The sequence below is a fragment of the Nonomuraea sp. B19D2 genome (assembly GCF_040137845.1).
Taxonomy (GTDB): domain Bacteria; phylum Actinomycetota; class Actinomycetes; order Streptosporangiales; family Streptosporangiaceae; genus Nonomuraea.
The window spans coordinates 1-102680 of record NZ_JBEFAK010000038.1 but is presented as its reverse complement, the minus strand read 5'-3'; the positions used below and the strand labels follow the sequence as shown (position 1 = coordinate 102680).

The 102680-nt window shown below is 69.9% G+C and carries 99 protein-coding genes; 63 read left to right on the top strand and 36 right to left on the bottom strand.

The window, feature by feature from the left end:
- From ABN273_RS44540 to ABN273_RS44475, 14 genes are all read left to right on the top strand, one after another.
- The coding region (locus tag ABN273_RS44540; RefSeq protein WP_349455623.1) for a DUF742 domain-containing protein at positions 1–317 on the top strand (317 nt) is incomplete at its 5' end.
- Between the two features lie 7 nt (positions 318–324).
- The gene (locus tag ABN273_RS44535) at positions 325–885 is read left to right on the top strand and encodes a GTP-binding protein (protein WP_132637705.1); all 561 of its coding nucleotides are present in this window, start codon (positions 325–327) and stop codon (positions 883–885) included.
- A gap of 57 nt (positions 886–942) precedes the next feature.
- Positions 943–2508 carry a signal recognition particle protein gene (ffh, locus tag ABN273_RS44530; protein ID WP_349455622.1) on the top strand — a complete coding sequence of 522 codons (1566 nt, stop codon included), beginning with the start codon at positions 943–945 and terminating at the stop codon, positions 2506–2508.
- 605 nt (positions 2509–3113) lie between these two features.
- A complete protein-coding gene (gene rpsP, locus ABN273_RS44525; RefSeq protein ID WP_349455621.1) occupies positions 3114–3554 on the top strand; it encodes a 30S ribosomal protein S16 in 441 nt (146 codons plus the stop codon).
- 1 nt (position 3555) lies between these two features.
- Positions 3556–3801, top strand: a complete 246-nt coding sequence (locus ABN273_RS44520) for an RNA-binding protein (protein ID WP_043634919.1) — start codon at positions 3556–3558, stop codon at positions 3799–3801.
- Between the two features lie 65 nt (positions 3802–3866).
- Positions 3867–4367, top strand: coding sequence for a ribosome maturation factor RimM (gene rimM / locus ABN273_RS44515; protein ID WP_349455629.1), 501 nt, complete (start codon positions 3867–3869; stop codon positions 4365–4367).
- Positions 4367–5146, top strand: a complete 780-nt coding sequence (gene trmD / locus ABN273_RS44510; protein ID WP_349455620.1) for a tRNA (guanosine(37)-N1)-methyltransferase TrmD — start codon at positions 4367–4369, stop codon at positions 5144–5146. Before rimM ends, trmD begins: the two co-directional genes overlap by 1 nt.
- Positions 5147–5283: 137 nt before the next feature.
- Entirely contained in the window at positions 5284–5646 is a 363-nt protein-coding gene (rplS, locus tag ABN273_RS44505) for a 50S ribosomal protein L19 (RefSeq protein WP_043634900.1), read from the top strand.
- A gap of 141 nt (positions 5647–5787) precedes the next feature.
- Positions 5788–6648 carry a signal peptidase I gene (gene lepB / locus ABN273_RS44500; protein ID WP_349455619.1) on the top strand — a complete coding sequence of 287 codons (861 nt, stop codon included), beginning with the start codon at positions 5788–5790 and terminating at the stop codon, positions 6646–6648.
- Positions 6648–7247 (top strand): signal peptidase I, encoded by a 600-nt coding sequence (lepB, locus tag ABN273_RS44495; protein WP_349455618.1) that lies wholly within the window; start codon positions 6648–6650, stop codon positions 7245–7247. The genes lepB (ABN273_RS44500) and lepB (ABN273_RS44495) overlap by 1 nt, the downstream gene beginning before the upstream one ends.
- A gap of 52 nt (positions 7248–7299) precedes the next feature.
- Positions 7300–7968 (top strand): ribonuclease HII, encoded by a 669-nt coding sequence (locus ABN273_RS44490; RefSeq protein ID WP_349455617.1) that lies wholly within the window; start codon positions 7300–7302, stop codon positions 7966–7968.
- A 39-nt stretch (positions 7969–8007) separates the two neighbouring features.
- A complete protein-coding gene (locus ABN273_RS44485; protein ID WP_026215037.1) occupies positions 8008–8331 on the top strand; it encodes a DUF2469 domain-containing protein in 324 nt (107 codons plus the stop codon).
- Positions 8332–9032: 701 nt separating this feature from the next.
- Entirely contained in the window at positions 9033–9392 is a 360-nt protein-coding gene (locus ABN273_RS44480) for a YraN family protein (RefSeq protein ID WP_349455616.1), read from the top strand.
- Entirely contained in the window at positions 9393–10928 is a 1536-nt protein-coding gene (locus tag ABN273_RS44475; protein WP_349455615.1) for a YifB family Mg chelatase-like AAA ATPase, read from the top strand.
- A gap of 285 nt (positions 10929–11213) precedes the next feature.
- Here the strand turns inward: ABN273_RS44475 and ABN273_RS44470 are convergent, their stop codons facing one another.
- Positions 11214–11399, bottom strand: coding sequence for a hypothetical protein (locus ABN273_RS44470; protein ID WP_349455614.1), 186 nt, complete (start codon positions 11397–11399; stop codon positions 11214–11216).
- 253 nt (positions 11400–11652) lie between these two features.
- On the opposite strand from ABN273_RS44470, the gene dprA reads away from it, so the two are divergent.
- Together dprA and ABN273_RS44460 are read left to right on the top strand one after the other, a co-directional pair.
- Positions 11653–12927 carry a DNA-processing protein DprA gene (dprA, locus tag ABN273_RS44465; RefSeq protein ID WP_349455613.1) on the top strand — a complete coding sequence of 425 codons (1275 nt, stop codon included), beginning with the start codon at positions 11653–11655 and terminating at the stop codon, positions 12925–12927.
- 314 nt (positions 12928–13241) lie between these two features.
- Complete coding sequence (locus tag ABN273_RS44460; RefSeq protein WP_349455612.1) at positions 13242–14105, top strand: tyrosine recombinase XerC; 864 nt, start codon at positions 13242–13244, stop codon at positions 14103–14105.
- A gap of 219 nt (positions 14106–14324) precedes the next feature.
- Here the strand turns inward: ABN273_RS44460 and ABN273_RS44455 are convergent, their stop codons facing one another.
- Both ABN273_RS44455 and ABN273_RS44450 read right to left on the bottom strand, forming a co-directional pair.
- Positions 14325–15278 (bottom strand): M23 family metallopeptidase, encoded by a 954-nt coding sequence (locus ABN273_RS44455; protein ID WP_349455628.1) that lies wholly within the window; start codon positions 15276–15278, stop codon positions 14325–14327.
- A 209-nt stretch (positions 15279–15487) separates the two neighbouring features.
- Positions 15488–15826, bottom strand: a complete 339-nt coding sequence (locus ABN273_RS44450) for a site-specific integrase (RefSeq protein WP_349455611.1) — start codon at positions 15824–15826, stop codon at positions 15488–15490.
- Between the two features lie 101 nt (positions 15827–15927).
- Here ABN273_RS44450 and ABN273_RS44445 point away from each other — a divergent pair, with 101 nt between their 5' ends.
- The gene (locus ABN273_RS44445) at positions 15928–16167 is read left to right on the top strand and encodes a hypothetical protein (RefSeq protein WP_349455610.1); all 240 of its coding nucleotides are present in this window, start codon (positions 15928–15930) and stop codon (positions 16165–16167) included.
- 14 nt (positions 16168–16181) lie between these two features.
- On the top strand, positions 16182–16763 hold the full coding sequence (gene cyaB / locus ABN273_RS44440) for a class IV adenylate cyclase (protein ID WP_349455609.1): 582 nt from the start codon (positions 16182–16184) through the stop codon (positions 16761–16763).
- Positions 16764–17198: 435 nt separating this feature from the next.
- Here the strand turns inward: cyaB and ABN273_RS44435 are convergent, their stop codons facing one another.
- Positions 17199–18302 (bottom strand): LysM peptidoglycan-binding domain-containing protein, encoded by a 1104-nt coding sequence (locus tag ABN273_RS44435; protein WP_349455608.1) that lies wholly within the window; start codon positions 18300–18302, stop codon positions 17199–17201.
- Positions 18303–18614: 312 nt separating this feature from the next.
- On the opposite strand from ABN273_RS44435, the gene ABN273_RS44430 reads away from it, so the two are divergent.
- Positions 18615–18773 (top strand): hypothetical protein, encoded by a 159-nt coding sequence (locus ABN273_RS44430; protein ID WP_349455607.1) that lies wholly within the window; start codon positions 18615–18617, stop codon positions 18771–18773.
- 763 nt (positions 18774–19536) lie between these two features.
- Here the strand turns inward: ABN273_RS44430 and ABN273_RS44425 are convergent.
- The gene (locus ABN273_RS44425; RefSeq protein ID WP_349455606.1) at positions 19537–21186 is read right to left on the bottom strand and encodes an MFS transporter; all 1650 of its coding nucleotides are present in this window, start codon (positions 21184–21186) and stop codon (positions 19537–19539) included.
- A gap of 71 nt (positions 21187–21257) precedes the next feature.
- On the opposite strand from ABN273_RS44425, the gene ABN273_RS44420 reads away from it, so the two are divergent.
- The 6 genes from ABN273_RS44420 (at position 21258) to ABN273_RS44395 (ending at position 27517) form a co-directional block, all read left to right on the top strand.
- Entirely contained in the window at positions 21258–21866 is a 609-nt protein-coding gene (locus ABN273_RS44420) for a helix-turn-helix domain-containing protein (RefSeq protein ID WP_349455605.1), read from the top strand.
- 717 nt (positions 21867–22583) lie between these two features.
- Complete coding sequence (gene rpsB, locus ABN273_RS44415) at positions 22584–23489, top strand: 30S ribosomal protein S2 (RefSeq protein WP_349455604.1); 906 nt, start codon at positions 22584–22586, stop codon at positions 23487–23489.
- A gap of 616 nt (positions 23490–24105) precedes the next feature.
- Entirely contained in the window at positions 24106–24939 is an 834-nt protein-coding gene (tsf, locus tag ABN273_RS44410; protein ID WP_349455603.1) for a translation elongation factor Ts, read from the top strand.
- A gap of 191 nt (positions 24940–25130) precedes the next feature.
- A complete protein-coding gene (gene pyrH / locus ABN273_RS44405; RefSeq protein ID WP_349455627.1) occupies positions 25131–25829 on the top strand; it encodes a UMP kinase in 699 nt (232 codons plus the stop codon).
- A gap of 43 nt (positions 25830–25872) precedes the next feature.
- The gene (frr, locus tag ABN273_RS44400) at positions 25873–26430 is read left to right on the top strand and encodes a ribosome recycling factor (protein ID WP_349455602.1); all 558 of its coding nucleotides are present in this window, start codon (positions 25873–25875) and stop codon (positions 26428–26430) included.
- A 247-nt stretch (positions 26431–26677) separates the two neighbouring features.
- Complete coding sequence (locus ABN273_RS44395) at positions 26678–27517, top strand: phosphatidate cytidylyltransferase (RefSeq protein ID WP_349455601.1); 840 nt, start codon at positions 26678–26680, stop codon at positions 27515–27517.
- Here the strand turns inward: ABN273_RS44395 and ABN273_RS44390 are convergent, their stop codons facing one another.
- On the bottom strand, positions 27518–28540 hold the full coding sequence (locus ABN273_RS44390; protein ID WP_349455600.1) for a suppressor of fused domain protein: 1023 nt from the start codon (positions 28538–28540) through the stop codon (positions 27518–27520). It lies immediately after the preceding gene.
- 107 nt (positions 28541–28647) lie between these two features.
- Here ABN273_RS44390 and rlmN point away from each other — a divergent pair, with 107 nt between their 5' ends.
- Complete coding sequence (rlmN, locus tag ABN273_RS44385; protein ID WP_349455599.1) at positions 28648–29748, top strand: dual-specificity RNA methyltransferase RlmN; 1101 nt, start codon at positions 28648–28650, stop codon at positions 29746–29748.
- 348 nt (positions 29749–30096) lie between these two features.
- On the opposite strand, the gene ABN273_RS44380 is transcribed toward rlmN, so the two are convergent.
- The 3 genes from ABN273_RS44380 to ABN273_RS44370 are packed head-to-tail and all read right to left on the bottom strand — an operon-like array spanning position 30097 to position 32242.
- On the bottom strand, positions 30097–30795 hold the full coding sequence (locus ABN273_RS44380) for an SGNH/GDSL hydrolase family protein (protein ID WP_349455598.1): 699 nt from the start codon (positions 30793–30795) through the stop codon (positions 30097–30099).
- Positions 30796–30845: 50 nt separating this feature from the next.
- Positions 30846–31517 carry a hypothetical protein gene (locus ABN273_RS44375; RefSeq protein WP_349455597.1) on the bottom strand — a complete coding sequence of 224 codons (672 nt, stop codon included), beginning with the start codon at positions 31515–31517 and terminating at the stop codon, positions 30846–30848.
- The gene (locus tag ABN273_RS44370) at positions 31514–32242 is read right to left on the bottom strand and encodes an ABC transporter ATP-binding protein (RefSeq protein ID WP_349455596.1); all 729 of its coding nucleotides are present in this window, start codon (positions 32240–32242) and stop codon (positions 31514–31516) included. Before ABN273_RS44370 ends, ABN273_RS44375 begins: the two co-directional genes overlap by 4 nt.
- A gap of 111 nt (positions 32243–32353) precedes the next feature.
- Here ABN273_RS44370 and ABN273_RS44365 point away from each other — a divergent pair, with 111 nt between their 5' ends.
- The gene (locus ABN273_RS44365) at positions 32354–32881 is read left to right on the top strand and encodes a DivIVA domain-containing protein (RefSeq protein WP_349455595.1); all 528 of its coding nucleotides are present in this window, start codon (positions 32354–32356) and stop codon (positions 32879–32881) included.
- Positions 32882–32934: 53 nt separating this feature from the next.
- Here the strand turns inward: ABN273_RS44365 and ABN273_RS44360 are convergent, their stop codons facing one another.
- Positions 32935–33582, bottom strand: a complete 648-nt coding sequence (locus ABN273_RS44360; RefSeq protein WP_349455594.1) for an HAD-IA family hydrolase — start codon at positions 33580–33582, stop codon at positions 32935–32937.
- 19 nt (positions 33583–33601) lie between these two features.
- On the opposite strand from ABN273_RS44360, the gene ABN273_RS44355 reads away from it, so the two are divergent.
- Complete coding sequence (locus ABN273_RS44355; RefSeq protein WP_349455593.1) at positions 33602–34084, top strand: GNAT family N-acetyltransferase; 483 nt, start codon at positions 33602–33604, stop codon at positions 34082–34084.
- 160 nt (positions 34085–34244) lie between these two features.
- On the opposite strand, the gene ABN273_RS44350 is transcribed toward ABN273_RS44355, so the two are convergent.
- Complete coding sequence (locus tag ABN273_RS44350) at positions 34245–34721, bottom strand: hypothetical protein (protein WP_349455592.1); 477 nt, start codon at positions 34719–34721, stop codon at positions 34245–34247.
- 64 nt (positions 34722–34785) lie between these two features.
- Between ABN273_RS44350 and ABN273_RS44345 the strand changes: the two genes are divergently transcribed.
- Positions 34786–35388, top strand: coding sequence for a PadR family transcriptional regulator (locus ABN273_RS44345; protein WP_349455591.1), 603 nt, complete (start codon positions 34786–34788; stop codon positions 35386–35388).
- Here the strand turns inward: ABN273_RS44345 and ABN273_RS44340 are convergent.
- The 5 genes from ABN273_RS44340 to iolC all read right to left on the bottom strand — a co-directional run bounded on the left by ABN273_RS44340 (position 35333) and on the right by iolC (position 40970).
- The gene (locus tag ABN273_RS44340; protein WP_349455590.1) at positions 35333–36385 is read right to left on the bottom strand and encodes an AI-2E family transporter; all 1053 of its coding nucleotides are present in this window, start codon (positions 36383–36385) and stop codon (positions 35333–35335) included. The genes ABN273_RS44345 and ABN273_RS44340 overlap by 56 nt on opposite strands.
- Before the next feature lie 61 nt (positions 36386–36446).
- Positions 36447–38297, bottom strand: a complete 1851-nt coding sequence (iolD, locus tag ABN273_RS44335; protein WP_349455589.1) for a 3D-(3,5/4)-trihydroxycyclohexane-1,2-dione acylhydrolase (decyclizing) — start codon at positions 38295–38297, stop codon at positions 36447–36449.
- Entirely contained in the window at positions 38294–39133 is an 840-nt protein-coding gene (iolB, locus tag ABN273_RS44330; protein ID WP_349455588.1) for a 5-deoxy-glucuronate isomerase, read from the bottom strand. The genes iolD and iolB overlap by 4 nt, the downstream gene beginning before the upstream one ends.
- Positions 39130–40035 (bottom strand): Cgl0159 family (beta/alpha)8-fold protein, encoded by a 906-nt coding sequence (locus ABN273_RS44325; RefSeq protein ID WP_502911225.1) that lies wholly within the window; start codon positions 40033–40035, stop codon positions 39130–39132. The genes iolB and ABN273_RS44325 overlap by 4 nt, the downstream gene beginning before the upstream one ends.
- The gene (gene iolC / locus ABN273_RS44320; protein WP_349455587.1) at positions 40032–40970 is read right to left on the bottom strand and encodes a 5-dehydro-2-deoxygluconokinase; all 939 of its coding nucleotides are present in this window, start codon (positions 40968–40970) and stop codon (positions 40032–40034) included. Before iolC ends, ABN273_RS44325 begins: the two co-directional genes overlap by 4 nt.
- Before the next feature lie 264 nt (positions 40971–41234).
- Here iolC and ABN273_RS44315 point away from each other — a divergent pair, with 264 nt between their 5' ends.
- The 10 genes from ABN273_RS44315 (at position 41235) to ABN273_RS44270 (ending at position 52220) form a co-directional block, all read left to right on the top strand.
- Entirely contained in the window at positions 41235–42623 is a 1389-nt protein-coding gene (locus tag ABN273_RS44315) for an extracellular solute-binding protein (RefSeq protein ID WP_349455586.1), read from the top strand.
- A complete protein-coding gene (locus ABN273_RS44310; RefSeq protein ID WP_349455585.1) occupies positions 42598–43524 on the top strand; it encodes a carbohydrate ABC transporter permease in 927 nt (308 codons plus the stop codon). Before ABN273_RS44315 ends, ABN273_RS44310 begins: the two co-directional genes overlap by 26 nt.
- Positions 43521–44339: a carbohydrate ABC transporter permease gene (locus ABN273_RS44305; RefSeq protein ID WP_349455584.1), complete on the top strand. Its 819-nt coding sequence runs from the start codon at positions 43521–43523 to the stop codon at positions 44337–44339. The genes ABN273_RS44310 and ABN273_RS44305 overlap by 4 nt, the downstream gene beginning before the upstream one ends.
- Positions 44339–45403, top strand: a complete 1065-nt coding sequence (locus ABN273_RS44300; RefSeq protein ID WP_349455583.1) for an ABC transporter ATP-binding protein — start codon at positions 44339–44341, stop codon at positions 45401–45403. Before ABN273_RS44305 ends, ABN273_RS44300 begins: the two co-directional genes overlap by 1 nt.
- A complete protein-coding gene (locus tag ABN273_RS44295) occupies positions 45400–46578 on the top strand; it encodes a CehA/McbA family metallohydrolase (RefSeq protein ID WP_349455582.1) in 1179 nt (392 codons plus the stop codon). Before ABN273_RS44300 ends, ABN273_RS44295 begins: the two co-directional genes overlap by 4 nt.
- Positions 46569–47465 (top strand): TIM barrel protein, encoded by an 897-nt coding sequence (locus ABN273_RS44290; protein WP_349455581.1) that lies wholly within the window; start codon positions 46569–46571, stop codon positions 47463–47465. Before ABN273_RS44295 ends, ABN273_RS44290 begins: the two co-directional genes overlap by 10 nt.
- Positions 47462–48541, top strand: coding sequence for a Gfo/Idh/MocA family protein (locus ABN273_RS44285; RefSeq protein WP_349455580.1), 1080 nt, complete (start codon positions 47462–47464; stop codon positions 48539–48541). Before ABN273_RS44290 ends, ABN273_RS44285 begins: the two co-directional genes overlap by 4 nt.
- Entirely contained in the window at positions 48538–51270 is a 2733-nt protein-coding gene (locus ABN273_RS44280; RefSeq protein ID WP_349455579.1) for a glycoside hydrolase family 38 N-terminal domain-containing protein, read from the top strand. The genes ABN273_RS44285 and ABN273_RS44280 overlap by 4 nt, the downstream gene beginning before the upstream one ends.
- 112 nt (positions 51271–51382) lie before the next feature.
- On the top strand, positions 51383–51952 hold the full coding sequence (locus ABN273_RS44275; RefSeq protein WP_349455578.1) for an RpnC/YadD family protein: 570 nt from the start codon (positions 51383–51385) through the stop codon (positions 51950–51952).
- A 46-nt stretch (positions 51953–51998) separates the two neighbouring features.
- Positions 51999–52220, top strand: coding sequence for a hypothetical protein (locus ABN273_RS44270; protein WP_349455577.1), 222 nt, complete (start codon positions 51999–52001; stop codon positions 52218–52220).
- A gap of 20 nt (positions 52221–52240) precedes the next feature.
- On the opposite strand, the gene ABN273_RS44265 is transcribed toward ABN273_RS44270, so the two are convergent.
- The gene (locus tag ABN273_RS44265; RefSeq protein ID WP_349455576.1) at positions 52241–53707 is read right to left on the bottom strand and encodes a PucR family transcriptional regulator; all 1467 of its coding nucleotides are present in this window, start codon (positions 53705–53707) and stop codon (positions 52241–52243) included.
- Between the two features lie 70 nt (positions 53708–53777).
- On the opposite strand from ABN273_RS44265, the gene speB reads away from it, so the two are divergent.
- Complete coding sequence (speB, locus tag ABN273_RS44260; protein ID WP_349455575.1) at positions 53778–54716, top strand: agmatinase; 939 nt, start codon at positions 53778–53780, stop codon at positions 54714–54716.
- Positions 54713–56227, top strand: coding sequence for a purine-cytosine permease family protein (locus tag ABN273_RS44255; RefSeq protein WP_349455574.1), 1515 nt, complete (start codon positions 54713–54715; stop codon positions 56225–56227). Before speB ends, ABN273_RS44255 begins: the two co-directional genes overlap by 4 nt.
- Positions 56228–56236: 9 nt before the next feature.
- Here the strand turns inward: ABN273_RS44255 and ABN273_RS44250 are convergent, their stop codons facing one another.
- Complete coding sequence (locus tag ABN273_RS44250; RefSeq protein WP_349455573.1) at positions 56237–56728, bottom strand: Lrp/AsnC family transcriptional regulator; 492 nt, start codon at positions 56726–56728, stop codon at positions 56237–56239.
- A 194-nt stretch (positions 56729–56922) separates the two neighbouring features.
- On the opposite strand from ABN273_RS44250, the gene ABN273_RS44245 reads away from it, so the two are divergent.
- The 8 genes from ABN273_RS44245 to ABN273_RS44210 all read left to right on the top strand — a co-directional run bounded on the left by ABN273_RS44245 (position 56923) and on the right by ABN273_RS44210 (position 65630).
- Positions 56923–58356 (top strand): gamma-aminobutyraldehyde dehydrogenase, encoded by a 1434-nt coding sequence (locus ABN273_RS44245; RefSeq protein ID WP_349455572.1) that lies wholly within the window; start codon positions 56923–56925, stop codon positions 58354–58356.
- A 13-nt stretch (positions 58357–58369) separates the two neighbouring features.
- Positions 58370–59437 (top strand): ABC transporter ATP-binding protein, encoded by a 1068-nt coding sequence (locus ABN273_RS44240; protein WP_349455571.1) that lies wholly within the window; start codon positions 58370–58372, stop codon positions 59435–59437.
- 21 nt (positions 59438–59458) lie between these two features.
- Positions 59459–60646 carry a polyamine ABC transporter substrate-binding protein gene (locus tag ABN273_RS44235; RefSeq protein ID WP_349455570.1) on the top strand — a complete coding sequence of 396 codons (1188 nt, stop codon included), beginning with the start codon at positions 59459–59461 and terminating at the stop codon, positions 60644–60646.
- A 3-nt stretch (positions 60647–60649) separates the two neighbouring features.
- Complete coding sequence (locus ABN273_RS44230) at positions 60650–61501, top strand: ABC transporter permease (RefSeq protein ID WP_349455569.1); 852 nt, start codon at positions 60650–60652, stop codon at positions 61499–61501.
- The gene (locus tag ABN273_RS44225; RefSeq protein WP_349455568.1) at positions 61498–62283 is read left to right on the top strand and encodes an ABC transporter permease; all 786 of its coding nucleotides are present in this window, start codon (positions 61498–61500) and stop codon (positions 62281–62283) included. The genes ABN273_RS44230 and ABN273_RS44225 overlap by 4 nt, the downstream gene beginning before the upstream one ends.
- A gap of 36 nt (positions 62284–62319) precedes the next feature.
- A complete protein-coding gene (locus tag ABN273_RS44220; protein WP_349455567.1) occupies positions 62320–63714 on the top strand; it encodes an NAD(P)/FAD-dependent oxidoreductase in 1395 nt (464 codons plus the stop codon).
- Positions 63711–64586, top strand: coding sequence for an alpha/beta hydrolase (locus ABN273_RS44215; protein WP_349455566.1), 876 nt, complete (start codon positions 63711–63713; stop codon positions 64584–64586). Before ABN273_RS44220 ends, ABN273_RS44215 begins: the two co-directional genes overlap by 4 nt.
- A gap of 129 nt (positions 64587–64715) precedes the next feature.
- Positions 64716–65630: a serine hydrolase gene (locus ABN273_RS44210; RefSeq protein ID WP_349455565.1), complete on the top strand. Its 915-nt coding sequence runs from the start codon at positions 64716–64718 to the stop codon at positions 65628–65630.
- A 17-nt stretch (positions 65631–65647) separates the two neighbouring features.
- Here the strand turns inward: ABN273_RS44210 and ABN273_RS44205 are convergent, their stop codons facing one another.
- From ABN273_RS44205 to ABN273_RS44170, 8 genes are read right to left on the bottom strand one after another with little or no spacing between them, the layout of a single operon-like run.
- Entirely contained in the window at positions 65648–67147 is a 1500-nt protein-coding gene (locus ABN273_RS44205; protein ID WP_349455564.1) for a DHA2 family efflux MFS transporter permease subunit, read from the bottom strand.
- A 35-nt stretch (positions 67148–67182) separates the two neighbouring features.
- Complete coding sequence (locus ABN273_RS44200) at positions 67183–70002, bottom strand: ATP-binding protein (protein ID WP_349455563.1); 2820 nt, start codon at positions 70000–70002, stop codon at positions 67183–67185.
- A 7-nt stretch (positions 70003–70009) separates the two neighbouring features.
- Positions 70010–70759, bottom strand: a complete 750-nt coding sequence (locus tag ABN273_RS44195) for an isocitrate lyase/PEP mutase family protein (RefSeq protein WP_349455562.1) — start codon at positions 70757–70759, stop codon at positions 70010–70012.
- Positions 70756–71511: a cytochrome P450 gene (locus ABN273_RS44190; protein WP_349455561.1), complete on the bottom strand. Its 756-nt coding sequence runs from the start codon at positions 71509–71511 to the stop codon at positions 70756–70758. Before ABN273_RS44190 ends, ABN273_RS44195 begins: the two co-directional genes overlap by 4 nt.
- 51 nt (positions 71512–71562) lie before the next feature.
- The gene (locus ABN273_RS44185; RefSeq protein WP_349455560.1) at positions 71563–72228 is read right to left on the bottom strand and encodes a DUF998 domain-containing protein; all 666 of its coding nucleotides are present in this window, start codon (positions 72226–72228) and stop codon (positions 71563–71565) included.
- Complete coding sequence (locus ABN273_RS44180; protein ID WP_349455559.1) at positions 72225–73427, bottom strand: glycosyltransferase; 1203 nt, start codon at positions 73425–73427, stop codon at positions 72225–72227. The genes ABN273_RS44185 and ABN273_RS44180 overlap by 4 nt, the downstream gene beginning before the upstream one ends.
- An 18-nt stretch (positions 73428–73445) precedes the next feature.
- Positions 73446–74267, bottom strand: coding sequence for a DMT family transporter (locus ABN273_RS44175; RefSeq protein ID WP_349455558.1), 822 nt, complete (start codon positions 74265–74267; stop codon positions 73446–73448).
- Positions 74268–74303: 36 nt separating this feature from the next.
- Complete coding sequence (locus ABN273_RS44170) at positions 74304–74921, bottom strand: DedA family protein (protein ID WP_349455557.1); 618 nt, start codon at positions 74919–74921, stop codon at positions 74304–74306.
- A gap of 391 nt (positions 74922–75312) precedes the next feature.
- On the opposite strand from ABN273_RS44170, the gene ABN273_RS44165 reads away from it, so the two are divergent.
- Entirely contained in the window at positions 75313–76512 is a 1200-nt protein-coding gene (locus ABN273_RS44165) for a sensor histidine kinase (RefSeq protein WP_349455556.1), read from the top strand.
- Positions 76505–77452 (top strand): DUF1700 domain-containing protein, encoded by a 948-nt coding sequence (locus ABN273_RS44160; protein ID WP_349455555.1) that lies wholly within the window; start codon positions 76505–76507, stop codon positions 77450–77452. The genes ABN273_RS44165 and ABN273_RS44160 overlap by 8 nt, the downstream gene beginning before the upstream one ends.
- Here ABN273_RS44160 and ABN273_RS44155 read toward each other — a convergent pair.
- From ABN273_RS44155 to ABN273_RS44145, 3 genes are all read right to left on the bottom strand, one after another.
- Positions 77360–78001 (bottom strand): VC0807 family protein, encoded by a 642-nt coding sequence (locus tag ABN273_RS44155; protein WP_349455554.1) that lies wholly within the window; start codon positions 77999–78001, stop codon positions 77360–77362. The genes ABN273_RS44160 and ABN273_RS44155 overlap by 93 nt on opposite strands.
- A gap of 214 nt (positions 78002–78215) precedes the next feature.
- Positions 78216–78860, bottom strand: coding sequence for a leucine efflux protein LeuE (gene leuE / locus ABN273_RS44150; RefSeq protein ID WP_349455553.1), 645 nt, complete (start codon positions 78858–78860; stop codon positions 78216–78218).
- 33 nt (positions 78861–78893) lie between these two features.
- Positions 78894–79388, bottom strand: coding sequence for a serine hydrolase domain-containing protein (locus ABN273_RS44145; RefSeq protein ID WP_349455552.1), 495 nt, complete (start codon positions 79386–79388; stop codon positions 78894–78896).
- A 485-nt stretch (positions 79389–79873) separates the two neighbouring features.
- On the opposite strand from ABN273_RS44145, the gene ABN273_RS44140 reads away from it, so the two are divergent.
- Positions 79874–82939 (top strand): AfsR/SARP family transcriptional regulator, encoded by a 3066-nt coding sequence (locus ABN273_RS44140; protein ID WP_349455551.1) that lies wholly within the window; start codon positions 79874–79876, stop codon positions 82937–82939.
- On the opposite strand, the gene ABN273_RS44135 is transcribed toward ABN273_RS44140, so the two are convergent.
- The 4 genes from ABN273_RS44135 to ABN273_RS44120 form a co-directional block, all read right to left on the bottom strand.
- Positions 82912–84498 carry a CocE/NonD family hydrolase gene (locus tag ABN273_RS44135; RefSeq protein WP_349455550.1) on the bottom strand — a complete coding sequence of 529 codons (1587 nt, stop codon included), beginning with the start codon at positions 84496–84498 and terminating at the stop codon, positions 82912–82914. The two genes, ABN273_RS44140 and ABN273_RS44135, sit on opposite strands and share 28 nt — an antisense overlap.
- Complete coding sequence (locus ABN273_RS44130; RefSeq protein ID WP_349455549.1) at positions 84495–85256, bottom strand: ABC transporter permease; 762 nt, start codon at positions 85254–85256, stop codon at positions 84495–84497. The genes ABN273_RS44135 and ABN273_RS44130 overlap by 4 nt, the downstream gene beginning before the upstream one ends.
- Positions 85253–86164 carry an ATP-binding cassette domain-containing protein gene (locus ABN273_RS44125; RefSeq protein ID WP_349455548.1) on the bottom strand — a complete coding sequence of 304 codons (912 nt, stop codon included), beginning with the start codon at positions 86162–86164 and terminating at the stop codon, positions 85253–85255. The genes ABN273_RS44130 and ABN273_RS44125 overlap by 4 nt, the downstream gene beginning before the upstream one ends.
- A gap of 670 nt (positions 86165–86834) precedes the next feature.
- Positions 86835–88418 (bottom strand): molybdopterin-dependent oxidoreductase, encoded by a 1584-nt coding sequence (locus ABN273_RS44120; RefSeq protein WP_349455547.1) that lies wholly within the window; start codon positions 88416–88418, stop codon positions 86835–86837.
- Between the two features lie 118 nt (positions 88419–88536).
- Here ABN273_RS44120 and ABN273_RS44115 point away from each other — a divergent pair, with 118 nt between their 5' ends.
- Entirely contained in the window at positions 88537–89931 is a 1395-nt protein-coding gene (locus ABN273_RS44115) for a putative hexosyltransferase (protein WP_349455546.1), read from the top strand.
- On the opposite strand, the gene erm is transcribed toward ABN273_RS44115, so the two are convergent.
- Positions 89920–90741, bottom strand: coding sequence for an ErmE/ErmH/ErmO/ErmR family 23S rRNA (adenine(2058)-N(6))-methyltransferase (gene erm / locus ABN273_RS44110; RefSeq protein WP_349455545.1), 822 nt, complete (start codon positions 90739–90741; stop codon positions 89920–89922). The two genes, ABN273_RS44115 and erm, sit on opposite strands and share 12 nt — an antisense overlap.
- A gap of 245 nt (positions 90742–90986) precedes the next feature.
- On the opposite strand from erm, the gene ABN273_RS44105 reads away from it, so the two are divergent.
- The 8 genes from ABN273_RS44105 to ABN273_RS44070 all read left to right on the top strand — a co-directional run bounded on the left by ABN273_RS44105 (position 90987) and on the right by ABN273_RS44070 (position 99476).
- Complete coding sequence (locus ABN273_RS44105) at positions 90987–92048, top strand: AAA family ATPase (protein ID WP_349455544.1); 1062 nt, start codon at positions 90987–90989, stop codon at positions 92046–92048.
- Positions 92045–93820, top strand: coding sequence for a vWA domain-containing protein (locus ABN273_RS44100; protein ID WP_349455543.1), 1776 nt, complete (start codon positions 92045–92047; stop codon positions 93818–93820). Before ABN273_RS44105 ends, ABN273_RS44100 begins: the two co-directional genes overlap by 4 nt.
- A 66-nt stretch (positions 93821–93886) precedes the next feature.
- Positions 93887–94564 (top strand): response regulator transcription factor, encoded by a 678-nt coding sequence (locus ABN273_RS44095; protein WP_349455542.1) that lies wholly within the window; start codon positions 93887–93889, stop codon positions 94562–94564.
- Positions 94561–95988: a sensor histidine kinase gene (locus ABN273_RS44090; RefSeq protein WP_349455541.1), complete on the top strand. Its 1428-nt coding sequence runs from the start codon at positions 94561–94563 to the stop codon at positions 95986–95988. The genes ABN273_RS44095 and ABN273_RS44090 overlap by 4 nt, the downstream gene beginning before the upstream one ends.
- Positions 95989–96011: 23 nt before the next feature.
- Complete coding sequence (locus ABN273_RS44085) at positions 96012–96533, top strand: hypothetical protein (protein WP_349455540.1); 522 nt, start codon at positions 96012–96014, stop codon at positions 96531–96533.
- On the top strand, positions 96530–97621 hold the full coding sequence (locus tag ABN273_RS44080; RefSeq protein WP_349455539.1) for a peptidoglycan-binding protein: 1092 nt from the start codon (positions 96530–96532) through the stop codon (positions 97619–97621). The genes ABN273_RS44085 and ABN273_RS44080 overlap by 4 nt, the downstream gene beginning before the upstream one ends.
- Entirely contained in the window at positions 97621–98283 is a 663-nt protein-coding gene (locus ABN273_RS44075) for an ABC transporter ATP-binding protein (protein ID WP_349455625.1), read from the top strand. Before ABN273_RS44080 ends, ABN273_RS44075 begins: the two co-directional genes overlap by 1 nt.
- Positions 98280–99476: an ABC transporter permease gene (locus ABN273_RS44070; RefSeq protein WP_349455538.1), complete on the top strand. Its 1197-nt coding sequence runs from the start codon at positions 98280–98282 to the stop codon at positions 99474–99476. Before ABN273_RS44075 ends, ABN273_RS44070 begins: the two co-directional genes overlap by 4 nt.
- A gap of 1 nt (position 99477) precedes the next feature.
- Here ABN273_RS44070 and ABN273_RS44065 read toward each other — a convergent pair whose 3' ends face one another.
- The gene (locus tag ABN273_RS44065; RefSeq protein ID WP_349455537.1) at positions 99478–99669 is read right to left on the bottom strand and encodes a hypothetical protein; all 192 of its coding nucleotides are present in this window, start codon (positions 99667–99669) and stop codon (positions 99478–99480) included.
- A 74-nt stretch (positions 99670–99743) separates the two neighbouring features.
- On the opposite strand from ABN273_RS44065, the gene ABN273_RS44060 reads away from it, so the two are divergent.
- Complete coding sequence (locus tag ABN273_RS44060) at positions 99744–100607, top strand: hypothetical protein (protein WP_349455536.1); 864 nt, start codon at positions 99744–99746, stop codon at positions 100605–100607.
- A gap of 19 nt (positions 100608–100626) precedes the next feature.
- Positions 100627–101313: a DUF6597 domain-containing transcriptional factor gene (locus ABN273_RS44055; RefSeq protein WP_349455535.1), complete on the top strand. Its 687-nt coding sequence runs from the start codon at positions 100627–100629 to the stop codon at positions 101311–101313.
- Here the strand turns inward: ABN273_RS44055 and ABN273_RS44050 are convergent.
- Complete coding sequence (locus tag ABN273_RS44050) at positions 101299–102402, bottom strand: AI-2E family transporter (protein ID WP_502911227.1); 1104 nt, start codon at positions 102400–102402, stop codon at positions 101299–101301. The two genes, ABN273_RS44055 and ABN273_RS44050, sit on opposite strands and share 15 nt — an antisense overlap.
- Between the last annotated feature and the right edge of the window lie 278 nt (positions 102403–102680).

Sequence of the window (102680 nt, the reverse complement as noted above, 5' to 3'; positions counted from 1 at the left end):
CGTACGCGGTGACAGGTGGACGGACGGCGCCGCGGGTCAAACTGGCGATGGAGGCCCTGGTGTCCTCGGCGACCGCCGAGCACCGGGAGTTCTCGCATATCACGCCGGAGTACCAGGCGATCAGCCAGCTGTGCCTGCAGGTCAGGTCGGTGGCCGAGGTCTCGGCGCTGTTGCGGATCCCGCTCGGTGTGGTTCGTGTTCTGATCGCGGATATGGCGGCAGAAGGCCTGGTTCGGGTGCATCAGCCGCAGCTGGACGAGGGCAGGCCTGACGTCAACCTGCTGGAAAGGGTGCTCAGTGGACTTCGCAGGCTCTAGCCCCGGTTTGACCTCGACGAAGATCGTCGTCGCCGGCGGATTCGGGGTGGGCAAGACGACGTTCGTCGGCGCGGTGTCGGAGATCATGCCGTTGACCACGGAGGCCGTCATGACCGACGCCTCCAAGGGCATCGACGACCTGGGCATGACGCCCCTGAAGTCGACCACGACCGTCGCCATGGACTTCGGCCGCGTCTCACTCGACCGCGACCTGATCCTCTACCTGTTCGGCACGCCCGGGCAGCACCGGTTCTGGTTCATGTGGGACGACCTGGTCCGCGGCGCCATCGGCGCGGTCGTGCTCGTGGACACCCGGCGCCTGGCGGACAGCTTCCCGGCGATCGACTACTTCGAGGAGGCCCAGCTGCCGTTCATCGTGGGGGTGAACGGCTGGGACGGCCAGTACGCCCATAGCGACGCCGAGGTGCGCGACGCGCTCACCCTGGCGCCGCACATCCCGATGGTGCGCCTGGACGCCAGGTCGAAGGACTCGGTCAAGGCGGCGCTGATCAACCTCGTCGAGCACGCGCTCACAGTCCGCATGGCCGTGCCAGGCTGGAGCGGCTAGAGGAGCGGATAGGCTGGAGTCTTAGACGTTCATTCGCTTCGAGGACTGGCCAACCACGTGTTCGAGACGCTTTCCGACCGGTTGACATCGGTCTTCTCCTCCCTCCGGTCCAAAGGCCGGCTGTCCGATGCCGACATCGACGCCACTACCCGCGAGATCCGCATCGCCCTGTTGGAGGCCGATGTCGCGCTCCCGGTGGTCAAGGCGTTCGTCGCCCAGGTCAAGGAGCGCGCCCGCGGAGCCGAGGTCTCCCAGGCGCTCAACCCGGCGCAGCAGGTCGTCAAGATCGTCAATGACGAGCTGATCGCGATCCTCGGCGGCGAGACCCGCAGGCTCCGCTTCGCCAAGACGCCGCCGAGCGTCATCATGCTCGCGGGTCTGCAGGGCTCGGGTAAGACGACGCTGGCGGGCAAGCTGGCCAAGTGGCTGCGCGAGCAGGGTCACGCGCCGCTGCTGGTCGCCGCCGACCTGCAGCGGCCCAACGCCGTCCAGCAGCTGCAGGTCGTGGGCGAGCGCGCCCAGGTCGCGGTCTACGCCCCGGAGCCGGGCAACGGCGTGGGCGACCCGATCGAGGTCGCCCGCAGGTCGGTCGACGAGGCCAAGCGCCTGCAGCACGACGTCGTCATCATCGACACCGCCGGCCGCCTGGGCATCGACCAGGAGATGATGAAGCAGGCCGCCGACATCCGCGACGCGGTCTCGCCCGACGAGGTCCTGTTCGTGGTCGACGCCATGATCGGTCAGGACGCCGTCACGACGGCGCAGGCGTTCATGGAGGGCGTCGGTTTCGACGGGGTCGTGCTGACCAAGCTCGACGGCGACGCCCGAGGCGGCGCCGCCCTCTCGGTCCGCCACATCACCGGCCGGCCGATCATGTTCGCCTCCACAGGCGAGAAGCTGGAAGACTTCGACGCCTTTCACCCCGACCGGATGGCCTCCCGCATCCTCGACATGGGTGACATCCTCACCCTGATCGAGCAGGCCCAGAAGACGTTCGACGAGGAGCAGGCCGCCAAGATGGCGACCAAGCTCACGTCGGGCGAGAACTTCACGCTCGAGGACTTCCTCGAGCAGATGATGATGGTCCAGAAGATGGGGCCGATCAAAAACCTGCTGGGCATGATGCCCGGCATGGGGCAGATGCGCGACCAGCTCAACTCCATCGACGACCGCGACCTTGACCGCATCGCCGCCATCATCCGCTCGATGACGCCCGCGGAGCGCCAGGACCCCAAGATCATCAACGGCTCGCGCCGCGCCCGCATCGCGGCCGGCTCCGGCGTCTCGGTCAGCGCCGTGAGCAACCTCGTCACCCGTTTCTTCGACGCGCAGAAGATGATGAAGCGGATGGCGGGCGGCATGGGCATTCCCGGCATGCCGGGTGGTCGTGGCAAGGCTGCCAAGACTCAGAAGAAGGCCAAGAAGGGGCGGCGCGTCAGCGGCGACCCGCGCAAGGCCGCGCTCGGCAAGGCCGCCGCCGATGGTCCCGCCGCCGACGGTCCCGCCGCCGGCGAGCCCAAGAAGGGCGGGGTGCTGGGCAATCTGGGCGGCAAGCTGCCGCCGGGCATGGAGCTGCCGCCGGGCTTCGACCCCTCCAAGCTCCGGCTGCCCGGCCAGAACTGACCACCGCCGGGACCCATGTCCCGGCGGCCCATTTTCCGGTGGGCCACTTTCCGGCGGGTCGTCTTCAGGCTGGCCCGCCTTGGGGCTGCCTTACCTCCGCGCTGGCCCACCTCCGCGCTGGCTCGTTTTCGCGCTGGCTCGCCTCCGCGGTGGCCTGCTTCCTGGCGGCCCACCGCCACACGGCCTTTTCGCGCAGGGGCCGCGCCTGGGTTGGGTGCTTCTGCGGCAGCCAAGCGGGCGGTGGCATGCCCGCAGTCCGGTGCTCACGTGGTGGTGTGCCGCGCGGATTGTTACGCCTGGTGGGGGTCAGTGTTCGCGTGGTGCGCCGCGTACGTTGCACGTTGACGGCACGCGTTCGCACAGGCCCCTCGCACGGGAGGTGGCCCGCCGCCCGGAGGAGTTCGGGCGCGGACGGCGCGGCGCGCCGTGGAGGGACGTCGCTGGCAGTGCCGTCGATCTGGCACAATGACATGTTGGAACACCGTGACCAGGCGGGTGCCCTCTCACGTCCCGCCGGACACGTTTGTCCCTGGAGCGTCGTCCCGTCGTGCCCCACTCGGCGAGATGCCGTTCACCCACGCTCGAATGCAGGAGAGACCACACCCGTGGCAGTCAAGATCAAGCTCAAGCGGCTCGGCATGATCCGCAACGCTCAATACCGTATCGTCGTCGCCGACAGCCGCACCAAGCGTGACGGCCGGGCGATCGAGGAGATCGGCCTGTACCACCCGAAGGAAAACCCTTCGCGCATCGAGGTCAACGCTGAGCGTGCGGCCTACTGGCTGGGTGTCGGCGCGCAGCCGACCGAGCCCGTGCTCAAGCTGCTCAAGCTCACCGGTGACTGGCAGAAGTTCAAGGGCGAGCCCGCCCCGGCGCCGCTGAAGGTCGCCGAGCCCGCGCCTGACCGTCACGCCCTCTACGAGGCCGCGGCCAAGGAGGCGCTGTCCGGTGGCGACACCGGCACGGCTGCCACCACGCCGAAGAAGGCCAAGAAGAAGGAAGAGGCCGAGGCCCCCGCCGAGACCCAGACCGAGGGCGAGGCCTGACGTGCTCGAGGAGGCTCTCGAGCACCTCGTTAAGGGCATCGTCGAACATCCAGACGATGTCCGGGTCCGCGCACGCCGCATTCGCAGCGGGCGCGTCCTGGAGGTCCGGGTGCACCCCGAGGACCTGGGCAAGGTCATCGGACGCGGCGGGCGCACCGCCAAGGCGCTGCGCACCGTTGTGAACGCCCTGGCCGACGGGAAGTACGTACGGGTCGATCTGCTCGACCTGCACGAAGCAGTCCGTTAGCGTCAGGTTTCCGCGCCCTCATCGGCTTTGCCGGCCGGTGGGGGCGCTTGCGTTAGGAGTTCATGTTGCAGCTGGTCGTCGGCCGGATCGGCCGTCCACACGGGGTACGCGGTGACGTGACCGTCGAGGTGCTCACCGACGATCCCGAGCTGCGCTTCGCCGTGGGCACGTCGGTCACGACGGATCCCCGCGACAGGGGGCCGCTCGTCGTCGCGGGCGGCCGCTGGCACAGGGGCATCCTGCTGCTGTCGTTCGAGGGCGTCGACGACCGCGACGCGGCCGAGGAGCTGCGGGGCACCATGCTGGTCATCGACTCGGCCGACGTGGCGCCGTCGGACGACCCCGACGAGTTCCACGATCACGAGCTCATCGGCCTGGCGGTGGAGACCGCCTCGGGGGAGCCCGTGGGCGAGGTCACCGACGTGCTGCACCACGGCCAGGATCTGCTGGTGGTGCGGAGGAGCGGGGCGGAGGAGGCGCTCATCCCGTTCGTGAAGGCGCTGGTGCCCGAGATCGACCTGGAGGCCGGCCGGCTGGTCGTCGATCCGCCAGAGGGCCTGCTGTGATGCGGCTCGACATCATCACGATCTTTCCCGAGTACTTCGCGCCGCTCGACGTCTCGCTGATCGGCAAGGCCCGCGAGCGCGGCACGCTCGACGTACGCGTACACCAGCTCCGAGACTGGGCCCACGACGTGCACAAGACCGTGGACGACACCCCTTACGGCGGGGGGCCCGGCATGGTCATGAAGCCCGAAGTGTGGGGCGAGGCCGTCGACTCCGTGATCGGGGACGGCGCGCCGCGGATGATCGTGCCGACGCCGAGCGGGCGGCCGTTCACCCAGGAGCTGGCGCAGGAGCTGGCGGGGGAGCCGTGGCTGCTGTTCGCGTGCGGGCGATACGAAGGCATCGACTCGCGTGTCATCGCCGAGTACGGCTCGCGGTTGCGCGTGGACGAGGTCAGCATCGGCGACTACGTGCTGGCCGGCGGCGAGGTGGCGGTGCTGGTCATGGTCGAGGCCATCGGCAGGCTGCTGCCCGGTGTGCTGGGCAACGCCCAGTCGGTCGTGGACGACTCCTTCGCGCCCGGTTCCATGAGGAATCTGGTGGAAGGTCCCGTCTACACGAAGCCGCCTGTCTGGCGGGGGCATGAGGTGCCCGATGTGCTGCTGTCCGGGCATCACGGAAAAATCGCCAGATGGCGGCGGGATCAGGCGCTGCGCCGTACCGTGCTGAACAGGCCCGAGCTGGCGGCGGCACTTGACCCCGAGACGCTCGACAAGCACGACAGGAAGCTCCTCGATGAGCTGTCGTTTCGCGTCGGGCCGGAAGATATGGCAAACTGAATCGCTGCCAACCGTCATTCGGTTGGTCCGTCATGCCCGGGAAACGGTCCCGGGCTCACCGCATCAGCAGGCGTGTCCGCCGCGAGCCACGGCCGGGTGGACCTCCGCGTGCTCACGAGGACTTGAGGACAGCTCTCATGCACACGAAGATCCAGGAGCTCGAGAAGGCGACCCTGCGCAGCGACGTGCCGGATTTCCGCCCCGGTGACACGCTCGAGGTTCATGTACGAGTCGTCGAAGGAAACCGCTCCCGTATCCAGGTCTTCAAGGGCTTCGTTCTGCGCAGGCAGGGCAGCGGCGCCCGCGAGACCTTCACGGTCCGCAAGGTAAGCTACGGCGTCGGCGTCGAGCGTACCTTCCCCGTGCACAGCCCGGTCATCGAGAAGATCGTGCTCGTGACCCGCGGCGACGTGCGTCGCGCCAAGCTCTACTACATGCGTGACCTGCGCGGCAAGGCCGCCCGCATCCGCGAGAAGCGCGAGACCACGGCCGCGAAGTAACCTGGTCTTTCCCGTGGCCCGCGCCCTTCGCGCGGGCCATTCGGCTTTACAGGGCCGTTTCCTTTATGTGGAGCGACTCGTGCGTGGGTGTAACGTCGGTCGAGGCTTGTCGAGCCGATGCATCATCTAGGCTCGTCAGCGATGACTAGCGAGAGCCAGGAGTACGGCGCGGCGCGCCGCCCTGTCGAGGACGAGGTGGACGTGGTCGCCGAAGAGACTCAGAAGCCAGCAAAAGATGGGAAAAAGGAGAAGAAGGGGTCGTTCTGGAAAGAGCTTCCCGTTCTTGTCGTCGTCGCACTGGTGCTGGCCCTGATCATCAAGACGTTTGTGGTCCAGGCCTTCTACATTCCGTCGGAGTCGATGGAAAACACCCTGCTCAAAAACGACAGGGTCCTGGTCAACAAGCTCGTCTACCACACCCGTGACATCGAGCGCGGCGACGTGGTGGTGTTCTCCGGCGTCGACTCCTGGGACGGCGAGTTCCAGATGGAGGAGCCGTCCAACCCGGTCGCGGGGTTCTTCCGGTGGGTCGGCACGGCGTTCGGGCTCGTGCCCGGCGAGAAGGACTACATCAAGCGGGTCATCGGCGTCGGGGGCGACCACGTCAAGTGCTGCGACTCCAAGGGACGCATCACGGTCAACGGCACGCCCATCGACGAGGAGAGCTATCTCTATCCGGGCAACGTGCCGTCCGACAGGTTCTTCAACATCACGGTGCCGGAAGGGCGGCTCTGGGTGATGGGCGACCACCGGTCGGTCTCGCTCGACTCCCGCTCCCATACCGGTGACGCGGGTGGGGGCTCCATTCCCGTAAGTCAGGTTGTCGGGCGCGCCTTCGTGATCGTCTGGCCGTTCAACCGGGCGTCCTCGATCGACATTCCCGATACGTTCGCGCAGCCCGCGCTCCAGGCGCTCGGCGGCTCCGTGCCGATGCTCGCCGGGTTCGGGCTGGCCGTACCCTTGGTTCTGGTTCGCCGCCGCTGGCGGGACAGGAGGCGTTGATGGCCGTCACCAAGAAGGCGGAGGGCGTGGGGAAAGAGAAGAAAAAGGGCGGCGGCTTCCGCGAGACTGTCCTGCTGTTGGTCCTGGGCGTGGGCATCGCGCTGCTGCTGCAGGCGTTCGTGGTCGGCTCGTTCTACATCCCGTCCGTGTCGATGGAGAACACCCTGCTGATCAACGACCGGGTCTTCGTCAACAAGCTCGCGGGCAAGCCCGACCGGGGCGACATCGTGGTGTTCAAGGGCTGGAACAACGGTGAGGACACCATCAAGCGGGTCATCGGCATCGGCGGCGACAAGGTGGTGTGCTGCGACTCCAAGAAGCGCATCACCGTCAACGGCACGCCGCTGGACGAGTCCTCCTACCTGTACCCAGGCGATTACGCTTCCGGCGATAAGTTCAACGTCACCGTGCCTGCAGGGAAGCTCTGGCTGATGGGGGACCACCGCAGCGCCTCGGCCGACTCGCGGGCCCACATGGAGGAGCCCGGAGGCGGGTTCATCTCGGAGAACGACGTGGTCGGCAAGGCCGTGGTGCGTTACTGGCCGCTGTCGCGTGGCTATCTCTTCTCCCGTCCTGACACCTTCGACAAGGTCAAGTAGCGGTCGCTTCCAGTCGCGGTTCGCGGCGTATGGGGCGTACGCTGCCTCTGTCATGACAGTTGCGTTCCGCCCTCGACCGAGCGTCGTCCGGCGCGATTCCGGGCTCTACGCCTATGAGCGGGCGCTCGCCCGCCGCGGCCTCACCCCCATCGCGGGCGTGGACGAGGCCGGCCGCGGCGCCTGCGCGGGGCCGCTCGTCGTCGCGGCCGTGGTCCTGCGCAGGCAGATCGACGGCCTCGGCGACTCGAAACTACTGGCCCCGGCGGTGCGCGAACGCCTCTACGACCAGATCGTCCGTTTCTCGCACGTCGGCATCGTGATCATCCCGCCGGGGGAGATCGACGCTAAAGGCCTTCACAAATGCAACGTCTCAGGAATGCGGCGAGCTGTCGCACAGTTGCCTTGTGATCCGGAGTACATCTTGACGGACGGCTTCCCGGTGCCGGGGCTGCCGGCGCCGTCGTTGGCCGTGTGGAAGGGGGATCAGGTGGCCGCGTGCGTGGCCGCCGCGTCGATCGTGGCCAAGGTGACTCGAGACCGCCTCATGGTCGCGCTCGACGAGCGTTACCCGCAGTACGGCTTCGCGGAGCACAAGGGGTATGTCACACCAGGACATCGGCTGGCGCTGGAAACGCACGGTCCGTGTCCTGATCACCGGTACTCCTTCGTCACGGTGGCGAGGGAGATGGGTGAAAATGAAATGGGGGCCGGGGTTGCCTGACCAGGCAAACCGGGGGACCGGTACGACAGGAGGACCGCGATGAGCGCAGAAGATCTCGAAAAGTACGAAACCGAGATGGAGCTGCAGCTTTACCGCGAATACCGAGATGTCGTCGGTTTGTTCACATACGTGGTGGAGACTGAGCGGCGGTTCTATCTGACCAACTCGGTCGATCTCGACGTCCGTACCGCGGAGAACGGCGACGTCTTCTTCGACGTGAAGATGCAGGACGCCTGGGTGTGGGACATGTATCGACCGGCGCGGTTCGTGAAGAACGTGCGGGTGGTCACGTTTAAGGATGTGAACGTGGAGGAGCTGGCCAAGGCGGACCTGGAGATGCCCAAGGAGGGGTTCTCGGGGTAACGGCCTGGGCCCGGCGGCCCCGCCCTGGGTAACGTCTCCACGCGCCCTCTTCCTACTTCCTTCGTACGGGCGCTGGCTCGTTCACGCGCGCGCCCGGTGCTCTCGGGGGTGGGTACCGGCCCTTTCGCAGGCTGCTCAGGGCCTCGCGCACCCGCTCGGAAGCGCCGCCGTGATGGTCCGCCACCGGCGCCGGCACCTGGTTCCGTGGCGGCGGCCCCTACGTGCCGCGCCTGAGCCGGCGTCGCGCACCGCATGCCCGAGCCAGGAACTCGCGCGCCCGAGCGCTCAATGCCCGCGACCCGGCGTGTCCGAGCGCTCAACAACGCCGGGACCCCGCTTGCCCGATCCGTCAACGCGCGGGACCCCGCATGCCCTTATGCGCACACCGCGCCCGAAAGCCAGAGATGCGCACATCAGGCGTGAGCCAGCGCCCTGCACGCCGCCTCTGCATCTGAACACCGGCAAGGGCCAGCACCACGGCCCCTTACGTCCGCCACATTCCGCTATATCCGCCATCCGCGAGCCGGCACCGTCAGCGCCCCCGTCACATGGCGCATGTCCCCAGGGCCCCTTGAGGCGCCATCCACAACCAAGGGGTAACCCAATCCCTTATCCCCAGAACGCCATTCGGCCCCTCCTTCACCGTTCCTCATCCGCGAAGGTCAGTGCCCGGACCACGAGCGGACCGACGGAGGTGGCACATGGCCGCGAAGCACGACCTAGAGCTCGGCAAACAAGGCGAACAGGTAGCCGTGACCTACCTGGAGGCCGAGGGGATGAAGATCATCGACCGTAATTGGCGCTGCCGCCACGGCGAGATCGACATCATCGCCGAAGACGGCCCCAACCTGGTCGTCGTCGAGGTCAAAACCCGATCCGGCAGATCCCACGGCACAGCCCTGGAGTCGGTGAGCCAGGCCAAGCTGGCTCGGCTCCGGATGCTCGCGGCCAGATGGCTGGCCACTCAGCCGCGCAGGTTCGACGCCGTACGAGTGGATGTGATCGCCCTCGAGCGCTTCGCCGGTGACTTCGCCCTCAACCACGTACGGGGGGCGATCTAGATGGCCGTGGCCCGCACCCGCAGCGTGGCCGTGATCGGAGTCACGGGCCGCACCGTCGAGGTCGAGGCCGACGTGGGCAACGGCCTGGCAGGCATCCACCTCATTGGCCTCCCCGACACGGCGCTCAGCGAAGCCCGCGACCGGGTCAGGTCCGCCACGGTCAACAGCAACTATCCCTGGCCCGACGCACGCATCATCGTCAGCCTCGTCCCAGCCAGCCTCCCCAAGCGAGGATCTCAGTTCGATCTGGCCGTAGCAGTGGCCATCCTGAGCGCCGCCGGAGTGATCCCCGCCGAACGCATCGCGGAGCTGTTCTTCCTGGGCGAGCTCGGTCTCGACGGCCGCATACGGCCCGTACGCGGCGTGCTGCCCTCCATTCTCGGGGCGGCCAAACACGGGGACGTCACGGTCGTCGTCCCCTCCGCGAACTCAACCGAGGCCGGCCTGGTGCCCAACGTGAAGGTGGTTCCAGTGGCGCACTTGCGCCAGCTCGTGGAATGGCTGCGCAAGGGAGAAGAGGCGCTGGAGCCCCGGGCCGAGGAGATCGCGGAGCCGCCCAGGTCCGCCGTCGACCCGGCAGTGGACCTGGCGGACGTGGTGGGCCAGCCGGTCGCCCGCCGGGCGCTCGAAGTATGCGCGGCAGGCGGCCACAACCTCTGGATGCTCGGCCCACCGGGCACCGGCAAGACCATGCTGGCCGAGCGTCTGCCCACCCTCCTGCCTGACCTGGAGCTCGACCATGCCCTGGAGGTCACGGCCATCCACTCGGTCGCAGGCGTCCTGCCGCCGAACGCACCCATGATGAGCAGACCCCCGTTCGTCGCCCCGCATCACACGGCGACGTCAGCCGCGATCATCGGCGGTGGCAGCGCGATCGTGCGTCCGGGGGCGGTCTCCCTTGCCCACAGGGGCGTCCTCTTCCTGGATGAGGCCCCGGAGTTCCCTCGCCACGTGCTCGACTCGCTGCGGCAGCCGCTGGAGTCCGGCCGCGTGACGGTCTCCAGATCGGCGGGCTCGGTCACGTTCCCGGCGAGGTTCATGCTGGTGCTGGCCGCCAACCCCTGCCCCTGCGCCCAGACGGAGGATCAGGGCGAGACCTGCAAGTGCACCCCCACGATCCGACGCCGCTACCTGGGCAGGCTCTCCGGCCCGCTCCTCGACCGCATCGACATGAAGGTCACCGTGGTCCGCTCGTCCAGACGCGAACTCCTGGCCGACCGCCAGTTCGTGGAGACGAGCAAGACGGTGGCCGAACGCGTGCTCGTGGCCCGCGAACGAGCCGCCAAACGTCTGGCTGGCACCCCTTGGCGTACGAACGCCGAAATCCCCTCGTCCCTCCTCCATTCCGACTACCGGCCATCCAGCGAGGCCATGAAGCCCATGACGTCCTGCCTGGACTCGGGCACCCTTACCGCCCGCGGCCTGGACCGGGTCGTACGCGTCGCCTGGACCCTCGCCGACCTGGCCGACAAAGACACTCCGGAGCAGGACGAAACCAACGCCGCCCTCGGCTTCTGGCTCGGAGTGCACTCGTGATGCCGACACCCATGGCCGCACGCAGAGCCTCAGAAACGACCCTCACCACCACCTCCAGCCCTGCACCCCTTTAGGAGCCCTCATGTCCGCCCCACCCCCAGAAGCACACGCGTCCCTCATACCTCCACCAGCCGCTGTTTCTGGGGCGACTGCGACAGCGGCCCTGCCCACCTCAACTCCGGACAACAGCGACAGCGGCACCCTTGCGGAAGGCGCCGTTGCGAGCGTTTCCCCAGCAGCCACCCCGACCTGGACGAGGCCCATCCCCGCCGCCGGCACCATCACTCATAGCGCCGCTTCGGGCGTCACCTCTAGCGCCGCTACCCCCGTCACCGAAACCGGCAGTCGCACCACGTCCGCCGTCGTCACAGACACCAGCACCGCCACCAGCATGTGGGCACACCCCGTCGCTGCCGCTGCGGCTGCCAGCGGCATAGGCGCGAACACCGCCACCGCCACTGCGAGCGGCATAGGTTCAGACTCCGCTACCCGAGTCCGGACCCAACCCCAACCACAAGCTCACCAGGCCAAATCCCAACCCCAAGCCCAACCCCAAGCCCAACCCCAACCCCAAAACCAACCCCAAGGGCAAGCCCAATCCCAGTCCCAATCCCAGAACCAGAACCAGAACCAGAACCAGAACCAGAACCAGACCGAGGCTGAGGCCAGAGCCGCTCTTATGAGGGCTGCCGACGTCGGGGACCCCATCATGGGCCGCCTGGTAATGCAGTACGGCGCCCCAGCGGCAGTGGAGGCGATTCGCGCACGCGCCCTGCCGCCCGAGTTCACAGCCCAGGAGGCCCAGCGAGCCCGCGAAGTCCAGCAAGACCGTGCACCCGACCTGGCTGCCCGCCTGAATGCCTGGCACGACCGCTTGGCCGCCGCCGATCCGGCAGCGGATCTAGAAGCCGGAGAGAAGTCCGGAGCCAGATTGATCATTCCCGGCAGCCCCGAGTGGCCCACCCAGCTAGACCAACTGGGCCCCGGCCGTCCCTTGGGCCTGTGGCTTCACGGTACGGCCGACCTCCGCTTCTCCTGCCTCAAATCCGTCGCGGTGGTGGGAGCCAGAGCCGCCACTTCGTACGGCACCCACATCGCTGCCGAGTTCGGTGTCGGTCTGAGCGAAGCAGGCTGGACCGTGGTGTCTGGAGGCGCTTTCGGCGTGGACGGCGCGGCCCACAGAGGCGCCCTGGCCGCCGGCTCGCCAACGGTGGTCGTCCTGGCCTGCGGCGTGGACGTCTGCTATCCGGCGGATCACGACACGTTGTTCGCCGCCGCCAGAGACCAGGGCGTCGTGGTCAGCGAGTGCCCGCCCGGTGTCCATCCCACCCGAGCCCGTTTCCTGATCAGAAACCGCCTGATAGCCGCCCTGTCGAGAGGCACGGTGGTGGTGGAAGCAGCCCTGCGCAGCGGGGCCCTCAACACAGCCGCCCACGCCCTGTCCCTCAACAGACACCTGGGCGCAGTCCCCGGCCCGATCACGTCAGGCGTGTCAGCGGGCTGCCACAAGCTCCTGCGCGAACGTAAGGCCGTATGCGTCACCTCGCCGGAGGAAATGATCGACCTCGTAGGCGTAATGGGCGACGACCTGGCACCTCAGAGCCGACCCCCGGCGGTCCCCAGAGACAAACTTAACGAGACCACCCGCAAGGTCCTGGACGCGATCCCTTCCCGAGGCGGCGCCGGCCCAGCGTCCATTGCGGTCGCCGCAGGCGTAAGCCTGGATGCCGCCCTGAGCGCCCTGGGCGGCCTAGCCGCCGCAGGCTACATAGAACGGACAACGAACGGCTGGCGCCTGCGCAGGCAAACGGCCTCCTACCGCAAAGCCCCAGATTCCGCCGTCCTCGAACCGCCGCCCATGCCAGCGCCCGACCCAACCGAAGAACCCCCGTTCCCCGACGACGACTTCCCGCGCCAGGCTCGCTCGAGGAGTGCGTTCGACGAGGGTTCCATGGGATGGCGTCCGGTCAAATCCGTAAGACCACCGGCCAGGTCCTGAGGGCGACCGGCCTGGCGCTACGCCATGGCGGCCAGGGCGGCGCGTTGGCGGCGGCGCCGTGGCGCGTCGGCGATGGCGCCGTACCACTCGCTCGGGTCGTCATGGAGTAGCGCCCAGTGCCTTCTTTGACGGTGAGCGCGGCTAGTGAGGTGGCGGTCGGTGGCGATTGCGAGGTCTCATTGGTAACTGACGAGATGGTGGTTCTTGAGTGATGGGGCTATCCGGGCGGTGGCGAGGTGGCTGTGAGCGGGAGCGCGAGCGCGGGGGGAGACGCCGGTATGGGGATGAATGGGGGTGTTGGTCGGGATGAAGTGGTGGCGGAGTTCGGTCGGCACCTGCGGTTTGAAAGGGACCTTTCATCGCACACCGTGCGTGCTTATCTGACTGATGTGAACTCGCTGCTTGATCACATGGATGGGCGGCTCGAGGAGCTGGACATCCGGGTGCTGCGAGAGTGGCTGGCGGAGCAGCACCGCGCAGGGAAGGCACGGGCTACTCTGGCGCGGCGGACTGCGTGCGTTCGTACCTTTACGGCTTACTGCCATCGCCGCGGCTGGCTGGCCGCGGATCCTGGCTTGCTGCTGGGAAGTGCCAAGGCGGCACGGCCGTTGCCTTCCGTGCTCGATCAGGATCAGGCGCAGGCCGTCCTCGAGGTCCCCTCGACGGAGGAGCCCAAGGAACTGCGGGACCAGGCAATTCTTGAGCTGCTGTACGCCACTGGCGTGCGAGTGAGTGAGTTGTGTGCGCTTGATGTCGATGATGTGGATCGGGATCGGCACGTCATCAAGGTGTTGGGTAAGGGGCGTAAGGAACGATCTGTGCCGTTTGGGTTGCCTGCTCTCCGGGCGGTGGACAGGTGGTGCATTCACGGTCGGCCGTTGTGGGTGCGGGCTCGGTCGGGTGCTGCGCTCTTCCTCGGGGTACGGGGCGGGCGGATCGACGCGGGGACCGTTCGGCGTGTGGTGCATGCGAGGTTGGCTCAGGTGGACGGGGTCCCGGACATGGGGCCGCATGGGCTGCGGCACAGCGCGGCGACCCACCTGCTCGAGGGCGGTGCGGATCTGCGGAGTGTCCAGGAGTTGCTTGGGCACGCGTCGCTGAACACCACGCAGATTTACACGCATGTCTCGATTGAGCGTCTGAGGGCGGCGTATCGGCAGGCGCATCCGAGGGCTTGATGGTAGGGACCGGGGTGATCGGGTGCGCTCCCGATCGATCTTCCGGCCCCCTGCCGGCTCTGTTGAATTTCCTCGATGCTGGTCGACCTCGTTGGGCCGCGTCTTGGAGTTGATGTTGATGCGAATGTTGCTCCTTGCTCTTGCTTGTTGCTGTTGCTGATCGGTGTTGGTGTTGGGCCCTGCGTTGATGGGACTGCTCGTCGTATGGGGCCTTTCCTCTCATCGCGATGACGGGTGCCGGTGCTTTCGGGGTCTTCTCCTGTGGCGACGTCTGCGGTGTTGGCCCCTGTGAGTGTGCTGGGTCGTCCGAGCACGTCCATGACGGCGTAGGGCTGTGATCAGGAGGGCCATCCCGAACAGTGCGCCCAGGCCGATGGCAGGTGCCGCGGGAGTCGAGGCTGAGCGGGTCAGCAAACCGAGTTTCGTGGCCTGAGGGGCGGCGGGCTTAGGCCGACGGTTTGAGGCGGTCGGCGTGGTGAAGTCCGGGATCGTCAGGGATGGTGGCTGCTCCTTTGGCGGGCCGTCGTAAGGGGGTGATGGTGCAGTGCTCGCAGTCAGGGCGGGCCAGGCTGGGGTGGTGCCGAGGGCTATGGGTTGCCTCGGTTGTAGAGGGCGAGTAGTTGGTTGGGATCTGGATTGTTGCTGGTTGAGGGGGTGGGTGATCTCGTTTCGGGCCGCCACCTGCCCGACAGTGCCCTCGTCTGGGGGCCCGAGGGCGTTGTTCATGGGCCAGTAGGGGAGGAGGCGGATGGGGGCGTGGCCTAGGAGCAGGAGGGGATCGAGGTAGTCGCTGCCGCGTCGGAGGCCCCAGTGCAGGCAGGACTCCTGGCAGTGGCCAGTCGAGGCTTCAATGACGCCAAGTCTGGCCCCTGAGGTGACGGGTTGGCCTCGGCGTACCGACGCTTCGACAGGGAGGTACGTCGTGCGCAGGCCGCCCTCGTGCTCGACGGTGACCACGCCCTTTCCTGCTACGGGGCCGGCGAAGCGGACCGTGCCCGGGCCCGCCGCCAGGACCGGGGTGGCGGTGGGAGCGGCCAGGTCGACGCCGCGGTGTCCGGCGAGCCATGGCTCCGGCGGTGGGGCGAAGCGGCGCAGGATGCGGGGATGTCCGTCCAACGGCCAGCGCCAGGTGGGCGGAGAGGCCCTTGCCGGGGTAGCCGGAAGCAAGATCATCGCGGCGGTGAAGAGCAGCGCGAGTGCCCTCAGGGCTCTTCTGGTCGGCTTGAGGAGACGGCGGACGGGCGGGGCTTCCGGTCTCGCTTTGCGGACGGAGTTCATGGCGCGAGTGTGGTTGATCGCGCCGGGGTGGCGGGGAAGCGAACGGGATTCTGTGGAGGACGTTGCGTTTTCCACAATCAGGGGGTTGACCTGGGGTTTTAGGGCTACGCTGCCCCGTGTTGACCCGGTTGGCCCGTGAGTGGCCCGTCATTTTCGTCTTCGCAGGTCAGGCCACTACCGTTGATCGTTTCGCCGGACAGGGCCGCCTCGATCTTCGCGTTCGCCGCCTCTTCGCCACCCTTGATCCAATGGGCGTAGGTGCTCAGCAGGGTTCGGATGGAGTGTCCCAGCCGCCGCGCGATCCCGGCAGGGTCCACGCCCGCCGCTATCAACATGCTGGCGTTGGCATGCCGCAGGTCATAGGGCCGTCTGGCCACGGCGGAGGCGTGCTCAGCGGGGCTCAGCGCGGCTTTGTGGGCACGTCGCCAGGCCGACTGATACACCGGACCGGGAACCTTGCCCTAGCCGGGGCCGTCGTAGAACAGCCGCCCGTCGGAGGCTGGAGGGAAGGTCAACAGGTGAAGGCGCAGGAGCTGAGGCTCGCTTGAGAGAGCTAGGCACCATCGCGCCATCGCTCACCGTTGAGGTTTACAGGTACAACATCTTCCCCGTCTGGCGGCTGATCATCTTGGATGAGATCCAGTACGTGTCAGCATTCGGCCAGAAGTGGGAGGGGCACGAATCCGCCGTTTACAAGATCGCACCTACTCCCCAAGGGGCTTTCCACCGAGGGTTTCGTCGTCTGTTCGAGCAAACTCGTCGCACCGCTCAACGCATCATCTGAAAGTGAGGACATCTGTGCGCATCGAAGCCGAGTTGAAGGCCCGACTCCGCGATCCTGACCTGGTTCGCGAGACACTGGATCATCAGGCCACGAGCGCAACCAGCATCTACCGCGACACCTACTACGACAGCTCGGACCGCTCCCTCACTGCCATCGGCCGTGAGTTGCGCGTCCGCACGGTGACCAGCAACGAGGGACGTCACGTTCTGCTGACCCATAAGTCACCCATGGTGGACGAGGCCAGCCATTCCAAACCCGAGGACGAGACGGAAGTCGCCGACGCGGAGGCGATCGACACCATCCTGAGGAGTCTTGGTTACAACCCGTACATCTCATTCGAGAAGCACTGCATCAATTGGCAGTTTCAAGCGAGGGGACGCGCCATGCTGGCAACCATGGTTACTGTCCCCGAACTGGACGGTACTTTCCTGGAGATCGAGACGATCGTTGATAGCCTCGATCAGCTTCCGGCCGCGCTTGAAGCGGTGAGATTGCAGATGTACGACCTCGGGATCACCGAAGACGATCTATCGACCATGGACTACACCGAAGCAGTCACAGAGCACCGCGACCACCAACGACTCACCAACCCATGAGGCTTACTTGCCCGCGCCATCCGCAGCTTGGTGCCTTAGCGGCCTTGCCTGGAAGTTTCTCGGGGGTGGACTTTCGGATCTGAGGTGGTCAGTCCGTGAGGGGTCACGTGGAGGTCGCAGACCAGATCGAGGGCTTCCTTCGGGGTGCCGGTGAACCAGGGGGTGGGTTGGTACGTGCCGTTGCTGGGGGCATGGATCGCCAGTCCCCAGTAGTGAGCCGAGCCGCTGTTAGCGCGAGCAATGATCGAAACCTGTGGATCTGACGGGAAGGGTGTACCTTCCGAGTCAGCTGATCAAGGTATCACCGCCTGCCCCAGCCACGCCCACCCGCGCCGCTCCGCTGCGCGGCAGCGCCGGATCCACCTCCGTCCAGGTCAGCGCGATCCCGAGGATCAGTGCGCTACCGATGATCCAGGTGACGATCTTGGTGGTGATTCAACTGCCCCCTGCGCTGATCAGACCGGGGAGAGCAAGGTGAACCCTGGTGGGAAGGCCGCGATACAAGGTGTCGATCCGCTCGTTCACGGTGCGCAGGTGCGGATGGAGACGAAGGTTGCCGCCGCCCTGGAGGACCAGGTCGAGGGCGTGGGTCCGGGCGTAGGACAGCACGCCGGAGAACTCCGCTGTGACCGTGGCCACGCTGCCGTCCACATGGGCGAGGCCTCGCAGGGTGGCGTAGATCCGCCGAAGCGCGTGCAGCGCTGCCGTCGCGGCGGGGCCTCGCCAGGCTTCGCGAATCTCCCTGGCCTGGTGGAACAGGGCGTAGGTCAGTGCGGCCAGATCGTCGGCGGACCGGTTCGCGGCGGCGACGACATCGGGAAGGTTCAGCGCTTCCGGCGCCGCACGCATCATCATTTCGCCGATCTCGTTGCTCTCCATGGCATCGACGTACGTTGGGGGGCGCGGCGGGCCGGGCTCTCTCGACCCCCGCGGGTAGACGCTACTCACCTTGAGGTTCGGCACCCTTTCGTCAGGTTCGAGGCCGGCGTACCGGTTCTCGGCCGCGCCTATCAGGGCCGCGGCCACCATGATCTCCGCACGCGTGTCGCTCAGGAACGTCCGCACCGCTGACCGCAGTTCGCTCACCCGCGTCATGAACGACGCCACCTCGTTCCACCCGAGGGGGGCCTCGCCGAGCGTGGGGAACTCTACCTCTGAGATCTGCTTGCCGATAGAGGCAAGCCGCCGCCCGGCGGCGCGCAGGTCGGCGTGCCGTACCTCAAAGCCGTCCGCTCGGTCCTCATCCAGGCCGGGCCACTCCCTGGGCAGGCGCGGTTCAGCGCTCCAATGCTTCCACTCGTCTTTACCGGGTGGGTCGAGCGTGACCGCGCTCGCGCGCCGGTCGCCCGGTGGCAAATACGCCGGGACGCGGAGCACCTGCCCGGTCCGGAGCCGATCCGGATGGTGGATCGCGTCCCGGTTGGCCTCGTAGATCCGCGTCCACTGCGCGGTGTCGCCGTACATCTGCCTGGCGATGCCCTCCAGCGTGCTCGCCTCATTCGGCCACGCCTCGACCCTGACGTTGCCTCCACCGCCCACTGGCCGACTCCTGAAATCGATAATCACTTTCGCCGATGGCGAGTTTATTCCGGTCCGGCGCAGCCGCACAATCTCGGTGGCGGCGCGCAGCAGGAGCCGTGCAATGGGCGCGGCCGGCACCCGCGGCCCGCGTGCGGCCCGCGTGCGGGCAGGTGCGGCGTTCCGCCCGCGGATACCCGCCTCACGGATGAGCCTGGCCACCGGTAACTCATGCCGAGCAGAGCTGGCCACAACTGACCGGGGGCGAATGTCCGCTTCCGTGGCCAGTTCGCCTACGTCGACGGCGAACTGGGCGACGGTGAGCGGCTGCCCTTGCTCCGCCTGTGCTACGGCGGATCGGCTCATAGGTGGGGCTCGGCGATCTACGTCGCCAGCAACGGGACGGACGAGGACCCGATCTGGTTCACCGGCGAGGTCGAGGACGTTTTCGACCTCGCCGGTGACTTGCACATCGCCAACGCTGACCTCTGATCACCAACCGCATCCCACCAGCCAGAAGTCAACCCCCGAAGAACTTCCAGCCAGCACCACTTAGCTCGGGCGTCATGATCTCCAGCACCTACGGTCGCCCTGCATCCGGCCGCGTGATGAGTTCCCCCAAAGCCCCTCAAAAGCTTTTTGGGAAACCCCTCGGGTTGGCCGCCGCTACGCGTGCCGAAGGCCCGCCAGGCTCGCCGTAGCTCCACATAGAAGGACCCGCCTCCGGCGGGGGTTCAGACTCCGGGATGGCGATGATCATCAGCGCGGAGTGGGCGGAGGTGCTGCGGGATCGCCTTCCCGCCTGCCGTCGCCCATGACATGCTTCCTAACGGTGGGCGACGACAGACGGGAAGACTAGAAGGCGGACCTTTGTCGCCGGGAAAATCCCTGCGTACGCCCCCGAGTGACCTGGCCCGTGTATGGCCCGCGAACGGTCAGCGACGCTGAGACTCAGTGAGACTCTGCGGGACATCCAGATTCCACCTCTCCCGTGTTTTCGCAGGTCAGACGGTCGTCAACCCCCTGACCAGGGCCGCAACGACCTCTTTCGAGAGTCCACAGGCGACCTATGTTCTTCTGTGGATGGAGTGAGGCGTGGCTGATCGCCTGTGGATAAAGTGGCTGGATGATGGCTTGGGCCTGGCGGAGAGCTGCGATGACGGGGCTGCCGGAGGCGGTGTCGTACGGGTCGGTGGCGGCTGTGAGAGTGACCTTGGCCGGGTGCGCAAGCGGCTGAGGTTGGCGGCTGATGCGGTCAGGGGATGGAACGGCGCCTGGAAGTGATCCAGAAGTCTATTTCTTGAGACAAGGTCGGGTTGGTGCCTGGCGTGGCGGTGGGCGCGGATCGTGGACGGCGCGGGCGTAGGGGAGACGTCCAGATCCAGATCGTGCTCAGTGCTATGCCTGCCGCGCAGATGAGGATCACCGGGCGTAGGCCCAGGAACTCGGCGAGAACGCCTCCGGCTATGCCGCCGAGGGCCAGAACGCCCTGCACGGCGAAGGTCATGGTGGCGTTCACTCGGCCACGGAGCTCTGGGGAGGTTTCGCGGAGGGTGATGGCGCCCATACAGGTGGCGAAGGCGACGACGATGGCGCCTATGACCGTTCCGGTCAGTGCGAGTAGCGCGAGTTTCCACCACAGAGGGCCGGTCAGCAGGCCTACCGCGAGGATTTCGATGGGGAAGAAGAGCACCGAGACGAGCAGGATGCGGTTCTCGCCGTAACGCTTGGACAGGCGGGCCGTTGCCCAGGCGCCCAGCAGGCCGCCGATGCCGCTCAAGGCGATGAGGACGCCTATCAGGGCCTTGGGGATGTTCAGCGTGTTGACCATGTAGAGCATGTAGACAGCTGTGTACGCCATCGCGAAGAAGTTGATCGTGACGCCCGCTCCCAGGAGGGCACGGAGCACGGGGTGGGTGACGCTGGTTCGCAGGCCTTCTATGACGTCGCGCCACATGCCTCGGGAGGTTGCCGGCTGATTCTGCTCCGGGGTCCGGATGGCGCGGAGTAAGAGGGCCGAGGTCAGGAAGGACAGCGCCTCAGCGAGCACGGCCAGCGGGGCGGCGAGGAACTGCACCAAGAGCCCCGCCAGACTGGGGCCGCTGACCGAGGCCACCGAGTAGGAGGCATGGAAGCCGGCCATCGCCTCAGTTCGCTGGGAAGGCGCGACGACTGCTGCGACATAAGGGAAGTTCGCTGCTTTGAAGAGCACTCCGGCCGAGCCGATCACCAGGGCTACGGCGATCAACCAGGCAACGTTGAGGAGGTCGAGGAGCCAGGCTACGGGGACTGTGACGGCGGCTGCGCCCGATACGAGCTCGCAGGCGATCATCACGGGGCGGTGCCGGGTGAGCCTGTCCGCGATGGCGCCTGACTGGAGACCGAACAGCAGGGCGGGCACCGACGCGGTGGCCGTCAGCAGTCCCATCTGGGAGGGGGAGGCGGTCAGCAGGGTGACCGCGGTCAGGGGGATGGCCAGCTTGGACACCTCTGAGCCGGTGACCGAGATGGTGCGGGTCGTCCAGAGGAGCCGGTAGTCGCGCTGCTTTCTGAGCGGGGGTGGTTCGGCCGCGCCTGTGTCGCTTATATCCGCTATGTCCGTGGTGGGGCGGTGGACGTCGGGGTTGTGATGGTTGGGCCTGTGGTCTTGGACAGTCGGGTTCCGCTCGGGGCAATTGTGGTCGGTGGTGGGATCGTCGTGCTGGTCGCGGCGATGTGTCTCGGAAGCGTGGCTCGGTTCATGGTCCCGTGTCTCGATGTCGTGGTTCCGTTCGTGGTGCCGTGTCTCGATGTCGTGGTTCGGCTGGCGGTGCTGCGTCTCAAGGTCGTGTTCTGGGGCGTTGCGGGGCGCGGTGAGGTTGCGGACGGGGCCATGGTCACGAGAGATGTGAAGGGAACGCTTCATAACTGTGAAGATATCCCTTCATAGTTATGAAAGCAATGCTTCAGGACTTCGGTCGGGGTACCCTTGGCCGCATGAGTGAGGGGCTCAGTGATCCCAAGGCAATGCGGGCGCTGGCCCATCCGGCGCGCTTGATGATCCTCAGCCGGCTGGGGGTCGAGGGGAGCGCCACCGCCACCGAAGTGGCGGAGATCGCGGGGATCACGCCCAGTGCCGCCAGCTACCACCTGCGCATGCTTGCCAAGTACGGGTTCGTTGAGGACGCGCCGCCGCGGGGCGACGGCAGGGAGCGGCTGTGGAAGACCGTGGACGCGCCGATCACCATCGGAGTCCTGCCCGGCGATCAGCCGGATGTGCGGGATGCCAAGGTGTCGTTGATGCTGGCGTTCCGCCGGGAGGCCAACGAAGCGGCGGATCGTGCGCTGGCCGAGGTCGAAAGGGAGTCGGCTGAGTGGCGGGATGTCACCCGGTTCAGCCGTATGCGGATCAGGGCCGACGCGGAAGAGCTGGCCCGGCTCAACGAGTCGATCGAGAAGCTGATCGAGCCGTACATCGCCGCCAAGCGTGACGAGAAGGCGGCGCCGAGCGGGGCCAGGGTCGCCGAAGTGCAGGTCAACCTCTTCCCAGTGGCGAAGAGGCCGGCGCAGGGGTTGCCTACCGAGGATCACGACGCGGCACGCTGAGCGGAAGTGGATGGACTGCGGCGTCTGCTGCCGGCGTGAAGGTTCGAGGGGTACGCGTCCCAGGCTGCTGGTCCGGATCCTTCCGTGGTACGCGGCTGTCGCTGTACGCGCGGTCTGATGCCGGGCCGGGAGGCGGCGTGGTCGGTAGGCGGGGAAGGGCGTCGGATTGGGATCCTGAGTGGTTCGCCGACTCGGTGTGGTGAGGGGTGGTGCTGTGGCGGAGGCGAGGTGTTCGCCCGGGGCCAGAGCGCGGCGTCGAACGGCACCGCCCCCTGCCCGCCAGAGCGATGAGCAGAGGCATCGGACCGTCCAGGCCGCAGCGGAAACCCGCGGGTGTGCGGGACCCCGCCCCCGCATCCCCGGACCACGGACACGATCTGCCGGCACCGGACGCGACACGAACGCGGGCGACCAGAACGCTCAACACCGTTCGGAGCGTTCGGCCGAGCATGCGCAACTCATGCTCAGCCCTCAGGAACGGTGAGAGATGTCTGTTTGACGGCTGACGGTCAGGCTGGGCTGGCGTGGGAGGTAGACTTTTCGGTGGCCTATGACCACAGGCCGACTTCGCATGCCTCATTGCGGACCGCGCCATCGGTCCGGGCTAAGGCCCGGCTGGCGAGGTTTCGGGGCATCAGGGCGGCAGACTACGCGCTGTCGCGGCACAACCGAGAACCGCGCCCATCCGCAGGGCGCCAAGACCTGGAGGACCAGCACATGGCCCCCGTCGTCACCATGCGACAGCTGCTCGAGAGCGGCGTTCACTTCGGTCACCAGACCCGGCGCTGGAACCCGAAGATGAAGCGGTTCATCTTCACCGAGCGCAACGGCATCTACATCATCGACCTGCAGAAGTCGCTCTCGTACATCGACCGCGCCTACGACTTCGTCAAGGAGACGGTCGCCCACGGCGGCACCATTCTGTTCATCGGCACCAAGAAGCAGGCTCAGGAGGCCATCTCCGAGCAGGCCGCCCGGGTCGGCATGCCGTACGTCAACCAGCGCTGGCTGGGCGGCATGCTCACCAACTTCTCCACCGTGCACAAGAGGCTCCAGCGGCTGAAGGAGCTCGAGGAGCTCGACTTCGACAACGTCGCGGGCTCGGGGCTCACCAAGAAGGAGCTCCTCATGCGCCGCCGCGAGAAGGACAAGCTCGAGCGCACGCTGGGCGGCATCCGTGACATGGGCCGCGTGCCCAGCGCGGTGTGGGTCGTCGACACCAAGAAGGAGCACATCGCGATCAGCGAGGCCAAGAAGCTTGGCATCCCTGTCGTCGCGATCCTCGACACCAACTGCGACCCCGACGAGGTCGACTACCCGATTCCGGGCAACGACGACGCCATCCGCGCCGTCGGCCTGCTGACCAGGGTCGTCGCCGACGGTGTCGCGGCCGGTCTGATGGCCCGCTCCGGTGCCGCCCGCGGTGACGAGAAGCCGGCCGCCGCCGAGCCGCTGGCCGAGTGGGAGCGCGAGCTGATCGAGCAGGGCACCGGCGAGGCCCAGGCCGCCGCCGAGGCGGAAGCGCCCGCTCCCGCGGCTGAGGCCCCGGCTGAGGCTGCTCCTGAGGCCGCCGCTGCTCCTGAGGCCGCCACTGCCGAGGGCGACGCCGAGCAGCAGGCCTGACGCCGAGGGCTTCGGTCCCAGGCATGCAGGTACGGGCCCGTGCCGGCCAGGTGAGTGAGTACTTCACCAGGTAGGGCGCGGGCCTCCCTCCCCGGCACGGCACGGCAAGATCGACGAACGGTCGGGCCGGAGTGCCGAGCCGGACCGGTGTCGCTGGACTCGGCTTGGAGTTCGAGCTGGGCCAGGGGCGTCGAGCCACCCTGGGCGCCGGGTTAGGCTGGGGCCGCGAGCCGTGCCAGGTCGGTGAGCCAGGCTGGGTCAGGCTGGCACCACGAGTCGGGCCAGGTTCAAGACAGACGCGAGCCGGGCCGCGCAGCCGGGTCGGGCGACTGGGCTCGGGTTGGGCGCGGTGGTCCGGGGTTGGGCTGCTGGGTTGGGCCGGGTGTAGCGGGCCGGGCGGGTGGCGTCGGTGCTAGGCGCTATCGGTCCGGGATGGTATGCCAGGGCGAGGCTGGGCAGTATGCCAGGCGAGCCGGGGCCCAGAAGCAAGACAAAGGCTGACGCAAGACAAAGGCTTCCGTACGGCAAGCGCCTGCCGTACCAGAACCAGGGTGGGCGACGGGACATCGGCGCCCACCCGATCCACGACGACGACGAAATCCCACAAGGAAAAGCAATGGCTTCCGTGAACATGGCCGATGTCAAGCGGCTTCGCGAGATCACCGCTGCCGGCATGATGGACTGCAAGAAGGCGCTTGAAGAGTCTGAGGGCGACTTCGACCGCGCGATCGAGCTGCTGCGCCTCAAGGGCGCCAAGGACGTGGGCAAGCGCGAGGCCCGTACCGCCTCCAACGGCCTCGTCGCGCTCAAGCAGGACGGTGACTCCGCCGCCGCGCTGCTCGAGCTCAACTGCGAGACCGACTTCGTGGCCAAGGGCGAGCGCTTCCAGGAGCTTGCCGGCCAGGTCGTCGCGCACATCCTCGAGACCAAGCCCGCCGACGTGGCGACGCTGCTCGAGTCGTCCTTCGACGGCAAGAGCGTCAAGGAGCACCTCGACACCGCCAACGCCGCGCTCGGCGAGAAGATCGAGATCCGCCGGTTCGCGGTGCTCGAGGGCGGCTACATCGGCTCCTACATGCACAAGACCGACCCGGCGCTGCCCCCGACGGTCGGCGTGCTGGTCCAGCTCGACAAGCCGAACGCCGAGGTCGCCAAGGACATCGCGCAGCACGCCGCCGCGATGGCCCCGCAGTACCTCAAGTCTGCCGCCGTTCCCGCCGAGGTCGTCGAGAAGGAGCGCAAGCTCTTCGAGGAGATGACCCGCGAGGAGGGCAAGCCCGAGGCCGCCATCGGCAAGATCGTCGAGGGCCGCGTGAACGGCTGGTACAAGGACTTCACGCTCCTCCAGCAGGCCTTTGTCAAGGACAACAAGAAGAGCGTGGGCAAGTACGCCGAGGAGAACGGCGTCGAGGTCCAGGCCTTTGTCCGCTTCAAGGTCGGTCAGGCTTAGGCTTAGTCAAGCCCACCAGCTAGGCACAGGCCCAGCAGCTGAGGCAAGAGACAGAGCCACAAGCCCCACCGCCCCACCGAACGAAGGAGGCCGCCGCCGTGCAGGACCACCGGGAGCCAGCCCACGAATCCACACGGACGGCGGCTTCCTCATCTCAAAACCCGCAAAGTCCACTGAGGTGGAAGCGGGTGATGCTGAAGCTGTCAGGAGAGGCGTTCGCCGGGAGCGAGCCGCTGGGCATCGATCCGGTGGTCGTCGATCACCTGGCTGATTCGATCACCGAGGCGGTCAAGGAGGGCGTGCAGGTCGCGGTAGTGGTCGGCGGCGGCAACATGTTCCGCGGCGCCACTCTGTCGCAGGGAGGCATCGACCGGGCCAGGGCCGACTACATGGGCATGCTCGGCACGGTCATCAACTGCCTCGCCCTCCAGGACTTCCTCGAACGGCGGGGCGTCGAGACACGCGTGCAGACCGCCATCACCATGCAGCAAGTAGCCGAGCCGTTCCTGCCGCGCCGCGCGATCAGGCACCTCGAGAAGGGCCGCGTGGTCATCTTCGGCGCCGGGCTCGGCTCGCCGTACTTCTCCACCGACACCGCGGCGTCCCAGCGAGCCCTGGAGATCGGCGCCGAGGCGCTGCTCAAGGGGACGCAGGTGGACGGGATCTACGACTCCGATCCACGGAAAAATCCGGATGCGGTCAGGTTCGACCATCTTGACTACGGCGAGGTGCTGCTCCGCGACCTCGCGGTCATGGACGCCACCGCGATCAGCCTGTGCAAGGACAACGACCTGCCGATCGTGGTCTTCGACCTCATGGGCGAGGGCAACATCCTGCGAGCGGTACGCGGTGAGAAAATCGGCACGCTGGTGAGTCCCACAGGCAAATGAGGGAGCGAGCCCGACACCGCCAGCTAGTAGACAGGGAGCCGCTGTGATCGACGAAACCCTCCTCGAAGCCGAGGAAAAAATGGACAAGGCCGTCTCGGTCGCGAAGGAGGACTTCGCGACCATCCGTACGGGCCGCGTCACCCCCTCGATGTTCAACAAGATCAACGCTGAGTACTACGGCACGCCGACGCCCATCCAGCAACTGGCGTCGTTCCATGTGCCGGAGGCGCGCATGGTTCTGATCCAGCCTTATGACAAGAGCTCGATGAGCGCCATTGAGAAGGCCATCCGCGACTCCGACCTCGGCGTCAATCCCACCGACGACGGTCAGGTGATCCGCGTGACGTTCCCGGAGCTGTCCGAGGAGCGGCGCAAGGAGTACATCAAGGTCGCCAGGAACAAGGGCGAGCACGCCAAGGTGTCGGTACGCAACATCCGCCGCTCCGCCAAGGAGATCCTCGACAAGATGATCAAGGATGGCGAGGCGGGCGAGGACGAGGTCAGGCGGGCGGAGAAGGAGCTCGACGACCTCACCCAGAAGCACGTCGCGAAGATCGATGAGCTGCTCAAGCACAAGGAAGCCGAGCTGCTCGAAGTCTGAGCGGCACACCGCAGGGCGGGCCGCGTTCAGCGGGGCGTCGCAGGTGGCGGTCTTTTTGCACCGACGGCGGGCCGCTGCAGGTAGCGGGCTTGCACCTGCGGTGGGTCGTCGTGGGTGGTGGCCCTTGTACCTGCGGCGGGCCGTCGTGGGTGGCGGCCCTTGCACCTGCGGTGGGCCGTCGTGGGTGGCGGCTCTTGCATCTACGGCCCTCGCCCCGGGGCGGGGGCCGTGGCTTTTGGAGAACTCTGTGAATAACCGTACGGCTGGCACCAGCTCGAGCGGCGGCAGCCGTACCGGAAGGAACCTGCCCGCCGCGATCGCGGTCGGTGTGGTGCTGGGCGCGCTTGTCGTGGGCTCCCTCTACACGATCAAGGAACTGTTCCTCCTGGTGGTCGTGGGGGCTGTGGGCGTCGGCGTGCTGGAGCTGTCCAAGGCGTTCGCGACCCGCGAGATCAAGGTGCCCGCCGTGCCGGTGCTCGCGGGCATGGCGGCGATGCAGGCGGCGGCGTACTGGGGCGGGCCGGTGTGGCTGCTGGCCACGTTCGCGGTGTTCGCGTTCGTGCTGCTGATCTGGCGCATGTTCAGCGAAGGGACTGAGGGCTACGTGCGGGACGCGTCGGCCTCGGTGTTCACGCTGTTCTATCCGGCCATGCTGGCGGCGTTCGTGGCCCTGCTGCTGCGTCCCGAGGACGGCGATCACCGGGTGCTGATCTTCATCGCGGTGACCGTGGCCAGCGACATCGGCGGCTACGTCGCCGGTGTGCTGTTCGGCCGGCACAAGATGACGGTGATCAGCCCGAAGAAGACCTGGGAGGGGTTCGCCGGATCGGTGGTCGCGTGCACGGCGGTCGGGGCCTGGCTGGTGACCTGGCTGATGCACGGCGAGATCTGGCAGGGTGCGCTGATCGGCGGGCTCGCGGCGCTGCTGGCGACCGTGGGCGACCTGATCGAGTCGATGATCAAGCGGGACCTCGGGATCAAGGACCTGGGCACCATCCTGCCCGGCCACGGCGGCCTGATGGACCGGCTCGACTCGCTGGTGACGACGCTGGTGCCGGTCTGGCTGCTGATGACCCTGTTCTTCTAGTCAGCGGTTCTGGGCCTCCAGGGCCTCGATGGTGATGGGCGAGAGCCAGAGCCACCGTACGGCCTCCCCGCCGAACGCGAATCCCGACATGTCGGGCATGTGGGGTGCGTTGGCCAGCATCAGGACACCCGAATACCGCGGCCCCAGCGGGAACGTCGAGCGCTCGTGATACCACTTCGCCGTGTGCCCGTGGCCCAGCCACGTGACGGAGTGCCACGGATACTGCGACAGCCACACCAGCAGCAGCGCCGCGTCCCGCGGGTCCTCGCGGGTGGCCACGGCCAGCTCGATCCGGGCGTACGCGCCCGGCTTGTTGATCCACTGCTCGACGGTGGGCATGCGCTGGCAGCTCATCCCGACCGTGGACAGCACGGTGAAGTCGCGGCCCTGGTGCGGCGGACGCTCGGTGATCCCGACGGTCGGCAGCCGTTCGCCGCTGGCGTCCCAGTAGCGCCCCGCGGGGCCGAGCACCCGGTCCAGATGCCCCATCACGAACTGCTGGAACGACGGCCACGACCCCTCGTTGTGCCGCCAGCGCCAGTAGGACCTGGCGTTGGAGATGCGGGGCCGCAACCCTTCGAGCGCCTCCGAGAGCGCCCAGGCGAACGGTGACTCGCCCACCGCGTCACGGGCGTAACCGGGCATGCCCCTGCTCATGTCGGCCCAGCCGGGGATGACCGCCAGCAGGTCGTCGTCCTCGTACAGGGCGACCCCGTCCCCCTCCTCGAACCACAGCGCGGCGAGCTGCCCGAGCGGCCTGCGGCCGGCCGGATGGGCGGTGTTGGCCCTGGGCATCAGCGGCGGCAGGCCGGCGTTGATCCTGGCCAGATCCACCACGGTGGGGGCGGGACGGTGGTTGGCCAGCCAGACGGCGCCGTGCACCGTGCCGTCGGGCGAGCACAGGTAAGCTACCGAGGAGTCCTCGTCCCGCTCGACCACGAGCGTCCGGCTACCGTACGGGTTGCCGACAGCGAGTACGACCTCGGCGCCACCCTCGCCAGATGCCGACCGGAAAATCGCCATACGAGATGACTGTAGATCGGGCGGCGACCATGACGCGAGCAGGAATGTCACCTCCGATCCGAACGTTCATTACCCTGATTGACAGCCCCTCAAGCGAAGGCAGGAACGTGTCCCAGCCACCAGGCCAGCTCACCTTCGTCGCGCCCCGGCGAGCCAAGCCCGCACGGCACCTGGCCGACCTGTCGATGGCCGACCGGCGGGCCGCGGTCACGGAGCTGGGCGAGAAGGCGTTCCGCGCCGACCAGCTCTCCCGCCACTACTTCGAGCGCCTCACCGCCGACGTCGGGGCGATGACCGACCTGCCCGCGGCCTCCCGCGAGAAGCTCGCCGCGCTCCTGCCCGACCTGCTCACCTCGGTCAGGGAGCTGAGCACCGACAGGGGCACGACGCGTAAGACGCTGTGGCGGCTGTTCGACGGGGCGCTGGTCGAGTCGGTGCTCATGCGCTATCCCGACCGGGTCACGATGTGCGTGTCGTCGCAGGCCGGCTGCGGCATGAACTGCCCGTTCTGCGCCACCGGCCAGGCGGGCCTGACCCGCAACATGTCCACCGCCGAGATCGTCGAGCAGGTCGTCGCCGGGGCCAGGGCGCTGGCGGCCGGCGAGGTGCCCGGCGGGCCGGGGCGGGTGAGCAACGTCGTGTTCATGGGCATGGGGGAGCCGCTGGCCAACTACAAGGCGGTGATCGGGGCGGTCCGCCGGCTGGTGGAGCCCGCGCCGCACGGGCTCGGCATCTCGGCCCGCGGCGTCACCGTCTCCACGGTCGGGCTGGTGCCCGCCATCGGCAAGCTGGCCGACGAGGGGCTGCCCGTCACGCTGGCGCTGTCGCTGCACGCGCCCGACGACGAGCTGCGTGACACGCTGGTGCCGATCAACACGCGGTGGAAGGTGGCCGAGGTCCTCGACGCCGCCTGGGCGTACGCGGCGAAGACCAAGCGGCGGATCTCGATCGAGTACGCACTGATCAAGGACATCAACGACCAGGAGTGGCGGGCCGACCTGCTGGGCAAGCTGGTCAAGGGCAAGCTCGTGCACGTCAACCTGATCCCGCTCAACCCGACGCCCGGGTCCAAGTGGACGGCTTCCCGGCCTGAGGACGAGCGGGCGTTTGTGCGGCGGCTGGAGTTCCACGGCGTGCCGGTGACGGTGCGCGACACGCGCGGGCGCGAGATCGACGGCGCCTGCGGCCAGCTCGCCGCCGCCGAGTAGCCCGCTCCCACCCCGAACACGCCGCGCTGCTACGGTCGCGCCTCACAGCTCCTTGAGGGCTCCGGAGGGGGCGGCCAGCCGGCCACCGCGCAGGACGGCCGTGCACGCCTCACAGGCCCTTCGGCGCGGGGAGCACGGGCGTGCCGGCGGAAGGCGGCGGAGTGGGAACCCACGTGAGACGGATGCCGCGCTTCCGAGCGACGGGGCGCCGCGCTCGCGAGGGACAGGGCGCCGCGCTCCCGCACGACGGGGCGCCGAGCTCCGGCGCGGGCGTCCGGCCTCTTCACATCCGACGCCGACGCCGCGCGAGGCGGTGTTCAGCGGCCGGCAGGCCGGTGACGCAGGCGGTCAGTGGTGGGCTATCGAGCGGGCGACGAAGCCCTCGATGAGGTCGGCGATCAAGCGGGCGCCCTGGCCGTTCAGGTGGACGGTGTCGGTGGTGAGCTGGAGGCCGCGGCTCCTGGAGATGGCGTCCAGGCTGCGGCCGAGCAGGAAGTGCTGTATCGCGGCGGTCTGCGCCAGCCGGCCCTCCGCGCGGTAGTGGGTGCCGGGCGTGCGGCCCTGCTCCTCCAGGTACGCGGTCATCCGCTCATTGAGCGGCAGGTACGTGACACCTTCGTCCGCCGCGACCCGCCGGACGATCTCGCTGTATTCGGCGGCCCGCCGCACCGGGACCGAGCCGAGGTCCTCGCCGATGACCGGCAGGGAGAGCAGTGCCACCCGGGCCATCGTCTGGTCCTGAAGCCTCCTGGCGATGCTGGTGAGGTTGGCGGCGTAGCCCTCCGGGGTGGGGTCCGCGGAGAGCCGCCAGCGCTTGCGCAGTGTCCTGGCGAGCTTCCGGCTGAGTGTGGAGTTCGCGTCGTTGGTGCCGATCAGCACGGTCACCACGTCGGGGTCCTGGCCGACGACGTCGTCCAGCCGCTTCACCGTTTCCGAGGACGGCTCGTAGTTGACCCCGGCATTGATCACGGTCGCCTCGGGCAGCCGCGCGCGGAGCATGGCCACGTAGTCTGCGCTCACCTGTGCGCGGGTGATGCTGTCACCCATGCAGATCACCTTCACCGTTGCCTCCTCCGATCAGGGTGGGTGAGTGCTCACTAACCTACCCTACGCCGGTGCCATACGTACGCCCCGAGGCCGATCAGGCACCAGAACAGGGAGACGGCCGCGAGCTCGGGAAGCTGGTCGAGGAGGTGACCTGCGTTCGCCGCCTTCATCCACGCGATGAGCGGCACGGTCAGCCAATGCAGGGACGAGGCGCTGAGCAGCAGCATCGCCATGAACCCGAGCAGCAACGCCATGATCGAGACGGCAGGAGAGCGGACGACCGCGCGGCTGGTGAGCGCGCCCAGCGCGGTTCCGGTGAGCGTGGCCAGAACGTGCAGGACGAGGATGGCGGCCAGCACGGGGCCCGCCGGGGCCTGGCTGACGCCGAGCAGGAGCGCCCAGCCCAGGCTGAGCGCCGCGAGCGCCGTGCACGCCGCGAACGCCGCCGCCAGTCCCGCCGCCACCTCCCTGCCCCAGCCGCCCGCCTGGACCGCGGACAGCTCGCGTTGCCGGTCGGGCTCGGTGTCGAGCAGGCTCCTGGCGGCCCAGGCCAGGATCGGAATGATCAGTACGCCGCCGTCCGTGAGCACGGCCGCCTCCGCGCCCCGCGGCGCCCGGCTGCCGTAGACGATCGCCAGCATGGCCAGGGCCAGGAGGAGTGCCTGGTACACGCGGTGCGAGCGGACGTAGGCGGCAAGGCGGAACGCGGCCAGGGCGATCATCCGGTCTCCTCGATCTCGCGGGCCTGGTAGCCCTCGGCGCGCATCCTGGTGAGGAAGTGGTGGAGCTCGGCCGCGGGCACGGTGACGGCCACTACTGCCTCCCGGTCCTCGCTCTCCTGAGGAGGCGCCGCCGTGCCCTCCTTGAGGTGGCCGTCCACCAGCGACCAGTGCCGGACGACGGGAAGGGCGCGCAGGCCGCCCTGGTGGTCGCTGGCGATGACGATGCCGCCGCGGGCCGCCACCTCGGCGGCGATCGCGGGCAGCGCCTCGCGCGTGCCGGCGTCGAGCCCGGCGAACGGCTCGTCCAGAATCAGCAGCCCCGGCTCGGCCATCAGCGCCTGGACCAGGCCGACCTTGTGCGCGCTGCCCTTCGACAGCTCACCGAGGGGGACGTTGAGGAGGTGGTCCATGTTGAGGCGCTCGGCCCACGGCTCCCAGCGGGCGCCGCCCCGTACCCGGGCCATGTGGCGCAGGTAGGCGGTCACCGTGAACGGCTGGGCGGTGGGGAACCGGTCGGGGGCGAAGCCGACGATTTCGGGGCGGCCGGCGATCGTGCCGGTCGTCGGCCGGGCGAGGCCCGCCAGGAGCCGGAGCAGGGTCGACTTGCCTGCCCCGTTCACGCCGGCCAGCTCGATCACGTCGCCGGGGGCGAGCTGCGCGTCGGCGTCCTGGATGACTGACGGACCGCGTCTTCGGTAGCGAAAAGAGACCTTGGACAGCTGCATGATCCTGCAAAGCTATATGTCGGGTCGCATCATCGTGATAAAGAGCCCCACAATGGAGGCACCCCCAGCACGTTCTCAAGAGGAGTGGGCTTGAATCGCTTTCCGCGCGTCATGGGTATGCGTTCAGGCTATGACCCCGCCGAGGTCGACGCCCTGATCGGGCGGATCGAGTCGACGCTCGGCCGGGGCCCGCACGCCATGGAGCCCGTCACGGCCGACGACGTGCGCCGGGCCACGTTCCGCGCCAAGCGCGGCGGCTATCACGAGACCGCGGTCGACTTCGCCCTGGAGGCGTTCGTGGTGGCGCTGGAGACCCAGGCCAAACGTCCGGTACGGCTGGCCATGGCCGAGCCCACCGGTGAGATGCTGCGCGAGGAGTGGTTCGAGACCCAGGCGGCCCGCGTCGAACGGGTGGCCTTCCGCCCGGGCCGCATGGGCACCGGCTACAACGAGGACGAGATCGACGCCTTCCTTGACCGCATCGTGGCCACCCTGCGCGGGACGACCGAGTTCCCCGTGACGGCGAAGGAGGTCCGGGAGGCGAGGTTCTCGACCGTGCTGTTCAGGTCCGGTTACCTGATCTCCGACGTGGACGCCTTCCTCTCGGGCATCGCGGACGTGCTGGAGCAGCGCGGCTGAGCGTTCTCGCCCGCTCGAGCAGCGCGGCTAAGCGTTCTCGCCCGCTCGAGCAGCTAGGCGTTCTCGACCGCTGCGAGCAGCCCGCCGAGGTCGGGCAGGAACTGCTGGATGATCTTCTCGTCCTCGGGCCGTTGACCCTGGCGGTTGATCCACACCCGTGGGATGTCCAGCCGGTGCGCGGGGACCATGTCGTGGAAGTAGCTCTGCGCCACATGCACCCATGTCGTCGGCTCGTACGAGCGCCTGAAGGCCTCGAAGTGGGCGTCGGACGGCTTGTAGGCGCCCACGTCCTCCGAGGTCACCACCGCGTCGAACGGCACGGGCAGCCGCCGCCGCGTCTCGGCGATGAGGTCGCGGTCGCAGTTGGTGAGCAGGGCCAGGTGCCAGCCCGCCGTGCGCAGCGCCGCCAGTTCGGCGCCGACCTCGGGGAAGACCGGCCAGTACGGGATCGTCGCGGCCAGCACCGAGGCGTCGTCCTCGGTCAGCTCCACCTTCTCCTCGGCGCAGGCCCTGCGTAGCGTCTCGGCCAGCACGTGGCGGTAGCGGAGCGCCGGAGACTCGGCCTGCACGGCGTGCTCATGCCGGTTGTACGCCTCCAGTAGCCGCGCCCCCTGACCGGGCGCGATCAGGTCGGCGCTGGTGCGGATGCCGTGCCGCCAGTCGACAAGTGTCCCGAAACAGTCGAACGTTGCCCATCGCATAGATCTCATAATGGTGCACATGGCGATATCCGTGCGGGCGATCGAGCCACAAGATCTGGCGAACGTGACCCGGGTGTTGACCGCGAGCTGGGGCGGCGTCACCGTGGTCGCGCTGGGCCGCGGTGAGCTGATCGACGCCGCCGCCCAGCCCGGTTTCATCGCCGAGATCGACGGCGAGCTGGCCGGGATCATCACCTACGCGCAGCGCGGCGACTCCGTGGAGATCATCACGATCGACGCCGTGATCCCCGGCAAGGGGGTCGGCGCGGCGTTGCTCGACGCGGTACGCGCCGCGGCCACCGAGCGTGCGGCGGCCCGGCTCTGGCTGGTCACCACCAACGACAACACGCACGCGCTGCGCTTCTACCAGCGCTACGGCTTCGACCTGGTCGCCCTGCACCGGCACGGCGTGGACCGGGCGCGCCAGCTCAAACCGGGCATCCCCGCCGAGTCCGACGGCATCCCGATCCGGCACGAGCTGGAACTGGAGCTTCCCCTCTGACTCCACGCTGGAAAAGCCCCAGCCGGCCAGAGGTGGATCTCGAGGGTGCGCGGGTTGATCCCCTGGCCCTGCCCACAGTCGACACAGCGGCCGACCGGCGGGCAGGGCACGCCCTGATGGGGGAGGAAGAGCGCTGAGGCGAGGCCCGCGGAGCCGGTGATCAGGACCGGGAGGTCTTCCAGCCCGCCGTCTCCAGCTTGCGCGCGGGGTCGTCGACCGTGGGGTGGGTGCCGTTCTTCTGGGCCTGGCGGACGTCGCGGAAGTACTCGCGGGACATCATCGCGGTGATGATCGCGACACCGCGGCGCGCAACACGGACCTCGCTCGTGACCGCCGTGCCGATCAGGCGGATGCGCCGCCCGGTGCTCTCCTTGGGCGCCTCGTAGTCCTTGACCTTGCCCCTGCCGGTCCAGTGCAGGTCCCAGTGGTCGACGGTGGCGTCGTCGGAAACCAGCAGCTTGACCACGCCATGGTCGAGGTCGAGCCGGAGCTCCAGGTCGTCGGGGAGGTCGGGGGAGCGCAGGTCGATGGTGCTCTGTCCGTAACGGGTGCGGACCTCGAAGCGGCTCGCGGTGGTCCAGTTGCCCAGACGTCGGGTGACTGCGTGGTCGGAGTGGATTCGCTCAACATCGCTCATGGCTCGATAGTTGCATTGAAACTAGTCCTTCGTCAACTAGTAACTTTGGGGCTAGTATTGGTGCATGGCTCTCGATCGCGGTTCGCCGCTCGCCCTGACCGTGCTGGCCCTCCTGCGCTACCGGCCGCTGCATCCGTACGGCATCCAGCGCCTGCTCAAGCAGTGGGGCAAGGACCTGGTGGTCAACGTCGGCCAGCGGGCCGGCCTCTACCGGACCATCGACCGGCTGCTGGAGGGCGGCCTGATCAGGGTCCGCGAGACGGGGCGCGACCAGCAGTACCCCGAGCGCACGGTCTACGAGCTCACCGACGAGGGCGAGGCGGCGCTGCGCAAGTGGCTGGACGAGATGCTCAGCACGCCCAAGCAGGAGTTCCCGCAGTTCCCCGCGGCACTGACGAACGCTCTCCTGCTCACTCCAGAAGAGCTGGCCGAGGTGTTCGAGCGGCGCGAGCAGGCGGTCGCCCAGACGCTGGCCGGGCTGGACGCGACCCTGACCGCCGAGGCCGGCCTGCCGCGCGTCACCATGCTGGAGGTGGAATACCTGCGGGAGATGACGGCCGCGGAGAGCCGGTGGCTCCGCGCCGTCATCGAGGACCTGCGGGCCGGGCGGCTCACCTGGTCGCAGGCGTCGTTGGAGGGGGCTGCGGGCGGGTGGGAGGCGTCTTGACCTCCGCGTGACCGGCCGGACCTCTCGAGCTCCGCAGCAGGGCCACGATCACCCCCGTCACCGGCGCGGCCAGGAACGCGCCGATGATGCCCGCGACCAGGCTGCCCACCGCGATGGCGACCAGGATGACCGCTCCGGGCAGGTCCAGGGCCCTGCCGTAGATCTGCGGCGCCAGCACGTGCCCCTCGATCTGCTGCACCGCCACGGTCACCCCGACCACGATGAGCGCCACCAGCCAGCCCTTGGCCACGAGCGCCACCACCGCGGCGAGCAGCCCCGCGACGAACGCGCCCACCACCGGCAGGTACGCCCCCACGAACGTCAGCACCGCCAGCGGCAACGCGATCGGCACTCCCATGATCCACAGGGCCGATCCGATGAAGAGCGCGTCCACCGCGCCCACCAGCGCGATCCCGCGGATGTAGCGGCCGACCACGGTGATGACCAGGTGACCGGCCTCGGTGAGACGGGTCCTGGCCGAGGCGGGCGCGAGGTCCACGAGCCAGCGGAAGAGCCGGTCGCCGCCGTGCACGAAGTACACCGACAGGATGATCGCCAGCACCGCCCCGATGACGATCTCGCCCACCGTCCTGAGCCCGGCCAGCGCGCCGGTGGTGATCTGGCGGCCCTGGCCGGCCAGGTAGTCCTTGGCCTGCTCGGCCAGCCGCCGGGGGGCGAGCCCGAACCTGGCGGTCAGTTGATACAGGTCGTCGAGCACCTTCCCGACGCTGGTCCGCAGCTGGGACACGCTGTCAATGGTGGGCGGCACCACCAGGGCGAACAGGCCCGCCGCCAGCACGAGGCCGCCTGCGAAGACGATCGTGGTGGACAGTGCGCGGTTCAGCCCGCGTGACCTGAGCCAGCGGGCGGCGGGCAGGAGCAGCGCCGTGATGAACACGCCGATGACGATCGAGACGGCCACCGTGCGCACGTGATAGAGGCAGAAACCGGCCACCGCGATCACCACGAGCCAACCGAGCAGCCGCCACGGCCTCATCCCCTGCCCCCTGTTCTGCCTGGTCAGAGGCCTTCCCCAGCGGGATCGGCGGCAACCCTGGTCAGCCGGGCGGAGTGAGGTGGGGACGCTGGGAGAGCTTGTTCACCTCGTACGTCTCCCGCGCCGCCCGGGTCGCGTCCGTCGTGCCGACCGCCGCCACGGGCACGTCCCACCACGCCTCGGAGGACGGCACGTCGTCCGCCATCGGGTCGGTGCGGACGTAGATCACCGTGGTCTCGGTCGCCGAACGGGCCGCGTCGAGGGCCTTGCGCAGGTCGACGACCGACTCGGGGCGCAGCACCGACGCGCCGAGGCTGGCCGCGTTGGCGGCGAGGTCGACCGGCAGCGGGCCGCCGTCGCGGTCGTGGTACGAGGTGCCGAGCCGCTCCCCGCCGACGCTCTCCGACAGCCGGCCGATGGAGGCGAAGCCGGAGTTGTCCACCAGGACGACGACCAGCTTGATCCCCTCGGAGATCGCCGTGACGAGCTCCTGGGCCATCATCAGGTAGGAGCCGTCGCCCACCATGACGAACACCTCGCGCTCCGGAGCCGCCATCTTGACGCCCAGGCCGCCGGCGATCTCGTAGCCCATGCAGGAGTAGCCGTACTCGACGTGGTAGCTGCCCGGGCCGCTCGGCCGCCAGAGCTTGTGCAGGTCGCCGGGCATCGAACCGGCCGCGCACACCACCACGCCGTCGTCGCCCGCCGCCGCGTTGACCGCGCCGATCACCGCGGACTGGGGCAGCGGCGTGCCCTCCAGCGCGTACGCGTGGTCCACGGCCGCGTCCCACTCACGGGTCAGCTCGGCGGCCTGCTCGCGGTAGGCGCCAGGCGGGCCGCTCCAGCCCGCGAACGCCTCGACCAGGTCCGCCAGCCCCTCGCGGGCGTCGGCCACCAGCTGCATGCCCGACAGCTTGGCCGCGTCGAAGGCGGTGACGTTGAGGTTCAGGAACCGGGCATCCGGCGCGAAGATCGTCCGGGAGGCCGTGGTGAAGTCGCTGTAGCGGGTGCCGACGCCGATGATCAGGTCGGCCTCGCGGGCCAGCGCGTTGGCCGCCGTGGTGCCGGTGGCGCCGATCGCGCCCATGGCGAGCGGGTGCCCGTAGGGGAGCGCGCCCTTGCCCGCCTGCGTCTCGGCCACCGGGATGCCGTACGTCTCGGCGAAGATCCGCAGCTGCTCCGTGGCCTCGCTGTAGATCGTCCCGCCGCCCGCCACGATCAGCGGGCGCGAGGCGGACTTGACCAGCTGGGCCGCCCTGAACACGGCCGCCCGCTCAGGGCTGGGCCTGGGGATGTGCCACACGCGGCGGGCGAACAGCTCCTCCGGCCAGTCGTACGCCTCCGCCTGCACGTCCTGCGGCAGCGCCAGCGTCACCGCGCCGGTCTCGGCCGGGTCGGTGAGCACGCGCATGGCGGCCAGCAGCGCGGACGGGAGCTGCTCGGGGCGGTTGATCCGGTCCCAGTAGCGGGAGACCGGCTTGAAGCAGTCGTTGACGGAGATGTCGTACGAGCGCTGATCCTCCAGCTCCTGCAGCACCGGGCCGGCCACGCGGGTGGAGAAGATGTCGCCGGGCAGCAGCAGCACCGGCAGCCGGTTGATCGTCGCGCCGGCCGCGCCGGTGATCATGTTGGTCGCGCCGGGGCCGATGGAGGTGGTGCAGGCCAGGGTGGCCAGGCGGTTGGAGGCCCGGGCGTAGGCGGCGGCCGTGTGGACCATGGCCTGCTCGTTGCGGCTCAGGTGGTAGGGCAGGTCCTCGGTGGAGGTGGCCAGCGCCTGGCCGAGCCCGGCGACGTTGCCGTGGCCGAAGATGCCGCAGATGCCGCCGAAGAACCTGCGCTCCACTCCGTCGCGCTCGCTCCACTGCTGGGCCAGGAAGCGTACGACCGCCTGCGCGACCGTCAGCTGTGTCATGAGGTCCTCCCGAACGGCAGTCTGGGATCGGTGGGCTGAGCTTCCCAGGAGGAGCGGATCCAGGCGTGGCGCGGATCATCGCAGAACGCCATCGAACGCTGCTCCGCCGGGCCCGCCAGGACGTTCAGGTAGTACAGGTCGTAGCCGGGGGCGGCCATGGCGGGGCCGTGGTAGCCGTACGGGACCAGGACCACGTCGCCGGAGGAGACCTCGGCCAGGGTGTCGATGTGGCCGCGCTCGGAGGAGTAGACGCGCTGGTAGCCGATACCCTGGTCGCGCACCTCGAAGTAGTAGATCTCCTCCAGGACCGCCTCGCCCGGATTGTCGGTGTCGTGTTTGTGCGGCGGGTACGACGACCAGTTGCCGTCCGGGGTGAGGACCTCCACGGCCATGAGCTTGTGGCAGTCGAAGGCGTCGGGGGCGGCGAAGTTGTTCACCTGGCGGCTGGCCTGGCCCGCGCCGCGGATCTCGACCGAGACCTCGGTGGCGGGCACGTAACGCGGCTCGAGAGCGCGGGTGGCGCGGGCCGAGGGCAGGGCGATCCGGCCGGCGCCCTGAATGGTCACCTGCGTGTTGATCGGGACGTAGGCGAAGTCGCTCGGCCCGTCGAACACCGAATCCCGGCCCGCCAGCACGAACGTGTCGGCCGGGATCGTCACCGTGCAGGAGCCGGAGAGCGGGAGGACCAGCATTTCCTCCTCGCCCGTGTCGAAGGAGACCGGGGCGTCCGTCAGGTCCAGGATGCGCAGCCCCGAGTACGTCCAGCCGGCCGTAGCCGGGGTGATCTCGACCGACCAGGGGCCGTTGGCGGCCTTGCCGTACGGAATGTATGTCATTTGCGAGCCTCCCGAACCAGGGCCGCGGCGCCGTCCACCGCGGTGGCCACGTCGTCGTCCGGCGGATAGAGCAGGGCGCGGCCCACCACGAGGCCCCGTACCCCGGGAAGGGCGAGGGCGCGGTGCCAGTCGGCGTAGGCGGCGTCGATGTCCGGCGGATCGCCGCCGAGCAGCAGGGCGGGCAGCGTGGTGGCGGCCATCACGCGCTCCATCTCCGCCACGGCCGGGATCTTGAGCCACGTGTACGCCGAGGTCACGCCGAGCGCCTGGGCGACGCTGATCGCCCGGATCACGGCCTCGGGCGACAGGTCGTTGCGCAGCGCCCCCGACTCCGTGCGCAGCGACCAGAAGGGCTCCACCATGGCCATCAGGCGGCGGCGGGCCAGGTCCGTCACCGCGCGGGCGCAGGACTCCAGCGTGGACACGGTGGCGTGGTCGTTCGGGTCGATGCGGCAGAGCATCTTGCCGCCGTCCAGGCGCATCGCGTCGATCGAGGCCGCGTCGAAGCCGGTGAAGCGGTCGTCCACCTCGAAGACCGAGCCCTGCAGGCCGCCCCTGTTCATGGAGCCGAAGGCCAGCTTGTCCTCCAGCGCGCCCAGCAGGAGCAGGTCCTCCAGCACGTCGGGCGAGGCCAGGATGCCGTCCACGCCGGGGCGGGAGAGCGCCACCTGAAGGCGGTCGAGCAGGTCCGTGCGGCTGGCCATGGCCAGCGGCCGGTCCCGTACGGCCAGGGAGCCGCGGGCCGGGTGGTCGGCGGCGATGATCAGCAGCCGCTCGCCCTCGCCCGGCAGGCCGCGCCGCTGCCGCCGGGCCGCGGCCTCGGCGATCTCCTCAGGACGGGTCGCCCTGATGTGGGTGAGCCGTTCGTAGCCGGCGGACCTGGGCAGTGTGATGTCGCTCAAGAGCCCGCCCCGTTCAGCAGGTCTTCCACTTCCGCCGTGGACGGCATCGCGTCGGCGCAGGCCAGGCGGGCGGCCACGAAGGCGCCGGCCGCGTTGGCGAAGCTCACTGTGCGCTCCAGCGGCCAGCCGCGCAGCAGCCCTAGGCAGAGCGCGCCGCCGAACGCGTCGCCCGCTCCGATGCCGTTGACCACCTTCACCTCCACCGGCTCCACCAAGGCACTTTCCTCAGAGGTACGCGCGAGAACCCCCTCGGGGCCCATTTTCACCACGGCCACTTTCACGCCCGCGTCCAGGAGCGCCTGTGCGGCGGCCTCCGGATCGCGCACACCCACCGCGGTCTCCACCTCGTCCAGGTTGCCGACGGCGACGTTCGCGTACGGCAGCGTCCGCCGCACCGCCTCGTGGGCAGCCTCCCGCGACTCCCACAGCGCCGGCCGCCAGTCGAGGTCGAACACGGTCCAGCCCGAACTGCGCACCGACAGGGCGGCGGCGTGGGCGGCGGCGCTCGGCTCCTGGCTCAGCCCGGTCAGTGAGAACCAGAACAGGCTCGTGCCCGCGATCGCCTCGAGGTCCAGGTGGGACGGGGAGATCTGCAGGTCAGGCGGGTGCTCGCCGCGGTAGAAGTAGATCGGGAAGTGGTCGGGAGGGAAGATCTCGCAGAACGTCACGGGCGTCGGCGGGCCCTCGATGGTGCTCACGAACGCGTCGTCCACGCCGAAGCCGCGGATCGCCCGCCGTACGAACTCTCCGAACGGGTCCGCTCCCACGCCGGTGATCACGGCGGAGCGCAGCCCGTGTCGCGCCGCGGCCACGGCCACGTTGGTCGGGCTGCCGCCGAGGAACTTGCCGAAGGTCTCGACGTCGGCCAGGCCGACGCCGGTCTGCAGCGGGTAGACGTCGACGCCGCAGCGGCCGATCGTGATCAAGTCGTACAAAGCACCTCCAAGGTGGAGCTTACCGCCGACACTATGGCATATTGTCATGACATATGGATGTCCGCTATGTTACCTAATGTGCCTTGATTAAAACCCGCGCGCCTCACATCGCGTAGTGTCGGACTGTGAGCTCCCCGGCTGCCGTAGCAAAGACGCAGCATGCGGGCACATCCTCGATATATGGCCGGGTCTTTACGTCATATGAATGTCATGACATATTGGCCGATGGCTTTACCTCCTTTACGGACATTCCGGAGGGTATGCATGGCAGTGCGGAAACGGTCGATGGGTGTGGTCGCGGTCCTTGCGGCGACCGGGCTGGGGTTGGCCGCCTGCGGCCAATCGTCCGGCGGAGGTGGTGACGCCATCGAGTTAACCATCACCCAGAACGCCATCGCGGGCGGGAAGAACGCCGCCGGCGCGAACTTCATCACCAACTGGGTGATCCCCCAGTTCGAGGCGGCCCAGAAGGCGAAGGGCAAGACCGTCAAGGTCAAGTTCGTCCCCAGCGGCGTCGACGACGAGCAGTACAAGACCAAGCTCTCCCTGGACCTCAAGTCAGGCAAGGGCGCGGACGTGATGGACATCGACGGCATCTGGGCCGGCGAGTTCGCCGAGGCCGGCTTCATCAAGCCGCTGTCGGACCTCGTCGGCACCGACGCCGAGAACTGGCCCGGTTGGTCGCAGATCCCCGTGGCCGTGCAGGGCGCGGCCACGTTCAACGGCAAGAAGTACGCCCTGCCCGTCGGCACCGACGGCCGGGTGCTCTACTTCAACAAGACCCTCTTCCAGAAGGCCGGGCTACCGGCTGACTGGCAGCCGAAGAGCTGGCAGGAGATCCTCGACGCCGGCACGAAGCTGAAGTCCTCCGGCGTGCCCGTGCCGATCCAGATCAACGCCGGCACGGCGATGGGCGAGGCCACCTCGATGCAGGGCGTGCTGCCGCTGCTCGCGGGCGCGGGCGGCGAGGTGCAGAAGGACGGCAAGTGGACCGGCGCCGCGCAGTCGATGAAGGACGCGCTCGGCTTCTACCAGAAGATCTACGGCGGCGGCCTCGGCGACCCCAAGCTCCAGCAGGAGGCCAAGGGCCGCGACAAGTCGTTCCAGCAGTTCGCCCAGGGCAAGATCGGCATCCTGATGGAGGGCGACTACTTCTGGCGCGGCGTCGTCAACCCCAAGGACGGCGTGGCCAAGATGCCCGACCGTGACCAGGTCGTCGGCTACGCCATGATCCCGGCCATGGAGCCCGGCAAGGGCATCCGCGGCCAGGACTTCGTCAGCATGTCCGGCGGCGCCCTGCGTACGATCAACCCCAACAGCAAGCACCCGAAGGAGGCCTTCGAGCTGGCGGCCTTCACGCTCTCGCCGGATGCGTTGAAGGAGGAGACCAAGGACGGCAACGTACGCATCACGCCGCGTACCGACGTCAACAAGGAGATCCTCGCGAACGAGCCGCTGCTGGCGTACATCTCGGAGAAGGTGATGCCGCTGACGGCCTATCGGCCGCCGGTCGCCGTCTACCCGCAGGTGTCGGTGGCGCTGCAGGAGGCCACCGCCGCGGTGGTGGGCGGCACGGCGCCCGACCAGGCGGCGGCCGACTACCAGAAGAAGCTTGAGGGAATCGTCGGTGGCGCTGGCAACATCGCCTCCTGAGGTCCCCGAAACCGCCGGACCGGAGCGGTACAGCTCGGACGCGGCGGGCCTGGGCAGGCTGCGGGCAGGGGTCTTCGTGGCCCCCGCCCTGCTGCTCGTCGCGGTCTTCCTCGTCTTCCCCGCGCTCTGGGTGCTCTATCTCGGGCTCACGAACTACCGCCTGACCGGGCTCGCCGCGGCGGATCCCCAGTTCGTCGGGCCGGCCAACCTCATCGACGCGGTGAGCAACGCGGAGTTCTGGAGCTCCACCTGGCTGACGGTCGAGTTCGTGGCGGGCTCGGCCGTCATCGGGCAGGTCGGGCTCGGCTTCACGATCGCCTGGCTGCTGCGCGACCGGCGGGGGCCGCTGAAGCGGGCGGTCGAGGGCCTGGTCATCCTGGCCTGGATCCTGCCCAGCGCGATCGTGTCGTTCCTGTGGGTGGCGCTGCTCGACCGCGACGCCGGCACGCTCAACGCGCTGCTCGGCACCCAGGGCTTCGGCTGGCTGCTCGATCACCCCATGCTGTCGATCATCGTGTTCAACATCTGGCGCGGCACCGCGTTCTCGATGATGTTGTACGGCGCCGCGCTCGGGAACGTGCCCCCGTCGCACCTGGAGAGCGCCCGCCTGGCCGGGGCCTCCGGCTGGCAGCAGCTCAGGGACGTGGTGTTCCCGCACATCAGAGGGCACATCCTGACAAACCTGCTGCTGATCAGCCTCTGGACGTTCAACGACTTCACCCCCTTCCTGCTCACCGCGGGCGGCCCCGACGGCAAGTCCGAGATACTGGCCGTGCACGTGTACAAGGTCGCGCTGCAGAGCGGCGAGCTCGGCCACGGCGCCGCGGTCTCCACGATCATCCTGCTGATCAACCTGGTCGTGGCGGTGTTCTACCTGCGGCTGCTCCGGAGCAAGAAATGACGCGTTTCGTGCTGGGCCGGATCGGGTTCTACACGCTGATCGCGGTGCTGCTGGCCTTCTTCACGATCCCGCTGCTGTGGCTGGTGACGGCGCCCTTCACGGCCAACCCGACGTACGAGGTCCAGGTGCCCGACTTCACCTGGGACAACTTCAAGGCGGTCGTCGAGCATCCGTACGCGCTGCCGTCCCTCTACAACTCGCTGCTGCTGTCCGTCGGCACGGCCGTCCTGGTGGTGATCCTGGCCGCGCTGGCCGCGTACGCGCTGAGCCGGGTGCGGCTGCCCGGCCGGGACGCGCTGCTCTACGCGTTGCTGCTGCTGTCGTCGATCATCACGGGGACGGCGGCCATGGTGCCGCTGTTCCAGCTCGCGGTGGAGCTGAACCTCATCGACTCGCAGCTCGGGCTGATCCTCATCCTGACCGGCGGGCTGCTGCCGGCGGCGATCTTCATGCTCAAGGACTTCATGGACTCGACGCCTAAGTCGTATGAGGAGTCGGCGCGGGTGTTCGGGGCCACGCCGCTGCAGATTGTGCGGGACGTGGTGGTGCCTCTCGTACGCCCGGGGCTGGCGACGATCGCGGTCTGGGCCGTGGCCAACGTGTGGGGAAATTTCCTGATGCCGTACCTGCTGTTGAGCGACGTCGAGAAGCAGCCGGCCGCGGTGATCACGTACACGCTGTACACCGAGGGCGGCCAGGCCAATCTGAGCATGTTGTCCACGTTCGGCCTGCTCTATTCGATTCCCGTGGTTCTCATGTACCTGTTCGTCAGCAAGAAGTACGGCTTCCGCTTCCACGGAGGGATCAAGCGTTAATGGCCGGAATCGAACTACGCGGGCTGACCAAGGTCTACCCCGGCGGGGTGAAGGCGCTCGACTCGCTCGACCTGGCCATCCCCGACGGCGAGTTCTTCGCCCTGCTCGGACCCTCCGGCTGCGGCAAGACCACGCTGCTGCGCACGATCGCCGGGCTGGAGACCGCCACCGGCGGGGCCGTCGTCATCGGCGACAGGGACGTGACCGGCGTGCAGCCGGGCGGGCGCGACGTCGCCATGGTCTTCCAGGACTACGCGCTCTTCCCGCACATGGACGTCACGGACAACATCGCCTACCCGCTGCGCATCAAGAAGGTCGCCAAGTCCACGCGCCGCGACAAGGCCGCCGAGGTGGGGGCGCGGCTCGGCCTCGAACACCTCATGGACCGCCGGCCAGGGCAGCTCTCCGGTGGGCAGCAGCAGCGGGTGGCGCTGGCCCGGGTGATGGCCACGCAGGCGCAGGCGTTCCTGTTCGACGAGCCGCTGTCCAACCTGGACGCCCGGTTGCGGCTCGAAGCCCGTACGTTCCTGAAGAAGCTCCAGCGGGAGCTGGGCGTCACCACGGTCTTCGTCACCCACGACCAGGCGGAGGCCCTGGCGATGGCCGACCGCATGGCCGTCATGGAAAGCGGGCACATCCGGCAGATCGGAACCCCGGCCGAGGTGTTCCAGCGGCCTGCCAACACGTTCGTGGCCGGATTCATCGGCTCGACACCCATGAACCTGCTGGACGGCACCGTACGAGGTGACACGCTGGAGGTGGCAGGCTGCAAGGTGGCGGTCCCGGCCTCGGCCGAAGGACGGCTGTCCGACGGGGAGAAGATCGTGTACGGCGTGCGGCCCGAATACCTGGCCTACTCGCCCGAGCCCGCGGAGGGCGCGCTGGGCGGCAAGGTGGCCATCGTGGAGAACCTCGGCGCGTCCCACCTGGTGACGCTCGACGTCAACGACGTGACCGTGCAGGCCGTCGTGCCGGAGGGCAGCGAGCCCGCGATCGGCGACGACGGCCACGCGGTGCCCCGGCGCGACCGTGCCCTGGTCTACCGGGACGGAGAGCTGGTGTGAAAGGCCACTGGAGCCTGGACGACCGGCTGGAGCGGATCCTGCGGGAGGTGCCGTTCGAGGTGCCCGCCGGGACCGCGGCCGTGTCCGTCCGGCTGTCGTACGACAGGTCGCAAGGGGTGATCGACCTCGGATGCGGCGCGCCGGACGGCTTTCGCGGCTGGTCCGGGGGCGCGCGTGACGAGTACACGATCACCCGCGACTGGGCCACCCCCGGCTACCTGCCGGGCGAGCCGGAGGCCGGGACGTGGCACGTGTGGTTGCGGCTGCACCGGATCCCGCCACAGGGGCTCGACTACGCGCTGGAGATCACCACCTCGGCCGTCGCCCCCGACGAGCCGGTCGCGGAGGAGCCGCCGCACGGGCAGCGCCCGCCCCGGCGGGACATCCCTTCCGTCGATGGTCTGCGGTGGTTCGCCGGGGACTTCCACGCCCACACCCTGCACAGCGACGGCAGCCTGACCATCCCCGAGCTGGCCGAGCTGGCTCACGGTCGCGGGCTCGACTTCCTGGCCGTCACCGACCACAACACCGTCAGCCACCACCCCTGGCTGGCCAAGATCGACCGCGACATCACGCTCATCCCGGGCCAGGAGGTCACCACCGACCGGGGCCACGCGAACGTGTTCGGCGACGTCGGCTGGGTCGACTTCAGGCAGCCGGCCGACTCCTGGGCCGAGCACGCCGAGCGCGCGGGCGGGCTGATCTCGATCAACCACCCGCTCGGCGGGGACTGCGCCTGGTTGCTGCCGCTCACCCGCCGGCCCCGGATCGCCGAGGTCTGGAGCTCCGGCTGGTGGGACCGCCGCTGGGGCGCGCCGCTGGCCTGGGCGGACGCCTGGCGCGACGACGTGATCGCGATCGGTGGCAGCGACTTCCACCGGCACGGCTCCGACGGCCTGCCGGGCGCGCCGACGACGTGGGTGCTGGCCGAGGACACGAGCACGGTGCTGGACGGCGTGCGCGCCGGGCGCACCGCCGTCTCCACGGGGCCCGACGGGCCGCTGCTGCTCAGGATGGGCGACGAGCTGCTCGCGCTGGACGCCGACGGCCTGGTGCTGGTCCGCCCCGACGGCACGCGGCAGGTCGTACGTGGGGAGCGCGTGCTGCTGCGGGCCATTGACGGACGACACCGCCTGGAAACTTTCGAGAACGAGGTGATCGCACTATGCGAGTGAAGGTGGCCAATGCGCCCGTGAGCTTCGGTGTGTTCGAGCTGGCCACCGAGCCGCCGCCGCTCAGCGCCGACGAGATGGTCGGGGCGCTGTCCGAGGCCGGTTACGAGGGCATCGACTCAGGGCCGATCGGATACCTGGGCACCGGATCCGAGCTTGCCGACCGGCTGGCCGGCAACGGGCTGCTGCTCACGGGCGGCTGGGTGGACCTGCCATACAGCGACGCGGGGGCGTACGAGGCCGCGCTGCCGGTGCTGCAGGCCGCGCTCGACGTGTTCGCCGCCGCGCCCCCGGCGCCGGAGGGGTTCGGGCCGCGGCCCACGCTGGCCTGCTCGGGGTCCCCGGGGCGGTTCGCGCGCCCAGGTGGGAGCGTTCCAGGGCTGGCCGCGTCCGAGTGGACGGGGTACGCCGCCCGCGTGCAGGACGCGACCGACCGTTGCCGCGAGCGCGGGCTGGAACCGGCGTTCCATCACCACCTCGGCACCTACGTCGAGACCCCCGGCGACGTGGAGCGGCTGCTGGAGCTGACCGACGTGCAGCTCTGCCTCGACACCGGCCACCTGCTGCTGGCCGGGGGCGACCCGGTGACGGCGCTGCGCGACTGGGCGAGCCGGGTCGATCACGTGCACATCAAGGACGGCGACACGAAGATCCTCGCCCAGGCCCTGGCCGACGGCGCCGATCTGCGCGAGCTCATGGGGCGCGGCGGGTTCGCCCCGCTGGGCGAGGGCGAGCTGGACCTGCCCGCCGTGGTGCGCACCCTCGACGAGATCGACTACGCGGGATGGATCATCATCGAGCAGGACACCCTGCCAGGACGCCGCACCGTCGCCCAGAACATCGCCGACCAGGCGGCCAACCGACAGAAGCTGAAGGACTTGGGAATTTGAGAATCGCGCTGGTGGGATGCGGTGCCGTCACGCAGGCGGTGTACGTGCCGCTGCTGTCGAGGCGGCGCGACCTGTTCGAGGTGACCGCGGTCTGCGACCTGTCGCGGACGCTGGCCGACGCCGTGGGCGACCGGCTGGGCGCGGCCGGTCGCTACACCGTGGTGGAGGAGATGCTCTCCGCCGGAGGCTTCGACGCCGTGCTCGTCCTCGCGTCCGGCTCGCACGGGGAGACGGCGAGCCGGGCGCTGGCCGCCGGGTACGCCGTGCTGTGCGAGAAGCCGCTCGCGCTGACCAGGGCCGAGGTGGCGGCGCTGCCCGAGGGGCGGCTGATGGTGGGCTACATGAAGCAGTACGACCCGGCCGTGCGCCGGGCCGAGGAGCTGCTGGCCGAGCTCGGTGGGCCCGAGGTGATCAGGTCGGTCGAGGTGACCGTGCTGCATCCCAGCGGGGAGTCGCAGCTGGCCTTCGCCAACCTGACGCAGGCGCGGGACGTGGACCCCGGGTTGCTCGACTCGCTGCGTGCCGCCGAGCGCGGTCTCGTCTCGCGGGCGCTGGGGGAGTCGGCGCCGGAGCAGGTCAGGGGGCTGTACGGGGTGGCGCTCGGCTCGATATGCCACGATTTGTCGCTCTTGAGGCGCTTTACCGGCTCTCCTGCGGAAATTTCGTACGTTGAGACGTGGGGGCCCGCGCCCGGCTCCATCGAGATCAGTGGTCCCCTGCCGGCCCGGGGCCGGTTCTCCATCCGCTGGCACTACCTGGAGGACTACCCGGCCTACCGCGAGACCGTGGCCATCCACCATGACCAGGGCTCGCTGGAGCTGGTGTTCCCCTCGCCCTACCTGATGAACGCCCCCACGACCCTCACCGTGGTGTCCGGCGCAGAGAGCCGTACGGAGTACCGCGACGTCACCGAGGCATTCGAAGTACAGCTGGCTGCCTTCCATGCTTTCGTGAACGATGGCAAGCCGCCGCTCACCGACGCGAGCGGCGCGCTGGAGGACATCGTGACGGCCCAGCGGATCGCCGCCCGCTACGCCGTACAGCATGATCTGCCCATTGGAGGGGAGGCCGCGTGAGCGCTGAGATCGTCGTCGTACCGCACACGCACTGGGACCGGGAGTGGTACGAGCCGTTCCAGCGCTTCCGGCTGCGGCTGGTGGCGCTGCTCGACGAGGTGCTCGACCAGATGGAGCGCGAGCCCGCCTACCACTTCACCCTCGACGGGCAGCTTGCCTGCGTGGACGACTACCTGGAGGTGCGGCCGGAGAACCGCGACCGCATCGCCGCGCTCGTCGAGTCGGGGCGGCTGGCTGTGGGCCCGTGGCAGATCCTGCTCGACGAGTTCCTGTGCTCGGGCGAGAACATCGTGCGCAACCTCGAGCTGGGCATGGCCCGGGCGGACAAGCTCGGCGGGGCGATGCCGGTCGGGTATCTGCCCGACATGTTCGGGCACACAGCGCAGATGCCGCAGATCCTGCGCAAGGCCGGGCTGCTGCATGCCTGCGTCTATCGCGGGGTGCCGTCCTCGGTCACCACTGACGCCTTCGCCTGGGTCGCGCCCGACGGGACGGCGCTGCGTACGCAGTACCTGCCCGCGGGCGGGTACGGCAACGGTGCGTACCTGTTCGCGGACGCGTCCGGCCTGGCCGAGCGGGCGGCCTCGTTCGTGACGACCATGCGGGAGTGGCACGGGCCCGAGGGGCCGCTGCTGGCCATGTACGGCACCGACCACTCGGCGCCCGTGCGCGGGCTCCCGGACATGGTGGCCACGATCGGCGCCCGGATGGACACCTTGTCCGGATATATCGGGGAGTATTCCGGCGATGTGGACGGCCTGCCCCGCGTGGCCGGCGAGCTGCGCTCACACGCGCGCGCCAACATCCTGCCCGGCGTCATCTCCGTCCGCGCCCACGTCAAGCAGGCCATGGGCCGCGCCGAGCGCATGGTCGAGCGCTACGCCGAACCCCTCGCCACCCTCTGGGGCGGGGAGTGGCCCGGCCGCTTCCTCGACATGGCGTGGTGGCGGCTGGTGGACGCCAGCGGGCACGACTCGGTGACCGGCTGCGGCGTGGACGACACCGCCCAGCAGGTGGCCGCGCGCATCGCGGAGGCCGAGCACCTCGGGCAGGCCGTACGCGACATGGTGACCGCCCGCCTGGCCGAGTCGGTGCCCTCCGACGGGGCACTCGTCGTCAACCCGACGCCTCAGGTGCGCAGCGGCGTGGTCGTCGTTGACCTGGCCGGGACGGACCCGCTCGTGGACGCCTCCGGCGCGCCGGTGCCGTCGCAGACGCTGGAGTACGCCGGGACGCTGCTGCTCGACGAGGAGATGGACCCGGCGCTCGCGCTGACCTTCGTCCACGGCACCGAGCTCTACGGGCAGCACATCACGGGCTGGTCGGTGGAGGGCGGGACGCTGACATTCACGGTGGCGCGGGAGACGTCGCTGACCTTCGACGTGCGCGATCTGCACGGGGAGCTGGACGGGGTGAGCCGCGTCCGCATTCTGGCCGAGCCGCGGCGCAAGGTCGCGGCGCTGGTCGAGGTGCCGCCGCTGGGCCACACGAGCCTGCGGCCCGCTCCGCGCGACCAGGTGTACGGAACGCCCGCACCCGGCCTGCGGCCCATGGAGCACGACCCGTCCTGCTGGCTCGGCTCCGACTCGGCGACCCTGCCGGTGCGCGGGGACGAGCAGGTGCTGGACAACGGCCTGCTCCGGGTCACGATCGCCGCCGACGGCACCCTGACGCTGCTGGGCCGGGACGGCACCACGATCACGGGCGCGGGCCGCATCGTGGACGGCGGCGACGTCGGCGACACCTACAACCACGCGCCCCCGCTCACGGACCTGATCGTCTCGGGGCCGTCGTCCGTGGAGACGGAGCTGATCTGCTCGGGTCCGGTGGTGGCCCAGGTGGACGTGCGGCGCACGTACCGGTGGCCCGCTTCCGGCGACGGCGTGGACGGCGCTCCCGAGCTCCCCGCCCCCTCGCGGAGCCCCCAGACCGAGGAGATCGTCGTCACCACCCGCGTCGAGCTGCGGGCCGGCGAGCCGTATGTGCGCCTGCACATCGAGTTCGACAACCGGTGCGCGGACCATCGCGTGCGCCTGCATGTGCCGCTGCCCGCCCCGGCGGCGCAGTCGCACGCCGAGGGCCAGTTCGCGGTCGTCACCCGCGGGCTGACCGCAGAGGGCGGCTGCGGCGAGACCCCGCTGCCCACCTTCCCCGCCTCGTCGTGGGTGGCGGCCGGGGGCGTGGCGGCGCTGCTCGAGCACGTGACGGAGTACGAGCTGGTGAACGGCGAGCTGGCCCTCACCCTGCTGCGCTCGGTCGGCTACCTCTCCCGCAACCGCAACGCCCTGCGCCCCGAACCGGCCGGCCCCCAGCTCCCGACCCCGGCCGCCCAGTCGCGCGGGCTGCGCTCGGTGAGCCTGGCGCTGATGCCGTACCAGGAGTCCTGGCAGGAGGTGGTGCCCCAGGCGGAGACCTTCCGCCACGACCTCCTCGTGGTCCCGGGCCAGGGCGACCGGGCGCTTCCGCTGCCTTCTCCCGCGTCCGGGCTGTCGGTGACGGGCGACGGGGTGGTGATGACCTCGCTCAGGATGCGCGACGACTGGCAGGAACTGCGGGTGGTGGCGCTGACTCCTGACGCCACGGAAGCCGTCATTTCCGGCGCCTTCGGGCAAGCGCGGCGCGCGGATCTGCGCGGACGTCCCGGTGAGTCCGTGCAGGTCAGCGATGGCGAGGTGCGGCTGCCCATGGGGCCGTGGGAAATCGCGACCATCCAAATTCGTCAACTCTGAGTAATGGATCGAACTCACGGAGACGCAACGCGGAGAGGACAAGGACAAGCTCTATTCGTGGCTGGAGTACATCGCCAACTTCCGGGCCCGTGAGAGATGTCCGGTCTGCCTGGTGGTCATCTGTCCTGATCGAAAGATCGCCCGCTGGGCGGCCAAGCCCATAGAAACCGGCCATCCTGGGTTGACCCTGACCCCGTTGGTCATTGGCCCCGACAACACTCCGGCCATCACCAATGTGGAGGAGGCGGCGGGCAATATCGGGCTGGCCGTCGTCGCGGCCATCACGAAGAACGACGACCCGCTGTTCAAGGACATCCTGGGCACCTTGAACCAGGCTCTGAGCAGGATCGATCGCAAGCTTGCCGGACAGTACGGGCACTACATAAACGTGTCGCTGACTGGCGTGGCACAGGAAGAATGGGGGAGACTCATGGCTATGCAGACCTATCCCTACCAGGGCGAGTACGCCGAGAGCCTGCTGGCTGAGGGCCGGGCGGAAGGCAGAGCGGAAGGCAAGGCGGAAGGCGAAGCCAAGCTTCTGCTGAAGCTGCTGGAGATGCGTGGCATCGCGGTGTCCGAGGAGGTCCGTGAGCGGATCGCGGGCTGTGAGGACACAGCCACTCTCGAAGCCTGGTTCCAGCGGGCGTTCACCGTCGAGTCTGCGGACGGACTCTTTGTCTGAGCCGCCGACTACGGAGATCTCGCCACGCGAGTACTGGATGAGCCTCATGGCCCAAGAGAAATACGAGTACCAGCGCCTCTACATGCAGAAGCTGCGGGACAAGGCCAGCTCGGTGCTCCAGACTCTTGAGAATCAAGGGTTGCCTATGTCCGACGAGATCCGCGAGCGAATTCTCGGCTGCCGGGACTCGATCTCCCTGGACACCTGGCTCGTGCAGGCGTTCGACGTCGAGTCGGCGGAAGAGCTCTTCGAGCACGGCCAAGTCTGACGTTCAAGTCAACTGGCCCGTCACGGTCCGAAGCCCAGGAGCCCGAGTTGGCGGGCGGCGCGGATGGCTAGCCAGACCTCCGCGAACGCCCCACTGGATGACAGGTCGCGCCCGGTGAGGGCGGCGAAACGCCGCAAGCGGTAGGCCAGGGTGTTGGGGTGGATGTGGAGCGCCGCCGCCGCGTCGTCGGTGTGGCGGTTGCGCTCCATCCACACGCGTACGGACGCCAGCAGGCGCGAGTCGTGGGCCTTGTCGTAGGCCAGCACCTCGCCCAGCACGTGATCCACCAGGGCCGCCAGCGTGGCCGGGTCGTCGGGCAGCCAGCGGCCCGTCGTGTCGTCGCCGTAGTGCACCAGCGGCCTGCCCGACTCCGCCGCGTGCGCGACCGCCCACAGCGCCTCGCGCTGCACCAGCCGCATCGACTCCCCGGGCGGGAACGGCCGGCTCATGCCCGCCCGTACCCCGGGTAGGGCCGCGATGGCGGAGCCGAGTTCGGGTGGGCCCATGAGGTAGTGGTCGTCTCCTCTTCGCAGCATGAGGTGGGGGAGGTCGTCCAGGGCGCGGCGCAGGGCATCGTCGGGAGCGCCGCGGACCACTAGCAGGACCGAGTCCTCCGCCAGCGGGAGGCCCAGCCTGGCGAGCCGGCGGCGGGCGGCCGGAGGGTCGAGCACGTCCTGGAGGAGCTCGGCCAGCGTCTCGGCGCCCTCCCTGCGCAGGGTCTCGTGCTCGTGCCTGGCCATCGCCACCTGGAGCGCGGCCACCGTCGCGATGTGCTGGACCACCGCCAGGCCCGCCGGGCGGGCGCCCTCGCGCTCGAAGGCGACCAGGAAGCCCGCGGGGCCGCCGGGCGCGGACACCGGCAGGACGAAGCCGCCGGGGATCGTCGGAGGCGCGTCGGGCTCCTTGGGCAGGACGTCGAGGGCGGGCACGGGCACGCCGGGCAGCAGGGCGCGGCCCTGAGGCGTGCACATGTAGACGTCGTATCCGGACAGGCGCTCCAGGCGGTTGAACAAGGTCGCGTTGTCCAGGTCCTCCGAGGCGAGCCAGCGCAGCGCGCCGAACACCTGGAGCTGGGCGCCGAGGCGGTGGCTCGCGTCCTCCTGGAGCGCCGCCGCCACCTCCTGCGCGATCGCGATGAACGGCACCGCCAGGGGCACCTCCAGCACCGGCATGCCACGCGACTCCGCGGCCTCGAAGAACGCCGGGTGCAGCGGCGGCACGTGGAGCTGGGCCGAGAGCGCGAGGGCCGAGACCCCGGCGTCGTCCAGGCGTTCGAGGTAGGCGCGCTGCCGGGCGGCCGTACGGGGGACGCCGAGGCCGGTCGTCATGATGACCTCGGCCCCGAGCAGCCACGGCGTCGGGTCGTCGAGCTCGCTCACATGCGCCCACGACACCGAACGCGACAGCCCGGCCTCGCCCGCCAGCAGGCGGAGCTGGAGGGCGGGGGAGCGCAGGAGGTCCTCGACGGTCAGCTTGTGTTCAGCCACAACAAACACCGTAATACTTCGTGAGTTCTACAATTGTCGCAGGTCAGACGCATGACGAACACTGGGCCGCATGAATCTAGGCCCAGTCGACTCCAGCCGGGTCCCGCGCTTCGCCGGGCTCGCCACCTTCGCCCGCCTGCCCCGCCTTGACCAGGTCGAGCGGGCCGACGTCGCCGTGGTGGGCGTGCCGTTCGACACCGGCGTCTCCTACCGGCCGGGCGCCAGGTTCGGCCCGGCCGCGGTCAGGGAGGCGTCCCGGCTGCTGCGGCCGTACCATCCGGGGCTGGACGTCTCCCCGTTCGAGCGGGCGCAGGTGGTGGACGCCGGTGACATCGCGGCGAACCCGTTCGACATCGGCGCGGCCATCGAGAGCATCGAGGGCGCGGCGGACTCGATCGACGCCAAGCTCGTCGCGATCGGCGGCGACCACACCATCGCGCTGCCGCTGCTGCGGTCCGTGGCCAGGAAGCACGGTCCCGTGGCGCTGCTGCACTTCGACGCCCACCTCGACACGTGGGACACCTACTTCGGGGCCGAGTACACGCACGGCACCCCGTTCCGGCGGGCGGTCGAGGAGGGCCTGCTCGACACCGAGGCACTCAGCCACGTCGGGATCCGGGGCCCGCTGTACGGCAAGAAGGACCTCGAGGACGACCGGCGGCTCGGGTTCGGCATCCTGACCGCGGCGGATGTCCTGCGGCGCGGCCTCGACGAAGTGATCGACGTGCTGCGGCAGCGCATCGGCGATCGGCCGCTCTACGTGTCCGTCGACATCGACGTGCTCGATCCCGCGCACGCGCCCGGCACCGGAACGCCGGAAGCGGGCGGGCTCACCAGCCGGGAGCTGCTGGAGATCCTGCGCGGCCTGGCCGGCCGCAACCTGATCGGGGCCGACGTGGTCGAGGTGGCCCCGGCCTACGACCATGCGGAGATCACCTCGATCGCCGCCTCCCACGTGGCGTACGACCTCGTCAGCTTGCTAGCGATGCAGGAGAAGAAGCAGACATGAGCAGCGGCATCACCGAAATCGAGACGTACGGGGTCGAGCGCATCCCCGACGCGGACCGCACCGCGCGCCCGCTCGACCTGTTCAGGGTGGCGTTCGGAGGCGCGAACACCTTCGCCACCTGCGTGCTCGGCGCCTTCCCCATCCTGTTCGGCCTGTCGTTCTGGCAGGGGCTGGCCGCCACCGTGCTCGGGCTGGTGGTCGGGGCGCTGATCCTGGCGCCGCTGTCGTTGTTCGGGCCGCTCAACGGCACCAACAACGCCGTCTCGTCGTCGGCCCACCTGGGCGTGCACGGCCGGATCGTGGGGTCGTTCCTGTCACTGCTCACCGCGATCGCGTTCTTCTCGATCTCGGTGTGGTCGTCGGGGGACGCGTTGGTCGGCGGCGCGCACCGGTTGGCAGGGCTGCCGGACACCGACCTGTCCTACGGCGTCGCGTACGGGATCTTCGCGGTGCTCGTGCTGGTCGTGTGTGTCTACGGCTTCAGGTTCATGCTGTTCGTCAACAAGATCGCGGTGGCGGCGGCGTCGCTGCTGTTCGTGCTGGGGGTGTTCGCCTTCGCCGGCGACTTCGACCCCTCCTACCCGGGCACGCTGGCGGCGGGTGACCCGCTGTTCTGGCCGTCGTTCATCGGCGCGGCACTGATCGTGTTGTCGAACCCGGTGTCGTTCGGAGCGTTCCTCGGGGACTGGTCCCGCTACATCCCGGCGAGCACGCCGCGCTCGCGCGTGATGGCCGCCGCGTTCCTGTCGCAGATCGCCACCATCCTGCCGTTCTTCTTCGGCCTGGCCACCGCGTCGATCATCGCGGCCAAGGCCGCCGAATACGTCGACCCGGCCGCGCCCAACTACGTCGGCGGGCTGCTGGCGATCTCGCCTGGCTGGTACTTCGTGCCCGTCTGCCTGATCGCGCTCATCGGCGGGATGTCCACGGGCACGACCTCGCTCTACGGCACCGGGCTCGACTTCTCCAGCGTGTTCACCCGCTTCTCCCGCGTGCAGGCCACGGTCTTCATCGGCACGTTGTCGATCGTGTTCATCTTCATCGGCCGCTTCGCCGCGAACCTCACGCAGAGCATCTCCACGTTCGCCACGCTGATCATCACGTGCACGGCGCCGTGGATGGTGATCATGATGCTGGGTTACGTGACCCGGCGCGGCTGGTACGACCCGGAGGCCCTGCAGGTCTTCAACCGGCGCCAGCGCGGCGGGCGCTACTGGTTCACGCACGGCTGGAACTGGCGTGGGGTGAGCGCCTGGCTGGTGTCGGGGGGACTGGCGCTGATGTTCGTCAACCTGCCGGGGCAGTTCGTCGGGCCGCTCGGAGACCTCGCCGGCGGCGTGGACATCTCGCTGCCGGTCGGGCTGGCCGTGGCCGGGCTGCTCTACCTGGCGCTGCTGGCCGCCTTCCCGGAGCCGCGCGAGGTCTACGGACCAGAAGGGCCGCGGCTGGCCCGCGCCGCCGACACCCCGGTGCTGCCCATCGTGGACGCGGCGGCCGAGCCGGTCACGTGACCGGCCTTGCTAGCGGGTGCCCCAGGAGTAGGTCTGCTTGCGCAGCTTCAGGTAGACGAACGACTCCGTGGCCCGTACGGCGGGGATGGCGCGAATTTTGCTAAGAATTTCCAACAGGTGCCCGTCGCCCTCGCAGACCACCTCCACGATCACGTCGAAGGAGCCCGCCGTGAGCACCACGTAGTCGATCTCCTCGATGGCCGCCAGCTCGTCGGCCACCGCCTCCAGGTCGCCCTCGATGTTGATGCCGATCATCGCCTGCCGGGGGAACCCGAGCGTCAGGGGGTCGGTGACCGCGACGATCTGCATCACGCCGGCGTCCTGCAGCCGCTGGACGCGCTGGCGCACGGCGGCCTCGGACAGGCCCACCGCCTTCCCGATCGCCGCGTACGGCATGCGCCCGTCGCGCTGGAGCTGCTCGATGATCTGCTTGGACAGATCGTCGAGCACCACCGGCCCGGCATTGGCGTTGGTGCGGCGTACGCGCGGCGGCGTCGTCATCGGCTGCAATCCTCCTTGCGGCCCGGCGTTACGGGCACGTTCCCGCTGAGTTGCCGTCCCGGTGCGACATGTTGTCAGTTCCTGGCTTCCTGTCAAGCGAATTCGTAGCAATTTGGTATCTTCACCACGAAATCCCTTGTTCAGATGCAGCGCGCTCTGTCAGAGTCGCGGCATCTCAGCCACGAGGAGGCACCTTGACCACTCGTCTCCAGAACTTCATCAACGGTGAGTTCGTGGACGCGAAGAGCGGCCGATTCTCCGACGTCATCGATCCGTGCACGGGCGAGGCCTATCTGCAGGCCCCCGTCTCGGGTGCCGAGGACGTCGACGCCGCCTACGCCGCCGCGGCTGCCGCCTTCGAGTCGTGGGGCAGGACCACCCCGGGTGAGCGGGCCAACCTGCTGCTCAAGGTCGCCGACGCGATCGACGCGCGGGCCGACGAGATCAACGAGGCCGAGTGCCGCAACACCGGCAAGCCGCGCGCCCGCATGGCCGAGGACGAGACCCCGGTCGCCGGCGACCACTTCCGGTTCTTCGCGGGCGCGGCGCGCACGCTGGAGGGCCCCACGGCCGGCGAGTTCCTCGCCGAGCACACCAGCGTCATCAGGCACGAGCCGATCGGCGTGATCGGCCAGGTCACGCCCTGGAACTACCCGATGATGATGGCGGTCTGGAAGATCGCCCCCGCTCTGGCGGCCGGCAACACGGTCGTGCTCAAGCCGTCCGACACCACCCCGGCCGCCACGCTCAAGCTGGCTGAGATCCTCGGCGAGGTGCTGCCCGCCGGCGTCTTCAACGTCGTCACCGGCGACCGCGAGACCGGCGCGCTCGTCGTCGGCCACCCGACGGCCTCCATGGTCGCCATCACCGGCTCGGTCGGTGCGGGCATGTCGGTCGCCAAGAGCGCCGCCGACGACCTCAAGCGCGTGCACCTCGAGCTCGGCGGCAAGGCCCCGGTCGTGGTGTTCGAGGACGTCAAGGACCTGCGCAAGGCCGCCGCGGACATCGCCGTCGCCGGCCTCTACAACGCCGGCCAGGACTGCACCGCCGCCTGCCGGGTGCTGGTGCAGGAGAGCGTGCACGACGAGTTCGTGGCCGCGCTGACCGAGGCCGCCGCCGGCACCGTGACCGGCGACCTGGACAACGAGGACGCGCTCTACGGGCCGCTCAACAACGAGAACCAGCTCGCCAGGGTCCAGGGCTTCGTCGACCGGGCCCCGGCGCACGCCAAGGTCCTCACCGGTGGCCACCGGGTCGGCGAGAAGGGCTACTTCTTCGCGCCGACGGTCATCGACGGTCTCAAGCAGGACGACGAGATGGTGCAGAACGAGGTCTTCGGCCCCGTGATCACCGTCCAGACGTTCACCGACGAGGCCGACGCGCTGGCCAAGGCCAACGACGTGAAGTACGGCCTGAGCGGCTCGGTCTGGACCTCCGACCACGGCCGCGCCATGCGCATGTCCAACCGCCTCGACTTCGGCGTGGTCTGGGTCAACACGCACATCCCGTTCGTCTCGGAGATGCCGCACGGCGGCTTCAAGCACTCCGGGTACGGCAAGGACCTGTCGGTGTTCGGCCTGCACGACTACACCCGCGTCAAGCACGTCATGCACTACATCGGCGAATAGGACAGTACCCGGGATGGCTGAGCTGAATGCGATAGAGCTTGAGAACGTCGTCAAGGAGTACCTCTCGCATGGCGAGGTCGTCCAGGCGGTAAAGGGCGTCACGCTGGGCATCGCCGAGGGGGAGTTCTTCTCCCTCCTCGGCCCGTCCGGGTGCGGCAAGACCACGACGATGAGAATGATCGCCGGGTTCGAGCCGCCTTCGAAGGGCCTGGTGAGGCTGCACGGCAAGGACGTCACGAACGTCCCGCCCAACAAGCGCGACGTCAACATGGTCTTCCAGTCCTACGCGCTCTTCCCGCACATGAGCGTCTGGGACAACGTGGCGTTCGGGCTGAAGCAGCGCAAGACGCCGCAGGAGGAGATCAGGCGGCGGGTCGGCGAGATGCTGGAGATCGTCGATCTCACCGGCAGGGAGAAGCGCAGGCCGCGCGAGATGTCCGGCGGCCAGCAGCAGCGCGTGGCGCTGGCCCGCGCGCTGGTCAACCGGCCGCGGGCGCTCCTGCTCGACGAGCCGCTCGGCGCGCTCGACCTCAAGCTCCGCCAGGCCATGCAGATCGAGCTCAAGCGCATCCAGCGCGAGGTCGGCATCACGTTCGTGTACGTGACACACGACCAGAACGAGGCGCTGACCATGAGTGACCGGATCGCGGTCATGAACGACAGCCTGGTCGAGCAGCTGGCCGGGCCGCGTGAGATCTACGAGCGGCCCGCGACCGCGTTCGTGGCCGGCTTCATCGGCACCTCCAACCTGCTCGCGGGCACCGCGAACAGCGGCGTGCTGAAGATCGGCGGCGGTCGGGTGCTGGTGCCGGGGCACGACGGCGACGTGACGGTGACCGTGCGGCCCGAGAAGATCATCATCGACACGGAGGAGCCCGCCGAGGGGCTGAGCGCCGTTCGCGGGACCGTGGCCGAGGTGGTCTACCTGGGCACCTACAACAGCTACGCGGTGAGCCTCGCTGACGGGGCCGAGGTCACCGTGTTTCAGCAGAACGCGCTTGACGCCACGGCCACCGCGGAGCGGGGCGACTCCGTGTGGCTGTCGTGGCAGGCGCGGCACTCGTACGTGATAGGAAGTTGATAGCACCCCATGAACCACCCCATGCCCCGCTCCCGTCGTGACGTTTTCCGGATCGCCGGGTTCTCCGCCGCAGGGCTGGCTCTGGCCGCCTGCGGTGTTCAAGGACAGAAAGCCGCGCCGCCGAAGGCCGACGCGGTCAAGGACTACTGGGCGAAGCAGACCAAGCACGGCAAGGTCGTCTTCGCCAACTGGCCCGAGTACATGCCGGAGGACCAGGCGCCGCTGAAGAAGTTCCAGCAGGCCACCGGCATCTCGTACGAGTACAAAGAGGTCATCCAGGAGAACGCCGAGTTCTTCGGCAAGGCCGACCCCGTGCTGCGCGCCGGGCAGTCCCTGGGCTACGACATCGTCGTCATGACCAACGGCGTGCAGCTCCAGCACATGATCGACCTGGGCTACGCGACCCCGCTCGACCACTCCCAGCTGCCGAACTTCGCGGCCAACGCCGGTCAGAAGTACAAGGAGCGGGCCTACGACCCGGGCAACAAGTACACGGTGCCGTACACGTCGGGCGTGACCGGGATCGCGTACAACACCAAGTACGTCGACGAGGACATCACGAGCATCGAGTCGCTCTTCGATCCCAAGTACAAGGGCCGGGTCGGCATGATGTCCGACGCCCAGGAGATCGGCAACTTCGCCATGTTCGTGCTCGGGATCGATCCCGAGAAGTCGACCGAGGCCGACTGGAAGAAGGCCGGGGAGAAGCTCAAGGCACAGCGCGACGCCGGAATTGTCCGGAAATATTACGACCAGAGCTATATTGACGCCGTGGCCAAGGGCGACGTCTGGCTGACCATGGCCTGGTCGGGCGACGTCTTCCAGCGCCAGCTCGCCGGCGAGCCCGTCAAGTTCGTGGTGCCCGAGGAGGGCGGCACGATCTGGACCGACAACATGCTCATCCCCAAGGGCGCGGCCAACCCGGTGGACGCGCTCATGCTCATGGACTACCTCTACCAGCCGGCCGTGGCCACCGAGCTGGACGAGTTCATCCAGTACGTCACGCCGGTCCCCGCCGTGCAGGACCTGCTGAGGGAGAAGGCCAGGACGGCCGAGGGCAAGGACAAGAAGGCCCTTGAGGACATGGTGGACAGCCCGCTCATGTTCCCCACCGAGGCCGACTACGCCAAGCTGCGCAACTACACCCCGCTGACCACCAAGCAGGAGCAGGTCTTCAACCCGATCTTCCAGTCCGTCACCCAGGCGTGACACATGAGGCGGCTCACCCCCTACCTCCTGGCGCTGCCGAGCTGGCTGTGGCTGGCGATCTTCCTGGTCGTGCCCATGGCCGCGATGGCGTCGGTCTCCCTGCAGACCGGCAACGCCATCGACGGCTTCGCGATGACGTTCAGCTTCTCCAACTACAGCGACGCGCTCGGCAGGTACGGCACCCAGCTGGCGCGCTCGCTGGTCTACGGCGGGCTCGCCACGGTGGCCATGCTGGTGATCGGCTATCCGGTGGCGTACTGGATCGCGTTCAAGGGCGGCACGCGCAAGTCCGTGTACCTGTTCCTGCTGCTGCTGCCGTTCTTCGTGTCGTTCGTGCTGCGGACGATCTCGTGGAACTTCCTGCTGTCGGACAACGGCATCCTGTTCGGCACGCTGAAGGGCTGGGGGTTGCTGCCCGCGGACTTCCACGTGCTGGCCACGACGGTCGCCGTGGTGGGCGGGCTGACGTACAACTTCCTGCCGTTCATGATCCTGCCGATCTACGTGTCGCTTGAGCGGGTGGATCCGCGGGTGATCGAGGCGGCCCAGGACCTGTACGCGACCCGGGCGGCGGCCTTCCGGCGGGTGGTGCTGCCGCTGTCGCTGCCGGGGGTGTTCGCCGGGGTGCTGATGACGTTCGTGCCCGCCACGGCCGACCCGATCAACGCGCAGATCCTCGGCGGCACGGCCAACACGATGATCGGCAACATCATCCAGACCGAGTACCTGACGAACCTCAACTACCCGACCGCCTCGGCGCTGTCGTTCACGCTGATGGCGGTGCTGCTGGTGGGGATCTTCGTCTACGCCAGGGCGCTCGGGACGGAGAACGTGCTCGAGGCGGCGGCCCGATGAGGGGGATCAGGCTCGGCGACCGGCTGCTGCACATCTACACCTGGATCATCATCGTCTGGCTGTCGTCGCCGATCGCCGTGATGATCCTCTTCGGCTTCAACGACAAGAAGAGCAAGTCGAACACCTCCTGGCAGGGCTTCACGCTCCGCTGGTACGCCGAGCTGTTCGACATCTCCGACCTGACCGTGGCGCTGCGCAACTCGCTGGTGATCGCCGCGGTCAGCACCGTCATCACGGTCGTGATCGGCACCATGCTGGGGCTGGCGCTCGGGCGGCACCGCTTCCGGGGCAAGGGGTTCACGAACTTCCTGGTCTTCGCCGCCATCTCCACGCCCGAGCTGGTCATGGGCGCGTCGCTGCTGTCGTTGTTCGTCTCGGGGAACGTGCCGCGCGACGCGAACACGATCATCATCGCCCACGTGCTGTTCTCGGTGTCCTTCGTGGTGGTGACGGTACGGGCGCGGATCGTCACGCTCGACCCGTCGCTGGAGGAGGCGGCCAGGGACCTGGGGGCGACGGCGTGGGGGACGTTCAGGCAGGTCACGCTGCCGTCGATCATGCCGGGCGTGATGGCCGGCGCGATGTTGTCGTTCGCGCTGTCCATCGACGACTACGTGGTCACCAGCTTCGTCAACGGCTCGACCGTCACCTTCCCCCTGTGGATCGTGGGCGCGGTGAAGACGGGTATCCCACCGCAGGTCAACGTCATGGGTACGCTGATCTTCGGCATCGGGGTGCTGATCGCGATCGGAAACGCGGTGGCGGCGCGGCGCCGTACCTAAATAGACCTCCACGAACTTCGTAGGGAAGTGGGATTTGTGGATCCGCTGAAGGCGCTTGCTGATGCGGAGCGCAAGCCGTACTGGCTGGACAGCCCGGCCAGACCCGAGCCGCGACCGCGGCTTGAGGAGAACACGAGTGCCGACCTGGTCGTCGTCGGCGGAGGCTTCTCGGGGCTGTGGACGGCCCTGATGGCCAAGGAACGAGACCCCTCGCTGGACGTCGTCCTGCTCGAAGGGCGCAGGATCGGCTGGGCGGCCACCGGCCGCAACGGCGGGTTCTGCCTGGCGACCCTCACCCACGGCCTGCCCAACGGCCTGGAGCGGTGGCCGGACGAGATCGACCGCCTCGAGCGCATGGGGGTGGCCAACCTCGACGAGATCGAGCGCACACTGGAGCGCTACGGCGTCGACTGCTCGTTCGAGCGCACCGGGGAGCTGCACGTGGCCACCGAGCCGTGGCAGCTCGACGACCTCCACGAGCACCTGGAGCTGATCTCGGCGCACGGGCTCGACTACCTGCCGCTCGACCAGGAGCAGGTTCGGGCCGAGGTGAACTCGCCCACCTACCTGGGCGGGCTCTGGGACCGCAGCGGGTGCGCCATGCTCGACCCGGCGCGGCTGGCGTGGGGGCTGCGGGACGCGTGCCTCAGCCTCGGGGTGCGGGTCTACGAGCGCAGCCCCGTTCGCTCGCTGGGGGACGACGGCACGACCATCACGCTGCGCACGCCGTACGGCGCGGTCGGCGCGCGCCGGGTGGCGCTGGGCACCGGGGTGTTCCCGCCGCTGCTGCGCCGGCTCAAGCACTTCGTGGTCCCCGTGTACGACTACGCGCTGATGACCGAGCCGCTGAGCGGCGCCCAGCTCGCCGAGGTGGGCTGGCGCAACCGCCAGGGCGTCGGCGACTCCGGGAACCAGTTCCACTACTACCGGCTGACCGACGACAACCGGATCCTGTGGGGCGGCTACGACGCCGTCTACTACAACGGGGGCCTGGTCAAGCCCGAGTACGAGCAGCGCGACGAGACGTTCGTCAAGCTCGCCGAACACTTCTACGACACGTTTCCGCAGCTCGGCGACGTGCGGTTCACGCACAGGTGGGGCGGAGTGATCGACACCTGCAGCCGGTTCAGTGCCTTCTACGGGCAGGCGCACGGCGGGCGGCTGGTCTACGCGACCGGCTACACCGGGATGGGCGTGGGAGCCACCCGGTTCGGCGCCAACGTCATGCTGGACCTGCTGTCGGGCGAGGCCACCGAGCGGACCGAGCTGCGGATGGTCAAGGAGAAGCCGATCCCGTTCCCGCCCGAGCCGGTCCGGTCCGGGGTCATCCAGGTCACCCGGTGGTCGATCGCGCAGGCCGATCAGCACCAGGGCAAGCGCAACCTGTGGCTGCGCACGCTCGACCGGATGGGACTGGGGTTCGACTCGTGATCCGGGTGGAATTCATGGTGGACGGCCTCACACTCGTCGGGGACCTGCGGGTGCCCGGCGGCGTGGGGCCGCGCCCCGCGCTGGTGTTCACGGGGCCGCTCACCGGGGTGCGCGCCCAGGTCACCGGGCGGTACGCGGAGCGGCTGGCCGAGCGGGGGTACGTGACGCTGGCCTTCGACCATCGGAACTGGGGCGAGTCCGAGGGGCTTCCACGCCGGGAGGAGGACCCCCAGGGCAAGCTGCGCGACCTGCGGGCCGCCGTGTCGTTCCTGCGGTCGCGGGACGAGGTGGACCGGGACCGGATCGGGGTGGTGGGGGTGTGCCTGGGCGGCGGATATGCCCTGAAATTTGCTGCTTTTGATCCTCGTGTCCGGACATTTGTCGGTATTGCGGGCGCGTACAACAACCCCTACTCCATGCGGGCCGGGATGGACTACCAGTCGGTGCTGGCGGGGCTCACGGATGTCCTGGAGCGGCAGGATCTGGGCGGCGCCGTCGAGTACATGCCCGCGGTCGCGGAGGAGGGCGAGGCCGCCATGCCGGGCGACGAGCCGTACGCGTACTACGGCACCTCGCGGGGCGCCTCGCCCCATTGGTCCAATTCGGTGACCAGGGCCAGCGTGCGGGAGCTGGTCACGATGGACAACATGATGGGAGCGGACTTCCTGTCACCGAAGCCGGCGCTGATCGTGCACGGCGTCATCGACCGGTTCTGCCCGCCCGAGGGGGCCGAGGAGGCATACCGGCGGCTCGACCAGCCGAAGAAGCTCGTCTGGGTGGACGCCAAGCAGCACATCGACCTCTACGACCGCGAGCCGTACGTCACCCAGGCCGTGGACGCGACGGCCGACTTCCTCGCCGAGCACCTCTGACGTCCATGTGGTAGCGGCTCCGCAAGGTCGCGCTGAAAGCCTGACCAGGAAAGCGCGTGTCATGGCGGGCCGCGCCGCCTCGCGGAGCATGCTCCTGGTGACCCCCGATGAGATCACCGGGGGTGGCGCGTGCGTGCGAAGTGGATGGCGGCCTGGTCGATACTGGTGCCGGTGCTGGCGGTGGGGTGCGGGAGCGCGCGGGGACCGGTTGCGCCCGTGGCGGTGAAAGCCCCGATCAAGGTGTCCCGCTGCGTCATGAAATTCCCCGACCCGCGCGCCGCCGCCGCGGCCCGCGTCCGCCTCGAACGCGACATTTCCCGGTACGTGAGCAAGCGCCCCGGCCGCATCGTTTACGGCGCGCTTGACCTGGTCACCGGGGTGTCGTTCGGGGAGGGAGAGCACGCGCACGACATCATCACCGCCAGCGGCGCCAAGGTGGACATCCTCGCCGCGCTCCTGCTCCGCGGCACCGGTGAGCTGGACGAGGAAGAACACGACCTGGCAGCCCGCATGATCACAGAGAGCGACAACAGCGCGGCGGACGCCCTGTGGTCGCGGGTCGGCGGCTCGATGAGCGATTTCTACAACAGGGTGGGGCTCCGGGAGACCACGCCGGGCCCCGGCATCTACTGGGGCGGCACCACCACCAGCCCCGCAGACCGCATCCGCCTCATGAAGGTCCTGGTCAAGGGCGGCAGGGGCCTGACCGCGCCCGACCGGAGACTGGTGCTGGACCTGATGTCCCGGGTCCAGAAGGACCAGTCGTGGGGCGTCAGCGCCGCGGCCCGGCCCGGGGACCGGGTGGCGCTGAAGAACGGCTGGACGCCGCGCCCGTTCGTCGGCAACGCGTCGTGGGCCGTCACGAGCTACGGCCGGATCGTGGGGCCGGGCCGCGACCTGCTGCTGTCGGTCCAGACCGACCACCAGCCGGGGGAGGGGGCGGGCATCGAGACCATCGAGGGCGTGGCCCACCTGATCGGCGCCCGCCTCGACACCCTCTCCCCGACCATCACCCGCCCCTGCCCGACCAAACCCATCGCCTGAATACCCCCCGCTGGTGACTACGCCCTGGTCAGCGTCTCCTCCGGGATGACCTTCGGCACGCCACGCAGCCCCACCAGCGCCACCAGCGCGACGACGGCCAGCAGCCCCGCCGTGACCAGCGAGGTCAGGTGCAGCCCCTCGATGAAGGCCGCCCGAGCCGCCCGCACGAGCCTGCCTGCCTCCTCGGCGGGCAGCGCCTCCGCCGCGCGCATCGCCCCGGCGATCGACTCCCGCGCCCCGGCTTGCCCCACTGTGTCGTCCAGGCCGGCCCGGTACGCGGAGTTCAGCACCGTGCCCAGGATCGCGATGCCGAGCGCCCCGCCCAGCTCGAACGCCGTCTCCGACACCGCGGCCGCCGCCCCGGCCCTTTCCCTGGGCGTGGTGGCCAGCACGTTGTCGTTGTTGACGGTGAACGTGAACCCGATGCCGAGGCCGCCGATGAGCATGACGGGCAGCAGCGCGAGGTAGTTCAGCGACGGGCCGAGCGTGGAGTAGTACAGGAACGCGCCCGCGTTCATGGCCAGGCCGAGCGCGACCACGCCGTTCCTGCCGAGGTGGCGGATCAGCTTCGCGGCCAGGACGCCGCCCACCGCGCCGCTCAGCCCGCCGGGCAGCTGCGCGAGGCCGGCCTGGAGCGGCGTCCAGCCCAGCACGAGCTGCAGGTACCAGCCGAACATCAACATCATGGCCGACATCGTGAAGATCGCCAGCAGGTTCGTGACGATGGACGCGCTGAACGCCCTCCGCGTGAAGAGCCGCACGTCGATCAGCGGCTCGGCGAGCCGCGCCTGCCGCCACACGAACAGACCCAGCAGCAGCACCCCGGCCACGCCCGCCGCGAGCACGTCGGCGTGCTCCACACCCTTGTGCGCCGCCTCCTTGACCGCGTAGACGGCCGTCACCACTCCGGCGAACGACAGTGCCACGCTGACCAGGTCGATCCGGCCCGCATGGGGGTTGCGCGACTCGGGCAGCACGAGGATCCCGCCGACGATCACCAGCAGCATGATCGGCACGTTGATCAGGAAGACCGAGCCCCACCAGAAACGGTCGAGCAGCAGCCCGCCGACGACCGGCCCCACGGCGAAACCGGCGGCGCTCATGCCGCTCCAGATGCCGATGGCCGCGGTCCGCTCGCCCGGCTCGGTGAACACGTTCCGGACGATCGACAAGGTGGACGGCATGATCGTCGCCCCCGCCACGCCGAGCAGCGCCCTGGCCGCGATCAGCAGCTCGGCGTTGGGCGCGTACGCGGTCACCAGCGAGGCGGCGCCGAACGCGGCCGCGCCGATCAGCAGCAGGCGCTTGCGGCCGATGCGGTCGCCGAGGTTGCCCATGGTGACGAGCAGGCCGGCCAGCGCGAAGCCGTACATGTCGCCGATCCAGAGCAGCTGCGTGGAGTTCGCGCCGAGGTCGGTCACCAGCCGGGGCAGGGCCAGGTGCAGGACCGTGAGGTCGAGCGAGAGCAGCAAGGTGGCCAGGCAGGCGATGGCCAGGCAGGACCATTTGTTGTTCATGCCGCCCACTCTCGTGAGGGCGGCTGACGGCCTGCCTACCGCTCGCTGACCGGCGGGCTGACCTTCGCCAGCGCGGCGGCGATGCGGGCGCGGGTCTCCTCGGCGCTGTACCAGTCGGCCGGGACCTCGTCGCGCGCCTGAGTGAGCAGGGCACGGGCCTCGTCCAGCTCGCCCTGGAACAGCGCCACCTCGCCCAGGCCGAGGTGCGCCCACGCCAGGTTCTCCATGGAGCCGTTCCTGCGCGCCACCTCGGCCGCGCGCGTGTAGTCGGCCCGCGCTCCCGCCGCGTCGGCCAGTTCGAGCAGGACGTCGCCCCGCCGGCACAGACCCTCGGCGATCTCCGACTTGGCGTCCAGCTCCCTGGCCACCGCGAGCGCCTCGTCGGCTAGCGCGTACGCGGTCGTGAAGTCGCGCTGCTCCTGGTACAGGGCGCACAGCCCGGACAGCACCAGCACGGTGCCCCACCGCTCCCCGATCGCCTTGAACCCGGCCAGGGCCAGCTCGAAGTGGGCCTGCGCCTCATCGAGGCGGCCGACCTGCTGCAGCACGAACCCCGCGCCGCTGTAGGACAGGGCCTGCTGCCAGGGCGGGAGCCGATCGATGTGCTCCAGGAGCAGCGCGAAGATCTCGTCGAAGTCGCCGGGAGGCCCCGTGAACGCCGACAGCAGCATCATCAGGAACTCCACCCGCGACGGCAGGAAGTCCACCGGCAGCGACTGCCGCGCCTCCACCAGCTGCCCGCGTAGCCCCTCGTCGACGCCGCCGGCCCAGGCCGTGATGAGCACACACATGATGTACTCCTCATCCATGCCGGGTGGGCGCCGGGTGCCGAGCTCGGCCAGCAGCGCGGCGGCCAGGTTCGCGCTGGTCACGCGGTGGCCGCGCATCCACCAGTAGCAGGCGCTGCGGGCCAGCAGCAGCAGCCCCGTCTCCAGCCGGCCCGACTCGGTCGCCCAGCGCACCGCGGCGTTGAGGTCGTCGCCCTCCTCGTCGAGCCGGGCCAGCCACTCCAGCTGCTCGCCGGTGCGCAGCCTCGGGTCGGCCGTCGTAACCAGGTCGAGGTAGTAGCCGGCGTGCGCCTCGCAGACCGGCTCGACCTCTCCGGACTCCGCCAGCCGCTCCGCGCAGAACGCCCTGATCGTCTCCAGCATCCGGAAACGGCCGTCCACGAACTCCACCAGCGACTTCTCCGCCAGCGAGAACAGCACCTCCTCCGGCAGCCCGCACACCTGCTCGGCCGCCTCGGGCCGCGCGCCGCCCAGGAAGACGGAGAGCCTCCTGGCCAGCCGCTGCTCGCTCTCGTCGAGCAGGTCCCAGCTCCACGCGACGACCGCGTGCAGCGTCTGGTGCCGGGGCAGCGCCGTACGGCTGCCGCGGGTCAGCAACCTGAACCGGTCGTCGAGCCGCGCCGCCACGTCGGACACCGACAAGGTACGCAGCCGCGCCGCGGCCAGCTCGATGGCCAGCGGCAGCCCGTCGAGCGCCCGGCAGATGCGGACGACCTGGGCGGCGTTGCCCGCCTCCACGGCGAACCCCGGCCGGACGGCGGCGGCGCGGTCGGCGAACAGCCGGACCGCCGGATAGTCCAACGGGTTGCCCGCCTCCGGCGGCGGCAGCCGCAGCGGCGCCACGGGCAGGATCGACTCGCCGGTGATGTCGAGCGCCTCGCGCCCGGTCACCAGCACGCGCAGCCCGGGGCAGGCGGCCAGCAGCGCGTCCGCCAGCTCGGCCGTGGCCGCGACGAGATGCTCGCAGTTGTCCAGGATCAGCAGGAGCCTGCGGTCGGCCAGCGCGGTGACCAGCCTCGTCACCGGGTCGACGGCGGGCCGCTCGGGGCCGTAGATGAGGGTGTCGCGGATGTCGAGCGCGGCCAGCACGGCCCTCGGCACGTCGCCGCCGTCGGAGACGGGCGCGAGCGGCACGAAGCACACGTCGCCGGTGGCCCGCTCCGCCGCCTCGGCCGCGAGCCGGGTCTTGCCGGCGCCGCCGGGGCCGATCAGCGTGACCAGCCGGTTGGCCCGCAGCCTGGCGCCCACTTGCTCGATCTCCTCGTCCCTGCCCACGAAGCTGGTGAGCTGGGCGCGCAGTCCCCGCCGCTGCGCGGGCGCGGGGGCGTCAGGGGCGCCGAGCGCCGGGTCGGCCCTCAGCACGGCCAGGTGGGCGGCGGCCAGCTCGGCCCCGGGTTCGACGCCCAGCTCCTCGTCCAGGGTCTTCCTGGCCTCGTCGTAGACGATCAGCGCCTCAGCCTGGCGTCCGCTGCCGTAGAGGGCGCGCATGAGCTGGGCCCGCAGCCGCTCCCGCAGCGGGTGGGCGGCCGTGAGCTGGCGCAGCTCGGCGACGAGCTCGCGGTGCCCGCCCAGGTCGAGGTCCGCCTGCACGCGGTCCTCTGTGGCGGTCAGCCGTAACTCCTCCAGCGCCGTCGCGGCGGACTCGGCGTGCGGGGCGTCGGCGAGCGGCGCGCCCCGCCACAGGTCGAGCGCCTCCCGCAGCAGCGTGGCCGCCCGGCCGGGGTCGCCGCCGGCGAGGGACTGCCTGCCCGCCTGCGCGAGCAGCTCGAACCTGCGCGCGTCGACCTCCTGAGGGTCGGCCACCAGCCGGTATCCGGCCGGGTGGAACTCCACCAGGTCCCTGCCCAGTGCCCTGCGCAGCCTGGACACCTGCGACTGCAGCGCGTTGGCCACGCCCTCCGGCGGCCTGGGGCCGTACATGCCGGCCACGAGCTGCTCGCCGCCGACGATGCGGCCGGCGTGCAGGGCGAGCAGGGTCAGCAGCGCCCGCACCCGGGGACCGCCGAGCGTGACCGGCTCGCCGTCCTCGCCCAGCACGGTCGTGGGCCCGAGGATCTGGAAGCGCATGCCTCGATTATCGTGGCCGCGGCAGCAGGGCGGAGATCTCCGCGTACGTCGGCAGCGGAGGTGCCTGCTTCCCCAGGGCGGCGAGCGCTGTCGCGACCGCCTCGCCGAGCGCGGCCCGGTACAGGAGCGACCCGGTGCTCACCCTGGCCACGCCGGCCTCGGCGAGCTGGGCGAGGCTGGGGCCGCCCGGCTGGTAGAGGACGTTGAGCGGCAGCGGCGTGCCGGCCGCCACCTCGGCGATCTCCTTCAGGTCGGTCAGCCCTGGCACGAAGATCCCGTCGGCGTTCCCGTAGGCGGCCACCCTCTCCAGGGTGTCGTCACCGGTCTTCAGCCAGTACGTGTCCGTGCGGGCGTTGACGAACACCCCATGTCCCTTGGCCGCCTCGATGATCCGCTGGTGCAGCTCGATCGGGCGCAGCGTGCCGTCGGGGCGGCCGTCCTCCAGGTTGACGCCGACGGCACCGAGCGCGGCCAGGCTCGCGACCAGGTCGGACACCTCGGCGGGGTCGTCGCTGAACCCGCCCTCGATGTCCACGGTGACCATGACGCCCAGGTCGTTGACGGCTTCGACCAGCTCGATCGTCTCCGCCTTGGTCGCGCCGGCCCCGTCCGGCCTGCCGTACGCGGCGGCCACGCCGAGGCTGGTCGTGCCGATCGCCGGGAAGCCGTGCGCGGCCAGGACGGCGGCGGAGCCGTAGTCCCAGGCGTTCGGCAGCAGCAGCGGATCTCCTGGGCGGTGCAGGTCGTGGAAGTTCATGAGCGGCTCCCGTGGAGCAGGGCTTCGAGCACGCCCGCGGCCAGCGCGAGCGCGTGGGCGGGCGCGGGGCAGGGGCGCACGCCGTGACCGAAGGTCAGATGGGGAGCACGGCCGCGCGAGGGGTCGAATCTGATGGGGTCGGCGAACACGTCCGGGTCGCGGTTGGCCGACACCAGGTCGATCGTCACCTCGCCGCCGGTCCGCGTGTCGAGCCTGCGGGTGGCCTTGAGCGGCGGGTCCTGCCTGAGCGTCTCGTGCAGCAGGGCCTCGACGTCGTCGCCGGGTTCGGCATGCCTGAGCGTGTTCTCGATGAGCGCCTCCGTGGCGGCGTGCCCCTGCAGCAGCAGCGTGATCTCGGGGATGCCGGCCAGCTCGAGCAGTTCGGCGACGGCGGCGTCGGCCTCCGGGCTCTCCTCGCCGGACAGGTAGCCGGCCGCGGCGGCCGCCACCGCGCTCGTGTCCTTGACGCCCAGCGCGGCGCCGAGCACGGCCGTGGGCACGCCCCGCCAGTCGCCGTCCCGTTCCAGGGTCATGGCCCTGGCCGCCGGTCTCAGTTCGGCGGGGTCAAGCGCGGCCAGCCGCTCGACCAGCAGGTGGCGCCGCCCGGCGTGCGTCTGGCCGGTGCTGAAGCGCGACACCTGGGCGCGGAGCCAGGCCAGCGTGCCCTCCGCGGCGTCCTGGCGTACGGGAGGGGGCACATACCTCGGGTCGGCGAGCACCGCTTCGGCATCTGCGTGGCGTGTGATGAGCATGGTTCCACGCTAGAACGGGGTAATTTCGTCGCCGGTCGAAGGATGCGGGCATCAGGCCGCCAGCCGTTCGGAGCGCTCGGAGCGCTGGGGCTCGGCCGGGGCGGCCGGGGTCTGGACGGCGGGTCGCCTTCCGGCGGACGCCAGTGCCATGGCCGTCAGCAGCGCCATCTCGGCCAGCACCACGCCCCGCTCCAGCAGCCCGTAGTAGGCCGAGCCGCCGATCAGCGTCGAGGTGATGGAGGCGGGGTGCGCCGCCAGATAGACGGCCAGCGTGGCCGCGGAGGTCACGCTCATGGCCCGGACCGCGTTCCATCGTGGTGCCGCGGCCCGGCCCCTGGCCAGCGCCCAGCCGGCGACCGGCAGCGAGGTGAACACGACGGCCGCCGACCACCGGTGGATCTCGCCGGTGGTCGAGCCGACCGCCGAAGGGTCCGTGGGGAAGATGGCGCTCATCATCAGCCCCGCCGCCCCGGCCAGCAGCAGCACCCGGGTGGCCGCGGTGCGCCCAGGGTCGCCGGCCGCGAGGCCGTACGCGAGAGACAGGCATGCCCCCGCCAGTGCGAGCATCCCGATCAGCACGGGCACGAGCCCGCCGGAGACCAGCGCGTAGTCGCTGAGTAACGTCTGCGTGGGCAGGGCGACCTGCGCGTACGTCAGCGCGCCCGCGGAGACCGCCGTGCCGGCGATGGCGCCCAGGGCGCTCTGGCGTGTGATCATCGAGTCACCTCATCGTAGATTTGCTCGAACCGGGCGAGCGACGACTGATGGTCGTGGGTGAGGGCCAGTTCCCTGCTGGCCTTGCCGAATCTGGCCCGCAGGCCGTCGTCCGAAAGAATGGCCGTCAGGTGCCTGGCGAGCCCGACCACGTCGCCCGGCTGGAACAGGTAGCCGTTGTCGTCCACCAGGTGCGGCAGCGCCATGGCGTCGGCGGCCACCACGGGCAGGCCCGAGGCCATGGCCTCAAGCGTGGCGATGCTCTGCAGCTCGGCGATGCCCGGCATGGCGAACACGTCGGCGGCGGCGAACGCCTGAGGCATGATCTCGTCGGGCACGAACCCCAGGAAGAACACCCGCTCACTCACGCCGATGCGCTTGGCCAGCCTCTCCAGCTCCGCCCGTTGGTTCCCCTTGCCGACGAACGCCACCTGCGCGTCGGTCTCGTTCAGCACGAGCGGCAGCGCGCGTACGAGCTCGTCCAGGCGCTTCTCCTCGTCCAGCCGGCCGACGAACAGGACGGTGGGCCGGTCGGGCAGGTCGAACAGCTTGCGCGCCCATGCCTTGGGCTCGGCGCGCGGGTGGAACCTGGCCAGGTCGATCCCGCAGGAGACCGCCTCCACCTCGCGGGCGAAGCCCTGGTCGGCCAGCAGCTTGGCGGCCAGCGGCGTCGGGGTGGTGACGTGGTCGGCCCGGTTGAAGATCCGGCTGAAGTCGCGCCAGGCCAGCCGGCCGGCCTTGGCCCGCAGCCGGTCGGGGATGTGGCAGAACTGGAAGAGGTTGTCGGGCATGAAGTGGTTGGTGGCCACGACGGGCACCCCGGCACGACGGGCGGCGGCCATGGCCGCCCTGCCGACCACGAAGTGGCCCTGGGTGTGCAGGACGTCGGGCTGGATGCCCGCGATCAGCCGGTCGAGCCTGGTCGGCACGGTGAAACGCATGGTGGGGTGGACGACGATCGGGGCGGAGCGCAGCCGGTGCACGATCACGCCGTCCACCACGTCGGCGGTGGGCGGGCCCGCGTCCGACTGGCAGACCACGTGCACCTCGTTGCCGCGCGCGGCCAGGCCGGTGGCCAGGCGGTGGGTGAAGTAGGCGGCGCCGTTCACGTCGGGCGGGTAGGTGTCGGTCGAGATCAGGACGCGGCGGGGACGCTCGGGAGCGGGGACGGTCTCGGGGAGCGAGCGCAGGGGCATGGCCATGTCAGTGACACTCCGTTTTCACACGGGGGTGGGGGAATTGTGGTGGGCTTCCAGCGGGCTGGTCCGGGCCAGCGCGATGGTGCCGGCCGCGGTGAGGGCCGCGGCGGCGACCGGCGCGATCCCGGTCGGCAGTGGCTCGCCGAGCAGCAGCGCGCCGAACGCCACCGCCGTCAGGGGATCGGCGATCTGGAGAGAGGCGAACGAGACGCCGAAGTGCCCGACGGCGTAGGCCCGCTGGAGCATCATCAGCGCCAGCAGGGCGGGCACCGGCAGCGCGAGCAGGTACCACCAGTTCCAGGCGCCGTCCACCAGCACGCGCACGAGGGTGGCCGTGGCGCCGTACAGCACGCCCGAGCTGGTGGCCAGCAGCGCGGCCCGGCCCGCGGGCGAGACCGCCTTCGAGCCGGCCCACAGCAGGACCGCCGCGACGCCGGCCACGCCGAGCAGCGTGAGCACCCCGCTCGGGCTGAGGTAGGTGGGACCGTCGGACGCGGGGACGAGCAGCACGAGCCCGACCAGCCCGGACGCCACCACACCCGCCGCCGCCAGCTCCTTGCGTGCGGGCTTGCGGCCGTGCAGCGTGGCGGCGATGGGCAGGGCGAACAGCAGGCTGGCCACCCCCATCGGCTGGACGATGGTCAGCGGGCCGAGGCCCAGCGCGACGATGTGCAGGCCGCCACCCGCCAGAATGGAGGCGCCGCCGAGCACCCAGCGCGGCCGGCGCAGCAGGGTCAGCAGCCCCGGCTTGGCCGACTCGACTGCCTCGAACTGCTGGAGTGCGGCTCCGAGCGCGAAGAACAGCGAACCGACCAAGGCGATCGCCGCGGCCAGCACAGTCATGCGCACTCCTTTCAGACGGATGGTTGCCAGGCAGGGTCAAACGGACGTGTCCGCAGGAAGACGTTCCGGGGAAGGCTGGATGGCGCGTCGCTTCCTGAGCCATCTCACGACCTCGACGACCGCGGTGATGGACACCGCGATGCCCAGGCCGAGGAGCAGGCCCTTGATCGGGTCGTTCTCGAACGCCATCCCGCCGAAGAAGCCGATCAGCCCGGAGTACACCGCCCACGAGCCGGCCGCGATCGCGTCGAAGAACGTGAACGAGCGCAGCGGATGCCGCACGGCGCCCATGGTCAGCGTGGTCGCGGTGCGCCCGCCGGGGATGTACCTGGCCACGACCAGGACGAGGCCGCCCCGCTCGGCCAGCGCGTCGCGCGCCCAGACGAACGCCTTCTTCTTCCGCAGCCTGCCTGCCGACTTGTTGCCGATCAGGTAGGAGGTGTGGTCACCCGCGAACGCGCCCAGCGCCGCGACCAGCATGACCAGGCCCAGGTTCGTCTCGCCCGACGCGGCGAACACCCCCGCGGTGATCACCGAGGTCTCGGCGGGCACGATGGGGAAGAACCCGTCGAGCAGCGCCAGGACGAACAGCGCGGCGTATAACCAGGGCGATGACATCACCTGCTGGACCAGGTCGAGAATGGCGTGCGACATGAGCGTGTACTCCGATCGTCAGGGCACCCACACAGCGTGTCTGCGTGGGACGGTCCGGGACATCGGGGATGCCCCGGGTCGAACGCGGACCCATCCCTTATGCAGTTCAGGGCCGGTACCCCATGAAGGTAGAAACTCCGCAGGTCACGGCACATCGGACGATCGGCACGCACTACCCCCGACTTTCGTCAGGGGTCCGGTTCCGAGCTCCGGCTGACACCATCGATCAAACCTGTTTCCGCAGGCGGAAACAGGAGTGGAGGTAGGCGCTTTCGGGGTGGTGCTAACCCCACCGCGACAGGGGACGAGGCCCTACCCTGACTTTCGTCAGGGTCGCCTGCCGACTTTCGGCCGGGACCCCCGCGTCCGTGGGGCGGATAACGTCGGTGCCGTGAGACGTCTTCGTCGGGAGAGCCGCCGCCAGGTGGTCTACGACCTGCTGCTCTGGGCCGTGCTCGGCATCTTCGTCGCGGCCATGGGCCCCGACCCGGTCAAGGACCCGGCCGCCTTCGGCATGGTGACCGTGCCCAGGATCGGGCTCGCCTCCGTGGCGGTGCTGGTCGGCCGTCGCTGGCCGCTGGCCGCGCTGGTGCTGCTGCTGCCGCTGGGGCCGTGGCGGTTCAGCGAGGGGTTCGCGACCGTGGACCTGAGCTGGCTGCTGCCCAGGCGCAACGTGAAGATCCTCCCGCTGCTGGCCACCTCGCCGTTCATCATGTGGTACGCCTACCTCACCGGACGGCGCCTGGCCGCGATCCGGCCGGCGTTGGTCGCCTTCTGCCTGATCTCGGTCGTCGGCGTGGGCGTGGTGCTCGGCCAGGGCGGCGACCTCGCCCTGTGGGTGTCCATGGTGACGGGGCTCCTGGGCACGTACGTGGTGCCGTACCTGCTGGGGCTGCTCAGGCGGAAGCTGCTGCAGCAGCGCACGCAGGCCAGGCTGTCGGCCGAGGCGCAGGCGAGGCTGCGCGAACGGGCCAGGATCGCGCGGGACATGCACGACTCGCTCGGCCACGACCTGGCCCTGATCGCGGTCAGGGCCGCGGGGCTCGAGCTGGCCCACGGGCTGGACCAGGCGCACGTCAAGGCGGCGGGGGAGCTGCGGCTGGCGGCGGCGGACGCCACGGAGCGGCTGCGCCAGATCATCGGGCTGCTGCGCGAGGACTCCGACGCGGCGCCGCTGTCACCCGCGGACGAGGACGTGGCCGAGGTCGTGCGGCGGGCCAGGGACTCCGGCATGCCGATCACCCTGGATCTGGCGGCCGGACCGGTGCCCGCCCTGGCGCACGCGGTGGTGCAGGAGGGGCTCACGAACGCGGCCAAGCACGCGCCGGGGTCGGCCGTCGCGGTGCGGGTCGCGCCGGACCGCGTCACCGTGCGCAACGACCGGCCGCGGGCCCGGCCGACCGCGCTGCCGGGCGGGCTGGGGCTGGCGGGGCTGCGCGAGCGCGTACGGCTCGCAGGTGGCACGCTGACCGCCGGGCCGGTCGGCGACGGCTTCGAGCTGGACGTGACCATCCCCCGGACGGGGGATGAGGATCCCCGCGGCTCGGGAGGGAACCGGCGGCCCGGCGCGCGACGCTCGGAGCATGAATGAACAGAGAGCGGGCATAGGGCGCGTCACCGCCGCGATCGTCGCGGTCGCCGCGATGCTGCCGTACCTCACGCTGAAGGTGCTCTGGCTGACGGGCAGCTCGATCGGGGTCACCGATCCCGGGCTGATGAGGGACTCGTCGATGGTCGGGCTCAACGCGATGACGTTCGGCATGGACGTCGTCGGGCTGGTGCTGGCGCTGGCGTTCACCATGAGGTGGGGGCTGCGGCTGCCCGCCTGGCTCGTGCTGCTGCCGCTGTGGGTGGGCACCGGCCTGCTGTCGGTGGTGGTCGTCACGGCGCCGATCATGGTGTTGCTCCATGGGCTGTCGGTGTTCCAGGGCGGGAGCATCGAACCGTGGATCTACATGATGGTCTACGGCGGGTTCATCGGCCAGGGCGTCGGGCTCATGACGGCCTTCTCGCTCTACTCGCGCGACCGATGGCCGCACGCCTTCACCACCCGGGTGGACCACCCCTTCGCCAGCCCCAGCCGGTCGTTCCAGACGGTCGTGGCCTGGGGCGCGCTGCTGGTGACCCTGCCGATCGGCGCGGTCAGGCTCTCCGGGGGCGTTTTCCTGGAAGGCTTCAAGGGACTGCTGGGCATCGCCGGGGCCGTCGCGCTCATCCTGGCGGTCAGGCGGCGCGGGGGCGGCCCGTTCTGGCGGCCGCTGGTGGTGGCCTGGCTGGGCTCCGGCTCGCTGTTCGGCTGGGGGCTCTACGCGATGATCGTCACGTCGGTCGGCGGGCCGCTCGCCGGCGGGGCGTCCGCGGCGAACCTGGTGGAGCTGTTCGGCATGCTGACCGGGCTGGTCATGGGGATGTGCGGGGCGTTCCTGCTGACCGAGCGATCACGTATGAGCGACGTGCAGCCGGTGCAGGACGCGCTTGAAGGCGAAGATCGAGAACGCGATCGCCAGACCGCTGATCACGGCCACCGCTGACGTCCTCAGCACCATGAACGTGCCGAGCGAGCCCGCCAGCGACTCGTGGACCGCGAGGGCGATGCTCAACGTCGAGTTCGTCAGCAGCACGAAGGCCCACAGCAGCGTGATCCTGGCGAAGAACCTGCGTACCCGCTCGTGCTTGAGCACCGCCGACGGCAGGTGGATGTAGTCGAGCGTGAGCTTCTGCACGAGCGGCTTGTTGAGCCGGACCGAGGCGAGGAACACCATGCTGATGCAGATCGTGCCCATCTCCGGCTGGATGAAGAACCACATCCACGTGCCCGTCCAGAACGACACGAGGGCGCGGATCGTGATCACGAACGCGGCCAGGAACATGGTCGCGGGCACCTTGACCCGCCTGATCAGCCGCCACGCCACTCCGAGGTAGACCCAGGCGACGGTGGCGACGAGCGCCCCCGTGAATCCGAGGACCATCATGGCCAGGTAGAACACCACCAGCGGCGCCACGACGCCTTCGAGCAGCTTCGGCGCCGCCTGCCGGGCGAGTGCGGTGAGGCGTGGGAGGGTGACTGGGGGATGGTTCAAGGCTGCTCCGCAGATAGGCCGACGATCAGCGTCTACCCGGGCTTCGGGGGACAAGGCTTTCCTGATGGACCGCTCGCTGTAACCAGAACGGCAGCACCCGCGTCCCGGGAAGCACGCCGGTGGCTTACCGTACCCGAGGCGAGGTGGTGCGACCGCCTCTTTTGACGCGTTCCATCTGGTTCCCACGAAAACAGCAGGGCCTTTCGGCCGGCTTTCAGCCGAGTGACGTGGTGGCGAGCTTCGCACCGAATCCGAGGAACAGGGCGCCGACGCCCGAGGTCAGACCGGCGCTGAGCTTCCTGTGCCGGCGGAACTGGTTGGCCAGGAAGGTGCCGCCGAAGATCAGCGCCGTCAGGTAGAGGAAGCTGAACACCTGGATGACCGCGCCCAGGATGAGGAACGACAGCGCGGGGGCGGCGTACGACGGGTCCACGAACTGGATGAAGAACGAGACGAAGAAGAGGATGGCCTTCGGGTTCAGCAGGCTGATCATCAGGGCCTTGCGGAACGGGCGCGCCTGGCGCTCCATCTTGACCTGCGGCTTCTCCTCGGTCGACCTCCTGGACCGCCAGGCGCCCCTGATCATCTGGAAGCCGATCCACGCCAGGTAGCCGGCGCCCGCGTACTTGACGATCGTGAAGAGCAGCGGGTTGGAGCGGAGCAGGGAGGCGGCGCCGGCGGCGGCCAGGAACATCAGCACGGTGTCGCCGAGGAAGACGCCCGCCGCGGCCCGGTAGCCCTGGCGGACGCCGTTCTGGGCGGCGAAGCTGAGGACGTACAGGGAGTTCGGGCCGGGGAGAAGAATGATCAGGAACGCGCCGATGACGTAGGCCCAGAAGTCCGTGATACCGAAGAACATGCCGCTTGCTCCAGAGGAAGGCTTAACCGCACATCACGATATCTCGCCCCGCGCGGACCATATCCCCCCGTACACCTGCTTATAGCCGAGCGCCCGGTACGTCGCGTCCACCAGGGCCTGGCCGCGCGGGTTCCAGTCGTAGAACGCGCCCGGCGGCAGCTTCTCGCGCAGCGCGGGCAGGCCGGCCTGGTGGGTGAGCAGGTGCCGGACGAGCGTCCCGCCCTTGCCGGCGGCGGCGTACTCGGGCCAGTAGCGCGCGACCGGCGCGTCGAGGTCGAGCTCGCCGCGCGAGGCCAGCACGTGGGCGCAGAGCGCGGTCGCGCCCTTGGTGCACGACCAGACGTGCCCGATGGTGTCGCTTCGCCACGGGACGCCGGGCGCCGCCTGCCCGCCCCACAGGTCGACGACGACCTCGCCGTCGACGATCACGTACACCGACGCGCCCACTTCGCCGCGCGTGGCGAGGTTGTTCTCGAACTCCGCCGCGACCTGGGAGAAGCGGGGATCACAAGTGCCCTGCACGCTCATTTCCCGAATCCATCACGAACGGGAGGCCCTGTCATCACCCCGCCGCAAATTTGAGCTTTACCTGCAATCCCTATTTGTTTAGCATGGAATACAGGGCGGGCTCGCTGTCGCGCTGTGGCTGGCGGCGCTGCTGTCCTGTGGGTCCGCCGTTCGAGATGGGCGCGGTCCGCGCGGCTAGGGGTGGCCGTGTGGACCGCGTCCTTTGACTGTCCGCGTCAAATTGGGTCTTGTCCTCAGGTAGACGCCCGATCTACGCTCCTCAGTTAGTAAGGTTTCCTAATGAACGCGTGAGGAGCTCACCCCCCATGCATCGATCCGTGCGGCTGGCCGCCATCGCCGCGATCGTCGCCGCCTCCTTACCAGCTCCACGTCGGATCTGACGTTCCGCGGCCCAGCCAGGGGCAGCCGCCGCCCCTGGCTGACCGCTTTCCGGCCCGCGCAAGGCCCGTGCCGGGGGCGGGGAGCGGCACGGCAGGATGTGACATGTGCGGATATCCATCCTTGGGCCGTTGGAGGTCGAGGGCGACGGGGGACCGGTCGCGGTCGGCGGGTTCAGGTTGCGGGCGCTGCTCGCCATCCTGGCGCTGGAGGCCGGCCGGACCGTCACGGCCGAGCGGCTGATCGACGCCCTGTGGCCGGACGAGCCGCCCGCCAACGCGGCCAACGCCCTCCAGACGCTGGTCAAGCGGCTGCGGGTGGCGCTGCGCCCGTACGAGGTGGTGGAGAGCAGGCCGGGCGGCTACGCGCTCACCGTGGACCCCGGCGACGTGGACGCCCTGCGGTTCAGGCGAACGGCCAGGAACGGGGGAGGACTGGAGCTCTGGCGGGGCCCCGCGCTGGCGGACCTCACCTCGGTGCCGCTCCTGGCGAACGCGGCAGCCGGCCTGGAGCAGGACCGCCTCGCCGCAGTCGAGGCCCAGGCCGAGACGCGGCTGGCGGCCGGTACGCCGGTCGACCTGACCGCCGAGGTCGCCGCGCACCCGCTGCGCGAGCGGCTGGCCGCCCTGGCCATGCGGGCGCTCGCCGCCGAGGGACGGCAGGCCGAGGCGCTGGAGCTGTTCGAGCGCACCCGCCGCACGCTCGCCGACGAGCTCGGCGTCGATCCCGGGCCGGAGCTGCGCGCCGCCCACCTGGCGGTGGTCTCGGGAGAGGTACGCCCGCCGGCCCCACGGGTCCACGTCCGGCCGAGAGGCAACGTACGGGCGCCGAGGACCAGCTTCATCGGGCGCGAGGCCGAGCTGGATCAGCTCGCCGCCCTGCTCGGCCAGGCCAGGATCGTCACGCTGGTCGGCCCCGGCGGCGCGGGCAAGACCAGGCTGGCCACCGAGGTGGCGCTGCGATCCGCCGAAGCGGCCTGGATGGTCGAGCTGGCCCCGGTCAGCGACCTGAAAGAGATCCTGGGCACTGTGCTCGACGCACTGGAGCTGCGCGACGACCGGCCGCCGTACCGCATGCCCGCGGACGGGAGCGACCCCGTGGCGCAGGTGGCCGAGGCCGTCGCGGGCCGGCCCGCGCTGCTCGTCCTGGACAACTGCGAGCACCTCATCGACGCGGCAGCCGAGGTGGCCGAGCGGCTGCTCACCGAATGCCCGGACCTGAGGGTGCTGGCCACGAGCAGGGAGCCGCTCAACCTGCCGGGCGAGCACCTGGCGCCCATCCCGCCGCTCGCGCCGCCGCCCGTCGGCGCGGGCCCCGAGCAGGCGGAGGCGTACCCGTCGGTCCGGCTGCTGCTGGACCGGGCCGGCGCGGCCCGGCCCGGGTTCGCGATCGACGATGACAACGTGGCCGCCGTGGTGGCGCTCTGCCGCAGGCTGGACGGCATGCCGCTGGCCATCGAGCTGGCCGCGGCCCGCCTGCGCACCATGACGCCGCAGCAGCTCGCCGACCGCATCGGCGACCGGTTCAGGCTGCTCACCGGCGGCAGCAGGACCGCGCTGCCGCGCCAGCAGACGCTCAGAGCGGTGGTGGAGTGGAGCTGGGACCTGCTGGGCGAGGAGGAGCGGGTGCTGGCCAGGCGGCTCGGCGTGTTCGCGGGCGGGGCGACGCTGGAGGCGGTCGAGGCGGTCTGCGGTGGAGCGGCGGACGTGCTGGGCGCGCTGGCCGACAAGTCACTGGTCCAGGTCTCGCCCGAGGGCCGCTACTCGATGCTGGAGACCATCCGCGCCTACGCGCTCGAACGGCTGGCGGAGGCGGGAGAGGCCGGCGAGTACCGGGGGCGGCACGCGGCGTACCTGCTGGACCTGGCCGAACGGGCGGTGCCGCAGCTGCGGACGGGCGTGCAGACGGCCTGGATCGAGCGCCTGTCGCCCGAGCGCGACGACTTCGCCGCCGCGCTGCGCTGGCTGATCGACGAGCGGGACGTCGAGTCGGCGCTGCGGCTGTGCGGGGCGCTGAACTGGTACTGGTGGATGTGCGGCTACCGGCAGGAGAGCGCGGCCTGGGCCACGCAGGTGCTCGAGCTGGCGGGCGAGGAGCCGCCTGCCGGGCTGGCCGCGGCGTACACGGCCTGCATGTTCGCGTACGGCGTGAACCTGTTCAGCACGATCATCAACGACCGGCCCGCCATGCTCGCGCTCTCGCACCGGATGGACCGGCTGGTCGACACGGCCGAGCGGGAGGGGCCGCTGCACCCGATGCTCAAGATCGGCAAGGCCGTCATGGCCGCCGCCGCGGGCCGCGACGAGCACGCCGCCGAGCTGCTCGAGTCGTACGTCCAGAGCGACGACCTCTGGTTGTCCAGCGCCGCTCTCATGATCGGCGGCTCCGCGCGTAGTGAGGAGAGCCTGGAACGGGCGGTGGCCGGGTTCAGGAAACTCGGCGACCGGTGGGGGCTGAGCGAGGCGCTGCTCGGCCTCGCCGAGCTGCGGGCGGCCAGGGGAGCGCCGACCGACGACCTGATAGCCGAGACGTGGTCGCTGACCAGGGAGTGGGTGGGAGCCGACGAGGCGATCTCCACCCTGGTCAGGGTGGCGGAGCTGCGCGGGCGCGGTGGCGATCTCGATGGCGCCGGCGCGGACCTGGCCAGGGCCAGGGCCAGCGTGGACCGGGAGACGGCGCCGCACACGCGGCTGCTGCTCGGGCTGGCCGAGGCCGCGCACGCCTGCCAGCGCGGCGATCTGGACCGGGGACTGGAGCTCTATCGCGGGCTGTTCGACCTGCTCGCGCAGGCCCCGCCGGTGCCCCAGCTCATCGCCTCGGTCATGACGGCTTACGGCCGGGCGCTGGCGCGCAACGGCGACGTGGAGGCGGCCTTGGAGCAGCACCGCCGGGCACTGGAAGCATTGGGGGGCACCAGCCCGGACCGGCCGGTGCTGTCGCTGGTGCTGGCCGGGTTCGCGCTGGCCGCGCAGGCCACGGGCGGCCAGGAGCGGGCAGCCGTGCTGTTCGGGGCGTCGTCGGCGGTCGAGCCGCGCGACACCTCGCCGGAGACCTTGGAGGGCGTGCGAACGGCCAGGGCCGCGCTCGGTGACGAGCACTTCGAGGAGTGCTTCGCCAAGGGCGCGGCCATGTCCAGGGAAGAGGTCTACGGGATGGTGGGCAGCACGACGTAGGACGGGCCGTGCAGCGTGGTGGCGCCCTTCTCGGGGTTCCGGCCGAACCTGGGGAAGTTCGAACCCGCCACGTCGAGCCTGATCCGGTGGCCCGGCAGGAACGCGTTCGAGATCGCGCCGAGCCGTACCGTGACCTCGCGCACCTCGCCGGGCGCCAGGTCGCTCACCCTCGCGATGCCGTCGGTCAGCAGCTCGGCCCGCCCGTCGGGGTGGACGTCGATCAGCTTGGCCGTGACGTCCGCGCTCGGGGCGGTGGACGAGACACGCGCGACCAGCTCCACCTCGCCGCTCACCTCCACCCGCGCGCCGAGCGGCTCGCTCTGGTGGCGCAGCACGTCGCCGCGCTGGTCGAGGGGCCGCTGGTCGAGCGGGCCGAACGCGTCGAACGACATGATCGCGCCGCCGACCGTCGGCACCGGGTCGCCGGGGTCGCCGACGAACTCGGCGGAGCCGCCCGCCACGGGCGTCGTGCTCAACAGCCCGTTGAAGCCCAGGTGGTACGCCACATGCCAGGCCCGCGCGATGGGCCAGTCCGCCTCGTCCCGCCAGGCGTCGTCGCCCATCACGAAGATCTGCACGCGGGCCTGTTCGCGCATCGGCCTCCCGCGCAGCCAGTGGTCGAACCAGTCGAGGTGCACCCCGGTCCAGTCGACGGCCTCATGGCCGGCCTGGTCGCCGTAGTCGCGCCCGCAGATGCTCCGCTCATGGGTGAAGTGCGTCCACGGGCCCACGATCAGCCGGGACTCGCCGCGCAGCCGCTCGTAGTGCTCGATGGAGGCGTCGCGGAAGTAGTCGTACCAGCCGGTGCTGACCAGCGCGGGCACCTCGATCAGGGAGTGGTCGACGATCCCGTCCCGCCAGAGCGGGTCGAGCGGGTCGGGGGTGTCCATCCACCTCGAGTAGAACGGTACGAGGTCCGCCAGCAGTGGCTGGTCGCTGAGCGGCAGGCGCTCCGACAGCTCCCTCATGCGCTCGCCCAACCTGTCGGGCAGGCCGATGGCCGCCAGGTACCTGCCCTTGTCCTCTTCCGTGGCCGTGCCGAGCGCGATCCGGCGGTCCAGTTCGTCCACGGCCAGCACCATCGCGCTGACAGTGAGGATGATGTTGAGGTTGGGGACGCCGCCCGGCTGGTAGACGCATTCATACAGCCCGGCGGGGGAGACGTGCGGCGCGATGGCCCTGAGGCCCGCCGGCCGCTCCTGGGCCGCGAGGAGCTGGGTGATGGCCAGGTACGAATCCCCGTACATGCCGACATTTCCGTCGGACCATGGCGCGGTGGCCGCCCACCGGACCGCGTCATAACCGTCGGCCGCCTCGCCCCTGATGAACCGGAACTCGCCCTGCGAGGCGCCCGTGCCGCGCACGTCCTGGACGACGACCGCGTATCCGGCTGCCACGAGGCGGGGCACGTCGAGGTGGAACCCGGGACCCTCGATGGCCCGGCCGTACGCGGTACGCGACAGCAGCACGGGGAAGCGCCCGCTTCCGCCCGGCCGCCACAGCGTCGACACGAGCTCGACGCCGTCGCGGGTGGTCATGGTCTCGGTGGTCTCGATCATCGGACTCTCCTGTTGTAAGCGTGAAGGGCAAGGGGAAGGAAGAGGGCGAGCAGTGCGGCGGTCCAGCCGAACGTGATCCACACGTCCGACATGTGCAGGCCGCCGGTCAGCAGCCCGCGCAGGGCGCCGGCCAGGTGGGAGACGGGGTTGACGCTCATCCACCAGGTCAGCCAGCCGGGCATGTCGGTGGCGGGCACGAAGGCGCTGCTGCCGAACGTGAGGGGCAACAGGACGGCCGTCGAGATGACCTGCATCGACGTGACGGACTTGGCCACCAGTCCGATCCAGGCCGAGCCCCAGCTCAACGCCATGGCCAGCAGCAGCACCAGGCCGAGCCCCGCCAGCGCGCTGAGCGGGTCCGTCGTGACGCGGAAGCCGACGGCGTACCCCACGAGCATGGACATCGCGATCGTGATCAGCAGCGCGAGCAGGTCCGCCATGATGCGTCCCGCCAGCGGCGCCGACCTGGCGATCGGCATGGTCCTGAACCTGTCGAACACGCCGTTGCCGATGTCGGTGGCCAGGTTCATGCCGGTCGTGATCGTCGACATCAGCGCCACCTGGACGAGCACGCCGGGCAGCATGTACGCCACCGCGCCCGCTCGGTCGCCGCCGGCCGCGCCGCCGAACAGGTACACGAAGATGACGATCATGAACACGGGCTGGAACAGCATGCCCAGGAGCTGGCCTGGACTGTTCTTGAGCGGGATCAGGCTGCGCCAGGCCAGCGTCAGCCCTTGGGAAATCGCGGTGGTCATCGGTGGTCTCCGGTCAGGGTGAGGAAGACGTCGTCCAGTGAGGGCAGCCGCAGGGCGTGCTCGGCGAGCACGATGCCCGCGTCGTCGAGCGTCCTCAGTACGGCGGGCGGCTCGGCCAGGTCGTGCACGGGGATGCTCACCACGCCGTCCACGGCCTTCGTGCCGAGGATCGTCTCGGCCTTCTCCAGGTCGGCGGCGCGCAGCGGCTTGACGTCGAGCCGGTGCCCGCCCGCCAGCGCCTTCAGCTCGCCGGGCGTCCCGGCGGCGGCGACCCGGCCCCGGTCGATGACCAGCAGGTCGTCGGCGAGCTGGTCGGCCTCCTCCAGGTACTGGGTGGTCAGCAGCACGGTCACGCCGTCGGCGGTCAGCTCCCTGACCACGTCCCACAGCCCGCCGCGGGCATGGGGGTCGAGCCCCGTGGTCGGCTCGTCGAGGAACAGGATGCGCGGGCGGCTCACCAGGCTGACCGCCAGATCGAGGCGGCGGCGCATGCCGCCCGAGTAGCCGCCCGCCGCGCGGCCGGCCGCCTCCTCCAGGCCGAAACGGGCCAGCAGCTCCGCCGCCCTGGCTCTGGCCGCCGACCTGGACAGGCCGAGCAGGCGGCCCATCAGCAGCAGGTTCTGGGTGCCGGTCAGCTTCTCGTCGACGGAGGCGTACTGGCCGGTCAGGCCGATCAGCTCGCGTACCTTTCCGGCCTGGCGGGTCACGTCGTACCCGCCGACCAGGGCGCGGCCCGCGTCGGGGGCGGTCAGGGTGGCGAGGATGCGGACCGCGGTCGTCTTGCCCGCTCCGTTCGGGCCGAGGACACCGAGCACGGTGCCCGTCCTGGTCCTCAGGTCGACGCCGTCGAGCGCCGCATTGTCGCCGTATCTCTTGACGAGCCCTTCGGCTTCGATCGTGTACGTCATGTCCCCGACGGTGTCCCGGCCCGCTGGTATCCACCTGGCAACGACCTGTCAGGGAGATGGTGCATGTCCGTAAATTTGGGCCTTTCCTGGGTGAGGCCGGGTCTTCAGTCTCGGGGTCAGGCGCCGGATACGACCCGATCCCGAGCGCCCGAGGCGGGTTGCGACGTAAGGTAATCGGACGGTAATGTTCAGTCACCGCCGGGTGTCCGACTGGCGCCCGGTCCCCGCCCCTGTTGGTGTTCGCGCCGGCTGGATAGCGTCCGGCGGGGCGGTGGCCCAAGAGCCGCACTCCATCCAGGACTGCGGAGTCAGGCCCCGACAACGCGGTTCTCACCCACGGTCCGCCCGGCTCGCTGGACGGACGCGGCATCGGCTTCCACTAGATCGCATCCCGGCCTCGGTCGGTAGGCGACGAGGCTACGCCGATGTCCGTTTTGCCTAGGTAAACACAGGGAACCGAAGACGCTCGCCTACTGGGCCCCCAGTGGCGGCGTGGTCTCCCACTGCAGCGGCATCTCTCAGACCGACTGGGAGTTCACCAGGATCACCGCCGGCTTCTGACCCGGTGAGCGGCCCGTCCCCGGGGCGGGCCGCACGGAGGCACCGATCAACTGGGACAAGTACAACGGGTTCGAGTTCTCCCGGAGCCACCGGGCGTACCTGAACGGGCTCACGTGACGAGCTGGGTGGGCTTGAGCGGGATGCCGAGGCCGGGCGGCCGGTAGGTGGGCAGCGCCTCGCCGTACTCGTGCATCCAGGCATGGTCCACCAGCAGCCGCATCCGACCCCCGCAGTGCCGATCATGGGGATCCCCCCTGGTCTCGGCGGACGGCCGGAGCCCGGACAGCTTCTCGACCGCGTCCGCCACCAGTTCGGCGTCGGGCGACGACATGTCGCAGTGCTCGTCGGGCCCGATGAGCAGGTCCACGTCGGGCGGCAGCGGGTAGATCGGCCGCGGCAGGGCCAGCACGCGCGGCGGCGGCGCCATCGGCCAGCCGTCGCGCACCGCCTCCAGCAGCACCGAGCGGGACGTCCTGCGCGCGAACAGGCCCTCGGCCAGCGCCCAGCTCAGCGCGCCCACGTCCGCGAGGTCCTCGCCGCACGCGTGCAGGCACAGGTACGGCACCAGCGGGATCCCCGCCCCGCCCGCCTGCGCCCACCCGCTGCCGCATCCGGTGAGCACCAGCAGCGCCAGCATCGCCCGGTAGGCGGTGTCGGCGTGCGGCGTGTCGAGCCGCCCCGGCACGATCAGGCACCGCCCGCCGGTCTTCTCGGCCGTCACGCCCAGCTCACGCGCGATCTTCAACGTCCGCGACGCGGCCACCCCCGTGCACGCCTCCTGCCAGGCGGGCGTGTACGGCTCGGCCCGGTCCGCGTACCCGGACGGCCACACGCCCGGCAGCCCAGGACGCGACACGCCGTAGACGGCCAGCAGCAGGTCGAACACGGTCGTCACCAGCTCGTCGCCCTCGCGCAGCACCGGCACGCCGCGGCGCAGCACGCCCGGTCCGTCGTCGAAACGCGGAAGCAGCACCTCCACCGCCTCGCCGCCGTACACGCTCAGCCGGTCACACGCGCGCCCCAGCAGCCCGCCCGGCACGTACGCGTCCTCGCGCGCCCGCAGCCGCACCAGGAACGGCAGGTCGGTGCGTTCCATGGCGTGCCTGGCGAACGGCGTCCTGTCCAGGTAGAACTCCTTGAGCAGCACGTGCCCCATGGCCATCGCGAGCGCCCCGTCCGTGCCGGAGCGCACGACCAGCGTCTCGTCCGACAGCCGCGTGGGATGCGTTCCGACCGCGACCACCTTCTGCCCCTTGTACCGCCCGGCGATCACCCAGGGCGTGTCCGGCGTGCGCACCAGCCGGTTGTTCTCCCCCCACTGCAGCACGTACGCCGCCCGCGCCCAGTCGTCGGCGCCCGGGCCCGCGAACCGCGGCCCCAGCACCTGATCGGGCGCGCACGGATGCTCGGTGAGCACCGCGCCGCCGAGCCCGCCGACCAGCCGCGCCAGCGGCGAGGTGGCCAGCGCCGCCACCCGGTCGGCCCCGTGCTGACCGGCGGTGTGCACCATCGCCGCGGCCACCAGCTCGGCCGCCGTGCCGTCGTCGAGCGGCACCCGCCGATCACCTCGCGCCGCCCGATATTGCTGTGAATTCGCTGTGAGTTTCGCCCAGGTGGCGACCGGGTCGCGCGTCCCATCCCTCACCTCGAAATAGAGCCTGACCAGTGCCTGGTTGACCTGCGATCCCCCCATGGAAAAAGTTCAACACAGACAGTGATGCTCAATCGCCATACGTATCGGCATGTCGGGGATAAGAATTGGAAGCCCTGGTGGCGACCACTGCCGGTGTTGCGGCAGGCTAGAGGCCGCCATGGATTACGCAGTTCTCACGGGGATAGTCCTCGTCGCCGGTGTCGTGCTCGCTCTCATCGCCCAATGGCGCGATTGGCGTCCGCCGCTCATTGTCGCCGTCCTCGTGGGCGTGGCCGTGCGCCTGCTGATCATGTACACGTCGGCGATCGACTCGTGGCAGCCGGTCGACTTCATGGAGAGCTTCAAGCCCGCGGGCGAGGCCGTGCTGCGCGGCCAGGACCCGGTGCTGGCCAGCGAGGGCGGCTGGCACTTCCTGCCGACCATCCCGTACGTGTACGGCATCCTGCTCTGGCTCGGCATCCCGTGGGAGTACGCCGGGCGCCTGGTCACCGTGGTCGCCGACATCGTGCTCATCCCGCTGGTGGCCAAGCTGGCCGGCGGTCCCAAGGCGTCGCTGCGGGCCCTGCAGTACGCGCTCAACCCGCTCGCCGTGATGATCGCCTGCATCCACGGCCAGGTGGAGCCGGTCGCGCTCGTGTTCGGCGTGGCCGCGTTCGTGGTCGCCCGCGGCTCCGGCCCGCTGGAGCGTCCCGGCATCGCGACGGACGTCGTCGCCAAGGTGCGTGCGGGTGTGGCCGCGTACGGCGTGCGCTCCTCGATCCCGCGCGTGATCGGCCGGGGCGGCATGCTGCACCGCGCCCTGCTGCCGGCGCCCGGCGACCGGGCCGACCTCAAGCGGGGCGCGCTGGCCGGTGTCCTGATGGGCCTCGCGTTGTGCGCGAAGAGCTGGCCGATCTGGCTGATCCCCGGCATGCTGCTGCTCCTGCCCAACCTGCGCTCCAGGGTCGCCGCCCTGTTCACCACCGGGCTCCTGCCGGTGTTCTTCCTGGTCACGCTGCCGATCTTCGCGGGCACCTCCCTCGACCAGATCCCCGCGGTCATCAACACGATCCGGGACATCCGGCCGATCATCGGCGAATGGGGCTGGACGCCGTGGTTCACCGGCGGCGACTGGGCGCTGATACCGGAGCTGGCCTCCTTCGGCACGAACCTCATCTACGTGTGCGTCATCGCGGCGATTCTCATCTGGCGGCGGGCCGACCCGATCGACATGACCATCGCCATCCTGCTGATCTTCATGGTGGTCACGCCGCGGCTGGGCGCTCAGTACCTGCTGTGGTTCATGCCGTTCCTGGTCGCCAGGCCGACCAGGTTCGCCTGGCCGGCCATCGTGGGCGTGTCGATCTGGTCCGGATACGGCTATCTCTACATGACGCAGTTCGACGTCACCTCCTGGTGGTACCTGCACCAGGACTGGTCGCGGGCGTCCATCGTGCTGCTGCCCGTCCTGCTGCTGGCCATGCCCTGGGGCCGCCGCGTCGCGGCCGCGGCCCCAGGACTGGCTCCCGCCGTCGGGCCCTCGACGACGGCCAGGGTCAAGTCACCGGCATAGGCGCTCCCACAAGGTGATCCACCGGTCGGGGTGGACGTGGCCCACGACGGCGTCACGGGCGACGCCCGCGGCCGCCAGCGCGGCGTCCACCCCCTGGTAGCGCGTCTTCAGCGAGGCGCGCACCGAGCCGCCCACACCGCCGAAGCCCAGCTCGACCAGCTCCTGGTAGGAGCGGCGCGCATGGACGAGCGGCTGCGGCCTGCGCTCGATGCGCAGGATCGCCGAGTCGACGGACGGGACGGGGCGGAAGCCCTCCCTGCCGATCGTGTCGCCGAGCCGCCAGGTGAACCACGGCCACGACTCGACCGTGACCAGGCTCCAGCGGCCGTAGTCGCCCGTCCGTTTACGGGCGTACTCCCGCTGGACGAGCAGCGTCGCCGAGGTCAGCGAAGGCGCCCGCAGGCACCAGTCCACGATCTTCGATGTGATCGAGTACGGGATGTTGCCCACGACCGCGAACGGCTCGCGCGGCGCCCGCGCGGCCGTGAAGTCGCCCCTGACCACGTCGATCCTGGGATCGCTCCGCGTGCGGGCGGCCAGCCGTACGGCGAGTCTCGGGTCGATCTCGTGGGCGACGACCCGCGCGCCCGCCTCGGCCAGCGCGAAGGTGAGCACACCCTCGCCCGCGCCCGGCTCCAGTACGAGCCCTTCGGGGGCGGCGGCCTTCACCATCAGGTCGACGGCATGCCGGTCGGCCAGGAAATTCTGCGAGAGAGTGCGCCGCGCCCGGTCTCTGGGCGTGCGGCCGCCGGTGTTCCTGGCTTTGCGTTGAGTATGTGAATAGTTTCCGTGCGCGAAATTCTGCGCCACAGCACTTGCCCTTCCGGGTCCTCGAGATTGACAGGTCTCGAAGGGCCCTGGGCACGCGTGCGGACGCTACCGCTCCATACGTTCGCGTCCGCTAGCGGGCCAGAGCCCGGCCGCGGCGGATGCGAATGAAGACGGGGCAGGCGAACATGCATGTCATGCCGGCCACAGTAGGCAGCGGCCGGTCACCCGGGCAACGCAATTAAATGTGATGCGCGGGCGGCGCCAGGTTCGTCACCCTGGAAGGCGTGCAGGCAACGGTCACGGTCACCCCGGCGCAGCTCCCGGAGCTGCTGCTGCACGTCGCCGTGGTCCGGCCCGTGTTCCTGTGGGGCGCCCCCGGCATCGGCAAGAGCTCGCTGGTGCGCGAGTTCGCCGACTCGCTCGGCCTGGAGTGCGTGACGCTGCTCGGCACCCAGCTCGCCCCCGAAGACCTGATCGGCGTGCCCGAGCTGGTCGACGGGCGCAGCCGGTTCGCGCCGCCCGAGTCGATCGCCCGCGCGGAGCCGTACTGCCTGTTCCTCGACGAGCTCAACGCCTCCTCCCCCGAGGTGCAGAAGGCGTTCTACTCGCTGATCCTCGACCGTAGGATCGGCACGTACGAGCTGCCCGCCGGCTCGGTGGTGATCGGCGCGGGCAACCGCGCCACCGACAACGCGCTCGCCCGTCCGATGGCGTCCGCGCTGATCAACCGGCTGGTCCACGTGCACCTGCGGGCCTCGGCGGACGACTGGCTGAAGTGGGCCGCCGCCAACGGCATCCACCCGTGGATCGTCGACTACCTGGTGCAGCGGCCCGACCACCTGTGGAGCCCGCCGCCGAAGACCGAGGAGCCGTTCTCCTCCCCGCGGGCCTGGCACATGCTCTCCGACGTGCTGCTCTCCTACGGTGACGACGTGCCCGACGAGACGATCGCCATGCTGGCGTTCGGCACGCTGACCGCCACGCACGCCTCGGCCTTCCGTGCGTACGTCAAGACCGTCCGGCACGCGTACGACCTGGAGGCCGTGCTGAAGGGCGAGGCCCCCTGGCCGCGCAGGCCCGAGGAGCGCGACCTGCTCTACTTCCTGGCCGAGGCGTTCCGCGCCCGCCTGATCAAGGAGCTGCCCGCCGACAAGCGCGGCGCCTCCTCCCGCGGCCGCGACCTGGGCTTCCGGGCCAAGACGCTGCTGGTGGAGCTGGCCGAGATCTCCCTCGAATGCGCCCAGCTGGTCATCGCCAACAACGCCGACGGCGCGCCCGCCCTGCCCACCTGGTTCCTGGTGGAGGTCGGCAGGGACGTGCCGCGGCTGATGGCGGCCCGGTCGTGAGCCGCGCCAAGGCCAAGGTCGATCCGTGGCGGGCGGAGGCCCACAACGGCTGGAACGCCGTCGTCCGCCTGCCGCTCTTCCGGGTCTTCCACAGCTACCTGCTGGAGGCCGAGCAGGACGAGCTGGGCGGCGACACCTGGGCGATCGTCACCGACGACGGCGACGTGCGCTTCCACCCCAAGCGCCGCGCCCCCACGGAGGAGTGGACGTGGGTCTTCGCCCACCTGCTGCTCCACCTCGGCTTCGGCCACGCCGACCCGAGGGCCTGCGCGCCGAAGGACATCGACGGCGAGCGCCCGGAGCCCGCCTACCACGCGGCCTGCTGCCTGGCCGTGGAGCGGTTCCTGCGCACTCTCAAGATCGGGCGCTGCCCCTGGCCGCTCCCCGACGAGCTGCCCGACCAGGACGAGGTGGCACTGTCCGAGCGCTGGCGCAGGCACGGCGTCCCGGTCCAGCTCAAGCCGCTGGGCGAGCCCGACTTCCGGATCGGCTCGGCCAAGCTGGCAGCGGACACGGACTTCCAGCGCACGTTCGCGATCGGCATCGCCGAGGCGGCCACCAGCGCGCTCGACCGGGCCGGCGAGCCCCGCAAGCCGGTCGAAGGGCATGTCAAGGGCCCGTGGGACCAGGCGCTGCGCTGGTTCACGTCGTCGTACCCGCTGCTCGGCGCGCTGGCCGCGGGCATGACGATCGTCTCGGACGCCGAGCTGGCCAGGGGCTGGGCCATCTCGATCGCCGCGGTCAGCGCCGAGGCGGGGGAGATCTACATCAACCCGCTCGCCCGGCACTCCGAGCCCGAATGGCGTTTCGTGCTGGCCCACGAGATGCTGCACGCCGCGTTGCGCCACGGTGAGCGGTGCGGCATGCGCGAGCCGTACCTGTGGAACGTCGCCTGTGACTACGTGATCAACGGGTGGCTGGTCGAGATGGGCGTCGGCGAGATGCCGGAGGGGCTGCTGTTCGACCAGTCGCTCAGCGGCCTGTCGGCGGAGGCCGTCTACGACCGCATCGCCACCGACCTGCGCCGCCTGCGCAAGCTCGCCACCCTGCGCGGGCGCGGGCTCGGCGACGTGCTCGACCGGCCGCCGCGCCGCGCCGGCGGGTACGTCGACCTCGACGACTACTACCGCAACGCGCTCTGCACCGGCCTGGCCTATCACCAGAGCAGCGGCCGGGGCCTGCTGCCCGCCGGGCTCGAGCAGGAGATCCGCGCGCTCGACCAGCCGCCGCTGCCCTGGGACGCCCAGCTCGCCCGCTGGTTCGACGAGCACTTCCAGCCCGAGGAGAAGCGGCGCTCCTACGCCCGCGCATCGCGCAGGCAGGCGTCGAGCCCCGGCATCCCGCGGCCAGGATGGGTGCGTCCCGAGGAGGTCGTCCGCAAGGCCACGTTCGGGGTCGTGCTGGACACCTCCGGCTCCATGGACGTGACGCTGCTCGGCAAGGCGCTCGGCGCGATCGCGTCCTACGCCGCGGCCCGCGACGTGCCCCGCGCCCGCGTGGTCTTCTGCGACGCCGCCGCCTACGACGCCGGATACCTGCCGGTCGAGGAGATCGCGGGCAAGGTCAGGGTGCGCGGCCGGGGCGGTACGGTGCTCCAGCCGGGTGTCAGGCTGCTCGAGCAGGCCGACGACTTCCCGCCGGACGGCCCCATCCTGGTGATCACCGACGGCTGGTGCGACGTGCTGCACGTCCGCAGGGAGCACGCGTTCCTGGCGCCACAGGGCGCCGCGCTGCCGTTCCGGCCGCGCGGGCCGGTGTTCTTCGTGAAGTGAGCGCTTCTTCCGCGGGGTTGGGGCACTTTGAGCTCGCTTTGAAGTGGCTCGGGTAGACCTTTACCCATGGACCGACCGGCCAGGGTGCTCGTCGTGGACGACGAGCCGAACATCCGCGCCCTGCTCTCGCAGACCTTGCGACTGGTGTCGTTCGAGGTGCGGACCGTGGAGACGGGCGCGGAGGCGGTGACGGCCGCCAGGGAGTTCAAGCCCGACATCGTGGTGCTCGACGTGATGCTGGCGGACTTCGACGGGTTCGAGGTCGCCAGGCGGCTCGGCGAGCGCATCCCCGTCCTGTTCCTGACCGCCCGCGACCGGGTGGAGGACCGCGTACAGGGGCTCACGCTGGGCGCCGACGACTACGTGGCCAAGCCGTTCAGCCTGGAGGAGGTGGTGCTGCGCATCCGCGCCATCCTGCGCCGCAGCCGCTCGACGCCCCGGGACGAGATCCTCCGCTACGCCGACCTGGAGCTGGACCCCCAGGCCCACCAGGTACGCAGGGCCGGGGTGCCGGTCGACCTGTCGCCCACCGAGTTCAACCTGCTCGAATATCTCCTCACCAACGCGGGCCGGGTGGTGAGCAAGGCCCAGATCCTCGACAGCGTGTGGCGCTACGACTTCGACGGCGACTCCAGCATCGTCGAGTCATACGTCTACTACCTGCGCAAGAAGATCGACAAGTGGGAGCCGCAGCTCATCCACACCGTGCGCGGCGTCGGCTACACGCTCAGGACCCCGCGGTGAGGCCCGCCACCTGGACCCTGCGCACCCGCCTGGTCATGGCCGTGCTCGGAGTCGCGACGCTCGGGCTGGTGCTCTCCAACGTGGCGGGTGTCGCGCTGCTCCGCGACAACCTGATGGACCGGGTGGACCAGCAGCTCGAGCAGCTCGCCAGGGTCGCGAAGGTCAAGGACGCCCCGGTCTTCACGTCGGCCCCGAAGCCGACGCAGCTCCCGATGAACGGCTTGTTGTCCGAGCTCCTCACGAAACGGATGGCCGCCGTCCAGCAGGTCATGGTCTACGGCTCCGACGGCGCGCTGCAGTTCAATTTCGGCGGCGCCCCCGGCGAGCCCGGTCCCGTCATCGGCGAGAGCAGGTTCGACGGCGCCTACACCGTGCCGGGCACTTCGGGCCCTTCGTGGCGCGTCCGTGCCGCGCAGCTGTCCAACGGCAAGACCCTGGTGTTCGCCCAGTCGCTCGCCGAGGTCGAGCAGACCCAGACCTCGGCCGTCGTCATCTTCGTCGCGGTGAGCGCGTTCGTGCTGCTCCTGCTCGGCCTGGCCGCCGATGCCCTGGTACGCCTCGGCCTGCGCCCGCTGACCAGGATGGAGGCCGCGGTCGGCCACATAGCGGGCGGCGACTTCGCCCGGCGGGTGCCCGCGCATGACCCGCACACCGAGCCGGGCCGCCTGGCCGGTGCCATGAACGTCATGCTCGACCGCCTCCATTCCGAGATCGCCGCCAGAACCGGCTCCGAGGCCCGCATGCGCCGCTTCCTCGCCGACGCCTCCCACGAGCTGCGCACCCCGCTCACCTCCGTGCGCGGCTTCGCCGAGCTGCACCGCAGGGGTGGCGGCGACGCCGACGAGGCGATGCGCAGGATCGAGGACGAGGCGGCCAGGATGAGTGTGCTGGTCAACGACCTGCTCACGCTCGCCCAGCTGGACGAGGAGCGCCCGCTCGACCCGCGCCCCGTGGACCTGCTGGCGGTGGCCGCCGACACGATCCGCGACGCGCGGGTACGCGTACCGGACCGGCAGGTCAAGCTCGCCGGGCTCGACGGGCCGATCGCGCCCGTCTCGGTCATGGGCGACGACGCGCGCCTGCGCCAGGTGGCCGCCAACCTCGTCGCCAACGCCCTCTGTCACACGCCTCCCGACGCCTCCGTCACCGTCAAGGTCGGCAGGTCGGACGGCACGGCCGTCCTGGAGATCTCGGACACGGGGCCCGGCGTGCCGCCCGAGCACGTGCCACGCCTGTTCGACCGCCTCTACCGCGTCGGGCAGGGCAGATCCAGGTCCGACGGCGGCGCCGGGCTCGGCCTGGCCATCGTCTCCGCCATCGTCCGCGCACACGGCGGCACGGTGGAGCTGGACACCGCACCCGGCGAAGGCGCGACCTTCCGCGTGCTCCTACCTGACTCCGAGGCGGCTCCCAGCCCACTTTGAAGCGCGCTCGGCACATTCGGAGCATGACCAGGACACTCATCGCGACCGCCCTGCTGGCCGCGCTCGCCGTCGGCTGCGGCAGCCAGCAGAACGGCACCGGAGTCGCCTCCGTAGCCGTGGGCTCGTCCGCGAAACCCGCCGCGAGCGCAAGCCCAACCGGCACCACGGACCCGCAGGAGCAGGCCAGGAAGTTCGCGCAGTGCATGCGCGACCACGGGATCCCCATGGAGGACCCCGACCCGGACGGAGGCGGCGGCCTCCAGTCGATCGGCAAGAACGCCGACAAGAAGAAGGTCATGGACGCCATCGAGGCCTGCCAGTCCTACGCCCCGTTCAAGGACCGCAGGAATCTCGACCCGGAGCAGGTGGAGCAGCTCCGCGAGCTGGCCAAGTGCATGCGCGAGAACGGCGTGGACTGGCCCGACCCCAACCCTGACGGCACCTTCACCAGCGACACGCCCTTGAATCTGGACCGGAACGACCCCGCGTTCAAGAAGGCGTTCGACGTCTGCGGCAAGCTCCGCAAGACGGGAGAGCGGAAGTGACGCAGGTCAAGGAGCCCTCGGTGGCCGCGCGTGCCTTACCGCCACGCCGGCGCCGCCCCCTGCGGACGCTGGCGTGGACGGGTGGAGCAGCGCTGCTCGCCGCCGCCGTCGCGGCCGCCGCCCTGGGCTTCGGCGGCGACGGCACCGGTACGGCCACCGCCGCCCGCACGCCGCCCGCCACCGCCAAGGTGACCCGTACGACCCTCACCGAGACCGAGACCGTGGACGGCACGCTCGGCTACGGCCGTCCTCTGACCGTCACCGGCAAGTCGCAGGGCACGATCACGTGGCTGCCCAATGAGGGCGCCACCATCACCCGGGGCCACGGCGTCTACAGCGTGGACGCCGACCGCCGCCCCCTCCTGTACGGCACCATGCCCCTCTACCGCACCCTGGCGGACGGCGCCGAGGGCAAGGACGTCGAACTGCTCGAACGCAACCTGAAAGCACTCGGCCACACCGGCTTCGACGTGGACGGCACGTTCACCTGGGCCACCAGGGAGGCGGTCGAGGACTGGCAGGACGACCTGGGCCTCGACACCACCGGCGAGGTGCGGCCCGGCGACGTCGTGATCGCCGGCGGCCCCATCCGCGTCGGCGAGCTGAAGAAGGCGCTCGGCGACACGGCGAGCGGCCCCGTGCTGACCGCTACGGGCACCACCCGCGAGGTGCTGGTCAACCTCGACGTGGCCGACGAGCACCTGGTCAGGAAGGGCATGAAGGCCACCGTCGAGCTGCCCGACGGCAGCAAGGTGAACGGCAGGATCAGCAGCGTGGGCACGGTCGCCACCGAGACCGGCACCGGTGATGGCGCCGCCACCACGGTCGAGGTCAAGGTGTCGGTGAGCGGGCTGAAGAAGTCGTACGACGCCGCCCCCGTGGACGTCACCATCGTGTCGGACCAGCGCAGGAACGTCCTGGCCGTGCCCGTCGGCGCGCTGCTCGCACTGGCCGAGGGCGGCTACGGCGTGCAGGTCGTCGAGGGCTCGTCCACCCGCTACGTCGCGGTCGGGACCGGTATGTTCGCAGACGGCCAGGTGGCGGTCACCGGCGTGCAGGAAGGCATGACCGTGGCGGTGCCCAAGTGATCGTCGAACTGCACGACGTCAGCAAGCACTACGGCGACGTCGCCGCGCTCCGCGGGGTCTCCATGGACATCCACTACGGCGAGCTCGTCGGCATCGTCGGCCCCTCAGGCTCGGGCAAGTCGACCATGCTCAACATGATCGGCACCCTCGACCGCCCCTCCGGCGGGACGGTCCGCATCGCTGGGCACGACGTGGGCTCGCTCACCGACAAGCAGCTGTCCGCGCTGCGCGCGAACGTCATCGGCTTCGTCTTCCAGCAGTTCCACCTGGCCGCCGGGGTCTCCGCGCTGGACAACGTGGCCGACGGCCTCCTGTACGCGGGTCCGTCCCTGCGGGAGCGGCGCCTGCGCGCGTACGACGCCCTCGAACGCGTCGGGCTCGGGCACCGGCTCGGCCACCGCCCGCACGAGCTGTCCGGCGGCGAGCGGCAGCGCGTGGCCATCGCCCGCGCCGTCGTCGGCGACCCGCGGCTGCTGCTGGCCGACGAGCCGACCGGCAACCTCGACTCCCGCTCTGGAGCCGGCGTGATGCGGCTGCTGCGCGAGCTGAACGCGGGCGGCACCACCGTGGTCGTCATCACCCACGACCGCGACATCGCCGCCTCGCTGCCCAGGCAGATCGAGATGCTCGACGGCCGGGTGGCGGAGGGGGTCCGGACATGACCGCCCTGGTGACCTCCCGGATGCGGCCGCGTGACGTGGTCAGAGTCGGCGGCGCGGGGCTGCGCGCCAGGCCGCTGCGGGTGTTCCTGTCGGCGCTCGGCATCGCCATCGGCATCGCGGCCATGCTCGGCGTCGTCGGCATCTCCGCCTCCAGCCAGGAGAACCTCAACCGGCAGCTCGAAGCGCTCGGCACGAACCTGCTCACCGTCTCGCCCGGCCAGACCCTGTTCGGCGAGGCGTCGCACTTGCCCGCGGCGGCCGAAGGCATGATCGGCCAGATCGGGCCCGTGACCGCGGTCACCGCCACCGGCACGACACCGGCCAAGGTGTACCGCAACGACCACATCCCCGCGGCCCAGACCAGCAGCGTCTCCGTCACCGCCGCCCGGCTCGACCTGCTCGGGGACGTCGGCGCCACCGTCGCCGGCGGCACCTGGCTGAACGAGGCCACCCACCGCTACCCGGCCACCGTGCTCGGCGCCAAGGCGGCCGACCGGCTCGGCGTCGTCCACGCCGGCCCCGACCAGCGGGTGTGGCTCGGCGGGCGGTGGTTCACCGTCGTGGGCGTGCTCGCGCCCGCGCCGCTCGCCCCCGAGCTGGACACGGCCGCCCTGGTCGGCTGGCCGGTCGCCGAGGAGCGGCTCGGCTTCGACGGGTACCCGACCACGATCTACACCAGGGCGCAGGAGGTGTCCGTCGTCGCTGTGCGCGACGTGCTCGCCGCGACCGCGAACCCGGAGAAGCCCAACGAGGTCGAGGTCTCCAGACCGTCCGATGTGCTGGCCGCCAAACAGGCCACCGACGCCACGCTGAACGCGCTCCTGCTCGGCCTCGGCGGCGTCGCGCTGCTGGTGGGCGGCGTGGGCGTGGCCAACACGATGGTCATCTCGGTGCTTGAGCGGCGCGCGGAGATCGGCCTGCGCCGCTCGCTGGGGGCCACGCGCGGCCAGGTCCGCCTGCAGTTCCTGGCCGAGTCGCTGCTGCTGTCGGCCATCGGCGGCGTCGGCGGCGTGCTCCTCGGCATCGGCGTCACGGCGGCTTACGCGGGCTTCCAGGGCTGGCCCGCGACCGTGCCGCTCTGGGCCATGCTCGGCGGCGTCCTCGCCACGCTGGTCATCGGCGGCGTCGCGGGCTTCTACCCGGCCGTACGCGCCGCGCGCATGTCGCCGACGGAGGCGCTGGCCACTCCCTGACCTACTCCGTGACCTGCTCCGTGACCTGCTCCGTGACGACGATGACCCGGACGAGGTGCCCGTGCGACTTGAAGATCCCCGGAGGGTCGCCGGGCATCACGCCGGTCACGCAGTCGTACACGTTGCCGCCCGCCCAGCACCTCCCAGCCCGGCGCGCGCCGCAGGTGGGGGAGGAGATGCGCCTCGTCCTCATCCCATCGCCGCCGCCGTTCCACACGTCCGATTTTGACAAGAGAACGGCCCGGGGGAAGGGATAGCTTCGCCTTCATGGACGTGATCGACCGCGCGGAGAGATACCTGCAGCTCCACGGGCGCCTCATCGACAGGTTGCGATTCGAGGCGCTCTTCCGGGGCGGACCGCCTGAGCGGGTGCTCGACGTGCTGCGCTGCTACCAGAACGCCGACGGCGGCTTCGGCAACGCCCTCGAGCCCGACCTGCGCGGCGCGGGCAGCCAGCCGGAGCCGGTCGAGGTGGCGTTCTGGATCCTGGACGAGCTCGACGCGTTCGACTCGCCGATGGTGGCCGCCGCCTGCGACTACCTGGCCCGCGTCAGCGCACCCGACGGCGGCGTGCCGTTCGTCCTGCCGTCCGTCCGCGACACGCTGCACGCGCCCTGGTGGGAGACCCCCGACTCGCCGCCCGGGAGCCTCGTCCCCACCGCGTCGATCGCGGGGCTGCTGCACAAGCACGGCAGCACGCATCCCTGGCTGGCCGCCGCCACCGACTTCTGCTGGTCACGCATCGCCGCGCTGGAAGAGATGGACCCGTACGAGGCGCGCGCGATCGTGACGTTCCTTGACCTGGTGCCTCACCGGGACCGCGCGGAGGCCGAGTTCGCCCGATTGCGGGAGGCCATCCTGGCCACGGTCGCCTTCGACGTGCACGAGACCGGGCACGTTCATTTCCCGCTGGACTTCGCGCCGGAGCCGCTGCGGCTGCCGCTGTTCACCCAGGACGTCCTGGACGACCATCTCACCGCATACATGGACACACGGTTCGATGACGACAAGTGGGGTGTCAACTGGCTGATCTGGACCCCTGTGGTGGAGCACGAATGGGGCGGATACCTCGCCGTCCATCGGCTCAAGACGCTGCGCGCGTACGGGCGGCTGCCGGAGTTCTGTCGGTGAGGTCGCGTACGTTGGGGGCATGTACGTGGAACGGCCCCCCGGCGCTGACCTCGCCGATCGCGTCGCCTGCGTGTGGCAGCAGGTCAGCGAGTCGGACACCACACAACTCGTGGTGCCCGACGCCTGCGTCGACCTGATCTGGGGGCCGGAGGGGCTGTTCGTGGCCGGTCCGGACACGGGGCCCATGCCGGCACCCATGGCTTCGGGCGACACGTTCGTCGGCATCCGGTTCAAGCCGGGCGCGGCGGGCGACTTCTTCGGCGCCCCGCTCCAGGAGCTCCGCGACCAGCGCGTCCCGCTGTCCGACCTCCCGCCCCTGCACATCCCGGACGTCGGCCCCGCGCGGCGGCTCGACGCGATGCGTGCCGCGGTCAGAGCGCGGCTGGCCCAGGGGGCGTCGGTCGATCCCGCGAGCTCCGCGATCGCCGGCGCGCTCAGGAACGGCCGCACGGTCGGGGAGGTGGCCTGGGACCTGGGCCTCAGCGAGCGCCAGTTGCATCGCCGCAGCCTGACCTCGTTCGGCTACGCGCCCAAGACCCTCCAGCGCATCGTCCGCTTCCAGGGGGCGCTGGCCCTGGCCCGCGCCGGCGTCCCGCTGGCGGAGGTCGCGGTCACGGCGGGCTACGCGGACCAGGCGCACCTGTCCCACGACGTCAAGCGGCTGAGCGGGGTGTCCATGCGCCACCTCGTCTCACTTTCCGGGTAGCTTCCCCGAGACCAGCGCCTGCGCCCACCCGGCACTCGGATCGCTGTCGATGAACAGCGCCCGCGCCAGCAAACTGAGCGGAATGGCGAGAATGGCGCCCAGCGGCCCCAACACGAAAGTCCACACGATCAGCGAGATGAACGTCATGGTCGTGGAGAGCCCCACGGCGTCCCCCAGGAATTTGGGGAGAATGAACGACTGGGTGACGACATTGGTGACCGTGTACGCGGCGATGACGAGCAACATTTTCTGCACGCCGCCGTCCAGCAGGGCGAGCATGGCGGGCGGCACCAGGCCGATGAGGAAACCGATGTTGGGGATGTAGTTGGTGATCAGCGCGAGCACGCCCCAGAGCAGCGGGAGCGGCACGTCAAGAAGAGACAGGGCGATCACGTCGAGGATGGCGTAGATCAGCCCGAATATGGTCGAGACGATCAGATAACGCCGCGTCTTGTGCGCGAACGTGCCCAGGGCCGTCACCAGTCGCGGCCTGCTGCCCTCGCCGGTGGTGAGGATTTTCGCGGTCACCGGCGCGTCGAGACACATCGCCAGCAACAACACGACGATGAGAAACATCGCCGACAGAATGCCGATCAAACTGCCGAGCAGGCTCTGCGCCAATTCGACGATCTTCGCCGGGTCGAACGCCTGCAGCCCTCTATTGATCATTTCGTTGCTGAGGCCGTGCGTGGTCGCCCAGTGCTGCGCGTCGGTGAGGAGGCGGTCGAACTGGGTGGCGTACGTGGGCAGCAGCGAGGCGAGCTGGGTGGCCGAGATGGTCACGATGCCGACCATGCCGAGGAGCACGAGCACGACGATGAGGAACGGCACGGCGACCTGGAGCCAGATGGGCGCATGCCGCGCGGCGAGCCGCGCGCGCACTGGGGAGACGGCGATGACGAGCACGAGGGCCAGCACGACTGGGCCGGTGATCGGCGCCACCTCGCGGACCCCGTAGAGGACGACCATCGCGGCGGCGATGCCCACCAGGATGATGAGCGCCCGGGGCGCGGCTTGATCTCGCACCTCCGGTACGTACCCCTGGTGCGCGGCCGAACCATCGATTTGACGGTTCCCGGAGGCGTACATAGAGTTCACCAGTCCCACGAGGACGGCGGTGATCGTCGGTCTCACTCGGGGGCGACCTCCTGACACTTCCACGGCGGTGACGTTCGCGTCTACTCATGTGGGCTGGTAAGTTAGAGGGGTTGTCCCGGAAGCGGGGCGCGGATTAATTCCTACAGATCGAGCAAGTCGGGTCAATTTGACAGGGACTTGAACGGCTGAAAGAATTAAGACACAACGAAATGAACGCCTCCGAGCGAAAAGCCTGAACGGTTTTTGAGTGAGGAAGTACGCGTCCGTTT

What these genes read in the sequence shown, in the direction of transcription:
- ABN273_RS44085 (WP_349455540.1), top strand. Translation starts at nt 96,012, where the DNA reads ATGACCAGGACACTCATCGCGACCGCCCTGCTGGCCGCGCTCGCCGTC.
- lepB (WP_349455619.1), top strand. Translation starts at nt 5,788, where the DNA reads ATGACTAGCGAGAGCCAGGAGTACGGCGCGGCGCGCCGCCCTGTCGAG.
- rplS (WP_043634900.1), top strand. Translation starts at nt 5,284, where the DNA reads ATGCACACGAAGATCCAGGAGCTCGAGAAGGCGACCCTGCGCAGCGAC.
- ABN273_RS44380 (WP_349455598.1), bottom strand. Translation starts at nt 30,795, where the DNA reads ATGGGTGACAGCATCACCCGCGCACAGGTGAGCGCAGACTACGTGGCC.
- ABN273_RS44055 (WP_349455535.1), top strand. Translation starts at nt 100,627, where the DNA reads ATGTACGTGGAACGGCCCCCCGGCGCTGACCTCGCCGATCGCGTCGCC.
- ABN273_RS44355 (WP_349455593.1), top strand. Translation starts at nt 33,602, where the DNA reads ATGGCGATATCCGTGCGGGCGATCGAGCCACAAGATCTGGCGAACGTG.
- ABN273_RS44135 (WP_349455550.1), bottom strand. Translation starts at nt 84,498, where the DNA reads ATGATCGAGACCACCGAGACCATGACCACCCGCGACGGCGTCGAGCTC.
- iolB (WP_349455588.1), bottom strand. Translation starts at nt 39,133, where the DNA reads ATGACATACATTCCGTACGGCAAGGCCGCCAACGGCCCCTGGTCGGTC.
- ABN273_RS44290 (WP_349455581.1), top strand. Translation starts at nt 46,569, where the DNA reads ATGCGAGTGAAGGTGGCCAATGCGCCCGTGAGCTTCGGTGTGTTCGAG.
- ABN273_RS44425 (WP_349455606.1), bottom strand. Translation starts at nt 21,186, where the DNA reads ATGAAGCGTTCCCTTCACATCTCTCGTGACCATGGCCCCGTCCGCAAC.
- ABN273_RS44375 (WP_349455597.1), bottom strand. Translation starts at nt 31,517, where the DNA reads ATGATCGCCCTGGCCGCGTTCCGCCTTGCCGCCTACGTCCGCTCGCAC.
- ABN273_RS44115 (WP_349455546.1), top strand. Translation starts at nt 88,537, where the DNA reads ATGGATTACGCAGTTCTCACGGGGATAGTCCTCGTCGCCGGTGTCGTG.
- rpsB (WP_349455604.1), top strand. Translation starts at nt 22,584, where the DNA reads ATGGCCCCCGTCGTCACCATGCGACAGCTGCTCGAGAGCGGCGTTCAC.
- ABN273_RS44065 (WP_349455537.1), bottom strand. Translation starts at nt 99,669, where the DNA reads ATGAGGACGAGGCGCATCTCCTCCCCCACCTGCGGCGCGCGCCGGGCT.
- ABN273_RS44070 (WP_349455538.1), top strand. Translation starts at nt 98,280, where the DNA reads ATGACCGCCCTGGTGACCTCCCGGATGCGGCCGCGTGACGTGGTCAGA.
- ABN273_RS44300 (WP_349455583.1), top strand. Translation starts at nt 44,339, where the DNA reads ATGGCCGGAATCGAACTACGCGGGCTGACCAAGGTCTACCCCGGCGGG.
- ABN273_RS44305 (WP_349455584.1), top strand. Translation starts at nt 43,521, where the DNA reads ATGACGCGTTTCGTGCTGGGCCGGATCGGGTTCTACACGCTGATCGCG.
- ABN273_RS44360 (WP_349455594.1), bottom strand. Translation starts at nt 33,582, where the DNA reads ATGCGATGGGCAACGTTCGACTGTTTCGGGACACTTGTCGACTGGCGG.
- ABN273_RS44390 (WP_349455600.1), bottom strand. Translation starts at nt 28,540, where the DNA reads ATGGCGATTTTCCGGTCGGCATCTGGCGAGGGTGGCGCCGAGGTCGTA.
- ABN273_RS44365 (WP_349455595.1), top strand. Translation starts at nt 32,354, where the DNA reads ATGGGTATGCGTTCAGGCTATGACCCCGCCGAGGTCGACGCCCTGATC.
- ABN273_RS44340 (WP_349455590.1), bottom strand. Translation starts at nt 36,385, where the DNA reads ATGAGGCCGTGGCGGCTGCTCGGTTGGCTCGTGGTGATCGCGGTGGCC.
- ABN273_RS44050 (WP_502911227.1), bottom strand. Translation starts at nt 102,402, where the DNA reads ATGTACGCCTCCGGGAACCGTCAAATCGATGGTTCGGCCGCGCACCAG.
- ABN273_RS44120 (WP_349455547.1), bottom strand. Translation starts at nt 88,418, where the DNA reads ATGGGGGGATCGCAGGTCAACCAGGCACTGGTCAGGCTCTATTTCGAG.
- ABN273_RS44170 (WP_349455557.1), bottom strand. Translation starts at nt 74,921, where the DNA reads ATGTCGCACGCCATTCTCGACCTGGTCCAGCAGGTGATGTCATCGCCC.
- ABN273_RS44205 (WP_349455564.1), bottom strand. Translation starts at nt 67,147, where the DNA reads ATGAACAACAAATGGTCCTGCCTGGCCATCGCCTGCCTGGCCACCTTG.
- pyrH (WP_349455627.1), top strand. Translation starts at nt 25,131, where the DNA reads ATGCTGAAGCTGTCAGGAGAGGCGTTCGCCGGGAGCGAGCCGCTGGGC.
- ABN273_RS44370 (WP_349455596.1), bottom strand. Translation starts at nt 32,242, where the DNA reads ATGCAGCTGTCCAAGGTCTCTTTTCGCTACCGAAGACGCGGTCCGTCA.
- ABN273_RS44480 (WP_349455616.1), top strand. Translation starts at nt 9,033, where the DNA reads ATGGCCGCGAAGCACGACCTAGAGCTCGGCAAACAAGGCGAACAGGTA.
- ABN273_RS44160 (WP_349455555.1), top strand. Translation starts at nt 76,505, where the DNA reads ATGAATGAACAGAGAGCGGGCATAGGGCGCGTCACCGCCGCGATCGTC.
- ABN273_RS44235 (WP_349455570.1), top strand. Translation starts at nt 59,459, where the DNA reads ATGCCCCGCTCCCGTCGTGACGTTTTCCGGATCGCCGGGTTCTCCGCC.
- iolD (WP_349455589.1), bottom strand. Translation starts at nt 38,297, where the DNA reads ATGACACAGCTGACGGTCGCGCAGGCGGTCGTACGCTTCCTGGCCCAG.
- speB (WP_349455575.1), top strand. Translation starts at nt 53,778, where the DNA reads ATGAATCTAGGCCCAGTCGACTCCAGCCGGGTCCCGCGCTTCGCCGGG.
- ABN273_RS44125 (WP_349455548.1), bottom strand. Translation starts at nt 86,164, where the DNA reads ATGACGTACACGATCGAAGCCGAAGGGCTCGTCAAGAGATACGGCGAC.
- ABN273_RS44255 (WP_349455574.1), top strand. Translation starts at nt 54,713, where the DNA reads ATGAGCAGCGGCATCACCGAAATCGAGACGTACGGGGTCGAGCGCATC.
- ABN273_RS44250 (WP_349455573.1), bottom strand. Translation starts at nt 56,728, where the DNA reads ATGACGACGCCGCCGCGCGTACGCCGCACCAACGCCAATGCCGGGCCG.
- ABN273_RS44180 (WP_349455559.1), bottom strand. Translation starts at nt 73,427, where the DNA reads ATGGCCATGCCCCTGCGCTCGCTCCCCGAGACCGTCCCCGCTCCCGAG.
- ABN273_RS44130 (WP_349455549.1), bottom strand. Translation starts at nt 85,256, where the DNA reads ATGACCACCGCGATTTCCCAAGGGCTGACGCTGGCCTGGCGCAGCCTG.
- ABN273_RS44270 (WP_349455577.1), top strand. Translation starts at nt 51,999, where the DNA reads ATGGCCCAAGAGAAATACGAGTACCAGCGCCTCTACATGCAGAAGCTG.
- ABN273_RS44350 (WP_349455592.1), bottom strand. Translation starts at nt 34,721, where the DNA reads ATGAGCGATGTTGAGCGAATCCACTCCGACCACGCAGTCACCCGACGT.
- ABN273_RS44490 (WP_349455617.1), top strand. Translation starts at nt 7,300, where the DNA reads ATGACAGTTGCGTTCCGCCCTCGACCGAGCGTCGTCCGGCGCGATTCC.
- leuE (WP_349455553.1), bottom strand. Translation starts at nt 78,860, where the DNA reads ATGTTCTTCGGTATCACGGACTTCTGGGCCTACGTCATCGGCGCGTTC.
- tsf (WP_349455603.1), top strand. Translation starts at nt 24,106, where the DNA reads ATGGCTTCCGTGAACATGGCCGATGTCAAGCGGCTTCGCGAGATCACC.
- ABN273_RS44485 (WP_026215037.1), top strand. Translation starts at nt 8,008, where the DNA reads ATGAGCGCAGAAGATCTCGAAAAGTACGAAACCGAGATGGAGCTGCAG.
- ABN273_RS44225 (WP_349455568.1), top strand. Translation starts at nt 61,498, where the DNA reads ATGAGGGGGATCAGGCTCGGCGACCGGCTGCTGCACATCTACACCTGG.
- ABN273_RS44345 (WP_349455591.1), top strand. Translation starts at nt 34,786, where the DNA reads ATGGCTCTCGATCGCGGTTCGCCGCTCGCCCTGACCGTGCTGGCCCTC.
- ABN273_RS44190 (WP_349455561.1), bottom strand. Translation starts at nt 71,511, where the DNA reads ATGCTCATCACACGCCACGCAGATGCCGAAGCGGTGCTCGCCGACCCG.
- dprA (WP_349455613.1), top strand. Translation starts at nt 11,653, where the DNA reads ATGCAGTACGGCGCCCCAGCGGCAGTGGAGGCGATTCGCGCACGCGCC.
- ABN273_RS44200 (WP_349455563.1), bottom strand. Translation starts at nt 70,002, where the DNA reads ATGCGCTTCCAGATCCTCGGGCCCACGACCGTGCTGGGCGAGGACGGC.
- ABN273_RS44060 (WP_349455536.1), top strand. Translation starts at nt 99,744, where the DNA reads ATGGACGTGATCGACCGCGCGGAGAGATACCTGCAGCTCCACGGGCGC.
- ABN273_RS44315 (WP_349455586.1), top strand. Translation starts at nt 41,235, where the DNA reads ATGGCAGTGCGGAAACGGTCGATGGGTGTGGTCGCGGTCCTTGCGGCG.
- ABN273_RS44175 (WP_349455558.1), bottom strand. Translation starts at nt 74,267, where the DNA reads ATGACTGTGCTGGCCGCGGCGATCGCCTTGGTCGGTTCGCTGTTCTTC.
- ABN273_RS44475 (WP_349455615.1), top strand. Translation starts at nt 9,393, where the DNA reads ATGGCCGTGGCCCGCACCCGCAGCGTGGCCGTGATCGGAGTCACGGGC.
- ABN273_RS44420 (WP_349455605.1), top strand. Translation starts at nt 21,258, where the DNA reads ATGAGTGAGGGGCTCAGTGATCCCAAGGCAATGCGGGCGCTGGCCCAT.
- ABN273_RS44095 (WP_349455542.1), top strand. Translation starts at nt 93,887, where the DNA reads ATGGACCGACCGGCCAGGGTGCTCGTCGTGGACGACGAGCCGAACATC.
- ABN273_RS44195 (WP_349455562.1), bottom strand. Translation starts at nt 70,759, where the DNA reads ATGAACTTCCACGACCTGCACCGCCCAGGAGATCCGCTGCTGCTGCCG.
- ABN273_RS44145 (WP_349455552.1), bottom strand. Translation starts at nt 79,388, where the DNA reads ATGAGCGTGCAGGGCACTTGTGATCCCCGCTTCTCCCAGGTCGCGGCG.
- trmD (WP_349455620.1), top strand. Translation starts at nt 4,367, where the DNA reads ATGCGGCTCGACATCATCACGATCTTTCCCGAGTACTTCGCGCCGCTC.
- ABN273_RS44240 (WP_349455571.1), top strand. Translation starts at nt 58,370, where the DNA reads ATGGCTGAGCTGAATGCGATAGAGCTTGAGAACGTCGTCAAGGAGTAC.
- ABN273_RS44185 (WP_349455560.1), bottom strand. Translation starts at nt 72,228, where the DNA reads ATGATCACACGCCAGAGCGCCCTGGGCGCCATCGCCGGCACGGCGGTC.
- ABN273_RS44230 (WP_349455569.1), top strand. Translation starts at nt 60,650, where the DNA reads ATGAGGCGGCTCACCCCCTACCTCCTGGCGCTGCCGAGCTGGCTGTGG.
- ABN273_RS44455 (WP_349455628.1), bottom strand. Translation starts at nt 15,278, where the DNA reads ATGATCTTGCTTCCGGCTACCCCGGCAAGGGCCTCTCCGCCCACCTGG.
- lepB (WP_349455618.1), top strand. Translation starts at nt 6,648, where the DNA reads ATGGCCGTCACCAAGAAGGCGGAGGGCGTGGGGAAAGAGAAGAAAAAG.
- ABN273_RS44470 (WP_349455614.1), bottom strand. Translation starts at nt 11,399, where the DNA reads ATGCCGCTCGCAGTGGCGGTGGCGGTGTTCGCGCCTATGCCGCTGGCA.